Consider the following 90,963-nt stretch of genomic DNA (forward strand, 5'->3'; position numbering starts at 1 on the left):
CGTGCGGGTGCCGGAGGACACGGGTAGTCGGGGGAAGGGGAGAGCTGTATGTCGATGATCGTCCTGCTGATTCTGCTGGGGATGGGCACGGTGATAGTCGTCGGGGTCGGCGAACGCCTGTCGCTGCCGTGGCCGGCCCTTATGGTCTTTCTGGGGACGGCCATCGCACTGATCCCGGGGATGGAGAAGGTTCACATCGAATCGGAGCTCATCCTCCCGATCTTCCTGCCGCCCCTGTTGTACGCCACCGCGCAGCGGACCTCGTGGATGCTCTTCCGCTCCACCTGGCGTTTCATCCTGTTCCTGGCCGTCGGCCTGGTGGCGGCGACGGTGGCGATCGTGGGCGCCTCGGCGGTCTGGCTGATACCGGGCATCGGCGTGACGGCCGCGATCGCGCTGGGCGCCATGGTCTCCCCACCCGACCCGGTGGCGGTCGAGGCGGTTTCGGCCTCGGCTCCGCTGCCGCGCAAGATCCAGCAGGTGTTCCAGAGCGAGGGGCTGTTCAACGATGCGGCCGCCCTGGTGATCTTCCAGCTGGCGGTGTCGGCGACCGTCGCCGGCGAGAAGCTGAACTTCGGCTGGCTGACCGCGCGGTTCGTGATCTCCGCTGTGCTGGCCGTGGTGGTGGGCTTCGTCATGGCCTTCCTGGTCAAGTGGCTCATGAAGTTCTCGCACAATACGGTCGCCCGGTCCACTGCGCAGTTGGTCATGCCCTTCGCCGTGTACCTGGTGGCCGAACACGTGGGTGCTTCCGGGGTCATCGCCGTCGTCGTCGCCGCACTGGAGACGCGACGCCAGGATGTGGCAGAACGCGCGGAGGAGCGCGTGATGCAGGAGGCGACGTGGAGCGTCCTGGAGATGCTCATCACGGGTGTGGCCTTCGGGCTGATCGGCATCGAGCTGCGTGCGACCATCATGGATACGAACGTCAATCTGTGGGAGGCCGCACGCGCGGGCCTGGTCATCTCACTGTTCATGATCATCCTGCGCTTCCTGTGGATCGGCGTGGTCATGCTCCTGGTCGACCGCAAGGCGCAGAAGCAGTTCGGCCTGAAGAACTACCTCAAGGGCGTGACGATCATGACCTGGGGCGGGATGAGGGGACTGGCGACCCTGGCGCTGGCGCTGTCGCTGCCGATGACCACGGCGGACGGATCACCCTTCCCCGGCCGCGATGCGATGCTGATGGTCGTGGTCATGGTCCTGGGCGTGACCCTGCTGGGTGCGGGGCTGAGTTTCCCCGCTGCCGTCCGCAAGCTCAGCGTGGTCGCGAAGAACGAACACAAACAGGAGCAGATGATCGCGGCCAGGGCCAGGCGCGCCTCGCTCAACGCGCTCAAACACGCAGATGACGTGCCGGAGGAGATCCGCGAGGAGCTGCGCGCCCGTTTGCGCACCCTGCAGATCCAACTGGCCGGCGGCGATGAGGGGGTCGAACGCGAGGCCACCCTGAAGAAGATCCAGAAGCACAATGCGGTCTTCGCCAAGTACCAGACGCTGTCGCTCAATGCGGCCCGCGCCGAGGTGCTGCGGTGCCGTGGGGAGCGCGGAGTCGACCCCGAGGCGGCCGACCAGGTGATGCGCCGACTGGACCTGCAAACGGTGCTGTTGGGCGACTCCACTCCCACCATGACGCTGCCGCTGGTCCGCCCGCGTCCCGCAGCGCGCAAGGCGGCTGCCAAGGCCGCGCCCCCGGCGGATGCGACGAAGGACCCCAAGACCGCGCCGAGGGGACCGGCGGGCGAGAAATAGTGGGTTGAGCGGAATAGACTCAACTTTTCTGGCGTTGGACTGAGCAGACTGAGACAATCAGAGACGATAGAACTCACGAGGTTCAGAACCTGGAAGGGGGAGTCCAGATGGACGCCAAACTCACGACGAAGTCGCAGGAGGCACTGCAGACCGCCGTACAGGACGCCACAACGCGTGGCAATGCCCAGCTGCAGCCGGAACACCTGCTGCGCGCACTACTGGAACAGGAGGGCTCGATCGCGGCGTCGCTGATCGAGCACCTGGGGGCCGATCCCCGTGCCCTGGCGGCGCGGTCGGGTGAACTGGTCGCGGAACTGCCCGCGGCCTCGGGCGCCACGGTGAACAATCCGCAGATGGGGCGCAACACCCTGCTGCTGATCCAGAACGCGGAGAAGGAGATGCAGGGGCTGGGCGACCAGTTCGTCTCCACCGAACACCTGCTCATCGCGGCGACCGCGGACCAGGGCGGGGTGGGCGAGCTGCTGCGTGCGGCCGGCGTCACCCGCGATGGCCTGCTCGAGGCCCTGCCCGGCATCCGCGGGGGCCGCAAGGTCACCAGCGAGAACCCGGAGGAGACCTTCCAGGCCCTGGAGAAGTACGGCACGGATCTGACGGCCGCCGCCCGCGAGGGCAAGCTGGACCCCGTGATCGGCCGCGACTCGGAGATCCGCCGGGTGGTCCAGGTGCTCAGCCGCCGGACCAAGAACAACCCGGTGCTGATCGGCGAGCCCGGTGTGGGCAAGACCGCGGTGGTCGAAGGACTGGCCCAGCGGATCGTCGCCGGCGACGTCCCCGAGTCCCTGCGCGATAAGACGCTCATCAGCCTCGACCTGGGTTCGATGGTCGCCGGTGCGAAGTACCGCGGCGAATTCGAGGAGCGCCTCAAGGCAGTGCTCGAGGAGATCAAGAACTCCGACGGCCAGGTCGTGACCTTCATCGACGAGATCCACACGGTGGTCGGCGCCGGTGCCACGGGCGATGGCTCCATGGACGCCGGCAATATGCTCAAGCCCATGCTGGCCAGGGGCGAGCTGCGCCTGGTGGGTGCGACGACCCTGGACGAATACCGCGAGAACATCGAAAAGGACCCCGCCCTGGAGCGCCGGTTCCAGCAGGTCTTCGTGGGCGAGCCCAGTGTCGAGGACACCGTGGCCATCCTGCGCGGGCTCAAGGAGCGCTACGAGGCCCACCACAAGGTGACGATCTCAGACTCCGCATTGGTCGCCGCCGCCAGCCTGTCCAATCGCTATATCACCGATCGGCAGCTGCCGGATAAGGCTATCGACCTGGTCGACGAGGCCGCCAGCCGTCTGCGCATGGAGATCGACTCCGCCCCGGTGGAGATCGATCAGCTGCGCCGTTCCGTGGATCGGTTGAAGATGGAGGAGATGGCGCTGTCGAAGGAGACCGACGAGGCCTCCAGGGAACGCCTGGCCGCACTGCGGACCGATCTGGCGGACAAGCAGGAGGAGCTCGCCGGGCTCAACGCCACCTGGGAGACCCAGCGGGCCGGGCTGAATCGGGTCGGTGATCTGAAGAAGAAGCTCGACGATCTCCGCGGACAGGCCGAAATCGCGCGCCGCGACACCGACCTGGAGACCGCCAGCCGTCTGCTCTACGGCGAGATCCCCGCTGTGGAGAAGGAGATCGCCGCGGCCGAGGCCGAGGACGCACAGGGCGAGGGGACCGGGTCCCGGATGGTCAATGAACAGGTCGGGCCCGACGACATCGCCGAAGTCGTCTCCGCCTGGACCGGCATTCCCGCCGGGCGCCTGTTGCAGGGCGAGCGCGAGAAGCTGCTGCACGCCGAGGAGATCATCGGGCGTCGGCTGATCGGCCAGTCCGCTGCGGTGGCGGCCGTCTCCGATGCGATCCGCCGGTCGCGTGCCGGGGTGTCCGATCCCGATCGTCCCACGGGTTCGTTCCTGTTCCTGGGTCCCACGGGCGTGGGCAAGACCGAGCTGGCGAAGTCCCTGGCGGACTTCCTGTTCGAAGACGAGCGCTCGCTGGTGCGCATCGATATGAGCGAGTACGGGGAGAAGCACTCCGTGTCCCGCCTGGTCGGTGCGCCCCCGGGATACGTCGGCTACGAAGAGGGCGGCCAGCTGACCGAGGCCGTGCGGCGCAGGCCGTATTCGGTGGTGCTGCTCGATGAGGTCGAGAAGGCCCACCCGGACGTCTTCGACATCCTGCTGCAGGTCCTCGACGACGGTCGACTGACCGATGGGCAGGGGCGCACGGTTGACTTCAGGAACACGATTCTGATCCTGACGTCGAACCTGGGCTCGCAGTTCCTGGTCGATCAGTCCCTGAGCGCCGAAGAACAGCACAAGGCGGTCATGGAGGTCGTCAACCGCTCGTTCAAGCCGGAGTTCCTCAACCGGCTCGACGATGTGGTGATGTTCGACGCGCTGTCCACGGACGAACTGGCCCGCATCGTCGATCTGCAGATCGCCTCGATGCAGGCACGGCTGTCCGAGCGCAGGCTGACTCTGCAGGTCAGCCCCGCTGCCAGCGAATGGCTGGCACTGGAGGGCTATGACCCTGCGTACGGCGCGCGTCCGCTGCGGCGCCTGGTCCAGCGCGAGATCGGCGACAAGCTGGCCCGCGAGATCCTCTCGGGGACCGTGCGCGACGGCGATACCGTGGTGGTGGACCGGCCCAATGAGTTCGACGGCCTGACGATCACGGCCGAGCACGTGGAGGGCTGATCGGGCGGACCGAGTCGGTCGTCCGGACACACGGCGGCCCCGGGAACCGGAAGGATCCCGGGGCCGCCGTGTGTCCGGACGTGTGTGTCCCGTGCATTCTGGGCGGACGGGCCCGCCGGATCAGTCCGCGTAGTCGACGATGACGGGCGCATGGTCCGAGGCGCCCTTGCCCTTGCGCTCGTCGCGGTCGATCAGCGCGGCGGTGGCACGTTCGGCCAGGGCGGGGCTGGCCAGCTCGAAGTCGATGCGCATCCCCTTCTTCTTGGGGAAACTCAAGCCCTTGTAGTCCCAGAAGGTATAGACGCCGGGACCGGGCGTGAAGGGACGGGTGACCTCGCGCAGGCCGGTGTCAAGCAGTTCTTGGAAGGCCCGGCGTTCGGGTTCGGAGACGTGGGTGGCGCCGTCGAATTCGGCCATGTCCCAGACATCCATGTCCAAGGGCGCGACATTGAAATCGCCGACCAGGCAGAACTGTGCGGTGGGATCGGTCCGCAGGGTGGTGGCACAGACATCGCGGAGTCGGGCCAGCCAGTCGAGTTTGTAGGCGTAGTGCGGGTGGGTCAGTTCCCGGCCGTTGGGTACGTAGAGGGAATACACGCGTACCCCGTCGCAGACGGCGGAGATCGCCCGCGCCTCCGCAGGGGCATCGGGTCCCCAGCCCTCCGGGCCGAAGCCCGGCATATCGGCGAACCCGATCTGCGGGTCCTCCAAACCCACCCGGGAGGCCACGGCCACGCCGTTCCACTGGTTGAGCCCGTGGAAGGCCACTTGGTAGCCGCGGGAGGTGAAGACCTCTTCGGGGAACTGCTCGTCCTTGCACTTGAGTTCCTGGATCGCCAGAACGTCGACCTCGGAACGGTCGAGGAAGGCCCCGATCCGTTCGGCTCTGGCCCTGACGGAGTTCACATTCCACGTCGCTATTCGCATCCATCCAGTCTACTGGCGGTCGGACCGTCCGGGATGGGGCGCGGGGCCGGCCGGGCAGTGGCCCTCGGATGCGGTCGCGGATGACGGGAATGTATGGCGGCGATGACATTCAGGTGAATCGCCTATGGGATTCGACTCGGAACAGAATGTGAGTTTCTTGAGTATTCTGGTTCGACTCGGGTGCTGAGCGCTCACATACGATGTTTTTCCAGGTCAAAAGGTTATTGAACGAATTAAATTACCTTTTGGCCACTTGTCATCGGACGACTGTTCGGGTTATGGTTATACCGGTTCATTTGGTGGGGATCGAATGGACCATGGACGTGTGGGGATGCGTCCAAGGTACTCGAGGGGAGTGCCGATTGCGACCCCGGGTTGAGCATTGCGCTCCCCGGGGTCGCTTTTCATTCATCGGCCTTTTCGCCGCTCGGGGCGTCGACGCCGAGAACGGGACGGCGCCTCAGGAATTGGGTGGCGCCTCGGTCCCGGCGCCACGGGTGCGGATCGCAGGGATCAGTACGCGTCCGTCCCCGGTTGCACGGGTCGCCCCTGGGCCGTTGGGCACCGGCCTGCCGCACGGCATCGGGGAGTGCGTGTTTCCGGTTTCGTCCGCGGGCCGGGCCGGTCCCTGTGCGGCCTCACCGGGTTCGGTCGCGGCCGCGTGGGCTGCCCGGTGCGCCGCCAGTTCGGCGCGCAGGCCCGCGGTATCGGTCTGGGCCACGACCTCGAATCCACCGTCGACGATCATGTCGAGGTCGGCCTGCGCGTCCTGGCCCTCGCTGGTCAGGTAATCGCCCAGGAACAGGGAGTTCGCCACGTGCAGGCTCAGCGGCTGCAGGCTGCGCAGGTGGAGCTCACGGCCGCCGGCGATCCGCAGTTCCCGATCAGGGCACATGAGGCGCACAACCGCCAGGATCAACAGGCTGCGGCGGGGATCGAGCTCGTTCGTTCCGGCCAGGGGTGTGCCGTCGAAGGGGATGAGGAAGTTCACCGGGATCGAATCGGATTCGATCGCGCGCAGTGCCGTGATCGCCTCGACGAGCTGTTCATCGGTTTCGCCCATGCCCACGATCAGGCCCGAACACGGAGAGAGCCCGGCGTCCCTGGCGCGGGCCACGGTGTCCACCCTGTCATCGTATGAATGTGTGGAGCAGATGTCGGGGTAGTGCGAGCGCGCTGTATTGAGGTTGTGGTTGTAGGCGTCGACCCCCGCTGCGGCAAGGCGTTCGGCCTGTCCGTCCTTGAGTAGTCCCAGGCAGGCGCAGACCTCGACCGAGGGATTCTCCTCCTTGATCGCACCGACCATATCGGCGACCCGGTTGACGTCGCGATCCGTCGGCCCGCGCCCCGAGGCGACCAGGCAGACCCGGCTGGCCCCACCGGCCAGCCCGAAGCCCGCCTGCCTGGCGGCCTCCGTGGGCTTCAGCCATGAGTACTTGAGAACCCCGGCACCGGAGTTCAGGCGCTGGGAGCAGTAGCCGCAGTCCTCCGGGCACAGGCCGGACTTGAGGTTGACCAGATAGTTGACCTTGACCAGGTTGGCGAAGAAGGCTTGGCGGACGCGCCCGGCCGCGTGGACTGCGTCGAGTAGGGCGGAATCGGGTAGTCCCAGAATGGCCAGGGCCTCGTCGGCAGTGGCGGGGGAGCCCTGAATGGCGCGGGTGGCGATGGCCTCGAGGTCCGGGGAATCGCCCGGGGCCGATGGTGTGTGCGCTTGTCGTGTGAGTGTCATGCCCACACTATTGAACACCGTTCAGGACTGCGTCAACTTAGGTCATGAACACTGTTCAGGGGACTCTTCCGGACTCGGTCCGGGCGGCGAGTCTGAGTCCCGCCTGCGCACACGGGGATCCCCATCCAAATAGAATGGGCACCATGGCACAGAACCACGCGGCGGATACGCGCTCTCAACTCCTCGCCCTCATTGACGAACTCGCGGTTGTCCGCGGGAAGGTCACCCTGTCCTCGGGACGGGAGGCCGATTACTATCTGGACCTGCGGCGGGTCACGCTGGACCACCGTTCGGCCCCGCTGGTCGGCGACATCGTGCTCGACGTGCTGGCGGAGAACGACCTACTCGATCGGGTCGACGCCGTGGGCGGTCTGACCATGGGCGCCGATCCGGTGGGCACCGCGGTGATGCACCGCTCGGTGGTCCGCGGTACCCCACTGGACGCCTTCGTGGTCCGCAAGGAGGCCAAGAAGCACGGCATGGGGCGTCGGGTCGAAGGACCGGATGTGGCCGGCCGCAAGGTCATCGCGGTGGAGGACACCTCGACGACCGGAGGTTCGGTGCTCACCGCGGTCGAGGCCCTGCAGGAGGCGGGCGCGCAGGTCGTCGCGGTGGTCGTGGTCATGGACCGCAACACCGGCGCCAAGGAACGCGTCGAGGCCCAGGGGATTCCCTACCTGTCGGCGCTGACGACCGCGGACCTCGGACTGGACTGAGTCCGGGGCGGGCCCAACAACACCAACGAAGGAACGGCTTTGCTTGAACTATCTGGTATCACGGTGAAATCCGGCCGGAAGACCTGGCTCGACGACGTCTCCCTGCAGGCGGCCCCCGGCCGCATCACCGGGGTTCTCGTGCGGCGCGGTTCGGGACGGACGGAACTGGCCCGCGCGATCATGGGCCTGCTCGACTTCGAGGGCACGATCAGCCTCGAGGGCACGGAACTGGGCTACGGCGATCGGCAGAACTTCGGTTATCTGCCCGGCGAGCGCGGCGGCTATCCGGATATGAAGGTGCTCGACCAGATCGTGTTCTTCGCCCGCCTGCACGGGATGACCCTGGGTGCGGCCGAACACAATGCGATCGCCCTGCTCTCGCGCCTCGAACTGTCCGACCGCGCCTACGCCCCGTTGCACCAGCTGACCGGGGCCGAGGCCGCACGCGTCGATGTGGCCGGCGCGCTGGCCGCCGATCCGGACGTGGTGGTGCTCGACGAGCCCTTCTCCGGGCTCGACGAGGAGAGCCTGGACCTGGTGTTCTCCCTGCTGCGCGATCATGCGGCCTCGGGCGTGCCCGTCATCTTCACCACGAGCGACGCCGCCGGCGCCGGCCGGGTCGCGGACGATCTGGTGGTGCTGTCGGCCGGCAAGGTGGTGGCCGCGGGCACGCTGGCCGAGCTGCAGGCCGAGCAGGCCGGGTACCGGGTGGAATTGAGCGCCGAGCGACAGGCGGAACGGGCCGTGACCCGTTTGGAGGGTGCGCGGGGGATCACCGAGGTCGCCGCGATCGGCGCCACGATCCAGTTCGCGGCGCAGACCGCAGAACAGGCGAGCGAGGCGGTCGCCGGGTTGCCGGGGCTACGCGCCTTCGGTCCCCACCGACCGGGAATGGACGAGATGTTCGGGGAGCTGATCTGAGTGAGTGAAAAAGACGATAAGGCGCCCGGCGCCGGAGCGAACGATCCCGAGGACCTGGGAGCTGCCGTGGGCGATGCGCCCCTGCAGACCTTCCCCGGCGAAGAGGTACCGGAGGAGCTGGCCGATCTGGTGCTCACCGGTGACGAACCCGCGACCGGTCTGGTCAGCGAGTTCCGCGAACTCAAACCGAGTCAGGCCGCCTGGCTGGTGGGCAACAGGGACACCCAGGCGGTGGCCAAGAGCCCACTGTTCATCGTCGCGGTGCTCGTCATCGCGCTGGGCGTGCTGGCGGCCCTGATCGTCGGCTTCAACCAGGCGAAGGCGTCATCCGGTGGTGGCGATGCGTCGGAGAAGACGCTGGCGATGATGGGCGTCAAGGGCCAGGAGCAGATGGCCGAGCAGCAGCTCGGCATGAAGGTGCTCGACGTCGAATCGGTCCAGGCCGCTCAGGACGCTGTGCGCGAGGGCAAGGCCGACGCCGCCTATATCCAGGACCAGACGACGGGGACCTCCTCGTTCATCGCCCTGGACCAGGAGCCCTCCGACATCATCGACAAGCTCTCGCCCAAGCCCAGTGTCACCCTGCTCAACGCCCCGGCCGTATCGCAGAAGCTGGCCACTCCGGTGCTGTGGGGCCTGGTGGCGCTGACGATCATCGCCTTCCTGAGCCTGGGCCAGGCGGTTTACCAGACTCTGCGGCTGGAGAAGCGCAGTCGGATCTCCGAGGTGATGGCCGCCGCAGTGCCCGTGCGCTCGATCGCGCGCGGCCGGGTCACCGGGGCACTCACCCCGGCCCTCATCTACATCCTGCTGGCCTATGTCATCCTGCTGTTGGGCATGTCGATCCTGGGTTATAGCCAGCCGGTGGTCAAGATGCTGCCGGGCCTTGGTTGGGGACTGACCGTCTACCTGGCCGCCGCCCTGGTGTTCCCCTCGCTGTATCTGTGGGCCGGCAGCCTGTCGGGCCGCCGCTCCACGAAGGTGTTCTACCTGGTCACGGGTGTACTGGTCGTGGTGGGTGCGTTCCTGCCGATGTTCTTCGCAGCGAACTCACTGGTTCTGAAGGTGCTGGGCTACATCCCGCTGACAGCGCCCGTGGCCATTCCCAAGCTGTACCTCAGCGGTCAGACCGACTGGTGGGTCGGCCTGGTGTCCCTGGTCATCGCGGTCGTGGTGGGGCTGGTGCTGCGCGCCATGGCCTCGGCGGCCTATGAGAAGAATCTGCTGGCAGGCACCGGCCGGTCCGGCAAGCTGGCCAGGGCCCGCAAGAGCAAGAAGCTCACGGCCACCGCCAAGGACCGCACGGGTGCGGCGGCCAAGGAGTCCGCGGCCGATGACGCAGCGGACGCCGCTGCCGAGGAGCCCGAGGCCAAGTGAGCGCGGACGCCGGGGCGACCCCGGTTCCGGGGCCCGGGGCCCCCGCCACGACGGCTCCGACCCCAGAGGTGCCCGGGGGCACGACACCGGAGGTCGGCCTCGGCCCCTGGGAGGGCCCCTGGCCCGACGACGAGCGCTACGATCCGGAACTGCTGCGCACGGGCGACCGCCGCAATGTGCTCGACGGCTACCGTTACTGGACGATGGACGCGATCATCGAGGACCTGGACACGCGGCGCCACGGCTTCCACGTGGCCGTCGAGAACTGGCAGCACGATCTGAACATCGGATCCGTGGTGCGCACCGCCAACGCCTTCAACGCGGCGGCTGTGCACATCGTGGGCAGGCGCCGTTGGAACCGGCGCGGGGCGATGGTGACCGATCGGTACCAACACGTGCACCACCATGGCAGCGTCGAGGAGTTCGCCGCCTGGTGTGAGGAGAACGGGCTGGCCCTGATCGGGATCGACAATTTCCCCGACTCCCAGCAGCTGGAGACCTATGAGCTGCCCGAGCGGTGCGTGCTGCTGTTCGGGCAGGAGGGTCCGGGGCTGACCCCCGAGGCCCATGCGGCATGCCGGGCCGTGCTGTCGATCGAGCAGTACGGGTCGACCCGGTCGATGAATGCGGCAGCGGCGGCCGCGATCGCGATGCACGCCTGGATCCGCAGGCACGAATTCGGCCAGCGGGTGAACTGACCCCGCAGCAACCCCATCGGGGGCCTCGCGAGTCGGGCGCCCTCGGGTAAGTGCCCGCGCCTTGCCGGTGGCTCCACAAAGGGGCCTGTGGCTCGATAAGTCGTGAGTTATCGAGCCACAGGTGCCAGTGTGGAGCCACTGCCGAAGGGGGTCAGTCGGCGACGTGGATGATCGTCTTGCCGAAGTTCTTGCCCTGCAGCATCCCAGCGAAGACTTCGGGGGTGTGCTCGAAGCCGTCCGTGATGTCCTCGTGGTACTTCACCCGGCCGCTTGCCACCCACTCGGTCATCTCGCGCAGGAAGTCCGCCTCCATCGATTCGACGAACTCACTCTGGATGAACCCGCGGAGGGTCAGACTGCGCGTGAGGACCGCGTTCATCAGCCGTTCCCCGGTGCCGGCCGGGGTGGGGTGGTCCACGCCGTTGTACTGTGCTGCCAGGCCGCACACGGGAACGCGCGCAAAGGTGTTCAAACGCGGCAGCACAGCATCCCACCAGACGGGGCCGGCGACGTTCTCGAAGTACACGTCGATGCCCTGGGGCGCGGCGGCCTTGAGCCGTCCCCGCAGATCGGGTTCCCGGTGGTCCAGGGCCGCATCGAAGCCGACCTGTTCCAACAGCGCGGTCTTCTTGGGCCCACCGGCGATGCCGATCGCCCTGGCGCCCTTGAGACGGGCGATCTGGCCCACCGTCAGGCCCACCGGGCCGGTGGCGGCGGCCACCGCCACGGTCTCACCGGGCTGCGGGCGGCCGATGGCCAGCAGGCCGGAGTAGGCGGTGAAACCGGGCATGCCCAGTACGCCCAGTGCCGTGGTCACAGGTGCCACGGAGGCATCGAGGACGCGCAGCGTGTCTGCGGGCTGTACGGAGAAGGTCTGCCAGCCGCCGTAGGCCAGCACGATGTCGCCGGCCCTGACCGCGGTGGATCGGGATTCGACGACCTCGGCGACGGTGGCGCCGACCATCGTCTGGCCGATCTCAACCGGTTTGGCATACGACCGGGCGTCGGACATGCGTCCGCGCATATACGGGTCCAGGCTCAGGTACAAGGTGCGCAGCAGGGCCTGGCCATCGCGGGGGACCGGGACCTCGGTCTCCTCCAAGTGGAGGTGTTCGCGGCCGGGCAGGCCCTGCGGGCGGGCCGCCAGGATGAAGCGTTGATTCTTGGTGCTCATGGTTCTCGATTCTCCTTTGCCGGGTGTGGTGGATGCGTCCGTGTGCCGATACGCCACTGGGGCCGAGGAATCAGCGTGATTCATCGGCCCCAGTGAGGTGTGCGGCCGGGGTACGGCGCAGCGGATGTTACAGATCGGCTGCTGCCGGCTCCACCAGGCCGCCCAGATCGGCCAGCTCCTGGTTGACCGTGCCCTGCTCGTCGAAGGTGCGCGGGATGACGGTCAGGCGCTTGGCGTAGTGTCCGATCGGGTACTCCATCGTCATGCCGATGCCGCCGTGTAGCTGGATCGACTCCTGCATGATGTGGCGCGAGGAGCTGTCGATGACGAGCTTGGCCGCCAGCACATCGCGGTGGCGTTCCTTGGAGGTGCCATCGGGGTCCTGGACGATCGCCAGCTTCGCGTACAGGGCCATCGACCTGGCGTCCTCGAGCAGGGCGTAGCACTCCGAGGCGCGGAACTGCAGCGACTGGAAGGTGCCGATCGCCACGCCGAACTGCTCGCGGGTCTTCAGATAGTCCGCGGTCATGGCCAATGCGGACTCCATCGCACCCACCGCTTCGGCGGCCAGTGCCGCATTGGCGGTGTCGATGACGTACTCCAGTGCGGCGCTCGGGTCGCCCGCGCCCAGCGGGGTGGCAGGGGCGTTCTCGAAGAGCACCGCTGCGCTGCCCAGGCCGTCGGCCTGGCGGCGCGGGTCCACGGTGACGCCCGCAGCAGCGGCATCGACGAGGAACAGGGACAGCACCCCGTCGTTGTTCGCCGAGACGATGAAGGTGTCGGCTGCGTCGCCGCCCCACACCGATACCTTCTCGCCGTTGAGCACACCGTCGGCGAAGGTGGTGGACGGGCTGGCCAGCTCGTAGCGGGCCAGCGGCTCATAGCCGGCGAACGCCAGCTTCTTCGCGCCCTCGGCCACGGCGGGGAGGATCTCCTCCTTCTGGGCGTCGGTGCCCAGCGCCTCGACCAGGCCGGCGCCCAGGATGACGGTGGGGACGTAGGGCTCGAGCACGAGCGCCTTGCCGAATTCCTCCATCACCACGGCGACCTCGCCGAAGCCCATGCCGGCTCCGCCGAATTCCTCGGGGATGGTCAGCGAGGTCAGGCCCAGTTCGGCGAACTGCTGCCAGATCTCCTCGCTGTAGCCCAGCTCGCCGGCCAGGATGGCCTCACGGGCGGACGCGTCGTACTTGTCCTTGAGCAGGCGGGCAACGGTCGCGCCCAGTTCCTGCTGGATGTCGGTGAGTTCAAGATCCATGAAATGTGTTCCTCCTCTTAACGTCGGGCCGTCACAGGCCCAGCAGGGCCTTCGAGATGATGCCGAGCTGTACCTCGGACGAGCCGCCGTAGATCGACACCTTGCGGTAGTTGAAGTACGTCTTGAGCGCATCGGCCGCGCCGTGGGGCAGGGTCGTGAACTTGGTGCGGACCTCGCGGGAGTCGACGAAGTCGAGTCCCTGCGGGCCGACGATGTCGGTGAGCAGTTCCGTGATGTCCTGCTGCAGGCGCGAACCGCGCAGCTTCAGAATCGAGGACCGGGGGTCGGGCTTGTCGGCACCGGCGACCTGGGTCGACAGGATGCGCAGCTGTGTGAACTCGAGGGCCTTGAGTTCGGCTTCGATTGTGGTGATGCGCGCGGAGAAGGCCGGGTCGTTCAGCAGGGAGCCCTTGGCGGTCTTGGTGGCGGCGGCATAGGCCTTGGCGCGGGCCAGCTTGACCTGGGACTCGCCCACCCGGGCGATGCCGGTGCGCTCATTGCCCAGCAGGAACTTGGCGTAGGTCCAGCCCTTGTTCTCCTCGCCCACCAGGTTCTCGACGGGTACCTCGACATTGTCGAAGAAGACCTCGTTGACCTCGTGGCCGCCGTCGATCAGCTGGATCGGGCGCACGGTCAGGCCCGGGGACTTCATGTCGATGAGCAGGAAGGAGATGCCGGCCTGCTTCTTGACGTTCGGGTCGGTGCGGACCAGGGTGAAGATCCAGTCGCCGTACTGGCCCAGCGTGGTCCAGGTCTTCTGGCCGTTGACGATGTACTTATCGCCCTGCTTGACAGCCGAGGTCTTCAGCGAGGCCAGGTCGGAACCCGCATTGGGCTCCGAGAAGCCCTGCGACCACCAGATGTCGATGTTCGCCGTCGCTGGCAGGAAACGGTCCTTGATCTCCTGCGAGCCGAAGGTGTCGATGACCGGGCCGACCATGGAGGCGTTGAAGGCCAGGGGCTGGGGCACGCAGGCCAGCTGCATCTCGTTGAGCCAGATGTGGCGCTGGACCGGGGTCCAGTCCTGACCGCCGGAGGCGACGGACCAGTTGGGCACGGCGTATCCGTGCTTGTTGAGGATCCGCTGCGTGGCGACCACATCGTCGTGGGTGCCCTCTTCGCTGCCGATGGCCTGGCGGTACCGGATGTCCTCTGGGATTTCGGTGCGATAGAACTCGCGCATGTGCTCTGCGAATTCGAGTTCTTCCTTGTTCAGGAGATTATCCATGGAACTTCCTCGATCGTTCGTTCAGTTTAGACATCTCCGAGTCTAAGCCGCTTATGCTCTCGAAGGCAACGGGAGCTTCAGGCCCCTAATTCGCACCGCAGGGGCAGATCGGCGCCGGCGCGCCCGACCGTGACCGAGGCCGCGGCCAGCGCCCGCTGCAGGGCCGGCAGGCAGTCGGCCGGATCGAGCCGGCGCCGCGTGCGCTCGGGGCCCCACGGACCCAGGGCGCCTGCATCGGCCAGGCCCGAGAGCAATCCCGCCATGAAGGAATCGCCCGCGCCGACCGTGTCGACGACCGCGGTGGGGGAGGCGGGCAGTTCGACGACCCGACCGCCGGTGCAGGCTAGGGCCCCGGCACCGCCACGGGTGATGACCACCAGGGCCGGGCCCAGCCCGGCCCAGTCGCGCATGACCCGTGTCAGTGGCACCCCGGGGTAGAGGAAGGCCAGGTCCTCATCGCTGGCCTTGACGACATCGGCCAGCGCGCAGATCTCCTCGGTCCGGGCCCTGGCCTCCTCCCGCGATCCCACCAGGGTGGGCCGGATGTTCGGATCGAAGCTGATGCTGGGGTGCGTGCCGTGGGCGGCGGCAATCCCGTCGGATCCTGTGCGCAGCCCGCGCAGGTAGTCCACCAGGGCGGTGGCGCCGGGCTCCAGGAAGGTCGCGATGGAACCCGTGTGGACGTGGCCGGTGGGCGCTGGGTGGGCGGCGGGGTCGAACTCCCAGGCCAGGTCGAAGCGGTACTGTGCGGATCCCGCCTCGTCCAGGGTGGCCAGCGCGGTGGGCGTGCGCGCCAGCCGATGGGATCCCGCGTCGATGTTCACTCCGGATGCCTCCAGCCTTTCGGCGATCCGGCGGGCGTGCCGATCGGGGCCGGTCCCCGCAACCGCGCCCAGCGCGGTGGCCAAGCGGACCCGGTGGCCCAGCCGGGCCAGGCCCAGGGCGACATTGGCCGGGGAACCGCCCACGTGTTCCACATCGTGGGAGCCGTCGGGATGGTGGGCCGGGCGGACGATGTCGATGACGGCCTCGCCGATGATGAGGAAGTCGGCGCCGGTCGAGTCGGTGTCTGTCATGGTCTTATTCTGGGCCCTCTCGACAACCCATGCGCACTCGTGGGGATCGGCGCGCAGACCGTGTGCCCGATTGCACAGGGAAGCAGGCTCGAAAACCACCGGAAACCCCTTCACAGACCGCCCCGGCGGGGTGGAGAATTGATTCATCGGTCCAATCGGACCACCTCCCGCAATGCTGCAGACCCTGCCACGAGTGCGCCCCGGCGCGTTCCCAGGGTCTATCCGTGTTGCCCGGAGTGCACAGTCATCCGCACAGTCATCACAGATCTCGGATCCCGACCGCCACCGGCCCAGAAGGAGCGCTTTGGCCATTTCCACTTCCACCGACCGCCGCCTGGTGCTGGCGCTGACCGCCCTGGCCCTGGGTGGCTTCGGCATCGGCACCACCGAATTCGCCACCATGGGCGTGCTGCCCCTGCTGGCCGACGATCTGGGCGCGAGCATCCCGCAGGCGGGCCGTGCCGTCACCGCATACGCCCTTGGCGTTGTGGTGGGCGCACCTCTACTGGCCTCGCTGACCACCCGGCTGCCGCGCAAACCGCTGTTGTTGGCGCTCATCGGCCTGTTCGCCGCGGGCAATGTGGTGGCACTGCTGGCGCCGAACATGGAGGTGCTGTTGGGTGCCCGCTTCCTTTCCGGGCTGCCCCACGGCGGCTACCTGGGCACTGCCGCGGTCGTCGCTGCCTCGCTGGTCGAACCGCAACGGCGCGGCCGGGCGATGGCCCGGGTGGGGATGGGCATGACCGTGGCGAACATCGTGGGCGTGCCGATCGCGGCCTGGCTGGGGGCGAACCTGGGCTGGCGGGCGGCCTACGGACTGGTCGTCGTGGTCGCAGTGTTCACCCTGGTGGCGCTCAAGGCCTGCCTGCCCGAACACATCGCCTACACCCCGGCAGGGGTGCGCCGCGAGTTCGCGACCCTGAAACGGCCCGCCGTCTGGCTGGCCCTGGTGGCCGGCTCGATCGGGAACATGGGACAGTTCGCCGTCTACACCTACGTCTCGCCCATTGTGACCGATGTCGCGGGCCTGCCGCCTGCCGTCCTGCCCTGGGTCCTGGCGCTCTACGGCGTCGGCATGACCTGTGGTGCCTTCGTGGCGGGCCCCCTGATCGACAAGTCGATCGACCGGGCGGCCTTCTGGGCGCTCGGTGGCCTGGCCCTCGTGCTGGTGTGTCTGGGACTGTTCATGGGCCACGCCGTCGTGGTGCTGCCCGGGCTGTTCCTGCTGGCCGCCGGCGGCAATCTGTTCGCCACCTCGCTGCAGGCCCGGCTGTTCCGCGACGCCTATGACGCCCCCAGCCTGTCGGCGGCGCTGAACCACTCGGCATTCAACATGTCCAACGCCCTGGGCGCCTTCCTGGGCGGGGTGCTGATCTCGGCGGGTCTGGGCTACCGCGCGCCGGCCCTGCTGGGCGTGGTCTTCATCTGCCTGGGCGTGGCCGTCCTGCTGGTGGCGCGCAAGCTGTCCGGGGCCTCGCCCTCGCGCCAGGTGCTCGATCTGGACGGGTCCGAGGTCGTGCGCGTGCGCAAGCGCGACCGGCTGCGGGCTGCGGGCTCCCGGATCGCGCACACCCCGGGGCGGGTCGCCCACGCCGGTTCGCGGGCGGTTCACGCGGCGGCCGATCGGCTCCGCTGAGCGGATCGCAGGGGCCGGTGGCGTGACATGGTGGGGCTCATTTGAAAAGATGGGGAGCAGTATCCGGCCCCACCGAACTAAGGAGAACCCATGCCCGTCGCAAGTCCCGACGAATACGCGGCAATGATCGATCGAGCCAAGGAGGGCGGTTTCGCCTACCCGGCCATCAACGTGACCTCCTCGCAGACGGTCACCGCAGCCCTGCGCGGTTTCGCCGAGGCGGAATCCGACGGCATCCTCCAGCTGTCCTTCGGCGGTGCGGAGTACGCCTCCGGCTCGACCATCAAGGACCGCATTACCGGTTCGGTCGCCCTGGCCGAGTATGCCGCGACCGTTGCCAAGAACTACCCCGTGAAGGTGGCGCTGCACACCGACCACTGCCAGAAGGACAAGGTCGACACCTGGGTCAAGCCGCTCATCGCGATCTCCCAGGAGCGGGTCGACCGCGGCCAGGACCCGCTGTTCCAGTCGCACATGTGGGACGGCTCGGCGATCGAGGTCCCGGAGAACCTCGACATCGCAGCCGACCTGCTGAAACTGACCCATGCAGCCCACCAGATCCTGGAGATCGAGGTGGGTGCCGTGGGCGGCGAAGAGGACGGCGTGACCGGTGAGATCAACGAGAAGCTCTACACCACCGCCGCCGACGGTCTGGCGACGATCGAGAAGCTGGGCCTGGGGGAGAAGGGCCGCTATCTGACCGCCCTGACCTTCGGCAATGTGCACGGGTCCTATAAGCCCGGCCACGTCAAGCTGCGCCCGGAGATCCTGAAAGACATCCAGGCCGAGCTGGGTGCGAAGTTCGGTGTGGACCGGCCCTTCGACCTGGTGTTCCACGGTGGTTCCGGCTCCTCGGCCGAGGAGATCGCGGCGGCCGTGTCCTACGGTGTGGTGAAGATGAACATCGACACCGACACCCAGTACGCCTTCACGCGTCCCGTGGCCGACTTCATCCTGAAGAACTACGACGGCGTGCTCAAGATCGACGGCGAGGTCGGGAACAAGAAGGCCTACGACCCGCGTGCCTGGGGCAAGGCGGGCGAGGCCGGTATGGCCGCGCGCATCACCCTGGCCGCCGGCCAACTGGGTTCGGCCGGCAACGCCATGAAGTGACCTACGGTCGGTGTCGCCGGGGCGGGACGGCTTCCGTCCCACCCCGGTTGCGCCGGACTAGAGGCGCAGGATCGTCCGGAGCGCGTCGTGGATCTCATCCGCGGCGCGCTCCGCCTCGTTCCAGCCCAGCCGGTAGGGATCGGCCACATCGTCGGAGGAGTCGCCGTTGACCCCGGCCGCGAGGTCCGCCGGTGGATTCCAGGCCGTGGCCTGGCCTGCGGCGACCGCCCTGGCATAGGGCTTGAGCATCACGGTGCGCTCGGCCGCACCCGGCAGGGACTCGACGATGAAGCGCCGGTGTTCGCGGGTCAGCGCCACGATCAGATCGGCCGCGGCGGCATTGGCCGCGCTGAGCTGGGTGCCGCTGAAACCGGTGTCGTCACCGCCCAGGCGACGTAACTGGGCCGCCATATCCGCATCGATCGACGGGAAGATCGCATAGGTTCCGGTGGAGACGAAGCGGGTGTCGGGATCGAGCAGGGCGGCCAGGCGCTCGGCCACGGGGGAACGGCAGGTGTTGCCGGTGCACACGAACATCACGGTGGGTAACATGCCCCCACCCTAACGGTTCAGACCGGCCAACGGCTCAGCCCAGCCAGCCGCGCTCGACCAGGTCGTCGACCACCCTGGCGGCCGCGTGGCCGTCGTCGTGGACGATGAAGCGCTCCCGCCAGGCGGCGGCCCGTTCGGCGTAATCGCGCACCCAGCCGGCATCGGATCCCTGGGCGCTCAGCGCCTCGACCAGGCCGATGAGTGCTTCCCGGTCGGTCAGAACCGGTCCGGGGGCTGCGGCGTCGAAGTCGAAGGTGAAGCCGCGCTCCCCGTCGTACCTGTCCTTGTCAGGGGCGAAGAAGAGCATTGGCACGCCCGTGATCGCCGCATCGAACATGACCGAGGAGTAATCCGTGATGAGCAGATCGGCGGCCAGGAACAGATCTGCGACATCCGGGTGGGCGGAGGCGTCGATGACCTCGGCGACGGTGGCCGCCGGCGCCGGCCCGGCCGGTTCGAGCTCGGCCGATTCGGAATCGACCTCGCGCAGGGTGGAACGGGCGGTGGCACCGCCGGCGGCCCTGGTGTGCCCGCGCACCACGATCGTCCAGTCGGCGCCCAGGCGTTCGGCCAGCCACTGCGGATCCAGCAGCTCCACCGGCCGGGTCCCCTCGTAACGCCAGGTCGGCACGTAGACCAGGATGCGGGTCTCCGGATCCGCGCCGAGCACGCGGGCCGCAGCACTGCGCGCCTGCCAGGTGGGCCGGCCCGTTTCGTCCAGGGCGTGTACCAACCGGTCGTCGCGCGGATAACCGGTCTCCAGGATCGGACCGCGGTAGGCATAACAGCGGCGGAATTCGGCGGTCGAATGCGGGTTCTGGCTCAACAACAGGTCCCAGCGGCCCGACTCCCTGGCGGCTGCGAATTTCGAACGCAGGGTGGCGTCCGGCTTGGCGATCGCCAGTTTCTTCAACATCGTGCCGTGCCAGGTCTGCAGCACGTGCTGGCCGCGGCGGGCCCGGAAGCCGTAGCGCAGCCAGTCGTTGACCACCAGCAGGCGTGAGCGCCGACGGGCGGCGAACCATTCGGGGCTGCCCACCAGGACGGCCTGTGCCCCCTGGGGCACCTGTTCGTCCTCGTCGGTGACCGACCAGTACCGGGGCAGGGCCGGGAACCGGCGGGCCACCTCGGCGTCGATGGCCAGGGGATTGTCCGAGACCTGGCGGCCGTAGAAGCTCTCGAAGAACACGCCGCCGGATTCCACCAGCTGTGACTCCGGCAGCCGGTCATGGCGGATCTGGCGCAGCACCCGGGCCGCCGAGGCTCCCTTGGGGAAGCTGTGGAACCGATAGGACAGGTCCACGGCGGCGGCGTGGGCGAACCGGCCGGCGGTGGATCCGGAGCTGAGCGCCTGTTCCAGATAGTTCAGCGTGGTGCCCCAGGTGTGGAACACCGAGCCGTCGGGGCCCACCGTGTCCTCCAGGGGCTCGTAGAGCCCGCGGGTCGCGGCGTAGACCTCGAGGTCGGGGGCGAACCAGATGATCGGCCGGCCCAGCACCGAGTAGTCGATCGCGATCGAGGAGTAGTCGGTGATGAGCGCGTCGAAGGCGCCCAGATCGCCGGTCACCTCGGGCATCAGGTCCGAGCCCAACAGGTGGATGCGCCCGGAGGCGACCCGTTCATAGGGGCCGAAGCCCAGGCGGTGCGGCCGGATCGCCAGATGCCCGTCGATGCGCTCGAGCACCGCGCGCAGTTCGGCGACCTCGGCATCGGTGGGCACCGCCGGGTCCTCATCGCCGTTGCGCCAGGTGGGCGCGTAGATCACCAGCGGGCCCGAGGTCTCCGCCGGCAGGCCCAGCACCGTGAGGATTCGCGCGCGGGCAGCGGCTGCTTTGGCCGGACTCTCCGCCTGGGCGGCCAGTTCGTCCACGCGAGGATCGCCCAGCACGCGGACCCTCCCGGGATCCAGTCGGAAGGCCGAGCGCAGGCGCCTGGCGGTCTCCGGGGCGCCGGCGACGAACAGGGAGATCTGCTGATCGCCATAGGAGTACATCCGTGCCAGGATCTTCTGCGCGGGTCCCAGCAGGTGGGCCAGGCGCCCCGCGGCGCCCGGCAGACTGGTCACGGAGGGGGAGTCCAGGTGTAGCAGTTTCAGGGGCACGCCATGCCACAGTTGGACGACGTAGCCGCCGAAGACTCCGTAGCGGTTGGCGTCGCCGAAGCCGTGGGTGATGACGATCTGGCCGGCGCGCAGCGTGGCCCAGTACCCGGCGGCCGACTTCCGGCGCACGGGGGCGAAGCCCTCTGCCGCAGCGGCGCGGTCCTGGTCGGCATCGGCGGTCAGCCAGCTGATCTGCGCGTGCGCGTCCTCGCGCTTGAGGCGCCGGGCGACGACCAGGGCGCCCTCGCCCACGCCGATGCCCGAGCCGAACACCCAACGGTCGCTCTTGCGCGGGACGAACTTCGAGAGCAGAAAGGAACCCGCGTATTTGGGGATGGCGAGCAGTTTGGAGACATTGCCGCCGGTGAACGTGAAGACAGGCTTCTTCATTCCAAGCAGTCTAGTCCACCGGCTAGGGTGGGCCGTATGGCAGCACGCGTCGATCCGGAATCGAACTCCGAGCAGAACGATTCGTCCCCGAACACGGTGGTGGTGGGCGCGGGTGCCGCCGGCACCGCACTGGCCCGCGCTTGGGCTGCGGCCGGCCCCCGGACGGGACATCTGACCCTCATCGACTCACGGGCGGACCCCGTGGAGCTCCCTCCCCTGTCGAAATCCCTGTTCGACCCCGAGGCGGAGCCCGCCCGACTGTGGCCCGCTGACCGGCCGGGGGGCTTGGCCGACGGAGCGCAGGACGGCGCGCCCCGCGTGCGCCGACGCACCGGCACGGTGACCCGGATCGACGAGTCCGTGCCCGAACCGGCCCTGCCAGGTGCGGCTCCGGACAGACCAGCGGCCGGCGCCATCCACCTGGACGACGGCACCACCGTGACCTATGACGTCCTGGTCCTGGCCACCGGGATGCGCCCGCGCCCGGTACCGGCGGCGCTGGATGGCGTGCGGGCACTGCGGATCTTCGACGCGGACTCCGCGCTCGCCGCCCGCGCCGCCCTGGGGCTGGGGCCGGGCCACGTGGCGCCCGTGCGCGATATCGGCGTCCTCGGCTCGGGCTATCTGGCTCTGGAAATGGCCAGGGCCGCCGCCGAGGCCGGTGCGCACCCCACTGTCCACCTGCGCGGGCAGCTGCCCGTGACGAGCCTGAGCACCCCCATGCGCCTGGCCCTGTGCGAGCTGCACAGTGCCGCCGGTGTCGCCTTCGCCGCACACGATCCGGCCCCCGCGGCCGGCGCCCACGCGCTGTGGCTGGTCGCCACCGGGGCCGTGCCCGCCCTGCCCCCTGGCCTGCCCGACGAATGGCAGCGCACGCCTCAGGGGCACCTGTTGGTCGACCGGCGGCTGCGCGTGGCCGGGGCCGGCGGCGAGGTCTATGCGATCGGTGATATCGCCCGGCTCATCGACGACGCCGAGCCCGCATACGGTTCGGAGTCGCTGGCCAACGGTCAGGGCGCCTGGCTGGGCACACGCCTGGCAGAACGTGCGCAGCCCGCGGGCACGGCGGCCGTCTGGTGCGAGCTCGGCTGGCATTGGAGCTTCCAGGGCCCACTGCGGCTCTTCACGGTGGGGGAGCCGGGCGGCACGGCGGAAACCGCCGCCGTGCCGATCGTCCTGGGCGACCTCGGCTCCGGTGACGGCCAGGTGCTGCTGTTCGGCGGTGCGGACCCGCACGCGCCTCTGACCGGGGTCGAGACCCTGGGAGCGCCGGCGGCGCACAATGCCGCCAAGAAGGCCCTGGCGCTCGCCGGCGATGAGCGGATCACCCGGGCCGAAGCAGCTGCCGACGGCTTCGAGTTGAAGAAGGCGCTCAAAGCGCGCAAGTCCGACCGAATGCGCAAGCCCGGTCTTTCCGAAGGAACCCACATTCGGCCCACAGACCACGTTGAGCAACGCCACAATCCAGGGGCTTAGGCCAAAACCGTGGGTCTGACTACACTAAGAGGGTTATCTTTGCCGAAGGAAGTGTGCAGCTGCCTATGACGACCAGTGCTGAACTGGCGGCCCAGTACGGGCTCTCGCGTGTCGGTGCGCGTCCGAACCTCTTCGCGTATTTGCGCGAGGTGTGGAAGCGCCGTGACTTCACACTCTCGCTCGCCAAGTACCGGATCAAGAGCGAGAACGAGCGCAACCGTTTGGGAATGGCGTGGGTACTGCTGCGCCCCATCCTCTCGGCCATCATGTACGGCTGCATCTTCGGATTGATCCTGGGCGGCTCGAGGCCCCCGAACTTCGTGCCCTATGTGGTCGTCGGAGTGTTCATGTTGGAGTTCTTCAACTCCTCGATGACCGGCGGCTCGAAGTCGATCATCAAGAACACCTCCCTGGTCCAGACCCTGCCCTTCCCCCGCATGGTGCTGGTGATCGCACAGGTGGCGCAGAACCTGCTGAACTTCATCCCGACCCTGCTGCTCATGGTCATCGTCGCGATGATCTTCGGGGCCAGGCCCAGCTGGTCCTGGTTCGCCATGATCGGGTTGATCGTCCTGTTCACGATGTTCAACATGGGCGTGGCGCTCATCTTCGCCCGCCTGACAGTGCACTTCCACGATCTGAGCCAGGTCACCCCCTTCATCTCCCGGATGATCTTCTACACCTCCGGCGTGTTCTTCGACCCGCAGCGGATCGTCGCGGGCCACCCCGTGTTGGAGGCGATCTACCCCTGGCATCCACTCAACGAGGTGCTGTCGATCGCCCGCGGCCTCCTGCTGCCGGCCGACCATCCCTACGACCCCTCGATGTGGTGGATGCTGGCCATCTGGTCCGTCGTCATGCTGGTCGTCGGCACCGTGTACTTCTGGAAGGCCGAGGAGCGATATGGGCGCGAATGACGATTGGGAAGAGGACTGGGAGTACATCCTGACGGGTGTCCGCCCGGCCGACCGCCCGGTTCCCGTGCCGGCGGGGGCCGAGGACGCGCAGAGTGAGCTGCCGCGGCCCCGTTCCGCACGGGTCGCCGCGATTCGGGCGGACGAGGCGTGGCAGGCGCAGGCCCTGGAGGCCGCGCGCGCCCGCAACCCGGAGCCGGCCGCTCAGCCCACGCCCGTTCCTGTACAGGTCAAGGAGCGCCCGTTCCGCGAACCGCGCCCCACCACCGGCAGCCTCGGTGTGATCACCGCACAGCCGGAGAAGGACCAACCGATCGTCATCTGCGACGATCTGCACATCGAGTTCAAGACCCTGGCCACCGGCAAACGGGTCGCGGGCAACGACCTGGCCGGCATGCTCAAGCGCAGTGGCGGCCGCTCGATGAAGACCGTGCACGCGCTCAAGGGCATCTCCTTCGTCGCGCACGCGAACGAATCGATCGGCGTCATCGGCTCCAACGGTTCGGGCAAGTCGACCCTGATGCGCACCCTGACCGGGCTGATCCCGCCCACCCGCGGTGCCGTCTACGCCAACAGCAGGCCCAACCTGCTGGGCGTCGGCGCGGCGCTGATCCGGGACCTGTCGGGCTCCCAGAACGTCATCCTGGGCGGCCTGGCGATGGGCATGAGCCGGGAGGACATCGAATCGAAGTACGACGACATCGTGAAGTTCGCCGGGCTGGAGAAGTTCATCGACCTGCCGATGCGCACCTATTCCTCCGGTATGACCGCGCGCCTGAAATTCGCGATTGCCACGGCCAGGGACTACGAGATCCTGATCGTCGACGAGGCCCTGTCCGTGGGTGACAAGCAGTTCCAGCAGCGCTCCGAGAAACGCATCCGCGATATCCGCGAGAATGCCGGAACCGTCTTCCTGGTGTCGCATTCGATGCGATCGATCCGCGATACCTGTAACCGCACCATCTGGATCGAGAAGGGCGATCTGCGCGCCGATGGGCCCACCGCAGACGTCGTGAAGGAATACGAGAAGCACAAGTGACACATTCCCCGGTCGGCGCGCTGGCGCCCCAGGCCCTGCCCGAACTGCCGGCCCATCCCGGCGTGTCCTTCATCATGCCGGTGCTCAACGAGGCCCAGACCATCGCGGCGGCGATCGCGACGATCCTGGCCCAGGACTACGACGACGAGATCGAGATCGTGGTGGCGCTGGGGCCCTCAACAGACGATACGACGGAGATCGTCACCGATATCGCGGCGACCGATCGACGGGTGAAGATCGTGCACAATCTCGCCGGTGACACCCCGACCAGTCTGAACCTGGCCGTCGCCCAGACCAGCATGCCCGTCATCATCCGGGTCGATGCGCACTCGGAACTGACCCCCGACTACGCCCGCCGCGGGGTCGAGGTGCTGCGGTCCACCGGCGCCGCCAACTGCGGCGGCCTGATGCTCGCCCGCGGCACCGGGGCGTTCCAGCGGGCGGTGGCCAGGGCGTATATGAGCCCGCTGGGTCTGGGCGGGCCGGCCTATCACGCCGGGGACGAGGCACAGGACGCGGAAAGCGCCTATCTGGGCATTTTCCGCCGCGAGGTCTTCGAGGTGTTGGGCGGCTTCGACGAGGAGCTGCGGCGCGGCCAGGACTGGGAACTCAATCTGCGCATCCGCGCCGCCGGCGGGCGGATCCGGTTCGCTCCCGAGCTGCAGGTCGTATACCGGCCACGCACCTCGTACAAGCGGATCGCCCAGCAGTTCTACGCCACCGGCATCTGGCGTGCGGAGATCACCCGGCGCTATCCGCGCAGGACGTCCCTACGCTATTTCGCCCCGCCCCTGCTGGTGCTGGGGGTCTCGGCCGCGCTGCTCGAAGCGCTGTTGCAGGTCTGCGGGATCACCGGCCACTGGCCGAAACCGCTGCGCCGGTTCACCTCCCTGGTGCACGTGCCCAGCCTGGCCTATGCCGGCCTGGTACTGCGCGCGGGCCTGCGGGCCGAGGACGCCGGAGCGTTGGAGCGGGCGTGGTTCATGCTCATCCTGCCGACCATGCACATCACCTGGGGCGCGGGATTCCTGCGCGGCCTGGTCACCGGGGCGACCGGAGTGACCGATCGCAGCCGTGGCACCCTGTTGACCGCCACTGAGACGGCCGGGGACGAAGCACGATGAGCGCGCGGAAGAAGAAATCCGCAGCGTCCGGGTCCGTTCGGCCCGGCAAGCAGGGGAAGCAGGCCCCGGACGCAGCGGCACTGGAGCGCGCGGCCAAGGACGCCAAGCGCCAGGCCCGGATCGATCGGCTGGAGACCGGGGAGCGCAAGAAGTTCAATGCCCCGCTGGTCGCCGGGGCCATCGTCGTGCTCGCGGTGATCGTGCTGGTGGCCTACAGTGTGCTCAAACCGGGCAAGGTCCTCACCGTGGACGCGCTGAACTCCCCGGCGGTGGCGGCGCTTGGCGCAGGCGATGCGCTCTACGCCCCGAATTCCAAGGAGGCGCTGACGGAGAACGCCCGCTTCGGATATCTGCCGGCACCCCAGGTGGCGCTGACCGCCGATAAGGACGTGGTGGTGGCCGATGCGGCGACGGCGCAGAAGCGGATGGGCCTGGCCCAGCCGGTCGCCCGGACCGGCACCAAGGACTTCCTGGCGGCGAAGATCGCACCATTCGACGGTGCGCAGAACGCCAAACAGGGCACTCCGCTGACCTGGCACCAGGCCCTGGACGAGTTGGGCAAGGCCACGGTCTTCAACGTGCAGATCGACTCCGTGGACGTGGTCGAACCGTTCCTGGCCGATGTCGATTCGGCCGGTCGCGCCGATGGACTCATCGTGCGCTCGAACAGCCTGCAGGTGCTGCGGGCCGTTTCCCAGGGGTCCAAGGGCGCGATCGCCACTCTCTACGAACAGCCCGCCGCCCATGCGCAGGCGGCGCCGGACGCTGCGGTGAAGAAGGCCGCCGAGCTGGCCGAGCTCGACGGGCGGGACGCGTCGGCCGCAGCGGGCGACGGTGCACAGACACCGGAGGATCTCAAGCGGGCCGGGGTGACGATGGTCGCGGTGCCCGCGGGAGCGGATGACCTGAAGTCCTGGACCGATGCGGGGTTGAAGGTCTGGGTCACGGGCGTGCCCGATAAGAACCGTTTGGACTCCCTGGCCGGCGCGGGCGTGTTCGGCGCGCTGGCGCACAATCCCTTCGCCATCCAGCCCTCGGCGGTCAAGACCGACTGAGCTCTGGGCGGCGGGACCGCACCGGTGCGGTCCCGCCGTTACCCGCCTTACCTGCCCAAGCCGTGGAAGGTGAAGCCGGCGGCCTCCCACTCATCCCGGTCGAGCGCATTGCGCCCATCGATCACCACGGGCGCCGGGGCCATGAGCCCGGCGGCGCGGGACGCGGCCAGGTGGCCGGGGCGGTAGTCCTGCCATTCGGTCAGCAGCAGCACGACCCGGGCCCCGGCCAGGGCCTCGTCGAGATCGTCGACGGCCCGCAGATCGGGAAACCGGCGCCGCACATTGGCAAGGGCCTGCGGATCGTGGACCGTCACGTCATAGCCGGCCGCCCGGAGGCGGCAGGCGATGTCCAGGGCGGGGGAGTCCCTGACATCGTCGCTATTGGGTTTGAAGGCCGCCCCCAGCACGGTCACGGCCGGTGCCGCTCCCGCAGCGCCGGGCAGGGCCTCGGCGACGAGGTCGATGACCCGCTGGCGGCGGCCCAGGTTGATCGCGTCGACCTGCTCGAGCAGCCCGACGGCGCCGGTTGCGCCCAATTCGGCGGACCGGGCGGAGAAGGCGCGGATGTCCTTGGGCAGGCAGCCCCCGCCGAAGCCGACGCCGGCGGCCAGGAAGGCCGGCCCGATCCGCGGGTCCAGGCCGATTGCCCGGGCAACCTGGGTGACGTCGGCACCGGAGGCCTCACAGACCTCGGCGATGGCGTTGATGAAACTGATCTTCGTGGCCAGCAGCGAATTCGCGCTGACCTTGACCAGTTCGGCGGTTTCGAAGTTGAACACCAGGCGGGGGATGTCCGAGGCCAACAGGGGCGCGTAGACCCGGTCGAGGATGGCCACCTGGGTGGGGTCCTCGGTGCCATCGGCGGTGCCGTAGATCAGCCGGTCCGGGTGCAGGGTGTCGGCCACCGCGTGGCCCTCGCGCAGGAACTCCGGGTTCCAGATCAGCTCGAGGTGCTCCAGGTTGCGCAGCTGCCGGGCCAGGGTGCGCGCGGTGCCCACCGGGACCGTCGACTTGCCCACCAATACGGCCGGCTGCTCCCGGTCCGCCAGCACGCCGGCCAGGGATGCCACGGCCGCCTGCAGGAAGCTCAGATCGGCGGCGTGGGAATCCGCCCGCTGCGGCGTGCCCAGGGCCAGGAAGTGCACCTCGGCCTCGGCCAGATCCGCGTAGTCGGTGGTGAAGCGCAGCCGTCCGGAGGCCAGCGAGCGGTCCAGCAGCTCCTGGAAGCCGGGTTCGAAGAACGGCGCGCGCCCGGCGTTGAGCGAGGCGACGCGCTCGGAATCGACGTCCAGGCCGATCACGGTGTGTCCCAGTTCGGCCATGCACACGGCATGGACGGCGCCCAGGTATCCGACACCGATCACGCTCAAAGTCGTCATGTTCTTCCATTCTCCTTGGGATTTCTACGGCTGCCGTCATGGTACCCGCGCCGGATGAGCCGCTTCTTAAACGGCGGGTGGCCCGGGGCGCGTGCCGGGTGTGCGAGGGTGCCGACTACGCTGGGAGCCAGATCCCAACGGACCACCCGAGGAATACCGAGGACACCATGAGCGAACACATCTCCCATCCGTCGCTGATCGGCGACCTGGACGCCAAGCAGCTGGGCCCCCAGCCCACCTACCTGCCCGACGACCACCCTGACGTCGAGGCCGCCAAGCGCCTGGAGGGCGGCGAGGAACCCATCGATGTGGCCCACGACCTGCCGGCCAGCTGCCTGGCCTGGGCCCTGCTGGCCGACGAGGCCTTCGAAGAGGGACGTCGGGTCGACTCCTACGCCTACGCCCGGGTGGGCTATCACCGCGGCCTGGACGCCCTGCGCGGCGCCGGCTGGCGGGGCACGGGCCCCATCCCGTTCAGCCATCCGGTCAACCAGGGCTTCCTGCGGGCGCTGTACGCGCTGGGCCGTGCGGCGGCCTCGATCGGGGAGGAAGAGGAGGCACAGCGGGTGCGGAAGTTCCTCACCGACTCCGACCCCAGCGCAGTGGCCCAGATCGAAGCGCTCTGAGCGCCGACCTCCGCTCGCACCCGCCCGTTCGGTAGAATGGGCAGGTACATCCGCGGCCGGATCTACACCGACCGCGGATTCCTAGTGTGTGAAAGTTGTGATGACTTATGCCGGCAATTGTGGTCGTCGGAGCCCAGTGGGGCGACGAGGGTAAGGGAAAGACTACCGACATCCTGGGTACCCGCGTGGATTACGTGGTCAAGCCCAACGGCGGGAACAACGCCGGGCACACCGTCGTCGTCGGCGGTGAGAAGTACGAACTCAAGCTTCTGCCCGCCGGCATCCTGTCCCCGAACGTCACCCCGGTCATCGGCAACGGCGTGGTCGTCAACCTCGAGGCCCTGTTCACGGAGATCGACGCGCTTCAGGCCCGCGGTGCCCGCACCGATCATCTGAAGATCTCCGCCAATGCCCATGTGGTCGCGCCCTTCCACCAGACGCTGGACAAGGTCACGGAGCGCTTCCTGGGCAAGCGGGCCATCGGCACCACCGGCCGCGGCATCGGCCCGGCCTACTCCGATAAGGCATCGCGCCTGGGCATTCGCATCCAGGACCTGTTCGACGAATCGATCCTGCGCCAGAAGGTCGAGGGATCGCTCAAACAGAAGAACGAACTGCTGGTCAAGATCTACAACCGCCGCGCCGTGGACGTCGACGAGACCGTGGATTACCTGCTGCAGTTCGCCGAGCGCCTGCGCCCCATGGTCGCCGACACCGAACTACTGCTCAACCAGGCCCTGGACGCCGGCAAGGTCGTCGTGATGGAGGGCGGCCAGGCGACCATGCTCGATGTGGACCACGGCACCTACCCCTTCGTCACCAGCTCGAACCCGACCGCCGGCGGAGCCTGCGTCGGCTCTGGCATCGGGCCCACCCGGATCACCCGGTCGGTGGGCATCATCAAGGCGTACACGACCCGCGTGGGCGCGGGCCCCTTCCCCACGGAACTGTTCGACGATATGGGCCTGTACCTGCAGAAGACGGGCGGGGAGTACGGCGTGAACACCGGCCGGCCGCGCCGCTGCGGCTGGTACGACGCGGTCGTGGCCCGCTACGCCGCGCGCGTCAACGGCTTCACCGACTATGTGCTGACCAAACTGGACGTGCTCTCCGGGATCGAGGAGATCCCGGTATGCGTGGGCTATGACGTCGACGGGGTGCGCCTGGACGAGATGCCCACGAGCCAGTCGGACTTCCACCACGCCACCCCGGTCTACGAGACCTTCCCCGGGTGGAAAGAGGACATCACCTCGGCGCGCAGCTTCGAGGACCTGCCGCGCAATGCCCAGGACTACGTGCTCGCACTGGAGCGCCTGTCCGGCTGCCGGATGTCGGTGATCGGCGTTGGCCCGGATCGCGAACAGTCGATCGTGCGCCACAGCCTGTTGGACTGAGCTGCTCGTTGAACTGAGAGGGTCGCCCGGCCCCGTATCATTCGGCCGACGTGTAAAGTCTTCGACGATTTCTTTACACGTCGGCCGAACGTGTCAAGGGGCTTTCCATGTCGTCCCTATCGGCGAATCCCGGCCGTGTCCGCCCCGTCCGATAGGGTGACACCATGACTGAAAACGTGACCCCGCCACAGGCGAAGCAGGTACCGCACACCCGCACCCACCACGGGGACACGTTCATCGATCAGTACGAATGGCTGCGCGATAAGGACGATCCGCAGGTGATCGCGCACCTGAAGGCGGAGAACGCCTATACCGCCGCGCGGACCGCCGGCCAGGAGGATCTGCGTCAGGCCATTTTCTCCGAGATCAAGGACCATACGCAGGAAACCGATATGTCGGTGCCGGTGCGCATCGGCGGCTACTGGTACTTCGCCCGTACCTATGAGGGCAAGGACTATCCGGTGCAGTGCCGTGCCACCGCCGTGCCGGCAACCGCCGACGACGCCTGGGAACCCCCGGTGGTCGGGACCGGCAAGCTGAGCGGCGAACACGTGGTGCTCGACCTCAATGCGTTGGCCGCAGGGGCGGAGTTCTTCTCCCTGGGCACCTTCTCCCTGTCCGCCCACGGCCGGATGTTGGCCTACTCGGTCGACACCACCGGGGACGAACGCTATCTGCTGCGCCTGCGCGATCTGCACACGGGCAAGGACCTGGCCGATCAGATCCCCGACACCGTGGGCCCCGTGTTCTTCGACCGCAGGGGCGAATACCTCTTCTATACGACCGTGGACGCCGCCTGGCGGCCGGATACCGTCTGGCGCCACCGGATCGGAACTCCGGCGGCCGAGGACGTGCAGGTGTTCCACCAGTCCGATGAGCGCTACTTCGTGGGGCTGGCGATCAGCCGTTCGAAGAAGTACATCTTCCTCGTCAGCGAATCCAAGGTGACCTCGGACTGGTCCTATCTGGACACCTCGGCGCCGTTGGAGGATCCGGTGCGGGTGCGGCCTATGGTCGACGGCGTCGAATACAATGTCGAACACGCCGTGATCGGCGGCGAGAGCCGCTTCCTCATCACGCACAATGAGAATCGCGCGGACTTCGAAATCGTCGACGTGCCGGTGCTCGAGCAAATCGGCGCGGACCCGGTGCGTCCCGTACTGGCGCCGGAGGTGCTCGAGGGCAAACGGATCGAGGGCGTCGACGCCTTCGCCGGGTTCCTGGCGATCTCCTACCGCGAGGGCGGATTCGCCCGGGTCGGTGTGATCGACCTGGGCGTGGGCCGGGAGATGGAAGAGGGCGAGAAGCCGATCGCGGCCCAGGTCCTGGGCAACGACACCTTCACCTACCCACAGCTGCGGGAGATCCCCACGGGCCAGGAGATCGGCACACTGGGTGTTGCCGGCAACCCCGAATGGGGGCAGGAACTGCTGCGCCTGGGCTATACCTCCTGGATCACTCCGCGCCAGGTGCTCGACTACGACGTGCTCACGGATCAGGCCACGGTGCGCAAGCAGCAGGCGGTGCGCGGGGCTGATCTGGCCAGTTACAGCCAGCGTCTGGAATGGGCTCCCGCGTCCGACGGCACGCTGATTCCCGTATCGATCGTCTGGCGCGCCGACCGGGTGGTGTCCTACCCCGCACCCACTGTGCTCTACGGATACGGATCCTATGAGGCCAGTATGGATCCGTACTTCTCGATCGCCCGGCTGTCCCTGCTGGACCGGGGGGTCGTCTATGCGGTGGCCCATATCCGCGGCGGTGGGGAGATGGGCCGGGCCTGGTACGACCAGGGCAAGACCCTGAGCAAGCGGAACACCTTCACCGACTTCGTCGCGGCGGCGGATCACCTGATCCACAAGGGACTGACCGTCCCACAACGGCTGGTCGCCACCGGTGGTTCGGCCGGCGGCCTTTTGATGGGGGCCGTGGCCAATATCGGTTATGACCGATTCGCCGGGATCAGCGCGCACGTGCCCTTCGTCGACCCCCTGACCTCGATCCTCATGCCCGAACTGCCGTTGACCGTCATCGAATGGGACGAATGGGGTGATCCACTCCACGATGCGGAGGTCTACGCCTATATGAAGTCCTATTCGCCCTATGAGAACGTGGGAGACCACCCGTACCCGCAGATCCTGGCGCTGACCAGTCTCAATGACACCAGAGTGCTTTACGTGGAGCCGGCGAAGTGGACGGCCCGGCTGCGCGAGGTCGGAGCGGATGTGTTGCTGAAAACCGAGATGGTGGCCGGTCACGGGGGCGTCTCCGGACGTTACGACGCCTGGCGCGAGATCGCCTTCGATTACGCTTGGCAGCTAAGCGTATTAGGAGTCTGACCATGCCCATCCGCACCGCACGCGTTCTGTTCTGCATTGCGCTGGCCCTGCCCGTCGTGTATTCGCTGGCCACGTCCGTGGTCTACTCACTGGCCGACCCCGGCCGGCTCACGGTCCTATCGCAGGCCTTGAGAGCCCTGAACCTCCTGGTGGTGTTCATCTGCCTGATCCTGGCGCTCGTAGCGGTGTGCACCGTGCCGGGCACGGTGACGGTGCGGCGCGTGATCGCAGGGGCCCTGGTGGTGTGCGCGGAGGGTCTGCGCCTCATCGTGCCGATGGTGGTGAGCGTGCTCATGGGCTCCGTCCTCACCGGTGGAGGGGCCGGCGCCGTGCGCGGATACAGCCTGATCCTCCTGCTCAGTTCCACTGTGGCGACCTGCCTGTTCCTGTGCGCCTGGCCGGTGGTCCGCAACCGGGGGATCGTGTCCTATGCCGTGGTGGTCTGCGGTTGTGTGGTGGCCGCGGTCGTCATGGGCGTGGTCCAGGCCCTGAGCAGTGGCATCACCGTCGGCCTGCGCGAATACACCTGGGCCCCCTGGCTGAACACCGCACTGTCGGTGGGCGCCACAGCCTGGTACATTGCGCTGCTCTACTTCGCCCGGCTGTTCGACCGGGGCGGGGCCCCGCCGCAGCCCGGGGCGTGGCCCCAGGCGGGTCCGCGATGATCCTCGATGTGGGCGCCGCGGTCTTCGCCCTGGTCACCGTAGCCCTGGGCCTGGGCGTCTACCTGCCGGTGCGCAGTGCCGCCGTCGGGCGCCTGAGGCGTGACGGGCGGGGCGGCTTGCGCACCCAGGCGACGTGTAAGTCCGATGAGGCCTGGCAGCACGGGCACACCGCCGCGATGATCTATGTGAAATCGATGCCGTGGATCATCGCGGCGGCCCTGGTGTTGGGCGTGCCCGGTTGGATCTGGCTGGGCGCCGGTGCTGGCCTCATGGTGTTCAGCGTCGCGGTGGCCTGCGAACTGTTCGTGCTGATGTTCGGGTTCGCCTTCGCAGTCATCGCAGCCCGCGACTGCCGTTGATTCGGGTTGTCTTAGAGAATCCTGTGTGCATAGACTGACGCAGTCGCAATTTCATCAGGATGAATGGACCAATGATGACCCAGGATTCGCATCTGACCCGCCGTCGGTTCGGCTATCTCGCCTATGGCGTGCTGGCAGTGGCCGCGGTGTCCACGGCAACGGGCTTCTCGATCAAGAAGGGTGCCGCCGCCGGCGACCTGTCGGCCAATCTGACCCTGATCGCACCCGCCGGAGCCGGCGGCGGCTGGGACGGCTTCGCCAGGGAGACCCAGCAGGCCATGCGCCTGTCGGGGGTGACGAACAATGCGCAGGTGCTCAACATCCCCGGCGCCGGCGGCACGATCGGCCTGGGCAAGTTCGCCACCATGGACGGGCGGGCCGATACGGTCCTGGCCACCGGTTCGGCCATGACAGGCGGCATCGCCTTGAACAAGTCGCCTGTGGGCTACAAGGATGCGACCCTGCTGGCCCGGGTGGCCGAGGACTACGACGTCCTCATCACCGCCAACGACTCCTCGTACCAGTCCATGGACCAGCTGGTCGGCGACTGGAAGTCGGGCAAGAAGTTCAAATGGACCGGCGGCTCGGCCGGCTCCATCGACCATCTGACCGTCGCCCAGATCGCCCGGGTCAACGACATCGACCCCGGCACCATCACCTACATCCCCAAATCCGGTGGCGGTGAAGCCATCGCGACCCTGCTCTCGCACACCACCGACTTCGCCTGCACCGGCTACAACGAGGTCTCCGACCAGGTCGAGGCCGGGCGCGTGCGGGCCCTCGGACTGGCCGCACCCAAGCGGATCGCCGGAATCGACATCCCCACCATGACCGAACAGGGCCACAAGGTCACGATGACCAACTGGCGCGGCTATCTGGGCGCCCCGGGCATCAGCGAGGACGAGAGGGCCCAGCTCATCGACATCCTCGATGCGACCAGGAAGTCCGAGGCCTGGCAGGACGCCCTCAAACGCAATCAGTGGACGGACGTCTGGCTGACCGGCCCGGAATTCGAATCCTTCATCGCAGCAGATCAGAAACAGACCGACGAGATCCTCAAGGAGCTGGGACTATGAGCACGTTCATCACAGCCCACCGGTGGGGCAAGGGCACCTGGTGGGAGGGCCGCTCCGGTCTGCTCGTCCCGCTCATCGTCGCGGCCTTCGCCACCTATCTGCTCATCGGCATCCTGACCATGGACGTGGCCGAGGACACCGACTGGCCCGGCCCCACCTTCTTCCCGATGCTCATCATGATCGCCTGCTACATCCTGGCCGTCCTGTTGGCCGTGGCGATCATCCGCCACCCCGAGACGGTCGACGACACCCCTGACGATGCGATGGCCGCAACCGACGACGCCTCGCCCGCGCTCGCCGCGGCCAGGGCGGAACGGGCCGAGGAGACCGCCCGCGCCTTCGCCGACCCGGGAAGTTCCGCGGTCGCCGCCTCCCGGCTGGAACCGGCGGGGGCCTCGGCGGATGAGCGCAGTGCCCAGTACGAGGCGGCCAGGAAGGACGTCAAGCACCGGACCCATTCGGACTTCGCAGCCCTGGCCTGGGCGGTGGCCGGATTCGCGATCTTCGCGGCGTTGATCGTGCCCGCCGGCTGGATCATCTCCGCCGCCGCCCTGTTCTGGTGCGTGGCCCGCTCGATGGGATCGCGCAGGCCATTGTTCGACCTGACCCTGGCGCTGACCTTCTCATCCCTGGTCTACCTGGCCTTCGACATCCTGCTGGGGCTCAATCTGCCCACCGGCATCCTGGGAGGTGGCATCTGATGGATGCGCTCATGCACTTGATGGACGGCTTCGGCCACGCCTTCACCCCGATGAACCTGCTGTGGGTGCTGGTCGGCTGTCTGCTGGGCACCGCGGTGGGCGTGCTGCCCGGCCTGGGCTCCTCGATGGCGGTGGCCCTGCTGCTGCCCCTGACCTTCGCCCTGGACCCCACCGGCGCATTCATCATGTTCGCCGGCGTGTACTTCGGCGGGCTGTTCGGCGATTCCACCATGGCGATCCTGATGAACACGCCCGGCCAGTCATCGGCCATCGCCTCGACCTTCGAGGGCCACAAGATGGCGCTGAGCGGGCGCGCCCCGCAGGCCCTGGCGACCTCGGCGATCGGTGCGTTCATCGGCGGGTTCATCTCCTGTGTCGTCGTGGTCTTCCTGGCACCGGTGCTCGCGGACCTGTCGGCCAGTTTCGGCCCGGCCGAGTACTTCGCCCTGGCGCTGTTCGCCTTCGCCGCAACCTCCTCGGTCGTCGCGGACTCCGTGCTCAAGGGCCTGGTGGCGCTGGTGCTGGGCATCGGGATCTCGGTCATCGGCATCGACTCCGTCTCCGGCACCGAACGCTTCACCTTCGGCGTGCAGAACCTGTTCGACGGGATCTCGCTGGTCACCGTGACCGTGGCAGTGCTGGCCCTGGGCGAGGTCTTCTTCATCGCCAGCCGGATCCGCCGCGATCCCAACCGCGCGGAGATCCGGGCCTCTGGCAGGCCCTTCCTGTCGAAGTCCGAGTTCCGCGAGGCGACCCCGGCCTGGCTGCGCGGCACCGCGATCGGCCTGCCCTTCGGCGTCATCCCGGTGGGCGGTGCCGATGTGCCGACCTTCATGGCCTACGGCCTGGAGCGCAAGCTGGATACGCGCCGGAAGGACCCGCAGTTCGGCAAGGGCGCGATTCGCGGTCTGGCCGCCCCCGAGGCCGCCGGCAATGCGACCACCGGCACCGCCATGGGCGCCCTGTTGGCCCTGGGCCTGCCGATCTCGTCGACGGCTGCGATCATGTTGGCGGCCTTCCGCCAGTACGGCCTGCAGCCCGGGCCCCTGCTGTTCGACCGGGCGCCCGACCTGGTGTGGGGCCTGCTGGCCAGCTTCTTCATCGCGATGATCGTGCTGCTGGTCATCAACCTGCCCTTCGCACCGCTGTGGGCCAAGCTGCTGCTCATCCCCAGGCCGTATCTGTACGCGGGGATCGCGGTGTTCTGCGGGCTGGGCATCTACGCGACCAGCGCCTCGGTGTTCGATCTGTGCATGCTGCTGGGCATCGGCATTCTGGGCTTCATCCTGCGCCGCTACGGGGTGCCGCTGGCGCCGCTGATGATCGGCATGGTGCTGGGGCCCCTGGCGGAGACGAATATGCGCGACGCCCTGCTGTCCTCCGATGGCAGCCTGGCAGTCTTCTTCCAGTCGCCCATCGCGGTCGTCCTCTACGTGATCCTGTTGGCCGCCCTGGTCTACACGGGCGTGGGCCGCTGGCGCGCGCGGAAGCGGTGAGGCCCGCGGTGGTGTGGCCGGTGTCTGCTTGATTGCTCACGTTCACAAGGTTTCTTCCCGTTTGCCCTGATATCGGGCGGGCAGGTCACTAAGCTTGTTAACCGATGTCTTCCACGACCGCCGGACCGCTTGAAGCGGAACCGCACACACCCAAAGTCAACTGGCCGGTCTTCGGGACCTCGGCCGCCATCATCGTCGCCATCGCCGTCTGGGCGATTGCGGCGCCCGGCAGTGCGCACACGGTGCTCACGACCATCGTCGACTGGGTCTCGCGGACCTTCGGCTGGTACTACATCGCCACCGCCACGATCGTCATCGGCTTCGTGCTGTTCATCGCGGCCTCGTCCTCGGGCCGGATCAAACTGGGCCCGGACCACGCCAAGCCCCAGTTCAACATGTTCACCTGGACGTCGATGCTGTTCGCCGCCGGCATCGGCATCGACCTCATGTTCTTCTCCGTGTCCGAACCAGCAGCACAGTTCCTCGACCCACCCCAGGGCCACGTCGACGACCCGCTGAACCCCGCCACGGCGCCGGGGGACCGGGCGCGGATGGCGATCGTGTGGACCCTGTTCCACTACGGCATCACCGGCTGGGCGATGTATGCGCTGATGGGGGCGGCCTTCGCCTACTTCGCCTACCGGCGCGGGATGCCGCTGAGCATGCGCTCCATCCTGTCCTGGGTGCTGGGACGCCACGCCGGGGGCGGGCTGGGCAACGGCATCGAGGTGCTCAGCGTGCTGGGCACGATCTTCGGCATCGCGACCAGCCTGGGCATCGGTGTGGTCCAGCTGAACTGGGGCCTGCACCTGATGTTCGGCATCGACCAGTCGATCCTCTGGCAGGCGGTGCTCATCGCGCTGTCCGTCCTGCTGGCGACGATCTCCACCGTCTCCGGCGTCAACAAGGGCATCCGCAGGCTGTCCGAACTCAATGTCATCCTGGCCGTGGTCCTCATGGTCTACGTCATCGCCACCGGGCAGGCGGGCTTCCTGTTCGACGCCCTGGTGACCGATGTGGGCGACTACGTGGCGAAGTTCCCCGAGCTCATGCTCAACGTCTTCCCCTTCACCGACAACAGCGCCTGGATGAGCCAGTGGACGCTGTTCTTCTGGGCCTGGTGGATCGCCTGGGCGCCCTTCGTGGGCCTGTTCCTGGCGCGCATCTCCCGCGGCCGGACCATCCGCCAGTTCGTCTTCGGCGTGCTGGTCGTGCCCTTCGTCTTCATCGCGGTGTTCATCTCCGTCTTCGGCAATTCGGCTCTGCGCCTGATCATGGACGGGGACCTTGACCTGGCGAACACCGCGGCCAATGCCCCCGAGCAGGCCTTCTACGCGCTGCTGGAACACTATCCCGGAGCGCCCTTCGTGATCGGCCTGGCGACCGTGGTGGGCCTGCTGTTCTACGTCACCTCTGCGGACTCCGGCGCCCTGGTCCTGGCGAACTTCTCCAGCCACCTGCACGACCCGAAATCCGATGGGGGCAAGCGCCTGCGCGTGTTCTGGTCGGTGCTCACCGGCGTGCTGACACTGGCGATGCTCATCGTCGACGGGGTGTCCACCCTGCAGGGGGCCACGCTCATCATCGGGCTGCCGTTCTCCATCGTGCTCTATCTGGTGATGATCGCCCTGTACCGGGCGCTGCGCCAGGAGGCCAGCCACGCCGCCGGCCGCCTGGTCTCGATGCCCGGCCAGCTCTCGGGGACCTCGGGCATGTCGTGGCGCGCCCGCCTGCGGCGCCTGACGAACTACCCCGGTGCCCAGGCGACCGCCCGGTTCATCGACACGACGGCCACCTCGGCGCTGGAGAAGGTCGCCGGCGAGTTGCGGGATTCCGGGGCCACCGCACAGGTCGAACGGGCCGAGGTCGCCCCCGGCGGCCTGCACCAGGTTCAGCTGGTCCGCGAGTTCCCCGATGGTGAGCCGTTCTCCTATCAGCTCTATCCGGTAGCCTGCGAGGTGCCGCGCTTCGCCCTACGCTCCGGGCGGGCACAGGCCGAGGAGTACTACCGGGTGGAGGTCTTCACGGCGGAGGGCTCGCGCGGCTACGACGTGCTGGGTTTCACGGAGGAACAGCTGATCGCCGATGTGCTGGCCAATTACGAGTCCCATGTGGAGTTCCTGCGTCTGGCCGACGACCAGCCGGACGATGAACCGGACCGCGAGATCATCACCGACTGGGAAGAAGACTTCTAGGCCCTTCACTCATGCGGCACTGTGCAGGAATGGTGGGTCCGCCCACGGCACGACTTTCTTGGCGGCGATCGGGAACTCGGTTTCGATCAATAGCGTGGCCTCGCGCACTTCGGCGCTGCATTCTTCACCGATCTGCAGCCACGGCACGGTGCCCTGGACGACAGCGATCTGGACGCGCTTGTTCGTCTCCCTGACCACGGCCCTGGTGCCCCAGCATTCGCTCGGTCCTGCCGTGAAGGACACGCGAATACGGTGCTCGTCCACGATGGCGTAGTGGTTCCACTCGATGACGAGCTCATCGCTCAAATCGTCATTGGGCACATCATCGCCGTCTGCTGTCAGCGGCTCCAGTGGGTAGGAATCCGGCGGGAGGCGATCGACGTCGATATCGTCGCGCGGTGCTGCACATCCGGCGAGGAGGGCGCCGACCACAAGGCAGGTCAGAACTGCGCGCCTCGCCCTATGAAGATTCACCATCCCACTATACCGGCCGGCGCCGAAGCCGTGTTGGGCGGTGGAACCTCGGAGTGGAACTCAAAAAGGGGAGCGGAGAATCAGCGGAGCCAGGGTTCGATGACGAGGACCGCGCAGATGAGCATGATGTCGAGCAGGGAGATCTTGAAAACGCGGGATGCCCAAGCGATCGCATCGGTCTTGGCCCTCTGGCCCAGTGCGCACACGACCAGCCAGTAGACGGCGAAGACCAGCAGGACGGCTGAACACCAGACGGAGATGTGAGCGCCGAAGACCATGAGGACATTGGCCGCCAGGTTGAGGATCGCGGTGGCCAGGATCAGGCGCTTGGTGGGGGTGACGCCGTACGCTACGGCCGCCACCGGCACCCCAGCTGCGGCGTAGTCGTCACGCCGACGGATCGAGATCGCGAAGAAGTGCACCAGCTGCCAGGCGACCAGCAGCAGGAACAGCGCCAGCGCCTCCCAACCCAGGCCCAGCCCACCTGCGGTCAGGCCCGCAACCGGCGGAATCGCGCCGGGTACGGTGCCGATCAGAGTCGAGTGCACGGTGTGGTGCTTGGACCAGGTGTAGACCAGGGCGTAGGTGACCCAGCCGATCACGCCCAGGACACAGGTGAGCGAATTGGTCATGGTGCCCAGAATCGTCACACCGGCGATGCCCAGTACATAGCTGTAGGCTGTCGCGGCGAAGGGGCTGATGAAGCCGGTGACCTGGCCGCGGCCGGCGGTCCGGGCCATTCGCGCGTCGATTTCCCGGTCGAAGTGGTTGTTGACCACGCACGCCGAACCGATGATGCAGGCGGTCCCCAGGATCAGCGCCAGGAAGACCACCGGATCGAAGTGCCGGGTCGCGAAGGTGTAGGCGGCCGCCGTGACCAGGGTGTTGCTCATCACGATGCCGGGCTTGACGGCATCGATGTAGAGCTTCAGGTGCCGGGCGAAGCCGATGCGCTTGCCCCGCTGGGAGGCGACCTGTGCTGTGGCCTGTGCTTTTCCCTGGGGGTCGGTGGAGACGGCGGCGGACATGATATTAGCTTACCGGACGAACCCCGGGGCCGAGGCCGCGCAGACCCTGCGCGGCCCCGTACCGTTTGTCACGTCTCGGGTTCACAGACGGCGGGAGGCGATGTCTGCTCCCGCAGCCAGGGACTCCAGCTTGGCGAAGGCGATCTGCGGGTGGACGCGTCCGCCCAGGCCGCAGTCGGTGGAGGCCACGACGTTCTCCGGCCCCACCAGCTTCGCGAGGCGCTCGATGCGCTGGGCGACCAGTTCCGGGTGTTCGACCACATTGGTCGAATGCGATACGACGCCGGGGATCAGGTACTTGCCATCGGACAGCTTCACATCGCGCCAGATCGTCCATTCGTGTTCGTGGCGGGCATTGGCCGCCTCGAAGGTCAGTCCGTTCGCGTTGATCGTGAGCACCTGGTCGACGAAGTCCGCGAACGGCAGGTCGGTCACGTGCGGGCCGTGCCAGGAGCCCCAACAGGTGTGGAAGCGGACCAGCGCCGGATCGATTCCGCGCAGTGCGTGGTTCAGGGCGTCGATGCGCACCTGGATGAAGGCGCGATAGTCCGACAGCGCGGGTTCGGGGTCGATCTGGTCCCAGGACTCGGCGATCGAGGGGTCGTCGACCTGGACGGTCAGGCCGGCGTCGGTGATCGCCTTGTACTCCTCATGGAGCACATCGGCCCAGGCCCACACGACCTCTTCATCGGTCTTGTAGTACGTGTTGCCGATCCGGGCGGCCGAACCAGGGGCAAGGGAGTTGATGAACCCGCGCGATTCGTCGATCCCGGCGGCGGCCAGGCCGGCCTTGAGGTTCGCGATGTCGGTGGCGACGGCCTCCTGCCCGATATAGGTCAGCGGGCCGGTGATGACGGGGAAGGGCAGGCCCGCGCGCGGGTGGATCGAGGCCTCTTCGTCGGCGTACGCCTGGGCGAACAGCTGCCGATCACGGCGTTCGGTGAAGGTGGCCAGGGCCAGTTTGCCCGGTGCCGCGGGGGCCGGTTCGGCCTCGCGCGCCCCGCCGGTGGCGAGCCCCAGTCCACCTGTGCGCTGGAATGAGTAATGCCACCAGGCACCGAAGTTGATCTGTTCGGCCATGGTGTGGCCGTATTCGCCGTCGTTGACGATGTCGATGCCCAGCGCCTTCTGCTTGGCGACGATCTCGTCGACGGATTCGGCCAGCAGGGCGTTGAATTCGGCGGGGGAGCCCGTGCCCTCGTTCTTGGCCCTGTTCGCGGCCAGCAGGGCGTCATTGCGGGGCAGGGAGCCGGCATGGCTCGTCAGGATTTCAGTCATGACTCCCAGCATGGCACAGGCCCGGGATTATGACAGCCGGCCGGCGTCACAATCCCGGTTACGCGAACCCGGCCGCCCCTCAGTGCACCGCCGCGGTTCGTCGCTGCCCGGCATGGGCCCGCAGATGTCCGATCAGGATGAGCAGACCGCCGGCGAGCAGCCAGGCTGTCAACACCCACCATTCGCGGGCGCGAGGGGCGTCGGGGAAGTACGAGAGGCTGCGCAACAGGCTGCCGCCCGCCCCGGGGACGAAGTACTGGCCGATCGCGCCGAAGTGCCAGGGCAGGAACTCCTGGGGTGCGCTGGTCCCGGAGATCGGATTGCCGATGAGCACGGTGATGACCACGCCCAGCAGGATGCCGGGTGTGCCGATGGTGGAGACGAGTCCGTTGATGAGCGCTGCGGTCGCGGCTACCGTCAGGCCGATCGCCAGGGCGTTGAGCCAGAATGGGCCCTGCAGGATGCCGAACCAGCTCTGCAGGATGGTCGTCAGCGCCAGGCCCCCGACCACTCCATAGGCCAGGACCGCGGCGGCGCGCCGCCTGCGGCCGGTGACCAGCAGGCTAATGAGCACGCCGCCGACCACTCCGCCCAGGGCCAGCGGCAGGCCGGTGATCGCCATCCCGGAGCCGGTGGGGTCGTCGGGGCTCAGCGGGGCGACGTCGGTGGTCGTGATGTGCGGGACGCGCTCGGCCGGGGTCCCCGCGGCCAGTGCCCGCTGGTCGAGCTGGAGCTGGACCTGGGTGGCCAGCGTGCGCAGTGCGGTGCCGGCCGCGGGGGATCCGCCGCCTGCGATGAGCACCTCGGGTTCGGTCCCGAGCACCACCGCGCCGTAGACCTCGCGCCGCTGGATCATGCCGACGGCCTCCTCCCGGCTCTGCGCCCCGTGCACCTCGAAGGTGTCGGCGGGCAGCTGGGCGCTCAACTGGGCCCGCTGCTCGGCGTCGCCGACGACGGCCACCGGCAGGTTCTTCGCCTGCGATGTCACCGTCGGCCAGCTGAAGGCCAGCAGGATGAGGGAGACGATGGCGGCGGCCAGAACGGCGATGCCGCAGGCGCGCAGCCAGTGCGCGGAGCGGCCCGTGGGCCGGGTGGGAGTTGACATGGGAGCCTCGGATCTGTGATGACGTGAATCCTAAAAAACGAATACTCGTTCATTATTGGGCCGGGTAAGCTGGCTGTCAAGAATGACCATTCGTTTTTATGGAAGTGAGTCGGAGGTCTCGATGCCCAAGGTCAGTCAGGAGCACAAGGACGCGATGCGCGCACGGATCCGCGACGCGGCCAAGCGGTGCATCGTGCGCAGCGGATTCGCCGGGGCCTCGATGGCCGATATCGTCAGGGAGGCCGGTCTGTCCGCCGGGGCCGTGTACGTCTACTACTCGGGCAAGGAAGAGCTGGCCATCGACATCGCGCACGAGGTCCTCGACAGCCGGTTCGCAGCCCTGGACCTGGCAACGGGCGCCGAGGTCCTGGACCCGCCGGCGCGCATCGTCCCCGATCTGGTGCGCGGACTGCTGGTCCGCGATGGCATGCCCTCGATCGTGGTGCAGATCTGGGCCGAGGGCGCCAGGTCCGAATCCTTCCGCGCCCTGGCCACGGGTGTGCTCGACCGGATCCGGACCCAGCTGGGCGCCTATCTGGTGCGCTGGTTCGTCCAGCACCGCGGTGCCTCCCAGCAGCGGGCGCGGGCCGACGCCGCGGCCCTGGTCCCCGGCATCGTCGCCATGCTCCAGGGCGTCATCGTGCAGTTCGTGCTGGCCGGCTCCGCTCCGGCCGAGGCGGCACTCGACTCCGTTGCTCAGCTGTTGCGGTTGACGACCGAATAGGCGGGCGGATGCGACGGGGGCCGGGGAGCGCTGTACGCTCCCCGGCCCCCGTGTTTGGAACCGTGTGGTTGGCCCCTGTGTCCGGATTCCTCCGGGTGTCAGCCGAAGTGCTTCGGCAGGGTCTCCTTGTTGATCCGCGAGAGTTCGGCGACCGGGATGGTGAAGTGGTCGGCCAGCTCCAACGTCGGGGCACCCGTTTCGCCGTTGTCGGTCATGCCGATCCGGGCGAAGGGGAAGTTGCGTGCGGTGCACATGTCCTTGAACCGGACCTCCTCGCTGCGGGCCACCGAGACGATGGCCCTGGCGGACGATTCGGAGAACAGTGCGGTGAACAGGTCCACGCCGTCGCGCCGGCAGACCTCGTCGAGCCAGAACCGGGCGCCGGTCCCGAAGCGCATGCAGGCCTCGGCCACGGCCACGGCGATGCCGCCCTCGGAGACGTCGTGCGCGGCATCGAGCATGCCGTCGCGCGAGGCGTTGATGAGGATGTCGGCGAGTTCGCGTTCGACCTCGGGCTTGAACTCCGGGGGTACGCCGCCCAGGTGGCCGTGGGCGACGTCGGCCCAGGCGGAACCGTCGAGCTCGTCGGCGGTGGTGCCCAGCAGGTAGATGGTCTGCCCTGGTTCGCGCCAGCCGGCCGGGGTGGCGCGGGTGACGTCGTCGAACACGCCCAGCACGCCCACCACCGGGGTCGGGTGGATGGCCACGCCGCCGGTCTGGTTGTACAGGGACACATTGCCGCCGGTCACCGGCACGCCCAGGTCCTTGCAGGCCGCGGCCAGGCCGGTCGTGGCCTGATCGAACTGCCACATGATCTCCGGGTCCTCCGGGGAACCGAAGTTCAGGCAGTCGGTGACGGCCATCGGGCGCGCGCCCGAGGTCGCGACGTTGCGGTAGGCCTCGGCCAGGGCCAGCTGGGCGCCGCGCGCCGGATCCAGATAGGCGTAGCGGCCATTGGCGTCCGTGGCGATCGCGATGCCGCGGTTGGTGGACTCGTCGACCCGGATCACGCCGGCGTCATCGGGTGCGGCCAAGGCGGTGTTGCCCTGGACGTAGCGGTCGTACTGGTCGGTCACCCATTCCGGATCGGCCAGATTGGGGCTGGCCAGCAGGTCCTTGAGCGTCTGTTCCAGGCCCGCGTCGTCGGCCGGGCGCTCCAGGCCCGCGGCACGGGTGGTGTCCGCGGCGGTCGATTCCGTCCAGGACGGCTGGGTGAACGGGCGGTGGTAGACCGGGCCGTCATGGGCCACCGAGCGCGGGGGCACGTCGACGATGACGTCGCCGTGCCAGGAGATGACGAGGCGCCCGTCGCCGGTGACCTCGCCGAGCACGGAGGTCTCGACCTCCCACTTGTCCACGATCTCCATGAAGGTGTCGAGCTTATCGGGGGTGACGACGGCCATCATGCGCTCCTGCGACTCGCTCATGAGGATCTCCTCGGGAGTCAGCGTGGGGTCGCGCAGCAGCACATCGTCCAGGGCGATGCGCATACCGCCCTCGCCGTTGGAGGCCAGTTCGCTGGTGGCACAGCTGATGCCGGCTGCGCCCAGGTCCTGGATGCCCTCGACGACGCCGGCGTGGAAGAGCTCCAGGCAGCATTCGATCAGGACCTTCTCCGCGAAGGGGTCGCCCACCTGGACGGCCGGGCGCTTCGAGGGCTTGGAGTCGTCGAAGGACTCGCTGGCCAGGATCGAGGCGCCGCCGATCCCGTCGCCGCCGGTCCGAGCGCCGAACAGCACGACCTTGTTGCCTACACCGGATGCGTTCGCCAGACGGATGTCCTCATGGCGCATCACGCCCACGGCCAGGGCGTTGACCAGGGGATTGCCCTGATAGCAGGCGTCGAAGACCAGTTCTCCGCCGATATTGGGCAGGCCCAGGCAGTTGCCGTAGCCGCCCACGCCGGCCACCACGCCGGAGACCACGCGGTTCGTGTCGGGGTGGTCGATGGCGCCGAAGCGCAGCTGGTCCATCACGGCCACCGGGCGCGCGCCCATCGAGATGATGTCGCGCACGATGCCGCCGACGCCCGTGGCGGCGCCCTGGTAGGGCTCGACATAGGAGGGGTGGTTGTGGGATTCGACCTTGAAGGTCACGGCCCAGCCGTCGCCGATGTCGACGACGCCGGCGTTCTCGCCGATGCCGACCAGCAGGTGTTCCTTCATCTCGTCGGTGACCTGGTCGCCGAACTTGCCCAGGTGGACCTTGGAGGACTTGTAGGAGCAGTGTTCCGACCACATGACCGAATACATCGCCAGTTCCGCGCTGGTGGGGCGCCGGCCCAGGATCTTCTTGATCTCTTCGTATTCGTTGGCCTTGAGTCCGAGTTCGGCGAACGGCTGTTCGACGTCCGGGTGGGCGGCTGCGAATTCGACTGTTTCCTTGACCTTCTTGGTCTGGGATTCCGGAGTCATCGCGGAGGCTTCGGGGGTGTTCGACATGTCAGGCGAGGGTCCTTTCGACGCGCATGGGCACTATTCTAGCGGCCCGTGCCGTGGAAAGAAGTTGACAGAAAGTCGCTCAACTTTGGAATACCGCGGGCACTCAAGTGGTTACACCTCATGTAGCCACCGAGGTGATACAAGCACCGGGGTGGCGGAAAGAATTTCACCTACTCCAAGGAGATGTTGGAAATGGCAAACACCGGTATCAATCCGTTCCGTCCGTTCTCTGTGATCGACGACGTGCTGCGCTCCCTGCCGGGCGTGGCCGTGGCCGACCGTACCCAGGGCTTCATTCCGGCGCTGGAAACCGAACGCAACGGCGCGGACCTGGTCATCAGGGTCGACCTGCCGGGGATGGACCCGGAGAAGGACATCGACATCGAACTACACGGGCGCACGCTGACCGTCTCCGGCGAACGCCGCGATGAGACCAGCGGCGACGGTGTCCGCGAGGTCCGCTACGGCTCCTTCAGCCGCACCGCGACCCTGCCGGCGAAGGTCGGCGAGGACGCGATCACGGCCGACTACGTCAACGGCGTGCTGACGGTCCGGGTGGCCGGGGCCTATGCGCAGGTCCAGCCGAAGAAGATCTCGATCTCCCACCACGCGGACGCCCCGGTCGACGCCCAGGTCGAATCCTCGGCCGAGGACGCGGACAAGGACGCCGCCGAGAAGTAACTCTCAGGGCCGCACGGTCAGGGTCTGATTGAGGGTTCCGAAGGGCCCGTCCTGATCGTGCAGGACCGAGCTGGTCAGACCCAGCCCGGTCGGCCCGAAGGACACGCGCGTATTGAAACCCAGCCAGGGGCTCTCCCGGCTGGGTTTCTGCGTGTCCGGGCCGGTTCCAGCGGCGGGTGCGAAGGGCTGCCGGAACAGTGAGGCGGTCAGCTCCACATTGGGGAATGCCACCTCGCGCGGATCGCGGCGCACCGTCATGCCGTTGGCGGTGTCGAACAGGCCCGCCGCCCTGGCCAGGGCCGAGGCCCGGGCATCGTCGACCAGATCCACGGGGGTGCGCAGCCAGAAGTGGGCGTGGCCCGGCTCCACCTGGGTGCGGCGCGCCTCGAAACTGGCGATATAGGCACCCGGCCAGACCGTGGTCGAATCGAACTCCGGGGTCTCGTCGACCGAGGGGATCGGGACGAAGGGAGAGCCGGCCAGGCCGGCGGTGTCAGCGGCCTGGACGAACCAGGCGCGCAGCAGCACGATCGTGCGCCCTCCGTAGCGCAGTTCGGCCTCGGCCAGTTCGATGCTGCGGCCCGGGCGCAGCACGCGCAGGTCGTAGGTGAACTCGTCGACGGGGACCACGCCGAAGATGTCCGCTGAGATCCGCCCCAGCTGCAGCCGGGGCGCGCCGGAGGCCTCCCGGCGGGCGGCGTGGTCGGTCTCCAGCAGGTGGACCAGCAGGCCCAGCACGGGGGAGATGTGCTGTTCGTCCGGGTTCCAGGCGCCGGCGACCAATTCCGTTGCACGATAGGCGTCATCGCCGGTGCGGGTGAAGTAGAAGCTCATGGACTCACAGTCTAGGGAGGTGGGCCCGCTCGTTAGAATCGAGTCCATGTCGATTCCGAAAATCGTGCTCTTCTACGTCTTCACCCCGCTGCCCGATCCCGAGGCGATCCGCCTGTGGCAGCACACCCTGGCGGATTCCCTGCACCTGAGGGGCCGGGTCATCGTGTCCGCCCAGGGCATCAACGCGACCCTGGGCGGGGACCTGCCGGATGTCAAGAAATATGTGCGCGCCATGCGGGAGTACACCCCGTTCAAGGCCGCCGATGTGAAGTGGTCCGATGGTGTGGGCGATGATTTCCCGCGGCTGTCGGTCAAGGTCAGGGACGAACTGGTGACCTTCGGCCACCCCGCGGAGGTGGTCGTCGACGAATCGGGTGTGGTCGGCGGCGGCGTCCACTTGAGTCCGGCCCAGGTCGACGAACTGGTCGCCGAACGAGGACTTGCCTCCCAGGGCGGCGAGGTCGTGTTCTTCGACGGGCGCAATGAGATGGAGGCGGCGATCGGCCGTTTCGCCGACGCCGTAGTGCCCGAAACCGAGGCCACTAGGGACTTCGTCGCCGAATTGGAATCGGGGAAGTACGACGAGCTCAAGGACAAGCCGGTCATCACCTACTGCACCGGTGGGATCCGCTGCGAGGTCTTGAGTGTGCTGATGAAGAACCGCGGCTTCCAGGAGGTCTACCAGATCGACGGCGGGATCGTCCGCTACGGCGAGGCCCGCGGCACCGACGGCCTGTGGGACGGTTCGCTCTACGTCTTCGACAAGCGCATGCACCAGGAGTTCGGGCCGAACGCGCGGTCACTGGGAACCTGCGTGGAATGCGGCAAGCCGACCGCCGACTACGTCAACTGCGTCGATCAGTCCTGCCGGCGGCAGTTCCTGCGCTGTCGGGCATGTACTGCCGCCGGCGCCCACCCGAGCTGCGGCCACTGCGCGCCCGCCGCATAGTGATGAGTGCGCAGATCTTCCAGCCGCAGAAGACCAACACGGTGAGGAAGAAGATCGGGACCATGACGATGAAGGCCCCGCGTAAATAGCTGCCTTCCGGGGTCTCAGTGCTGTACCCGGGCACCCACCACGGATTGCCGATCAGCACCCCGGCGGTGAGCAGCAGGGTCCCGACCAGGGCCGAGGCCTCGTGCAGCCGGGGGCTGAACACCCGCCAGATCCCGGCCACCAGCAGGGCGCACAGCGCGAAGACCACGAGGAAGACCAGCCCATACCAGGCAATGGAATAACTCCAGTCGAACACGAGTACTGCGCCGATCCCCTGAGACACGACAACGCCGGCTGCCGCGCATGCGAGCAGCCGGCTGTAGCCGTGCCAGAAGATGGGTACCGTGGATTACTCCTTGGCGGTGAGCTTGCCCGACTTCCAATCGGGCATGAAGTCCGGATTGTCCTTGGCCCACTTGGCCACGGCCTTCTCCGGGTTCTTCCCGTCGAATTCCTCGGGGGCGGCCATGACGCGTTCCAGGCCCTCCAGGTTCTTCGGCGTCAGCGCCAGGTTCTTCAGGATCTGGGCGGGCAGCGGGTGCTCATCGGTGAAGCCCGTGCGCGACATGGTGTAGAGCTTCTCGTTCTCGCCCAGCGCCTTCTTGGGATCCTCGAGGTCGCGCACCGGGAACTTGTCGTAGGCCCAGTGCGGGTGCCACAGGGTCACGGCCACGTGCTCGCCCGCGCTGGTGGACTTCTGCAGCTGGGTCAGCATCGCCGGGGTGGACGAGGCGATGAGCTTCATATTGTCCAGGCCGTAGTCGGGGATGACCTTGTCCTTGGTGGCATCCATCAGCCCGGAGCCGGCTTCGATGCCGTAGAGCTTGTTGCCGTACTGATCGCCCATCGACTTCAGGTCCTCGATGGTCTTCGCCGGCGAGTCCTTGTCGACTGCGATCGTGTTCTTCGCCTGGTCGTACCAGCAGCCCTGGGCCTCGAGCTTGTCGCCGTACTTCTCGATATAGGGCTTGTGCGTCACCGGCAGCATGGTCGATGACATCCAGTCGACATCGGCGTTGCTCGTGGCAACGTAGCCCGGCGCCAGGTCGAACTTCTTCACGGTGACGTTGTAGCCGTATTCGCCCAGCACGTGCTTGGCCAGATAGGCGGTGGCGATGGTCTCGTCCCAGCCGTTGAAGGCTGCGACCGTCAGGTCTGTCTTCTCCCCGTCGCCCGGCTTCTCGCTGCCCATGTCCTTGGCATCGGCGGCCGGGGTGCAGTCGCCCCAGTCCTTGCCGCCGGAGGAGTCGTCCCCGCCGGCCGCCGAGTCATCGGTGGAGTTACTGGCGCCGCAACCGCTCAACGCCAGGCCACAGGCCAGCGCCAGTGCCGTGAGTAGTGTGCCACGCCGTTTGGTCCGGGTGTGCATGTTCTCAACCTCGCTTGACAATATTCCTTGCTGATGTCGTCGAGCTCACGGTAGCGTACACGTGTCGTACAACACCAAGTTGTCTTGTCAAGCGAAGTTGTGCTATCAGCGGCCGAACAGCTTGCGGAAGAAGCCCTTCTTCTTCGGCTCGTCCGGCTGGGTTTGCTCCTGCGCCGGCTGCGGTTCCGCGGGCGCCTGCTCCTGTGCGGGTGCCACCGGCTCCGGCCGAGGTTCCGGCTGGGGCTGTGCCGGCTCCTGCACGGGTGTCTCCAGGGCCGCTGCGGGCTCCTCGACGACGGGCTCCGGCGCTTCGACCACCGTCGGCTCCTCGACGGCCGGGGCGTCTGCGGCCTGTTGCGCAGCCGCAACCGGGCCGAGGTCCCATTCCAGTGTCGCCGCGGGCGCCACGTCACCGGCCGCCGCCAGCTGGGCCGCGGCCTCGTCGGTCAGGGGCTGGGCGACCTGGCAGTTGGTCAACCGGTCCAGCTCATCGAAGGTGATATCGGCCGAACCGTCGGCCGCGAGCACCCGCACGGTGCCATCGGGCAGGGCGGCGCAGGCGAAGCCGCGCAGCCGCGCATAGGATTCCAGCGCGGCCCGGTGGTTCTTCACCTGGCCCTGCTGCAGGGCGCCCGCGATGGCGAAGACCAGGGGTCTGATCTGCGGGGCGTCCAGGGCCAGTTCGGCCCCGTCGACTAGCAGCCAGGCGGTGGTCTGCGGCCCGGTGGATGCGGGATAGTGGGCCCAGTGATCGGTCACGAGCTTCGCGGCCAGCGCCACCGCATGGGTCAGCTCCGTATCGGCGGAGAACTCCACATCGGACAGTTCCGGGACCTCGTGTGCCTCACCGTAGGCGCGCAGCGCACCGGTCAGGTCCACTACGGCATCCGGGAACTCGTTGACATTGTCCCAACCGGAGTGCCAGGTGGCCGGCGCTGTGGCCTGCGTGCCGATGAAATGAACGCGCAGGCGCAGCGGTTCGCCCTCGCCGCGGGCGAACTCCAGCACCGGGACCGCAGCGCCGAAGTCGACCTCCCAGTCGGCATCGCCGACCAGCTGGCCGAAGTGGGCCTGCACCTCGGTCGACAGGAACGCCGCTCGGTCGACCAGTTCCTGCAGGGCAGGGGAGAGGGGCAGGCTCTTCTTGGCCATCAGGCGTTGACCAGGGCGGCGATCACCGAGGTGAAGAAGCCCTGGCCGTCCAGGCCGGTACGCGGTCCGCGGGCGGTGTCGGGGCCGAAGCCGGATTCCACCGCGTGCTCCGGATGGGGCATCAGGCCGACCACATTGCCGCGCTCGTTCGTGATACCCGCGATGTCGTTGAGCGAACCATTGGGGTTGACGCCCTGGTAGCGGAAGACCACGCGGCCGGATTCCTCCAGCTCCTCGAGCACGTGCGCTTCGGCCTGGAAACCGCCCTCGCCGTTCTTCAGCGGGATGACGATGTCCTCGCCGGTGGTGAACTGATTGGACCAGGCGGTCTGCGTGTTCTCCACGCGCAGCACCTGGTCGCGGCAGATGAAGTGCTGGTGGTCGTTGCGCACCAGGGCACCGGGCAGCAGATGCGATTCGCACAGCACCTGGAAGCCATTGCAGATGCCCAGCACCGGCATTCCGCCATTGGCGGCGTCGATCACCTTGGACATCACAGGGGCGAAGCTGGCGATCGCCCCGCAGCGCAGGTAGTCCCCATAGCTGAAGCCGCCGGGCAGGACCACAGCGTCGACACCGTGCAGGTCGGCGTCCGCGTGCCACAGCGGCACAGCGGTGGCGCCGGAGAGGGTGACGGCGCGGGCCGCGTCCCGGTCGTCCAGGGTGCCGGGGAAGGTCACAACGCCCACCCGGATGTCCTGGGCGCCGGCCAGCGGGGCCTCCGAGGCTGCGGCACCGATCAGCGGGCCGCCGGCGGTCAGGGTGCTCCGGTCGCTCACTTGGCGGCCTCGGCGTTCGCAGAGGCGTCCTCATCCGCGGCGACGGACACGACGTTCTCGATCACGGAGTTCGACAGCAGGGTGTCGGCGGCCTCCTGCACTTTGGCGAGCAGTTCGTCCGTGGGCTCTCCGTCGAAGGTCAGCTCGAAGCGCTTACCCTGCCGGACCGAGAAACCCTCGAAGCCCAGGTGCCGGAGGCTGGTGCCGATGGCCTTGCCCTGCGGGTCAAGGATTTCGGGCTTGGGCATGACCTCGACGACGATACGTCCCATGATGCTCCCAGTGAGATAGGGGTGGATTGGTTGAAACAAGTTTAGCAAGCGTGCGGGGCCCCGCGACTCATGCAGGGCCCCGCAGGCCGGTTGCACCGGTCACGCCGGGAAGGTCGTGCCCGTCAGCCGTTCGAAGGCCTCGACGTAGCGCGCCCTGGTCCGCGCCACGATCTGTTCGGGCAGCGCCGGGGGCGGCAGCTCGGAATTGCGGTCCCAGCCGGAATCCGGGCCGGTCAGCCAGTCGCGCACGAACTGCTTGTCGAAGCTGGCCTGGACCTTGCCGGGGGCATAGTCCGCGGCGTCCCAGAATCGGGAGGAGTCCGGGGTCAGGACCTCGTCGCCCAGCACGATCTGACCGGAGGCGTCGCGGCCGAACTCGAACTTGGTGTCGGCCAGCACGATGCCGCGCTCGCGGGCGATCTCCTCGGCGCGGGTGTACAGGCGCAGGGTCAGATCGCGCAGGGCCTCGGCGTCCTCGGCTCCGACCAGGTCGACGGTCTTGTCGAAGGTGATGTTCTCATCGTGATCGCCCAGCTCGGCCTTGAAGGCGGGGGTGAAGATCGCCGGTGTCAGCCGGTCGGCCTCGCCCAGGCCCGCGGGCAGCGCATTGCCGCACACCATGCCCGAGGTCGTGTAGTCGGCCAGGCCCGAACCGGTCAGGTAGCCACGGGCCACGCATTCGACGGGGAACATGTGCAGGGGCTTGCAGATGATCGCCCGCCCGGTCACCGCCGCCGGCACATCGGTCGACAGGACGTGGTTGCCCACCACATCGGCCAGCTGGTCGAACCACCACAGGGAGAGGCCGGTGAGCACCTTGCCCTTGTCCGGAATGGGGGTGTCGAGGATGAAGTCGTAGGCCGATATCCGGTCGGTCGCGACCATCAGCATCTTATCGGCCGAGGCGAAGCCCGCCGCGGCCTCCGGGATGTAGATCTCGCGGACCTTGCCGGCATAGGCGTGTTTCCAGCCGGGCAGATCGTACGCTGGGGCCGCAGGTGTCGTCGTCATGGGGATTCCTTTCCGGCTCAGGCCCCGGTGGGCACGGTGATGCGCCCGTCGATCGCGGCTTGAGCGATATCGGTACGGTTCTGTTTGCCCGGCCAGTCGATCAGCGCGGCGGCCCGGTAGGCCAGATCGCGGGCGGCGGCCAGGGTGTCGCCGGAGGCCACGACGGACAGGACGCGCCCGCCGTCCGTGACGATCTCGCCAGTGGTGCCCAGTGCGGTGCCCGCGTGCAGGACGAGGACGCCGGGCAGGGCCGCGGCCTCGTCCAGTCCCGTGATCGGATCGCCCTTGCGCACGGTGCCGGGGTAGCCGGCGGCGGCCAGCACCAGGGTGACCGAGGCCTGCTCGGACCAGACCAGCGGGTCGATTTCGGCCAGCCGGCCCTGGGCGGCGGCCAGCAGGGTCTGACCCAACGGGGTCTGCAGCCGGTCCAGCACCGACTGCGTCTCCGGATCGCCGAAGCGCACATTGAACTCGACGACCTCGATGCCCTTCTTTGTCAGGGCCAGGCCGCAGTACAGCAGGCCGGTGAACGGGGTGCCGCGGCCGGCCATCTCGTCGACCACCGGCTGGGCCACCAGCCGGGTGATCTGCTCGGCCACATCCGCCGGCGCCCACGGCAGGGGCGAATAGGCGCCCATCCCGCCGGTGTTGGGGCCGGTGTCGCCGTCGCCGATCCGCTTGAAGTCCTGCGCGGGCGCCAGCGGCACCGCGGTGGTGCCGTCGCACAGCACGAACAGGGAGACCTCGGGCCCGGCCAGATAATCTTCGATGACCACCCGGTCGGAGGCCGAGAGGCAGTCGGTGGCGTGCGCCAGCGCTGTCTCGAAATCCTCGGTCACGACCACGCCCTTGCCGGCGGCTAGGCCGTCGGCCTTGACCACGTGTGGGGCGCCGAACTCTGTCAGGGCCGCTTTTGCCTGATCGACGGTGGTCGCTGCGACCGAGGCGGCGGTCGGCACGCCGGCGGCGGCCATCACCTCCTTGGCGAAGGCCTTCGAGCCCTCCAGCCGGGCGGCCGCGGCATCGGGGCCGAAGACGGGGAAGCCGGCGGCGCGCAGGGCGTCGGCCACCCCGGCGACCAGTGGGGCCTCTGGCCCGATGACCACCAGGTCGGCTCCGAGGTCTCCGGCCAGCGCGGTGACGGCCGCTGGATCGGTGGCCTCGACGTTCCGGATTTCGCACATTCCGGCGATGCCGGGGTTGCCCGGGGCGGCGATGATCGCATCGACTCCGGGATCGCGGGACAAGGCTGCAACGAGGGCGTGTTCGCGGGCGCCCGACCCGATGACAAGAACCTTCACGTCCTGCATTTTATCGTGGTTGCCGACACCCCTGTGGCGCTCGGTAGGCTAGGGGGTTGTGAATCAGATGAGCGAGGTCCATCGGCTGCACCGGCTGATGGCGGAAGATCCTGCGTGGCGCCTGCTGCGCAGCGACACCGTGTACTTCGCCGCGGCCCTGTTGCCCCAGCATCTGAGCGCCCAGGAACCCAGGCTGCGCACCGAGGTCCTGTTCGAACTGCTCGACGCGGATCTGGCCGCGATGCGCGAGGAGGGCTTCGAGGTCACCGGGGATGCCGCCGGCTACTGCAATCTGTGGCGCGGCAACGGAATCTTGGCCCGCCGGGTGATCCCCGACAGCCGCGAGGAGACCTATGAGCTGACCCCGGCGGCGCTGAGCGCCTTCGCCTTCATCGCAGGTCTCGAGGACACCCGCGTGTCGATCAACCAGTCGCGCCTGGCCACGATCCAGCAGCGGATCCGCCAGGTGGTCCGCGACACCGACCCGGACGTGATGAACCGGATGCGCGCCCTGCAGCGCGAACGCGCCCGCATCGACCAGCAGATCCAACGGGTGGGCCGCGGCGAGATGCCGCCGGTGGACGACCGGCACGCCGCCGACGATGTCCGCGATGTGCTCAGCCTGGTCGAGGCCCTGCCACGCGACTTCACCCGCGTGCGCACCCAGCTCGAGGAGATCAACCGGAACCTGCGCGAGAAGCTCATCGACTCCTCCGGGCAGCGCGGCACCGTGCTCGCCGATGTGTTCCGCGGGGTCGACCACCTGGCCGAATCGGACGCCGGGCGCAGCTTCGAGGGGTTCTACGGCCTGATCATGGACCCAGAGCTGGGGGCCGAATTCGAGGACAACATCGAGGTGCTGGCCCACCGGCCCTTCGCCCGCACCCTGCCGGCGTCGGACCTCCGGTTCCTCGAGGACCTGATGGGACTCATGCAGGACCGGTCCGCCGAGGTCGAATCCGTGATGACGAACCTGACGCGCTCGCTGCGCCGCTTCGTCCAAACCGATGAGTTCCGCACCGACCGGGTGCTCGGCCACGAGATCCGCGCGGCCAATGCCTCCGCCCTCGAACTGTTCCGCCACGTCCAGCCCTATCAGGACACCGGCTTCGACTTCGAACTCTCCGCCATCGACATCTCCTCCCTCGGCGCCTGGCAGCTCTACGATCCCGGCGATGCCCGGATCGACTCCCAGATCGTCGACGCCCCGGAGCCCGAGGCCGTGGACTGGGCCGAGTTGCTGCGCCGCTCGCGCGAGACCGACATCGACTACGAGGAACTGCGCCGCAGCGTCGCCGACGCCTTCGCCGCCGCCGACCCGGCGGGCCGGGCGGCCGGGATCAGCGTGGGCCAGGTGCTGGCACACCGGCCCGCCACCCAGGGCGTGGCCAGCATCATCGGCCTGCTGTCCCTGGCCGGGGATCCCGGCCCGGACACGGGGGAGGAAACCGTGAGCTGGCGGACCATCGCAGGGACCCGGCGGAGTGCGCGGATCCCGCTGACCCGCTTCACCCGGCCACCGGCCGGCAGCCGGGGCTTTCAGCCGAGGAAGGACATATGAGTAACGAGGACGTCGCCAGGGAGAACGCGGAGGACCGGGCAGCGGAGTCGCTGCCCGAGTCCCTGCAGAAGCTGTGGCCCGAGGACACCGGCACCCTGGCCCGCGATTCCCGCAAGGCCCTGGTGGCCCTGCTGCGCGGCCCACAGATCGAAGGGGTCAAGGCGCCCGAACTGTGGCGCGCCATCGACCGCGACGAGGCCGCCCTGCGCCAGGCGCTGGCGAATATGTTCCTGGAGATGGTGATCGACCGGCGCGGCCAGATCGCCTACGTCCGCAATGTCCGCGTCGACGGCGAGACCCTGCACTATACGGTGCGCTCGCGAGCGCTGACGCTCATCCAGTCGGTCATCCTGCTGCACCTGCGCCGGGTTTTCATGAGCGTGGGGGAGCCGCCTGTGATCGTGGGCGCCGACGAGGTCCGCGACGCCGTGCGACCCTACGGCAAGGCCTCGGGGCTGGACGATTCGACCTATGACAAACGCTTCAACGCGGGGTGGACGGAGATGCAGCGGGCGGGGATCGTGCACCGGGCCGCAGAGGAGGGCCGCTTCGAGGTGTCCCCGGTGATCCGGCTGTTGTTCGGCGTGGAGGAGGTGCGCCGGCTGCGCGCGGAGTACGAGCGCCTGCTCGACGAACACGGCGCGGATATCGCAGCGGGTGCGGACATCGAAGCCGGGGAGGCACAGGCATGAGCGAGGCCCTGCAGCTGTCCCTGCTGGACGCCGGCCAGGTCGACGCCCTGGTCCACGCCGGGGCGGAGGTCCCGGCGCCCCGGGATGCGGCGGAACGGGCGCTGGACCGGGAACTGGCCAAACAGCATCGGCTGGCCCGCATCGAGGTGCTCAACTGGGGCACCTTCGGCGGCGACCTGGTCCACGCCCTCGACGTGCCGCGCGGGGGCCTGGTCATCACCGGCCGCTCCGGCTCCGGCAAATCCAGCCTGCTCGACGCGGTGTCGACCGTGCTGGTCCCGCGCGGGCGCCTGCGCTTCAACGCCGCAGCCCAGGACACCGAGCGCCGCGGCAGCGACCGGTCACTCTATTCCTACATCCGTGGAGCCTATAAGCGCGGGGAGTCGGATGCGGAGATCGGCGCGGAGTACCTGCGTCCCGGCGCGACCCGCTCGGCCCTGCTGTTGCGCTTCGACACCGCCGACGGGCAACCGCCGGTGACCCTGGTCAAGTTGTTCCACCTGTCCGCCTCGGGCAGTTCGAACGGCGATATCAAGGAGGTCGGGATCCTGCTGCGCGAGGACGCGCACATCACCGACTTCGCCGAATACACCCGCACGGGCATCGACATCCGCGCGCTGCGCAAGGCCTACGGCAAGTCCGCGGTGTTGGAGAAGCACTCGGCCTTCGTCGCCCGCGTGCTGCGGCCCCTGGGCCTGCACCGCGACGAGGCGGTGGAACTGTGGCACCGCACCATGGCCGCGAAGAACTTCGCGAGCCTCGACGGGCTGTTCCGCGAATTCATGCTCGAACGCCCCAAGACCTTTGCCATCGCCGAGGCCGCGGTGGCCCAGTTCTCCGCGCTCTCGGAGGCCCACGGCTCCGTGGTCGAGGCCCGCAGACAATTGGAGGTCCTCGAGGCCCTGCAGACCCTGGCCCAGGACTGGGAGGCCGCGGGCGCCGAGCTGACCCGGCTCGAATCCCTGCGCGCGGCACTCGACCCGATCACCGAGGTGGTCAGGGCCGAGCTGGCCGCCGACCACCTGGCCGAGGTCACCCGGAAACTCAACGACCGGCGCGAGGAGCGCGTGGCGGCCGACCGTGACGAGACCCGTCTGCAGGAGGAGCGCGATACCGCGCACGCGCAGATGCAGGACCTGGGCGGCGCGCGGATCGAGGTGCTGACCGGCCGGATCGAGGCACTGCGCGCGCAGGCGGACACCGCGGGGCGCCAGTGGGCCCTGCTGGCCCGTCATGCGGCGGCCGCCGGGATCGAGTTCTTCCCGACCAGCGAAGGCGAATACGAGGAACTCAAAGCGGGGCTGCTCGACGATGCCGCCCTGGCGGCCGACCGCGATGCCCGGCGCGAGCGCGCGAACGAGGCCGCAGCGACCCGCCGTGATCTGCGCGAACAGCGCGCGGGCCTGCAGCGCGAGCTCGATGTGGCCAGGGCCAGTTCCTCGAACCTGGGCAGTCGGCTGATCGCCGCGCGTGAACTCATTGCGGAGCAGTCGGGCCTGGAGCCGGTGGACCTGCCGTTCGCCGCTGAGCTGATGGAGGTGCGCGCCCAGGAGCGGGAGTGGACCGGAGCGGTGGAACGCGTGCTGCGGCCCCTGGCGCTGACCCTGCTGACCGGCCCTGAACGGGCCTCGGCGGTGCGCCGGGCGATGGACGCCAACCATCTGGGCGCGCGCATCGAATTGCAGGTCGTTTCCGCCGGGCGGGCGGCACCCGGTGCCGTGGCCGATCCGGACTCCCTGGTCCACAAGATCGAGCTGAAAGCCGATGAGCGCTATCGCGGCTGGTTGGCCGCGACCCTGGCCGAACGCTACGACTTCAGCTGTGTGGCCGACGCCGATGCCCTTGATGCAGTGGACCGTGGCGTCACGGCGGCCGGCCAGGTGAAGTTCGGCGGGGACCGTTTCGTCAAGGACGATCGGTATCGGATCGACGATGCCGCGCGCTGGCTGCTGGGCTTCTCCGCCGATGACAAGGTCGTGCGCCTGGGTGCCGAACTGGCCAGGATCGACAAGGAGCTGGCGGCCGCCGAGGCCCGCTACACCGACCTCGTGGCGCTCGAGGGCGAGGTGGTCAAGCGCCTGAACTTCGCCGACGAAATCCGCCAGACGGACTGGGAGCACATCGACGCGGCCGGGATCGAGGAGACCATGGCCGGGCTGCAGGATTCGCTGGCCACTCTGGGCCGGGAGAACCCCGAGTTGGCTCAGGCGCAGGCCAGGGAGACGGAACTGACGGCCAGGCTGGCGCAGGCCCGTGCCCTGGCCAGGGACCTCGAGGTCGGGGTCGAGACCCTGGTGCGGCGCCAGGGCGAACTCAAACGGACCCTGCAGCGGGCCAGGGACAGGGCCCAGGTGGCCGGTGAGCTGCCCGCCGAGGTGGCGCAGGAGGCCCGCGGTCTGCTGTTCGCACAGAAGCGCCGGCTGGAGGTCGACGAGCTCGACGCGCGCGCCAAACAGGTCGCCGATGAGCTCTTCGCCCGCTCCGCCACGGCCCAGCAGGCCAAGGGGTCGGCCGAGACGGGATTCGCCCAGGGCGCGACCTCCTTCCAGAAACAGTGGCCGGCGGCCCTGCCGGAGGCCGGTGCCGAAGTCGCGGACCGTGCCGTGTTCGCCGCCCTGCGCGCCCAGCTGGTGACCGACAATCTGCCGGTGTTCGAAGCCAGGTTCAAGGAGATGCTGGCGGAGCAGTCGATGAAGCAGATCGGCCAACTGCGCAATCAGATCACCCGGGCGCCGGGCGAGATCCGCAAGCGCATCGAACCGGTCAACGAATCGCTGGCGGGCAGTCAGTTCGACACCGACCGGTATCTGCGGATCGAGCCGCGCGAGGTCCGCTCGACCGAGGTCAAGACCTTCATCGGGGACCTGGGGAAGATCGCCGGGGGCTACGGCGAACAACTCGACGGCCCGGCGGCCGAGGAGAAATTCGCGTTGATGGAGCGGGTGATCGCGCGCCTGGGGGATGCCGAGAACCGCAGATGGCGCGATGCCGTGCTCGACACCCGCCGTCACGTCACCTTCGTGGCGATCGAATCCGACGGCGCGGGCAACCGGACCGATATCTACGAGTCCTCGGCCGGCCTGTCCGGTGGGCAGCGGCAGAAGCTCGTCATCTTCTGCCTGGCGGCGGCTCTGCGCTATCAACTGGCCGATCAGTCATCGGGCATCCCGACGTTCGGCACCGTGGTGCTCGACGAGGCCTTCGACAAGACCGATGCGAGCTTCACCCGGATCGCGATCGAGGTGTTCCTCGACTTCGGCTTCCACCTGCTGCTGGCCACCCCGGAGAAGCTCCTGCCCACCCTCGAGCTCTACGTCGAGGGTCTGGCCCAGGTGACCTCGAGCGACCGTAGCTCCTCGCGGGTGGTACCGGTCATGTGGCGGGCCGAACCCACGGAGGCCGCCGAGTCCGAGGAACCGGTGGACCCGGCGTGAAGTCCACCGCCGAGGCCACGGGCGAACTGCGCAGGAGGGTCGAGCGCCGCCTGCGCGACTGGGCGCTCGGCGGGGAGTTCACGGCACTGCGCACCTCGAGTGCGGCGCCGACGGAGGACACGGCCTGGGCCGATATCCCCGCCTTCGAACGGTGGCTGGCCGACTGGCGGCTGTTCGCGGCCTCGCATCAGGGGATCGACGGCCTCACCGTCGACTGGGCCACCCGCCGCTGGGCCGGGGCGACCCGGCAGCAGCTGCCCGTGCGGCTGCGCCTGGACACGCGCACCGCCGCCCTGCGCCTGACGGGGCTGACCGAGCGCTTCTCCCTGATGCGCGCCCGGGCGCGCCTGCTGGCCGGGATCGGCGGTGGACTGGTCGAATCCACACCGGCACCCGAGGTCGCGGCCGCCCTGCGCCCGCTGCTGGGCCGTCTGGCCGAACTGCCGGCGGTTGAGGTGGACCGGCTGGCCGCCGTGCTCACCTGGTTCGTCGAACACCCGGAGGAGGATGTGGAGGCGGCGGACGGGCACCTGCGGCCGCCCTCGGTGCGCGAACTGCCGATCGAGCGGGTCGACACCAAATGGATCGAGACCCACCGCGGCCTCATCGCCCCGCTGCTGCCGGTACTCGCCGCAGGCCGGGCCAGGCGGCTGCGGCACAAACAGCCCCTGGTACGGGTGCGGATCCTCGACCCCACAGCCCTGACCGGTCCCTGGCCCGCCGGGATCGACGACGTCTCCCTGCCGGTGGACCAGGCCGCGCGCCTGGCAGTGGCGCCCGGCACCACCGTGCTGGTGGTGGAGAACGAGGAGAGCTTCCTGTCATTGCCGGCGGTCGGCTCCGCCGGCAACGGCGCGGACGTTCCGATGGGCCTGGCGATCTTCGGCGATGGCAGGGCCGCCGCAGTCCTGTCCGGCCTGGACTGGCTGGACGACTGCCGGATCCTGTACTGGGGCGATGTGGACACGCACGGCTTCGCGATCCTCGACATGGTCCGCGCGCGCTTTCCGCGGACCCGCTCGGTGCTCATGAACGCCACGGTTCGCGACCGGTTCGCCCACCTGGCCGGGCGGGAGCCGACCCTGTTCACCCGGACCGCTGACGAACTGACACACCTCACCCCCGCCGAGCGCGCCTGCTGTGCGAGCCTTGCCGGATTGGGGGACTACCGCCTGGAACAGGAGCGAATCCCCTGGTCCTATGTGTTGGCCACCCTGGGTAGGGTGGAGGCATGAATGAGACCTTCAAGGCCCAGTCCGCAGTGGAACTGGCGGTTGTGGAACGCTCCGGCTTCATCGAATCGCGCCATCTGGGTTCGGCCATCGTGGTCGACACCGCGGCGGCGGATACCGGTCAAACGCTGATCGAACTGGGCGCGGTCGACGAACCGGTGCTCACCCGTTCCTGCCTCAAGCCCTTCCAGGCGATCGCCTGCATGGAACTGGGCGTTCCCCTGTCCGGCCTGACGGCCGCCCTGGCCACGGCCAGCCACAATGCGGAGTTCGGCCAGGTCGAGGTCGTCGAGAAGATGCTGGCCAGTGTCAACCTGTCCGAGGCGGACCTGCAGTGCCCGTCGGTCGCCCCTGCCGACCGCGACGCCCGGATCGCCACCCGCGGATCCGGCCGGTTGACCTCGCCGCTGTACTACAACTGTTCGGGCAAGCACGCGGCCTTCCTGATGGCCCAGAAGCTCACGGGTGAACCCGTGAAGGACTATCTGGATCCCGAATCGCGGATCCAGCGGCATGTGCGCGCCGTAGTCGAACGCTACTGCGGCCAAGCACCCCTGTACACCGGGATCGACGGCTGCGGAGCCCCCGTGCACGCGCTCGATCTGCGCCATCTGGCGCTGGGCATCGGGCGGGTCGGCGCGCGCACCACACCGGAGGCCGCCACACTGATGGAGGGCGTGTTCGCCGAACCCTGGGCGATCGAAGGGCACGGGGCACCGAACTCCGTGGTGATCGAACGTTTGGGCGTGTTCGCCAAGATCGGGGCCGAGGGCGTGCTCGTCATGTCGACCCCAGCCGGGGTGGCGGTGGCCGTCAAGACCCTGGACGGGGCCTCGCGGGCCAATACGCTCATCGCCCTGGAACTCCTGGTGGCGGCCGGCGCGCTGAGCGCGGAATCGGCACTGGACGTGCTCGGCGATGTGGTGCCGGCCATCACCGGCGGCACGAAGTCCGACGGCACCGTGCGCACCGTTGGCGAGATCAAGACCGCCGAGCGGATCCGGCAGCTGCTGCACGAGCGGGCGGTGGGCGCCTGATGGCGATCAAACGCAAGATCGATCCGGTCGCCGGCCGCGGAGCCTATGAGACCTGGCTGGCGGCCAGGGACACACCAGGCGGGGCGGCGTCCGTGGACCGGCGCACCCTGGCCACAGCCGTGCGCTTCACCCTGGAGGAACTCTCCGAGCGCCATCCGGGCAATTCCGTCGAGGTCCGCGTCCCGCCCTTCTCCGTGGTCCAGGCGATCCCCGGTCCGCGGCACACCCGCGGCACCCCGCCGAACGTGGTGGAGACGGATCCCGCGACCTGGCTGGACCTGGCCTCGGGGCATGTGGACTTCGCCACGGCCCTGGACACCGCGGCGGTACAGGCCTCCGGGATCCGCTCGGACCTCGGGGACTACCTGCCCCTGTGGTCTAATGGGTCACATGACTGAGATGCCCGAAGCCGCGCAGACCTGTTCCTTCATCGCCGGGGAGTCCGTCCCCAGCCGACGCACCTATTCCAATATCGACCCGGCGACGGGCACGAGCCTGGGCGAGGTGGCCAGGGCCGGTGCCGAGGAGGTCGACCGGGCCGTCGCAGCGGCCGCCACCGCCCAGCGGCAGTGGCGGAAGTCCAGTCCGGAACAGCGCTCGCGGCTGCTGGTGGCGGCCGCCGGGCTGATTCGGGCCAAGCGCGATGCACTGGCCCGGCTGGAGAGCGAGGACACCGGCAAGCCGCTGTCCCAGGCCTACGCCGACGTCGACGTGTGCGCCCGCTACTTCGAGTTCTACGGCCACACCATCGAGTCCTACTATTCGACGGTCATCCCGATGGGCGAGGACTTCCACGCCTACACCCGGCGCGAACCCTATGGGGTGACCGGCCACATCGTCGCATGGAACTACCCCCTGCAGCTGGTGGGCAGGGCCGCTGCGACCAGCCTGGCCACCGGCAACTGCGCCGTGGCCAAGCCCGCCGACGAGACCCCGCGCTCGACGGTGGCGCTGGCCCGGATCCTGCTGGAGGCGGGCTTCCCCGCAGGGGCCTTCAACGTCGTCACGGGCCTGGGCGCCGAGGCCGGTGATGCCCTGGCCAACCACCCGGGAGTGGCACACCTGGGCTTCGTCGGCTCCACCGGCACCGGTTCGCTGATCGCCGCGGCAGCGGCCAAGCGCGTCATCCCCACCGTGCTGGAACTGGGCGGGAAGTCCGCGAACATCGTCTTCGCCGATGCCGATGTCGACGCCGCGATCCCCAGCCTGGTCCGCTCGATCGTGCAGAACGCCGGACAGACCTGCTCGGCCGGCGCCAGGCTGCTGGTCCACCGCGCCGTCCACGCCCAGGTGGTGGAGAAGATGGCGGCGGCGATGGAGGAGCTGACCCTGGGCCGCGGCCTGGACGATCCGGGCCTGGGGCCGCTGGTCTCGGCCAAGCAGCTGGCCCGCGTGCAGGGCTTCTTCGAGCGGCTGTCCGCCGGCACCATCGTGACCGGTGGCGCGCGTGTGGCGGTCCCCGGTGCGGACCTCGCCGATGGGGCGTTCTTCGCCCCCACCATCGTCGACGACGTCGATCCCGCCTCCGAGATCGCCAAGGACGAGGTCTTCGGCCCCGTCGTCGTGGCAACCGAGTTCGACTCCGATGCCACGGCCCTGGAGCTGGCCAACGGCACCGACTACGGACTGGTGTCCGCAGTGTGGACGAAGGACCTCTCGCGCGCCCATCGGATGGCCGCCGGGATCGAGGCCGGCCAGGTGTTCGTCAACACCTACGGCGCCGGCGGTGGGGTGGAGCTGCCCTTCGGCGGTTTCAAGAAGTCCGGTTACGGCCGGGAGAAGTCGATCGAGGCCTTCGACGAGTACACCCAGACCAAGACGGTCGTCGTGCATCTATGAGCCGCGGGGGCGGCGCCCACAGGTTCCGCTACAGGATCTGAGACGGCATGGACGGGACATGGCTGGCACTGGTGCTGGCGGGCTCGGTGGCGCACGCCGGGTGGAATGCGATCGCCAAGACGGTCGCAGGCCACGGCTATGTCTTCGTCTTCTGCTATCAGGCGCTGCAGGCTGTGCTGTTGTTGGTGGGCTTCGCGGGTGTGTCCCTGCTGGCACCCGGTATGTTGGGGCCGGCCCCGAATTGGATCGCGCTGGGCGCCGGTGCCGTCACGGGGCTGTTGCACATGGCCTATTCCCTGTCCCTGCAGACGGGCTACGAGCGGGCCGATATGTCCGTGGTCTATCCGACGGCCAGGGGAGTGGGCCCGCTGGTGACCATGCTGGTGGCGATCGCGGTGCTCGGCCAGCGCCCCGGCGCCCTGGGCATCATCGGGGGCGTGCTGATCCTGGTCGGGATCACCGTGGTGACGCTGTCGGGTTCGCGCTCCGGGGGCTCCGGCCGGATCGGGGCGGGCATCCGCTGGGGCGCCCTGACGGGCCTGGCGATCGCCGGCTATACGCTGTTCGACGACTTCTCGGTGAACCGGCTGGGCCTGTCCCCGGTGCTGTACTACGGACTGGGATGCGCCTGCGTGGGCCTGCTGATGGCCCCGCGGGTGCTGCACAGTGCCGGGGCGCGGGCTGAGGTGGCCTTCGTCGTACGCCGCTACGGCAGGCAGACCCTGGCCGTCGGCCTGCTCTCGCCGACGGCCTATCTGCTGGTGCTCTATGCGATGCAACACGTTTCGGTGGCCCTGGTGGCACCGCTGCGGGAGACCTCGATCATCATCGGCACGCTGTTCGCCTGGTGGTTCTTCGGCGAACGTGGCTTGGCGCCCAAGCTGGCGGGCGCGGGCATCGTCCTGGCGGGCATCGCCTGTATCGCGATCGTCTAGACTGGAGCGCATGCCCAGCAATGCTCCACAGCCCGAGAAATCCACCGAGTCCACCGTTCCGGCCACCCCGGAACCCGCCACCCCGGAACCCCGGCAGTTGCACGAGGACATCCAGGTCCGCGTGCGGCGCAGCCCCAAGTACTCGGTCTTCATCGTCGCGGGCATCGTCCTGGGCTTCATCGTCGCCGGTGTCCTGGCAGTGCTGCCGGTCGACACCTCGCAGCTGACCGGCGAGTTCACCCGGAGCCAGGCCTTCGGCCTGCTCATGGCGATCCTGGGCGTGGTCGGCGGCTTCCTCGGCGCGATCGTGGCGCTGTTGGTGGACCGGCGCGCAACCAAGCGGGCCCGGGTGCTGACGGTGGGCGCCGAATACGTCGCCGAGGCCATTCCGGCTACCGTGGCCGGACCCGTGACGCGCAAGGAGCGGCGGGCGGCGAAGAAGGCCGAGCGGGCTGCCGCGCGTGCGGGGGAGCCCGCGGGGAAGCCCGGCTCCGATATGGGAGAATAGGCGAGTCACCTCCGTCTACCCCGAGAAGGCCAGCGTATGACCACGACACCCGAAACCCCCGCATCCGGGACAACCTATGCCGCAGCAGGCGTGGACGTGGAGGCGGGTGACAGGGCCGTCGAGCTGATGAAGGAGGCGGTCTCGCGCACGCACACCGCCGGTGTGTTCGGCGGGGTCGGCGGTTTCGCCGGGATGTTCGACGTCAGCTTCCTGCACGGCTACAAACAGCCCCTGCTGGCCACCTCGACCGACGGGGTGGGCACCAAGGTCGCGATCGCGCAGGCCCTGGACATCCACGACACGATCGGCTGGGACCTCGTCGGCATGGTCGTCGACGACATCGTCGTCGCCGGCGCCAAACCGCTGATCATGACCGACTACATCGCCTGCGGGCACGTGGTGCCCCAGCGGATCGCCGACATCGTGCGCGGCGTGGCCGAGGCCTGCACGGCGGCCGGCGTCTCCCTGGTCGGCGGGGAGACCGCCGAGCATCCTGGCCTGTTGGGGCCGGACGAATACGATGTCGCCGGTGCCGCCACCGGGGTGGTGGACGCCGCCGATCTGCTGGGTGCCGAGAAGGTGCGCGCCGGCGACGTGCTCATCGGACTGCCCTCGTCCGGCCTGCACTCCAATGGCTACTCGCTGGTGCGCCGCATCATCGCCGACGCCGGTTGGAAACTGGACCGCGAGGTCCCGGAATTCGGCCGTACCCTGGGCGAGGAGATCCTCACCCCCACCCACGTTTACTCCGGCGAGCTGCTGCGGGTGCTGCAGGAGCATCCGGGTGCCGTGCACTCGATGAGCCATGTGACCGGCGGCGGGCTGTCGGCGAACGTGGCCCGCGTGCTGCCGGTGGGCACCCTGGCCACAATGCGGCGCGGCTCCTGGGAGGTCCCCGCGGTGTTCAACGTGCTGGGCGATCTGGGAGGGGTGCCCGGGGCCGACCGCGAACGCACCTGGAACCTGGGTGTGGGCATGGTGTTGGTGGCCGATGCCGCGGCCGCCGATGCGCTGCTGGCCGCCTACCCCGGTGCGTGGATCCTCGGAGACGTGAGCACCGATGACGGCGCGCTGGCCGGCGATCCCTTCTATGTGCAGGGCGCCAAGGGCGTCGACGGCGGGGCTGCGATCCTGCTCGACTGACCGGCTCTGAAATCAGCGCCGGCGAACTCAGTGCTGGGTGAACGGGGGAACGTGTGTGCGTTCCCCCGCTCTGCTGTAGAGGCTGAGGTATTCGGCGGTGTCATCGGTGCGCTCATTGCCCAGGGCATGGGCCGTGCGCCCGTCGAACTGCACCGCCTGGCCGGCCGTCAGGGTGTAGGTGCGCGGGCCCAGCCGCAGCCACAGGGAACCCGCGACAACATAGAGCCACTCATGGCCCGTGTGCATGCGCAGATCGGCACGGGAGCCCACCCGGCGCGATTCGGCCGGCCGCAGGATGTGCCGGTAGATGCGCAGCGGGGTGTCGGCATGGGCCAGTGCGGTGACGGTTTCGCCTGGCAGGTTCGCCCTGCGGGGGTTCACCCTGGCCTCCGTCAACGGCGGTCCGCCCACCAGATCGTCCAGGGGGACATGGTAGAGGCGCGACAGCGGCAGCAACAGCTCCAGGGTGGCCTTGCGCTCACCGGATTCCAGCCGTGACAGAGTCGAGGCGGAGATGTGTGTGGAGTGTCCGACCTCGGCCAGGGTGAGGTTCTTGGCCGTGCGTGCAGCCTTGAGGCGGGTTCCGATGCCGGTCAGGGCCTCGTCGATCGTCGCGTCCATGGCCTTAAGCCTAGCCGCAGCGCGGGAGCCGGTTCAGTTGGACCGGTCGTGGTCCTTCGATTCGGACTCCTCGATGACATCGGCCCATTCCGCGTACTTGTCCGCGTAATCCGAATAGTCATCGTCGGGGTCCTCAGCGTAGTCATCCTGGAAATCGGGAGCTGCCTGCTCCGATTCCGAACCGAGTTCCCTCTGGAGAGCATTCAAATCGGTGTCCGGACTGAAATACTTGAGCTTCCGGGCTACCTTGATCTGCTTCGCCTTAGCGCGGCCGCGACCCACAGGCGTCGACCCCCTCCGTCTAGGTCCAGGATGCCCTTATACAGGCCCCGGTGCAATTCTCACAAATGTCCTTATGACGGATAATGTTACCGGTTATCGGCTGCAGTTGCCATTTCGCGGACACGGTCGTGAGATGAGACACGCCGCGGGCCCACTCGCGGTGGGACCCGGCTTCACTCCACCCAGTCGAAGGTTCTGGTCACCGCCTGCTTCCAGCGGGAGAACAATTCCTCCACCCGTTCCCGCGGCATCTGCGGGGTCCAGCGGCGGCCCGGCTGCCAGCGGCCGGTGACATCGTCCTCGTCACGCCAGAAGCCCACCGCGATGCCGGCGGCGAAGGCCGCTCCCAGGGCGGTGACCTCGGTGATCTGCGGGCGCACCACCGGGACCTGCAGGAGGTCGGCTTGGAACTGCATGAGGAAGTCGTTGTCCGTCATCCCGCCGTCGACCCGCAGCTCGCTCAGGGCCACCCCGGAATCGGCGTTCATCGCCTCGATCACCTCGCGGGACTGATAGGCGGTGGACTCCAGGGCCGCGCGCACGATGTGGGCCCGGTTGACGAACCTGGTCAGCCCGACGATCACCCCGCGCGCATCGGGGCGCCAATACGGTGCGAAGAGCCCGGAGAAGGCCGGCACGATGTACGTATCGCCCGAATCCGGCACCGACTTCGCCAGGGCCTCGGACTGGGCGGCGTCGGTGAGCATCCCCAGATTGTCGCGTAGCCACTGGATGAGCGAACCGGACACCGCGATCGAGCCCTCCAGGGCGTACACCGGCGCCCGCCCACCCAACTGGTAGGCGACGGTGGTCAGTAGACCGTTATCGCTGATCACCGGCTCACCGCCGGTGTTCATCAGCATGAAGTTGCCGGTGCCGTAGGTGTTCTTCGACTGGCCGGGGGTGAAACAGGCATGCCCGAAGGTGGCGGCCTGCTGATCGCCCAGGATGCCGGCGATCGGCACGCCGGCCAGGAAGCCGTGCGGGCGACCGTGGCCGTAGACCTCGGAAGAGGTGCGGATCTCGGGCAGCATGGACATGGGGATGCCGAAATCGGCTGCGATATCGGCCTCCCAGGACAGGGAGCGGATGTCCATGAGCATCGTGCGCGACGCATTCGTCACATCGGTCAGATGCACCCCGCCCTTGGGCCCTGGCCCCTGCGGGCCACCCGTGAGGTTCCACAGCAACCAGGTGTCGGTGGTGCCGAAGAGCAGGTCCCCGGCCTCGGCCGCGGCGCGCGCACCCGGCACGTTCTCCAGGATCCAGGCGATCTTGGGTCCGGCGAAGTAGGTCGCAAGGGACAGTCCGACGCGCTCGCGGTACCGATCGTCCCCGGCGGGTCCTCCCTCGGGTGCGCCGGCGGCCAGGCGCTCGCAGATCTCGCGGGTCCGGATGTCCTGCCACACGATGGCGTTGTAGACCGGCTCGCCGGTGTGCCGGTTCCACACGACCGTGGTCTCACGCTGGTTCGTGATCCCCACCGCGGCGATCCGGGAGGCGTCGAGTTCCGCCTTGGACAGGCAGTCGGCGACGGCCCGGCGGACATTGCGCCAGATCTCCAGGGGGTCGTGTTCGACCCAGCCCGCGCGCGGGAAGATCTGCTCGTGTTCCAACTGGCCGATCGACACGATCGATCCGGCATGGTCGAACAGGATCGCCCGGGACGACGTCGTCCCCTGGTCGATCGCCATCACGTAGTCGCGGGTGGGGCTGCTTGCGGACATGGTTCGATCCTACTAGCGCGCGCCAAGTAGGGTAGCGGTATGCCCTATGCGCGTGACTTCCAGATCGACCTGCGGGTCTTCGAGCCGATCGAAATGCACCCCGATCTGGCTGACTACCCTGTCAGCGAGAACCGGGATATGATCCTGGACCTGGTCGCGGCCGATGCCGATAAGCGATTGCTGAGCCTGCCCCCGGATCCGATCGCCGACTCCTACCGGGGCACGCCTATCTTCATGCCCGGCTCCGAGGCCGGCGACGGGCTGGACCGCGTGTGCCCGGTGCAGGACGATATCCGCTCCTGGGCCGCGCTCGATTCGCTCGAGGACGATCTGCCCAGGGCCGAGCTCGACCTGGTGGTCCCGAAGTCGGCGCGCCGCCGGGCGGCCGCGCACCGGGTCGAATGGCTGCAGGACGACCCCGATCAGCGGATCTTCACCCGGACCGCGGCCTGGGACATCTCCCCGGTGTGGTGGCTGGCACTGGATCCGGAGGAGGACCGGGTGATCGTCAGTGAGCGCGCCGGCGCCCCGTGGGTGCGTATCCGTGTCCCCGTGCTCACCGCCTCGGCCCGGGTCGAATGGGCGGCCGGGGTGCTGGAGGAGAAGTCCCGGTTGACGACTGTGCGGGAATCGACGGTGGCCTTCGGCGAATGGTTGGACTCCTTCGACCTCAACGCGATCGTGGAATTGGACCTGGGCGGGATGACCGGGGTGCTGTGGCCGGACACCGGTGCCGGCCTGGTGACCGAGTGGATCGACTCGCTGGACATGGACAATCCGGAGGGCGCGCGGGCTGCTTTCGAAGAATACTCGAACCACTGGGAGCGCCTGGTGCTGTACGCACGGGCGAATTGAACAGCAGTTATAGACCGCGCCTATGGTGAGTCATATATGGTGCGTATAAATCTATGACCGAATGTGACGCGGCACTTTCCCGGCTCGTCCGGTGGACCTATCGTGGCTGGCATGAACACGACATCGGGAACGGTATCCGCCTCGGCTCCCCTGGACGAGATAGCGCCGGGCGGGCGTCCCGCCGGCCCCGGTGACTCGCGGCTGGCCCTGTCCTTCGAGGTCATCCCGCCGGGCACCGCGGCCGGCCGGGCCCGGTTGCCCGCGCTCATCTCCACCCTCGAGGGCTATGCCCCCGACTATGTGGCGATCACCAGTTCGGGCAAGTCCGGGTGGGCGGCCGGTACGCGCGACTTCGTGCGCGAGCTCGACCAGACCACCCGGCTGCGCCCGCTGGCCCACATCACCTGCATGGGCGCGCCCCGGGCGGAACTGGTCCACCAGGTCGAGGACTTCGTCGACGCGGGGGTCCGCGGTTTCCTGGCGATCCGCGGGGACCTGGAACCGGGGTCCAGCGCCCCTCCGGCGGGGCACCTGGCCCATGCCAACGACTTAGTCGAACTCATCCGGCGGGTCGAGGCCAGGGACTTCGCCCGCTTCGCCGCCGGCCGGTTGTCGGTCGGGGTGGCCGCCTATCCCTCCGGGCACGCGGAATCCACGGGGGTCGACGAGGACATCGACGTGCTGCTGGCCAAGCAGCGGGCCGGCGCGGACTTCGCGATCACCCAGCTCTTCTTCGACCCCGAGGCCTATCTGCGCCTGTTGGAGCGCTCCCGCCTGGCCGGGGTGCACCTGCCGATCGTGCCGGGAATCCTGCCGGTGACCTCGGCGGCCCGGCTGCAGCGGATGGCGCACCTGTCGGGGCTTACGCCCCCGGCGGGGCTGGACGCCCGCCTGGAGAGCGCCTCGGAGGCCGAACAGCGTGACATCGGGTTGGCCTTCACCGCCGAACTGGCCGCACGCCTGCTCGACGGGGGAGCCCCCGGACTGCACATCTACACATTCAACAACCCACGGGTGGTCGGCGATCTGTTCGATCGGATCGACCGCGGACGCCTGACCACCCGAAACCATCAGAGAGAGGCGAGGCAATGACTGCCGAAACCACCCGGCTGCGCGGACCGCAGCTGCCCCAGGCCACCGTCACCGGCTATCCGCGGATCGGGCCGAACCGGGAACTGAAGAAGGCGCTCGAATCCTTCTGGGCCGGCGACATCACGGAGGCCGACCTGGAATCCGCCGCGCACAGCCTGCGCCTTGACACCTATGCCCGGCTGAAGGATCTGGGGCTGACGGAGGCCTATTCGATCCCGGCGGACTTCGCCTGGTACGACCACGTCCTGGAAACGGCGATCACGGTGGGCCTGCAGGGCGGTGCGGTGGACACGGTCACCGCACAGCAGTACTTCGGACTGGCCCGGGGGAACGAGAAGCGGGCGCCGTTGGAGATGACGAAGTGGTTCGATACGAACTACCACTACTTGGTGCCCGAGGTCTCCGGCGACGCCGAGCGGACCTTCACCGCGCGCGCCGACCGACTGCTCAAGCTGGTCAAGGAGGGCCACGACGCGGGGCACACGCTGCGGCCGGTCCTGGTGGGGCCCGTGACCCTGCTGGCCCTGTCCAAGGCGGCCGGCGCCGAGGACGCGGAACCCCTGGCACACCTCGAGAAGCTGGTCGACGCCTACGCCGAGGTGCTGGCGGAGCTGGCCAGGGCCAATGTCGACTGGGTGCAGCTGGACGAGCCGGCCCTGGTCGCGGACCTGGAGACGGCCTCGGACGCTGAGCTCGCCGCCGCCTACAGCCGGGCGTACGAGCGGCTGCTGGAGCCCGTGCCGGGCCGGCAGCGCCCGCAGGTTCTGGTGGCCACACCCTACGGTGCCCTGCAGACCGGGCTGGGCGCCTTGGCGCAGACCCCGCCGGAGGCCGTGCACGTCGACCTGTCGGCCACGGTGCTCGAGCGCGATCCGGAGTACGCTGCGCGCGTGGCCGCCGTGCTGCCGGAATCCGTCGGGCTGGTCGCCGGCGTCATCGACGGGCGCAATGTGTGGGCCGCCGACCTTGAATCCGTGTACGCCCAGGTCTCCGAACTCGGCCGGTCCGTGACCGTGTCGACCGGGACCTCGCTGCTGCACGTGCCCTATTCCCTGGCCCCGGAGACCAAACTCCCCGTCGATGTGGCCGGCTGGCTGTCGTTCGCCGAGGAGAAGGTCTCGGAGGTCGTGGCACTGGGTGATTCGCTCGTCTCCGGCGTCACCGGCCGGGTGCGCTCTTCGAACGCTGCCGTGTTCGAGCGCTCCCGGCGGGCCAAGCGGACCCGTGGGGAGTCGAACCGGACCTTCGACGCCGCGGTGCGCAAGCGCACGCAGGGACTGGCGGAGGCCCCGGTCGACCGGGGCGATCCGGCGGCCCGCCGCGCCGCCCAGCACAGGGCCCTGGGGCTGCCGCTGCTGCCGACGACTACGATCGGCTCCTTCCCACAGACCGTCGAGGTGCGGCGGGCCAGGGCGGATTACCGCGCCGGCCGGATCACCTCGGACGAGTACGTGGAGGCGAACCGGGCGGAGATCAAGCGGGTCGTCGACCTGCAGGAGGAGCTGGGCCTGGACGTGCTGGTCCACGGCGAGCCCGAGCGCAACGACATGGTGCAGTACTTCGCCGAGCACCTGGAGGGCTTCACCACCACGGTGGCCGGCTGGGTGCAGTCCTACGGCAGCCGGTGCACGCGTCCGCCGATCCTGTTCGGTGACGTGTCCCGGCCCGCGCCGATCACCGTGGAGTGGTCGAGCTACACCGCGGGGCTGACCGACAAGCCGGTCAAGGGCATGCTGACCGGGCCGGTGACGATCCTGGCGTGGTCCTTCGTGCGCGACGATGTGCCGCTGGCCGAACCGGCCTTCCAGCTGGGCGTGGCCCTGGGCGACGAGGTGGCGGATCTGGAGGCCGCGGGCCTGCCGATCGTGCAGGTCGACGAGCCGGCGCTGCGCGAGCTGCTGCCGCTGCGCGCGGCCGACCGGCAGGCCTATCTGGACTGGGCCGTGAAGTCCTTCCGACTGGTCCACGTCGGGGTGGCGCCGCAGACGCAGATCCACACGCACCTGTGCTACTCCGAGTTCAACCAGATCATCGATGCGATCGCGGCCCTGGATGCCGATGTCACCTCGATCGAGGCGGCGCGCTCGCGGATGGAGCTGCTGGCCGGGCTCGACGAGCACTTCACGTCCGAGATCGGACCGGGCGTCTACGATATCCACTCCCCGCGGGTGCCGGGAGTCGACGAGATCGCAGGGCTGATCGAGGCGGCGCTGGAGCACGTGCCCGCCGATCGGCTGTGGATCAACCCGGACTGCGGGCTGAAGACCAGGGGCTATGCCGAGGTCGAACCGGCACTGCACAATATGGTCGCCGCGCGTGACCGGGTGGTGGCCCAGCTGGGCTGAGCTCCGGTTGTCGGCTGGGCCGGCCGGGTTGGAACCAGCTCGGTCGGCCCGGCCGACCCGCTCAGCGGCGCGGGTGCTTCTTTCCGCCGCCGTTTCCGGCGTGCGACTTGCTGTCGATCCACTGCAGGGCGACGGCGGAGATGATGAAGGCCAGATGGATCACCACCTGCGCGATGATCCCCTCCATCGTGTAGGCACTGCCCTCCTTACCCAGGTTGCCGGCCTTGATGAAGGTCGACAGCAGGTGGATCGAGGAGATGGAGATGATGCTGATCGCCAGCTTCACCTTGAGCACATTGGCGTTGATGTGGTGGAGCCAATCGGGTTCATCGGGATGGTCGTCCACGCCCAGCTTGGACACGAAGATGTCGTAGCCGCCCATGATGACCATGATGAGGAGGTTGGCGATCATGACGACGTCGATCAGCCCCAGGACCGAGAGCATGATCGCGTCCTCGTCCAGGTGGTTCAGATTCTGGGAGACGTTGACGATGAGGTGCCACAGGTCGACGAGGAAGACGATGGCGTAGATCAGCAGGGCGATGGCCAGGCCGATGTACAGGGGCGCCTGGAGCCAGCGGCTGCTGAAGATGAACAGGCCCATCTGGCGGGAGCCCGCGGAGCGCCGGTAGTTGCTGAAGTCGTAGTTGCCGTCCGACATCACCGTGGGGGTGTGGGTGAAACTTGACGCCGGTGCTTCCGGGGGGTTCGGCGCCGGGACCCGGTCCGGGTCTGTTGGCTGGGGTTCGGTCGGCTGGTTGTCGCTCACGCGGAGTCCTTTCGTGCAAAAAACGCGTGCCCCCATTATCGCAGCGGATTATGGGGGTCGGACTCAGAGAGAACCCGGCCTCAGAACCGGCGTGCGGCGATCCAGTTCGCAATCGCCCAGACCAGCATATTGCCCAGGAAGAGGGCGAGTGCCACGTAGAGGAGCGGCGAGGGATTTTCCCGGTAGCTCAGTGCGGCCCAGACGTAGAGGGCGAACACCGCCACCAGGTTGAACGCGCCCACCGCGGCCAGGCCGGTCATGCCGATCTGCCGGTCGCGCTCATCGGCGTACTCCAGGGCGTTGACCCGGGCCAGGTCCGTCATCCGGTGCTTGCGCCGGTGGGCGCGGGCCACGGTGATGAGCATGCAGATGAACAGCACGCCCATCCAGAAGGTCATCCACCAGTCGTGCGCAATGGCGCTGACGCCGACAGTGCCGGCCAGGAGGACCAGGACGACCACATTGGGCCAGGAGACGAATAGCTTGTGGTTGGACTTCTCAGACATCGAAGACCTCCTCGACAGTGAGGGAGAAGCGACGGGCCAGCGCGACCGCCAGTTTCAGTGAGGGGTCGTAGCGGCCCTTCTCCAGTGAGTTGATCGTCTGCCGAGACACTCCGACCTCCTCGGCCAGCTTCTGCTGGGACAGACCGTGTTCCGTCCGCAGTTCCTTGATCTTGCTCTGCACATGGAAAGCGTACTTGACAACCTGCCCGGATGTAAAGCACGCTTGTCGTGTCAAACACGCTTTCCATAGGAGGAAACATGTTCGGAACCGGAAGCCTCGAGCAATTGCACGCCTTCGTCCAGGGGCTGCCCGACTGGCTGCACTGGGTCGTTGTCATCCTCGTGGCCGCGGTGCCCTTCCTGGAGGTCTACCTGGGTGCGATCCTGGGCATCGTCATCGGCATCCCGGCGCCCGTGGCCATCGGGGCGGCCGTGATCGGCAATATCGCCTCGATGGCGGCCTGCGCGATCCTGGCCGAGAAGGTGAAGAACAGGGTGCGGGAGCGCCGGGCGGCGCAACCCGGTGCCGCAGCGGCCTCGCCGGATGGGTTGGCAAAGGAGTCCGACCCTGCGCCCAAGTCGGAATCCCGCGGTCGGGCCCGGGTCCGCAAGATCTTCGAGCGCTTCGGGGTCCCCGGCGTTGGTGTCCTGGGACAGCTGCTCGTGCCCAGCCAGTTCACCGCGCCCATGCTGGTGTCCCTGGGGGCGGGGCGCGGCCGCGTGATCGTCTGGCAGTGCGTGGGCATCGTGCTGTGGGGCTGCGTGTTCGGGGGCCTCGCCGTCGCCGGAGTCTACGCGGTGTCCTGAAGGGCCAGTCGTGTCAGACACCAGTCGTGTCAGACCCCCTGCGTAGCCTGGGTGAAAGAGTGGACGAAGCCGCATTCCGGACGCGGACCGGGGAACGGCTCCAGGCGCAAGGGGGCGTCATGCACAGGGGTGGGGAAGAGGAACCGATCGAAGGAGTCGTGCTCGCAGAACTCCTCGGACTGCCGGAGCACGAACGACAACCGGACTGCCATGATGCGCTGGCCTCGGCGATCCGGGGGCAGGCAGCCAGGATCGCCGGCGAGCAGGCCCGCCTGTTCGCCTGGCTCGATCTGGCCGAACGCTCGGGACTGTGGCGGGAGGCGGTGGGGATCTCAGGTTTCGCCCACTGGATCGCCTGGGTCTGCGAGCTCAACATCCATACCGGCAGGGAATACGCCCGCACCCTCAAAGGGCTGCGCCTGATGCCGCGGGTCGCCCAGCTGTTCGCGGCGGGCCGGCTGTCCTATTCGAAGGTCAGGGCGATCACCCGGGCGGCCGGCCGGATCGATCCGGACCGCGCGGCGGATATGGCCGCGGTGGCCACGACTGCGCAACTGGAGCTCATGATCTCGACCTTCGTGCGTGTCGACGATGCGAATCCCGACCGGGGCGGGGCATCGACCGACTCCAAAACACTCCGGCAGATCAACCGGGAGCAAGACCGGTTCGTCTGCCTCGGGCTGGGGGACGGCAGGGCCCGGATCATCGTGGATCTTCCCGAAGCCGAGGCCGCCGAGGTCATGGCCACCGTGCAGAGCCGGCGCGACGGGCTGATCCGGGCGCACCGGGACGGTGTTGCAGAAACCGGCGTTGGAGAAACTGGAGGCCTCGGAGACGATGGGGACGTCCCAGCGGGGACGTGGGGTGCGGTTCCAGGTGGGACTCCGAGCCTGGTCGACGCCTTCCTGACGGCGATCCGCGGCTCGGACAGTGCGGGCTCTGGCAGCGCAGGTGCGGGCCCTGCCATCCTCGATGTCCGGGGCGAGGGACGCCTGGTGGTGCACGTGTCCACCGATGTGCTCGAAGCCGCATTCACCGATTCCAGCGGTGACACGGGCGCCGAACCGGGTCGGGACGTCCCAGCGGGGACGCCACCTGGCGCGGCCGATGCCATCCCGGTCGGCTACGCGGAGGGCTTCGGGCCCCTCGGCGAGGCGACGCTCGGTCGGATGACGTGCAACTCCGGTGTGATCGGGGCTCTGGTGGACGAATTCGGTGATGTTCTGGCGGTGGGCCGGACACACCGGCTGGCCACTCGTAGACAGCGCATCGCCCTGCGGGTGCGTGATGTGAGCTGTCAGTTCCCCGGCTGCGCACGGACCATCGGTCTGGAGGTCCACCACATCCACACCTGGGCCGACGGAGGCCCGACCGATGTGGACAATATGCTGCAGCTGTGTCGGCAGCACCACGTTGCCGTGCACCAGCACCAGCTGCGGATCGTGCGCGGCAATACTCCCTTCACCGGCGCGAATCTATCCGGCACAGGGCGTACCTGCAGCGGATTCCGGTTCTTCACCTCGCACGGGGCCGAAATAGTCCCCAATCCGTGGTCGAATGGGGTCGATGCCACGCTGGGGGATACCGCCACCGGGCCCGGTTCCCACACCGAGTGGCCCACGGGCTGGACGGACGGCTGGCCCGAACGTCGTCCGGACGTCGTGGGGGAAGTCGACAGGATCGCCACGATCGGCGGAGGCTACGGCTTCAACCTGGAGTGGTGTCTGTGGGCGCTGTTCGACATGCAGAAGATCCTGCGCGCTCAGTCGCCTACCGTCATCCAGTCGCCCGCCTGAGCTCAGTCGATCGCGTATTTATCGCCGTTCCAGGTCGCCTGGCAGGTGGTCTCGTCGGTTTCGATCGTCAGCCCGTAATTTCCCCAGTCGTCGAACAGGCCCCAGTCGGTGGCGACCATGCCGGAACCCTGGCACGGCTCTGTTGCAAAAATCGTGAAGCTTGAGCATGCTTGGCGGAGATTGGACGGACGGAACGATGACGGATTTCAAGTGGCGCCATTTCCAGGGTGATGTGATCCTGTGGGCGGTGCGCTGGTATTGTCGCTATCCGATCAGCTATCGCGACCTTGAGGAAATGCTGGCGGAACGCGGCATTTCGGTCGACCATACGACGATCTATCGCTGGGTCCAGTGCTACGCCCCGGAGATGGAGAAGCGGCTGCGCTGGTTCTGGCGGCGTGGCTTTGATCCGAGCTGGCGCCTGGATGAAACCTACGTCAAGGTGCGGGGCAAGTGGACCTACCTGTACCGGGCAGTCGACAAGCGGGGCGACACGATCGATTTCTACCTGTCGCCGACCCGCAGCGCCAAGGCAGCGAAGCGGTTCCTGGGCAAGGCCCTGCGAGGCCTGAAGCACTGGGAAAAGCCTGCCACGCTCAATACCGACAAAGCGCCGAGCTATGGTGCAGCGATCACCGAATTGAAGCGCGAAGGAAAGCTGGACCGGGAGACGGCCCACCGGCAGGTGAAGTATCTCAATAACGTGATCGAGGCCGATCACGGAAAGCTCAAGATACTGATCAAGCCGGTGCGCGGTTTCAAATCGATCCCCACGGCCTATGCCACGATCAAGGGATTCGAAGTCATGCGAGCCCTGCGCAAAGGACAGGCTCGCCCCTGGTGCCTGCAGCCCGGCATCAGGGGCGAGGTGCGCCTTGTGGAGAGAGCTTTTGGCATTGGGCCCTCGGCGCTGACGGAGGCCATGGGCATGCTCAACCACCATTTCGCAGCAGCCGCCTGATCGGCGCAGAGCGACAGCCTACCTCTGACTGCCGCCAATCTTTGCAACAGAGCCGTCGAGTCGATGATTCAGCGCAATGTATGTCGGCCACCCGCTCGTCTCACCGTCGTCGTAGTCCACGGACGACCGGTGGATCGAATACGGCACGCCGTGCTCGAAGACCCACCGGTTCTCGGCCCGCAGGCCACGGAAGACGCTCAACCTGACGACGAGCACGCCGACCATGATGAGCAGCCAGACCGTCACGGCGGCCCAGCCCAGCCCGAAGTTCCACGGCGGCTCGTTGTTCTCGACGGGGAAGAATGTGCCGGTCCAGCCATCGCGAGGGTCGGCGATCGACCCCCAAATCATGCCGCCGAGCGCCGCAACCGGCAGTATTCGACTGCGGCCTGGGCGGCACTGGTTTCCCAGCCCAGCAGGCTGAGTAGCAGAATGGTGTCACTGATCGCGGCTGTCACTCCATCAGGGTCATCAGGATGAGTGTCTTCGTCGTCAAATGGTGATGATGTGGCGTGGAATGCGGGGTGGTAATCGGTGAGTTGGTTTTCTCGGTCCGAGAAGCGTTCCGCGTCATGAAACTGTGAGTAGCGGGGACGACGAGCCTGGTGCACTGAACACAGCAGTCCGTGTGCCCGCCCCTCAGCGATACAGGTGATCTGGACGGCGCGAGTGATGACGGCCCACGGGTCGTCGGCACGTCGCACCGATGGAGTGCGCATTGCCTCGAATGCTGCTGTCGCTGCTTCCCAGGGATCGAGGCCATGTTTTCTTGCGAGAGCTGCATACTTCGTGGCCGCATGACGCATCAATTCGGTGGCAGCAGGGTCACTGCGCCACGCACCTGGACCAGCCTGGTCAAGCCTGATGAGGAGCCGTCGAAGGCTCTCGGGATGTTCGAACTCGGGTCTGGTTCCTGTCTGATTGCGTCGCATGGCGGCACCTCCTACATGGAAGGTGCACACGCGCTCCCCAGCACCATAGTTGGCTATCGGGAGCTGGCACATGTCAAGTCACCTGAACCCAAGCGCAGGAGTACCACTCTGCACGGACTGCCGAGGTGCCGCCGTGGTATCCCACACGTCGAACGCATCAAATACCGATGCTTCTCGTCCCCTAAGTGCAACACTTCTCTGCGAATGTTGGTGTGCGCTGCGGGTCCGGCTGGGCAATTGCCGTACTCGTGCAGCGAGGGTAGTTTGCAGGTCAAGGCCGCGGCCTGCCATCCGGGCGCTGTGCGCCGCAATCAGATCGGAGGGGCGCACCCATTCGAGGCCACGCCCGACCTTGGAATTGGGGTGCGGACGTACAAGTGACGGGTCCTGGTGCACGGCCAAAGCTGACCGTTCTGCGTCCTGCACAGCACCACCAGCAACTGCTGTCGTGGTGTCGGGAACCGCGGCGACGGGGGCTTGCTCGGGATATTCCTGGTGCGGGATCTGTAGATCATTCATCATGGACGCTCTAACGCTTCACGCACAACCGGTTCAGTGGGGGTGAACCAGCGGCCCACTGTTGACGGGTGCACACCCAAGTGCTTGGCGATCTGCTTATTTGACCAGCCCTCGGTCTCCCTTAACTGCGACGCAACTTCCCGACGTCTCCGGCCCGAGACTGTGGTGCCCGGAAACGGTGCGGCGTCGCGCTCCCGTACTGAAAACGGGTCCCCTGGAGGTAGTGCACTGCTGACAGGTATCAGGGGTGCGCTTTCTGCGGATACTGCCAGGGGTGGTGCAGTTTCGACCACTGGCTCCATTTGGGATGCCCGGTGGTGCAGAGGTTTGGTAAGGATGACGGTGAGGTGCGTGATCGCGAGCAACACCAACGGAGGTACGGCAGCAACGCTTGCGGCGAGCACGCTCGGCACGTCAGTGTCAGCAGCAATCACCGCATGAATTGCATTTGCGGTGACCGATACCAGCGCGCCGGCTGCAAGCAGCGTCCATGGATACCAAGCCGGGCGCTGTTGCCCCGCAAGTGCAACCACCGCGACGGTCGCAACAACGATGATGCCGTCCACTATCAACGGCCACGCCCACGCTTGACCCTCCGCGATTCCAGATCGGTGCGCTAGGTCGGCAAGCGCAGTAAACGAAAGCCAGAATGCGCCTGCCGCAATAAACACGGTGCCAGTGATCGCTGTGACCACTGCCAACCGGCGACCAGAACGAACCTCAACATTCATGTCAGCCGCCGCCCTGAATGAGGCGACACAGCGTACGCACGATCTGTAGCGAGCAGAGTGGGGCTGCGGGGCGCTACTGGCTGATTGGCTCGGTACGCGGACCGGATCGTGGATTCAATCTCCCGAGCCGGAAGACCAGCCTGCGCGGCAGCTGGCCCCAAGGCCTCCATTGTGTCGGCAGGTGATACTCCGGCCTCCACCAGTCGGCATGCAGCCCAGAACAGTCCACGGTTCCGTTCACCCTCTGCACGATCAGCGACCCACCCCGCAAGCACTTTCGGGTTCGCGCGTCGAAAATCGTTCGAGACGGGGTGAGGCGCGGTGACGGCTGGGCGCGGGTCCAAATATTTTCGCAGTCGTGTCGCATCTATTGGGGTGCCTGCCTGGCCGGAAGACACGATGAGTCGGTACGGTGCACGAACCCCGTCAGGGCGCAGCACCGTAGACGGCGGGGCGATGATGTAGCCACCGTCGCCACGGAAATCGATATACGAGCGAGCTGCTTGCCACGACGGCTGCACCCGGGTCGGGTGCGCCGGAAAGTAGGCATGGAGACCACCCGACGGGGTGCGCACCAAAGCCGTCCACCCGACTGCATACCCGTCATGATGTACCGCACGAAATGCCGGGAACCCGGTGCCGGTGGGATGCACATCAATATCAACGACATCCACACCCGAGGCCCTACCGGTGGGGATACCAATATTCGCGGTCGGCCATCGCACCCACCATGATGCAACTTGTGCAGTATCAGCGGTCGCATCATGGAATCCGTGACGAACCAGCGGGCGTTTCGCGCCGGGTACGCAGGGAAACACTGGCACTCCGGCCACAGCAAAACGGAGAGCTGCGTCACGGGGAGGCATCCCGCCCACTTCGGTGAGTAAGTCGACGGTATCCATCACATGCTCCTCACCGAAGCCGACACCGTACGAAGTGGTTCCTCAACTAATGGATCAACATCAGGTTGCGCCGCGCGCACAGTGTGCTGCTTTACCAGGGTGTCGCGGGTGAGTCCGGGCGGCTCGCCATTACTGATCTGCACGGTAGGAAGCTGGTCGAGGATCGCTGCCGATGTTTTCCTGACTCGCTCACCAGTGGCTTGGACGACTTCGACTGGGGACTTCTCCGGCACGGTCGCCGCCCAGCCTGACACATACGGGATCGTGTAGTCGCTGGTATCCATGCCATGAGAAGCTGCGACCATCAACGCGACTGAGTCGGCCTCCACCTCGCTGATCCCGCGATGCCCAGAAGCGTCCGGGTTCTCCGGGCCATGCAGGAGAACATGGGCGAGCTCATGCACGAGGGTCTTCACTTGTGCCGCCTCGGGCATGTTCTCCCGCACCGCCACGGTTCGAGCACCGAAATCGGTAAGGCCGTTCGCGCCGTGGATCATGCCTTCATGCGGCACCCATACTACCGTGAAACCCTCCGCCTCGATCTGTCGTGCGACGCCTTCCCGGAGCCCGTCAGGCGCTTCGCCTTCGAGGAGTCGGGGTGATGGTGGTGTCGGGATAGGCCCACCATCAGTTTGAGAGACGTCCCACACGTAGGCGGGGCGAACTCCGACCATGCGGGACCGTACGGTCTCACCCGGCTTCGGTTTCTCAAACCGGCCCAACCTGCGCCATGACTCCGCCACCTTCGGTGTGAATGACGCAAATCTACCGGACACAGGGGCGAGGATCATGTACCCCGACTGCCCCTTCTCGACTTGCCGGCCGAGCGTCTGCCACTGCTTGAACCCCGCCACAAATGTCGGTACCGGCTCGGGCACTCGGCCCGCCTCGAACGCGGCCTGATGCTGCGCGAAAATTAGTAGCGTGTTGTTGAACGATCGGGCACGGAACCTGGCCGCGAACTCCAACGCCTGTTTCCAGTCCTCACCCGACACCAACGACTCCACCGCACCGGCAAGCTGTTCATGCAGAGTATGGAGTTTCGCATCGCGCACTGCCCGCGCTTCCTCGCTGGTTACCATCGCCGTTCTCCTTCCGCAGGCACCCACACACGACGGGTAACCTCTGCGACCAGAAGGTGCGCGAAGGGAATCAGGAAACGCAATCGAGACGGACGGCAAACGAAAGTGAGCGACCGCTAGAGAGCTGAACAGACCCGACGAGTCCGATCCGGTCTACCTGAAAGCGCAGATCCGGACACGAAAAACACGAATTGCGACGCAATGGTCCGGGATCAAGCCGCTTTCGTCTGGATCACTCGGCGGCCGGGATACGGCGACTTAGAGCCCTGTACTGGCGGGGCGAGTAGCCCACACTCTGTTTGAAAAGCCGCCCGGCATAGTCTGGGTCAGGCCATCCCAACTGAGATGCAATCGTAGCGATTGGCGCGTCGGTGGTGCGCAAAAGTTCAGCCATTCGCTCGGCCCGCAGCATTGTCAAGTAGGCGATCGGGGTCTTGCCGAACGCTTCGCGAAACACCCGGCCGAGCCTCGACCGTGACAAATGCACTGAAGCGGCGAGCCGGTCTAGCGTCCACTCCTCGGCGAGCCCGTCGCGAAGCATTCGAGCAGCCAGGCGCGCTTCTTCCTGCACTGGTGAGAACGCGCGGCGCCGTGGCAAACGCGGCAGCACACTTGTCCGGCCACGAGGCACGATACCTCCATCGTCGAGCGTTGGCACGACGATGTCGAAGATGCAGAACAGGAGCGCTTGGAGCCGGTAGAACCGCTCCGGCAACAGGCCATTCGTGCTTAGGGCGGTTAGTTCGTCCAGCCATGGCGTAAGCAAGCTAGCTCGGTTTTCCCCGAGGCGCACTACATGAATCGGGTCAGTATCTTGGGCATCGAGGAAGGTCTGGGTGTCGAGCCGATCGGTGAAGTGCGCAGCGTACTGCCAGAAGATCTGATCGACCAGATAGTCGTTGTCCACGTACAGTGTGGTTATGGTGACCCATGGTTCCGGCTCGACACGGAACAGGGTACAGGGAGAGATCAGCGCAACGTCACCGATATTGAGATAGTGGTCACCGAACTTTCCGAACAGAATTGCGGACCCCGCGCGAACAACCGCCATCTGGGCGCAGTCGAACGCACGGGGCCCGAGAGGGCGATGCATGGTCCCTAAGCGAGCCACGACTGGTGAAAACTCGCTACCGCGTGTTCTCACTAACCTTGGCACCACGTCGAGCTCCTGGCTCGTCCATGTACGCCTCCGTTGTCGTTGGCGGACGCAATTGCACCTGTCGGACTCGCCACGAGTGAGTCCTCACTGATCCTCGGCAAATCGGCGCCCAAAGTAGCGAGCCAAATCCGCGGCGAGTTCATTGTCGAAAGTCCCGTCTTGCTCCCTCTTGGTCGTGCGGTTGCCGGCGTTGGGTAAGGCGGGACCACAACACGGCCCATGTATCAGCCCGGAGATCGCGTGGCAGGCGAACATCCCCGAGTGACAGCTCACTGAGCACTCGGGATGCCTGGTTGCTTGGCGCTCCACTCGCTCGGCCAAGGATCTGTGGGAGAGTGCGACCTCTGCCGGTGAACGCTGCACGCACGAAGCTCTCATAGTTGCGCCGTTCCGCTGAAGACACGAGGGGTTTTTCGCGGCGAGCTATGTGGAGAATTCCACCGTCTACGCTTGGCTGCGGTGCGAAATGGCGTGCTGGTACTCGACCACGCAACTCGAATACATACCAGGGAGCGGCTTGTGCAGTCATCATCGTGCATCCGCCGACGCCAGCCCGCTTCCGTGCGACTTCCCACTGTGTCAGTAGAACTGCATAGTTCCAGGTGGATGATTTAAGCAGGCGGCGCAGAATTGGGGTCGTCAGGTTGAAGGGGATGTTCCCCACTATGACCGGAAAGTCGAGTGAGAAACGCAGAGCGTCGGCACGCTCGACTCGAACTGTAGGAATATCCCGCTGCAAACGTTTGACAAGTTGTTCATCAACATCGATTGCGGTGATATCTCGATTTAGTAGAGACAGTTTCCGCGTGATGGCACCATCGCCGGCACCTACTTCAAGGATGCTCCCTTCTGTATCGCGAACGACCGCAATGAAACGGTCAATGGTGCTGGGACTACGGAGAAAGTTCTGGCCGAGTTCATGACGGCCGCCAAAGGTTGATTGAAATCGCATGTGAGCGCTCCAAGAGTCATGGGAATTGGAGCACCCGACGTCACAACGAACACTGAAAGAGGTGGGAACGCGCGCGCGGGTGCGGTGGACACTCCGTGCGATGGCGTCAACAATCTGGGTTCAAAAAGAGAGCGCTCAGGTCGCTACGAGCGACTGTCGCTATCCCCAGAGAGCGCCATCAGCGCGCGAAAATCAAAGTTCCCATAAACGTCAGGCTACTTGACCCTCCGTAGAATGCCAAGCCGCTGGCCGACGTGTCAACGGACGTCGTTCCCCATGCTTCCGGGCTAGGCTAGGTGAATCGCGCGACCCGGCGTGGTATAATTTGCGCCATGGGTGCGCTGATTCTTTAGTACGGGACGCCGCGTTGAGCTCTCTCCGTGGTGGGTCCTATGCGCGCCGGGCGGTAGTACGTTGCAGGCGCGAGGTTCCCGTACACCGTGCGACTCCGTTTTCGAGTCGCACCTGTTGCGATTCTGCTGGTGTTCCCGCCTGCCGGTCGCGCAGAGGAGTTCGCTTTGCCCCGTTCAACACCGTTCAACCTGCACACGAGTGCCACTAAAACCCATCACCGTATTTGCTCAATCCGGAACGGCACCGTCCGTTTCGCCGACCATGTGGTGTTCCGAAACATCGATATCAGCGTCGGGGCTCACGAACGACTCGCGGTCATCGGGGACAACGGCGCCGGAAAATCGACCCTCCTGCAGGTTCTCGCCGGAATCGTTTCCCTGGAATCCGGTGAGCGCACCGTCGAGCTTCCAGGTGGCTTCGTCCTTGCCGAGCAGCAACCTCACTTTCCACCCGAAGCCACGATCTCCAACGCACTAGACGAGTTGCTAGTCGAGGTTCGAGAGATCGAGGCGGCAATGCAGCACATCAGCGATAGCATTGCGGATGCTGCTGAATCCGAACTTCCTGCTCTCCTCAACAACCTGGCTGAACTAACAGATCAATTTGAGGCCAGAGACGGGTACGGCGTTGACCAGAGAATCGACGCTGCACTCAACCAACTCTCCCTTGAAGGTTTGGATCGCACCCGTCTCGTGGGTTCACTATCCGGCGGCGAGCGTACGCGACTAGCGCTCGCGGCGGCGCTGTCCTCTCAATCGGACTTGATCCTCCTCGACGAACCCACGAACGACCTCGACGAAAAGGGCGTGGCATGGTTAGAGGAGAGACTCTCGGAACATCGAGGTGCGCTTGTCGTCGTGACTCACGATCGGGCGTTTCTCGACCGAGTAGCAACAGAAATTGTCGCCGTGGAAGATGGGGAACTCCGGAGGTATGGCAACGGTTACGCGGGATACCTTGCCGCGCGCGACACAGAGCGACAGCGCCTCCTCACTCAGTACGAGACGTGGCGGCAGGAACTCTCTCGGAGTGAGGCATTGTTGGCCTCGAACTCGTTCCGCCTCACTGCAATTCCGCGCAAGCAAGAGAGAGCTAGCTTTGGTCACGGTGCTTTCCGGGCTCGAAGCAGCGACCACGGCGCGACAGGAAGAGTCAGGCAAGCCAAGGAACGCGTGGCACGATTGCACGCAGACCCAGTGTCAAGACCCGCAGACCTTCTGAGCTTTTCGCCCGCCTTCACAAACCGGTCGCTCGTCCAGGACCCCGACGCGATGCCCGAGCAAACACTACTCCTAGCCGCGCATTCGCTACGCAACAGGGCGAGCATCGGACAACCGGGGCTGCTGCTCGACTCGCTCGAAGTTCACGAGGGCGACCGTTGGCTCATCGCGGGACCAAACGGAGCGGGGAAGACCACGCTCCTGCGCGCGCTTGCCGGCGAGTTCCCCCTGCAAGAAGGCGAGATATGGGGGACACCCGACCTTCGCATAGCATGGCTCCGGCAGGAACCCGCGGGCGAGATCGGAAGCACCCTTTTGGAAGCGTTTGCCGAGGCAACACACTCCTATGCGGGGGACGCAGCAGAAACGCTTCTCGCACTGGGGCTCTTCTCGCCACGTGACCTGGAACTACAGATGAACAAGTTGTCCGTTGGGCAACGTCGACGCATGGAAGTCGCCGTTGCGGTGTCCGCGCCCAGTGATATTTTGTTCCTCGACGAACCCACGAACCACCTTTCACCGGAACTTGTCGAGCAAATGGAAGACGCGCTACGCGATTACCCAGGGGCAGTCCTCACCGTTACACACGATCGGCGATGGCAAGAAAAAGTGCTGGCAAGAGGCAGTGTGCAAAGAGTTCATGTTGACCTCGGCGGCATAGCGAGCGTTGAATGTTGAGTGTTGAATGACTTCCGAAGGATGCCGCGTGAATTGGCAGACGGGCCCCTCACTTCCGGTGGCGTGACGTCGTTCTCAGGGGCAGTCGCCGTCTGTCTCAGGCGGAGTGCCCCTCGACTGATGTCTACCCGATATTGCTAAAGAACGCGCGAAGTGCATAGAGAGCTTGTACCGGAAGAACTCCGTTGCCGAGAACAGCGGTCTGCTGGTTTAGTGTAAGCCCATGGGGTTCAGCTGTCACCCAGCCTGTGGGAAGCCCCATCAGCCATTCGACGAACTCCGGTGCCGGGCGAGGTCCAGCCTTCTTCGTCAGGAGTTCAGGTGACGGAGCTTGGCGTCCTGTGACGCGTTCCCAGCGAGTGATGGCGTCGGCGTAGCGTCCCCATCGTCGAGCAGCGCGTCGATCAGTGAACACAGAGTCTCGGAGTCGTTGTTCTTGTTCGGTGAGCCATGCGGTCCGTGGAGGGCGAAGTCGATGATCTGGTGTGAAAGCGCGATGGTCCCACGACGCGCCTTCACCTGCTGCAGACTCTCTCCGCCTCGGGAGACGTCCGAGGCGAGCGGGGTCCGGAACAGTGCGACGGGCGAGGATGAAGACTCGGTAGCGAGGGTGCGGTGCACCGATGGCGGAAGCGGGAAGACCGATCCATTGCGCGTCATACCGGAGGTCGGCCAGGTCTCCCAGAACTGCTCCTGCTGCCCGAAGAGGTCGAGCTGCGGTTTCTCCCAGATGCCACGGGTCGCGTTCCATACCGCGAGAGGTAGCGGCTTCTGGGTTTGCATGTTCGGGGTTGCGTTGCTCATTCTTGTCTCCTTCGTTGCCTGCGCGGATTGCGTCTGCGGAGAGCAGTCCGCGGACGTTCTCAATCACAACCCACTCGGGTTGCAGTACGTCGATCGCCGCTGCCATGTGCGCCCACAAGCCGGAGCGAGTGCCGGGTTTCAGGCCGGCCATTTTCCCCACAGTCGATATGTCCTGGCAGGGAAACCCGCCGCAGAGTATGTCTATCGGTGGAACGGTACCCCAGTTGATCGCAGTGATGTCGCCGAGGTTCGGGGCATCTGGCCAGTGGTGGGAGAAGACGCGGGCGACGGGTTGGTTGATTTCGGAGAACCAGACCGTGCATGCGTCGAAGGCTTCCTCGACCGCAAGATCAAGTCCCCCGTAGCCCGAGAACAGCGATCCGAGCCGTAGCGGTGTGGTCCGGTCGGTCGGGGTCTGAGTAGCCACTGGGAAACCTCCTGTAACGGTGACTCCGGAGCTTTGCTGTTGCTCCGAGCTGGTCACTCACCAGGTGCACGAACCACCCCAGCACGCCGCCACTCAGTCGATGCCTCGCATCTCGCGCTAGCCGCCGTCGACGCGTAGCGTCTCCGACCTCTCACGGTTCGCTCGAACGGGTTGTCACGCGTCTTGCAAGCGAGGTCCGGCACCCGATTAGCCGGGTGCCGGAGGGTGTGCTGTGGGAGGGTGATGACACCTACCTCGTTCTCGAACGAAGGACGGTGTGTGGTGACAGTTTCGATGCGGGTGATGTCCGCCGGCGATGGCTACAAGTACCTGCTGCGTACGGTTGCTTCCGGGGATGGTGATCGTGACCTGTCGACCCCATTGACCCGCTACTACGCGGAGAAGGGCAGTCCGCCCGGTCGCTGGCTTGGCTCTGCCGTGGCTGCCCTTGGGGGAAGTGCGATTAAGGTGGGCGATCAGGTCACCGAGACTCAGCTTCAACTCTTGGTCGGGATGGGGCATGATCCCGTGACCGGTGACGCTCTAGGTAGTGCGTACCGGAACTATCCAGCTCCGACAGAACGCATCCAAAAACGCACTGCTGCCCTTGACTCCGGGCTCGGCCCAATGGAACGAGCAGAGGCGGTCGCTGTGATTGAGGAGGAAGAAGCGGCGAGAGGCACGCGAAGGGCTGTTGCAGGGTTCGACTTCACCTTCTCGATCCCGAAGTCCGCATCCGTGCTCTGGGCGGTATCGGATGCGGGGACGCAATCATTGATTGCGGACGCACACCATGCAGCGGTTGCAGAGATGATTGCGTTCATAGAACGCGAGGTTGCTGCAACCCGTGTCGGTGCAACCGGCCGCAACGGGGCTGTCGCGCAAGTCGACGTAACAGGACTGATTGCCACCGCATTCGATCATTACGACTCCCGTGCCGGCGATCCACACCTCCACACGCACGTCGTCATCTCGAACAAAGTGCAGACTGCGCACGACGAGAAATGGCGTTCCCTTGACGGACGCCCTCTCCACGCCGCAACAGTCGCACTATCTGAACTACACGAGGCAGTATTCGCCGACCACCTCACTCGCACCTTCGGCGTCGAGTGGGAGACCCGAGACATGGGTCGCAACCGAAACCCGGCATGGGCAATCAGCACGGTTCCAGAAGAGCTAGTGGTGGAATTTTCCTCGCGCGCTCGCCATATCGAGCAGGAGAAGAACCGACTCATTGCGGAGTACGTCGAACGGCACGGACGGCAACCGTCGCTGAGGACAATCATCAAGCTTCGCGCCCAAGCGACACTTAGCACTCGCCCAGAGAAGCAGGTTCGCTCTGTCGCTGACCTCACCACGGGTCTGCTGAAGGTTTGATTGACTCTTGTCCATTCGCGTGAGCGGGTGGGGTTAGAGAGAATGATCAAACGATGAGGTATTCAGAAGAGTTCAAGAATGATGCGGTCGCGCTCGTGCGGGCCGGCGCTTCGCAACGTGAGGTATGCCGCGATCTTGGTGTTTCGAAGTCGGCGATATCGAAATGGCTCGGTGACGCTGACCGGCGTGAGCAGGGTCTTCCTGCCGCGAAGAATGTGTCACCGGCGGAAGATGCCCGGATTCGTGAGTTGATGCGCCGGAACCGGCTCCTCGAGCAGGAGAACGAGGTCCTTCGGCGGGCGGCAGCATATTTGTCGCAGATTCATATCACGCCCCCAAAATGATGTACCCGCTCGTCCGTGAAATGGCTGCGCCAGGTGCCCGTATTCGGGTGCCGGTTGCGGTGGCGTGCAGGGTGCTCGGCTTCTCGAAGCAGGCGTACTATCAGTGGCTGCAGCGGCCGTTATCCGCGCGTGAGATCGAAGAGGAACACCTCATCAGTGTGCTTCGGGAACTCCACGCAGACGATCCCGAGGGCGGGTATCGGGTGCTCGCTGACGACCTGCATGACCTCGGATACGAACTCTCAGAGCGGCGTGTGTGGCGGTTGTGCAAGGTGGCGGGTATTCAGTCAGTGATCGTGACACGTAAACGCCGCTATCAGGAGGCTGGCGCCCCGGTGGGTGATGACCTGGTCAAACGCGATTTCACTGCCGAGAACCTCGACGAGAAGTGGCTGACCGATATTACAGAGCACTGGACCGGTGAGGGCAAGCTCTACATGTGCGCGATCAAAGACGTCTGCTCGAACAAGATCGTCGGGTATGCCATCGACAAACGTATGAAAGCGTCGCTTGCGGTGCGGGCGCTCGAGAATGCGCTCATGCAACGCGGTTACCCTGAGGGTGTAATAGCCTCGATTTTTCACGGGTTGGGGTTTGTGCTTGATCGCGGCGTCGTTGTCTCATGTTGTAGGTGATTGTACTGTTCGGGTGTGATGTGCCTGCGCGTGTCGCCGCGGTGGTCGGGCCGTTCCAT

80 protein-coding genes and 2 pseudogenes are annotated in these 90,963 nt (G+C 67.2%); 45 read left to right on the plus strand and 37 right to left on the minus strand.

All coding sequences use genetic code 11. The annotated features are described in order from the left end of the window. The first annotated feature begins 48 nt into the window (after window positions 1-48). Entirely contained in the window at window positions 49-1,752 is a 1,704-nt protein-coding gene (locus NQ038_RS08835) for a Na+/H+ antiporter (RefSeq protein WP_257047830.1), read from the plus strand. Between the two features lie 107 nt (window positions 1,753-1,859). After that, on the plus strand, window positions 1,860-4,463 hold the full coding sequence (gene clpB, locus NQ038_RS08840; RefSeq protein WP_257047832.1) for an ATP-dependent chaperone ClpB: 2,604 nt from the start codon (window positions 1,860-1,862) through the stop codon (window positions 4,461-4,463). A gap of 120 nt (window positions 4,464-4,583) precedes the next feature. Here clpB and NQ038_RS08845 read toward each other — a convergent pair whose 3' ends face one another. Both NQ038_RS08845 and bioB read right to left on the minus strand, forming a co-directional pair. Beyond that, window positions 4,584-5,390, minus strand: coding sequence for an exodeoxyribonuclease III (locus NQ038_RS08845; protein ID WP_257047833.1), 807 nt, complete (start codon window positions 5,388-5,390; stop codon window positions 4,584-4,586). Window positions 5,391-5,850: 460 nt separating this feature from the next. Further along, window positions 5,851-7,122, minus strand: coding sequence for a biotin synthase BioB (bioB, locus tag NQ038_RS08850; RefSeq protein ID WP_257047834.1), 1,272 nt, complete (start codon window positions 7,120-7,122; stop codon window positions 5,851-5,853). A gap of 143 nt (window positions 7,123-7,265) precedes the next feature. On the opposite strand from bioB, the gene pyrE reads away from it, so the two are divergent. From pyrE to NQ038_RS08870, 4 genes are all read left to right on the plus strand, one after another. Further along, entirely contained in the window at window positions 7,266-7,838 is a 573-nt protein-coding gene (pyrE, locus tag NQ038_RS08855; protein ID WP_257047835.1) for an orotate phosphoribosyltransferase, read from the plus strand. A 39-nt stretch (window positions 7,839-7,877) separates the two neighbouring features. After that, window positions 7,878-8,759 carry an ABC transporter ATP-binding protein gene (locus NQ038_RS08860; RefSeq protein WP_257047836.1) on the plus strand — a complete coding sequence of 294 codons (882 nt, stop codon included), beginning with the start codon at window positions 7,878-7,880 and terminating at the stop codon, window positions 8,757-8,759. Continuing rightward, on the plus strand, window positions 8,760-10,136 hold the full coding sequence (locus NQ038_RS08865; protein ID WP_257047837.1) for an ABC transporter permease: 1,377 nt from the start codon (window positions 8,760-8,762) through the stop codon (window positions 10,134-10,136). Between the two features lie 68 nt (window positions 10,137-10,204). Then, on the plus strand, window positions 10,205-10,834 hold the full coding sequence (locus NQ038_RS08870) for a TrmH family RNA methyltransferase (RefSeq protein WP_257047912.1): 630 nt from the start codon (window positions 10,205-10,207) through the stop codon (window positions 10,832-10,834). Between the two features lie 151 nt (window positions 10,835-10,985). Here the strand turns inward: NQ038_RS08870 and NQ038_RS08875 are convergent, their stop codons facing one another. The 4 genes from NQ038_RS08875 to NQ038_RS08890 form a co-directional block, all read right to left on the minus strand. Next, window positions 10,986-12,008: an NADP-dependent oxidoreductase gene (locus NQ038_RS08875; protein WP_257047838.1), complete on the minus strand. Its 1,023-nt coding sequence runs from the start codon at window positions 12,006-12,008 to the stop codon at window positions 10,986-10,988. 127 nt (window positions 12,009-12,135) lie between these two features. Next, window positions 12,136-13,266: an acyl-CoA dehydrogenase family protein gene (locus NQ038_RS08880; protein WP_257047839.1), complete on the minus strand. Its 1,131-nt coding sequence runs from the start codon at window positions 13,264-13,266 to the stop codon at window positions 12,136-12,138. 31 nt (window positions 13,267-13,297) lie between these two features. Then, the gene (locus NQ038_RS08885) at window positions 13,298-14,494 is read right to left on the minus strand and encodes an acyl-CoA dehydrogenase family protein (protein ID WP_257047842.1); all 1,197 of its coding nucleotides are present in this window, start codon (window positions 14,492-14,494) and stop codon (window positions 13,298-13,300) included. 77 nt (window positions 14,495-14,571) lie between these two features. After that, window positions 14,572-15,570 (minus strand): carbohydrate kinase, encoded by a 999-nt coding sequence (locus NQ038_RS08890; RefSeq protein ID WP_257047843.1) that lies wholly within the window; start codon window positions 15,568-15,570, stop codon window positions 14,572-14,574. A gap of 304 nt (window positions 15,571-15,874) precedes the next feature. Between NQ038_RS08890 and NQ038_RS08895 the strand changes: the two genes are divergently transcribed. Both NQ038_RS08895 and fbaA read left to right on the plus strand, forming a co-directional pair. Further along, a complete protein-coding gene (locus tag NQ038_RS08895; protein ID WP_257047848.1) occupies window positions 15,875-17,206 on the plus strand; it encodes an MFS transporter in 1,332 nt (443 codons plus the stop codon). Between the two features lie 90 nt (window positions 17,207-17,296). Continuing rightward, window positions 17,297-18,319: a class II fructose-bisphosphate aldolase gene (gene fbaA, locus NQ038_RS08900; protein ID WP_257047849.1), complete on the plus strand. Its 1,023-nt coding sequence runs from the start codon at window positions 17,297-17,299 to the stop codon at window positions 18,317-18,319. A gap of 57 nt (window positions 18,320-18,376) precedes the next feature. Here fbaA and NQ038_RS08905 read toward each other — a convergent pair whose 3' ends face one another. Both NQ038_RS08905 and NQ038_RS08910 read right to left on the minus strand, forming a co-directional pair. Continuing rightward, complete coding sequence (locus NQ038_RS08905; protein WP_257047850.1) at window positions 18,377-18,871, minus strand: low molecular weight phosphatase family protein; 495 nt, start codon at window positions 18,869-18,871, stop codon at window positions 18,377-18,379. A gap of 34 nt (window positions 18,872-18,905) precedes the next feature. Then, a complete protein-coding gene (locus tag NQ038_RS08910; protein WP_257062442.1) occupies window positions 18,906-21,362 on the minus strand; it encodes a CDP-glycerol glycerophosphotransferase family protein in 2,457 nt (818 codons plus the stop codon). A 36-nt stretch (window positions 21,363-21,398) separates the two neighbouring features. Here NQ038_RS08910 and NQ038_RS08915 point away from each other — a divergent pair, with 36 nt between their 5' ends. From NQ038_RS08915 to NQ038_RS08935, 5 genes are all read left to right on the plus strand, one after another. Further along, the gene (locus NQ038_RS08915; protein ID WP_257047852.1) at window positions 21,399-22,838 is read left to right on the plus strand and encodes an FAD-dependent oxidoreductase; all 1,440 of its coding nucleotides are present in this window, start codon (window positions 21,399-21,401) and stop codon (window positions 22,836-22,838) included. Window positions 22,839-22,903: 65 nt separating this feature from the next. Beyond that, window positions 22,904-23,755 carry an ABC transporter permease gene (locus tag NQ038_RS08920; RefSeq protein WP_257047853.1) on the plus strand — a complete coding sequence of 284 codons (852 nt, stop codon included), beginning with the start codon at window positions 22,904-22,906 and terminating at the stop codon, window positions 23,753-23,755. After that, the gene (locus NQ038_RS08925) at window positions 23,742-24,791 is read left to right on the plus strand and encodes an ATP-binding cassette domain-containing protein (RefSeq protein ID WP_373456798.1); all 1,050 of its coding nucleotides are present in this window, start codon (window positions 23,742-23,744) and stop codon (window positions 24,789-24,791) included. Before NQ038_RS08920 ends, NQ038_RS08925 begins: the two co-directional genes overlap by 14 nt. Beyond that, complete coding sequence (locus NQ038_RS08930) at window positions 24,788-25,915, plus strand: glycosyltransferase family 2 protein (protein ID WP_257047854.1); 1,128 nt, start codon at window positions 24,788-24,790, stop codon at window positions 25,913-25,915. Before NQ038_RS08925 ends, NQ038_RS08930 begins: the two co-directional genes overlap by 4 nt. After that, window positions 25,912-26,970, plus strand: coding sequence for a hypothetical protein (locus NQ038_RS08935; RefSeq protein WP_257047855.1), 1,059 nt, complete (start codon window positions 25,912-25,914; stop codon window positions 26,968-26,970). Before NQ038_RS08930 ends, NQ038_RS08935 begins: the two co-directional genes overlap by 4 nt. Window positions 26,971-27,017: 47 nt before the next feature. On the opposite strand, the gene NQ038_RS08940 is transcribed toward NQ038_RS08935, so the two are convergent. Next, window positions 27,018-28,349: a UDP-glucose/GDP-mannose dehydrogenase family protein gene (locus NQ038_RS08940; protein ID WP_257047856.1), complete on the minus strand. Its 1,332-nt coding sequence runs from the start codon at window positions 28,347-28,349 to the stop codon at window positions 27,018-27,020. 167 nt (window positions 28,350-28,516) lie between these two features. Between NQ038_RS08940 and NQ038_RS08945 the strand changes: the two genes are divergently transcribed. The 9 genes from NQ038_RS08945 to betT all read left to right on the plus strand — a co-directional run bounded on the left by NQ038_RS08945 (window position 28,517) and on the right by betT (window position 39,200). Next, on the plus strand, window positions 28,517-28,975 hold the full coding sequence (locus NQ038_RS08945) for a DUF3151 domain-containing protein (RefSeq protein ID WP_257047857.1): 459 nt from the start codon (window positions 28,517-28,519) through the stop codon (window positions 28,973-28,975). 107 nt (window positions 28,976-29,082) lie between these two features. After that, the gene (locus NQ038_RS08950; protein ID WP_257047858.1) at window positions 29,083-30,369 is read left to right on the plus strand and encodes an adenylosuccinate synthase; all 1,287 of its coding nucleotides are present in this window, start codon (window positions 29,083-29,085) and stop codon (window positions 30,367-30,369) included. A gap of 164 nt (window positions 30,370-30,533) precedes the next feature. Further along, window positions 30,534-32,708, plus strand: coding sequence for a S9 family peptidase (locus tag NQ038_RS08955; protein ID WP_257047859.1), 2,175 nt, complete (start codon window positions 30,534-30,536; stop codon window positions 32,706-32,708). 2 nt (window positions 32,709-32,710) lie between these two features. Beyond that, window positions 32,711-33,373, plus strand: coding sequence for a hypothetical protein (locus NQ038_RS08960; protein WP_257047861.1), 663 nt, complete (start codon window positions 32,711-32,713; stop codon window positions 33,371-33,373). Further along, window positions 33,370-33,732 (plus strand): hypothetical protein, encoded by a 363-nt coding sequence (locus tag NQ038_RS08965; RefSeq protein WP_257047863.1) that lies wholly within the window; start codon window positions 33,370-33,372, stop codon window positions 33,730-33,732. Before NQ038_RS08960 ends, NQ038_RS08965 begins: the two co-directional genes overlap by 4 nt. Window positions 33,733-33,806: 74 nt before the next feature. Then, window positions 33,807-34,808 carry a tripartite tricarboxylate transporter substrate binding protein gene (locus NQ038_RS08970; protein WP_257062443.1) on the plus strand — a complete coding sequence of 334 codons (1,002 nt, stop codon included), beginning with the start codon at window positions 33,807-33,809 and terminating at the stop codon, window positions 34,806-34,808. Then, a complete protein-coding gene (locus NQ038_RS08975; protein WP_257047866.1) occupies window positions 34,805-35,509 on the plus strand; it encodes a tripartite tricarboxylate transporter TctB family protein in 705 nt (234 codons plus the stop codon). The genes NQ038_RS08970 and NQ038_RS08975 overlap by 4 nt, the downstream gene beginning before the upstream one ends. Further along, on the plus strand, window positions 35,509-37,005 hold the full coding sequence (locus NQ038_RS08980) for a tripartite tricarboxylate transporter permease (protein ID WP_257047867.1): 1,497 nt from the start codon (window positions 35,509-35,511) through the stop codon (window positions 37,003-37,005). Before NQ038_RS08975 ends, NQ038_RS08980 begins: the two co-directional genes overlap by 1 nt. 104 nt (window positions 37,006-37,109) lie before the next feature. Beyond that, window positions 37,110-39,200, plus strand: a complete 2,091-nt coding sequence (gene betT, locus NQ038_RS08985) for a choline BCCT transporter BetT (RefSeq protein ID WP_257047868.1) — start codon at window positions 37,110-37,112, stop codon at window positions 39,198-39,200. Between the two features lie 9 nt (window positions 39,201-39,209). Here the strand turns inward: betT and NQ038_RS08990 are convergent, their stop codons facing one another. The 4 genes from NQ038_RS08990 to NQ038_RS09005 form a co-directional block, all read right to left on the minus strand. Beyond that, on the minus strand, window positions 39,210-39,632 hold the full coding sequence (locus NQ038_RS08990) for a hypothetical protein (protein ID WP_257047869.1): 423 nt from the start codon (window positions 39,630-39,632) through the stop codon (window positions 39,210-39,212). A gap of 122 nt (window positions 39,633-39,754) precedes the next feature. Then, a complete protein-coding gene (gene cyoE / locus NQ038_RS08995; protein WP_257047870.1) occupies window positions 39,755-40,702 on the minus strand; it encodes a heme o synthase in 948 nt (315 codons plus the stop codon). An 81-nt stretch (window positions 40,703-40,783) separates the two neighbouring features. Continuing rightward, window positions 40,784-41,980: a cobalamin-independent methionine synthase II family protein gene (locus NQ038_RS09000; RefSeq protein WP_257047871.1), complete on the minus strand. Its 1,197-nt coding sequence runs from the start codon at window positions 41,978-41,980 to the stop codon at window positions 40,784-40,786. A 79-nt stretch (window positions 41,981-42,059) separates the two neighbouring features. Further along, the gene (locus NQ038_RS09005; protein ID WP_257047872.1) at window positions 42,060-43,085 is read right to left on the minus strand and encodes an ABC transporter permease; all 1,026 of its coding nucleotides are present in this window, start codon (window positions 43,083-43,085) and stop codon (window positions 42,060-42,062) included. Window positions 43,086-43,206: 121 nt separating this feature from the next. Between NQ038_RS09005 and NQ038_RS09010 the strand changes: the two genes are divergently transcribed. Continuing rightward, a complete protein-coding gene (locus NQ038_RS09010) occupies window positions 43,207-43,809 on the plus strand; it encodes a TetR/AcrR family transcriptional regulator (RefSeq protein ID WP_257047873.1) in 603 nt (200 codons plus the stop codon). Window positions 43,810-43,907: 98 nt separating this feature from the next. Here NQ038_RS09010 and purL read toward each other — a convergent pair whose 3' ends face one another. Then, window positions 43,908-46,250, minus strand: coding sequence for a phosphoribosylformylglycinamidine synthase subunit PurL (gene purL / locus NQ038_RS09015; RefSeq protein WP_257047874.1), 2,343 nt, complete (start codon window positions 46,248-46,250; stop codon window positions 43,908-43,910). 192 nt (window positions 46,251-46,442) lie between these two features. Here purL and NQ038_RS09020 point away from each other — a divergent pair, with 192 nt between their 5' ends. Beyond that, window positions 46,443-46,931, plus strand: a complete 489-nt coding sequence (locus NQ038_RS09020; RefSeq protein WP_257047875.1) for an Hsp20/alpha crystallin family protein — start codon at window positions 46,443-46,445, stop codon at window positions 46,929-46,931. 3 nt (window positions 46,932-46,934) lie between these two features. Here the strand turns inward: NQ038_RS09020 and NQ038_RS09025 are convergent, their stop codons facing one another. Next, window positions 46,935-47,765: a thioesterase family protein gene (locus NQ038_RS09025; protein ID WP_257047876.1), complete on the minus strand. Its 831-nt coding sequence runs from the start codon at window positions 47,763-47,765 to the stop codon at window positions 46,935-46,937. A gap of 46 nt (window positions 47,766-47,811) precedes the next feature. Between NQ038_RS09025 and NQ038_RS09030 the strand changes: the two genes are divergently transcribed. After that, window positions 47,812-48,714 carry a rhodanese-related sulfurtransferase gene (locus tag NQ038_RS09030; protein ID WP_257062444.1) on the plus strand — a complete coding sequence of 301 codons (903 nt, stop codon included), beginning with the start codon at window positions 47,812-47,814 and terminating at the stop codon, window positions 48,712-48,714. Here NQ038_RS09030 and NQ038_RS09035 read toward each other — a convergent pair. The 7 genes from NQ038_RS09035 to purD all read right to left on the minus strand — a co-directional run bounded on the left by NQ038_RS09035 (window position 48,611) and on the right by purD (window position 54,646). Next, window positions 48,611-49,045 (minus strand): hypothetical protein, encoded by a 435-nt coding sequence (locus NQ038_RS09035; protein WP_257047878.1) that lies wholly within the window; start codon window positions 49,043-49,045, stop codon window positions 48,611-48,613. The genes NQ038_RS09030 and NQ038_RS09035 overlap by 104 nt on opposite strands. A 66-nt stretch (window positions 49,046-49,111) precedes the next feature. Next, window positions 49,112-50,131, minus strand: coding sequence for a glycine betaine ABC transporter substrate-binding protein (locus NQ038_RS09040; protein WP_257047879.1), 1,020 nt, complete (start codon window positions 50,129-50,131; stop codon window positions 49,112-49,114). 105 nt (window positions 50,132-50,236) lie between these two features. Next, window positions 50,237-51,283, minus strand: coding sequence for a DUF6882 domain-containing protein (locus NQ038_RS09045; protein WP_257047881.1), 1,047 nt, complete (start codon window positions 51,281-51,283; stop codon window positions 50,237-50,239). Beyond that, complete coding sequence (gene purQ, locus NQ038_RS09050; RefSeq protein ID WP_306427882.1) at window positions 51,283-52,026, minus strand: phosphoribosylformylglycinamidine synthase subunit PurQ; 744 nt, start codon at window positions 52,024-52,026, stop codon at window positions 51,283-51,285. Before purQ ends, NQ038_RS09045 begins: the two co-directional genes overlap by 1 nt. Window positions 52,027-52,058: 32 nt before the next feature. Next, a complete protein-coding gene (gene purS / locus NQ038_RS09055; RefSeq protein ID WP_257047882.1) occupies window positions 52,059-52,334 on the minus strand; it encodes a phosphoribosylformylglycinamidine synthase subunit PurS in 276 nt (91 codons plus the stop codon). Window positions 52,335-52,433: 99 nt separating this feature from the next. Continuing rightward, window positions 52,434-53,345 (minus strand): phosphoribosylaminoimidazolesuccinocarboxamide synthase, encoded by a 912-nt coding sequence (locus tag NQ038_RS09060; protein ID WP_257047883.1) that lies wholly within the window; start codon window positions 53,343-53,345, stop codon window positions 52,434-52,436. A gap of 17 nt (window positions 53,346-53,362) precedes the next feature. Further along, complete coding sequence (gene purD / locus NQ038_RS09065) at window positions 53,363-54,646, minus strand: phosphoribosylamine--glycine ligase (protein WP_257047885.1); 1,284 nt, start codon at window positions 54,644-54,646, stop codon at window positions 53,363-53,365. 67 nt (window positions 54,647-54,713) lie between these two features. On the opposite strand from purD, the gene NQ038_RS09070 reads away from it, so the two are divergent. Genes NQ038_RS09070 through purM form a run of 10 tightly spaced genes read left to right on the plus strand, consistent with a single transcriptional unit; the run spans window position 54,714 to window position 67,027 of the window. Beyond that, entirely contained in the window at window positions 54,714-56,207 is a 1,494-nt protein-coding gene (locus NQ038_RS09070) for a DUF3375 domain-containing protein (RefSeq protein ID WP_257047916.1), read from the plus strand. Continuing rightward, window positions 56,204-56,899: a DUF4194 domain-containing protein gene (locus NQ038_RS09075; protein WP_257047886.1), complete on the plus strand. Its 696-nt coding sequence runs from the start codon at window positions 56,204-56,206 to the stop codon at window positions 56,897-56,899. The genes NQ038_RS09070 and NQ038_RS09075 overlap by 4 nt, the downstream gene beginning before the upstream one ends. Next, on the plus strand, window positions 56,896-60,333 hold the full coding sequence (locus NQ038_RS09080) for an ATP-binding protein (RefSeq protein WP_257047887.1): 3,438 nt from the start codon (window positions 56,896-56,898) through the stop codon (window positions 60,331-60,333). Before NQ038_RS09075 ends, NQ038_RS09080 begins: the two co-directional genes overlap by 4 nt. Continuing rightward, the gene (locus tag NQ038_RS09085) at window positions 60,330-61,568 is read left to right on the plus strand and encodes a DUF3322 and DUF2220 domain-containing protein (RefSeq protein ID WP_257047888.1); all 1,239 of its coding nucleotides are present in this window, start codon (window positions 60,330-60,332) and stop codon (window positions 61,566-61,568) included. Before NQ038_RS09080 ends, NQ038_RS09085 begins: the two co-directional genes overlap by 4 nt. After that, on the plus strand, window positions 61,565-62,602 hold the full coding sequence (locus tag NQ038_RS09090; protein ID WP_257047889.1) for an asparaginase: 1,038 nt from the start codon (window positions 61,565-61,567) through the stop codon (window positions 62,600-62,602). Before NQ038_RS09085 ends, NQ038_RS09090 begins: the two co-directional genes overlap by 4 nt. Then, window positions 62,602-63,000 (plus strand): sterol carrier family protein, encoded by a 399-nt coding sequence (locus NQ038_RS09095; RefSeq protein WP_257047890.1) that lies wholly within the window; start codon window positions 62,602-62,604, stop codon window positions 62,998-63,000. The genes NQ038_RS09090 and NQ038_RS09095 overlap by 1 nt, the downstream gene beginning before the upstream one ends. Beyond that, complete coding sequence (locus tag NQ038_RS09100; protein ID WP_373456799.1) at window positions 62,984-64,441, plus strand: aldehyde dehydrogenase family protein; 1,458 nt, start codon at window positions 62,984-62,986, stop codon at window positions 64,439-64,441. Before NQ038_RS09095 ends, NQ038_RS09100 begins: the two co-directional genes overlap by 17 nt. 47 nt (window positions 64,442-64,488) lie before the next feature. Continuing rightward, on the plus strand, window positions 64,489-65,376 hold the full coding sequence (locus tag NQ038_RS09105) for an EamA family transporter (RefSeq protein ID WP_257047891.1): 888 nt from the start codon (window positions 64,489-64,491) through the stop codon (window positions 65,374-65,376). Between the two features lie 10 nt (window positions 65,377-65,386). Further along, window positions 65,387-65,884 carry a hypothetical protein gene (locus NQ038_RS09110; RefSeq protein ID WP_257047892.1) on the plus strand — a complete coding sequence of 166 codons (498 nt, stop codon included), beginning with the start codon at window positions 65,387-65,389 and terminating at the stop codon, window positions 65,882-65,884. A gap of 36 nt (window positions 65,885-65,920) precedes the next feature. Beyond that, entirely contained in the window at window positions 65,921-67,027 is a 1,107-nt protein-coding gene (gene purM / locus NQ038_RS09115; protein WP_257047893.1) for a phosphoribosylformylglycinamidine cyclo-ligase, read from the plus strand. Window positions 67,028-67,054: 27 nt separating this feature from the next. Here the strand turns inward: purM and NQ038_RS09120 are convergent, their stop codons facing one another. The 3 genes from NQ038_RS09120 to glpK form a co-directional block, all read right to left on the minus strand. Next, window positions 67,055-67,648 (minus strand): helix-turn-helix domain-containing protein, encoded by a 594-nt coding sequence (locus NQ038_RS09120; RefSeq protein ID WP_257047894.1) that lies wholly within the window; start codon window positions 67,646-67,648, stop codon window positions 67,055-67,057. Between the two features lie 33 nt (window positions 67,649-67,681). After that, on the minus strand, window positions 67,682-67,930 hold the full coding sequence (locus tag NQ038_RS09125; RefSeq protein WP_257047895.1) for a DUF3073 domain-containing protein: 249 nt from the start codon (window positions 67,928-67,930) through the stop codon (window positions 67,682-67,684). Between the two features lie 173 nt (window positions 67,931-68,103). Further along, window positions 68,104-69,657, minus strand: a complete 1,554-nt coding sequence (gene glpK, locus NQ038_RS09130) for a glycerol kinase GlpK (protein ID WP_257047896.1) — start codon at window positions 69,655-69,657, stop codon at window positions 68,104-68,106. A gap of 39 nt (window positions 69,658-69,696) precedes the next feature. Between glpK and NQ038_RS09135 the strand changes: the two genes are divergently transcribed. The 3 genes from NQ038_RS09135 (at window position 69,697) to metE (ending at window position 73,949) form a co-directional block, all read left to right on the plus strand. Beyond that, a complete protein-coding gene (locus NQ038_RS09135; RefSeq protein ID WP_257047898.1) occupies window positions 69,697-70,512 on the plus strand; it encodes a hypothetical protein in 816 nt (271 codons plus the stop codon). Window positions 70,513-70,623: 111 nt separating this feature from the next. Beyond that, entirely contained in the window at window positions 70,624-71,604 is a 981-nt protein-coding gene (locus tag NQ038_RS09140; protein ID WP_257047899.1) for a methylenetetrahydrofolate reductase, read from the plus strand. Continuing rightward, window positions 71,601-73,949, plus strand: a complete 2,349-nt coding sequence (gene metE, locus NQ038_RS09145; RefSeq protein WP_257047900.1) for a 5-methyltetrahydropteroyltriglutamate--homocysteine S-methyltransferase — start codon at window positions 71,601-71,603, stop codon at window positions 73,947-73,949. Before NQ038_RS09140 ends, metE begins: the two co-directional genes overlap by 4 nt. 61 nt (window positions 73,950-74,010) lie before the next feature. On the opposite strand, the gene NQ038_RS09150 is transcribed toward metE, so the two are convergent. From NQ038_RS09150 to NQ038_RS09160, 3 genes are all read right to left on the minus strand, one after another. Continuing rightward, complete coding sequence (locus NQ038_RS09150; protein WP_257047902.1) at window positions 74,011-74,718, minus strand: TIGR00645 family protein; 708 nt, start codon at window positions 74,716-74,718, stop codon at window positions 74,011-74,013. Between the two features lie 80 nt (window positions 74,719-74,798). Then, window positions 74,799-75,224, minus strand: a complete 426-nt coding sequence (locus NQ038_RS09155; protein WP_257047904.1) for a hypothetical protein — start codon at window positions 75,222-75,224, stop codon at window positions 74,799-74,801. Continuing rightward, entirely contained in the window at window positions 75,217-75,405 is a 189-nt protein-coding gene (locus NQ038_RS09160) for a helix-turn-helix transcriptional regulator (RefSeq protein ID WP_257047905.1), read from the minus strand. The genes NQ038_RS09155 and NQ038_RS09160 overlap by 8 nt, the downstream gene beginning before the upstream one ends. A 77-nt stretch (window positions 75,406-75,482) precedes the next feature. On the opposite strand from NQ038_RS09160, the gene NQ038_RS09165 reads away from it, so the two are divergent. The 3 genes from NQ038_RS09165 to NQ038_RS09175 all read left to right on the plus strand — a co-directional run bounded on the left by NQ038_RS09165 (window position 75,483) and on the right by NQ038_RS09175 (window position 78,788). After that, on the plus strand, window positions 75,483-76,031 hold the full coding sequence (locus NQ038_RS09165) for a hypothetical protein (protein ID WP_257047907.1): 549 nt from the start codon (window positions 75,483-75,485) through the stop codon (window positions 76,029-76,031). A 158-nt stretch (window positions 76,032-76,189) separates the two neighbouring features. Further along, window positions 76,190-77,827, plus strand: coding sequence for an HNH endonuclease signature motif containing protein (locus NQ038_RS09170; protein ID WP_257062445.1), 1,638 nt, complete (start codon window positions 76,190-76,192; stop codon window positions 77,825-77,827). Between the two features lie 196 nt (window positions 77,828-78,023). Continuing rightward, window positions 78,024-78,788: an IS6-like element IS6100 family transposase gene (locus NQ038_RS09175; RefSeq protein ID WP_001389365.1), complete on the plus strand. Its 765-nt coding sequence runs from the start codon at window positions 78,024-78,026 to the stop codon at window positions 78,786-78,788. Between the two features lie 18 nt (window positions 78,789-78,806). Here the strand turns inward: NQ038_RS09175 and NQ038_RS09180 are convergent, their stop codons facing one another. The 7 genes from NQ038_RS09180 to erm form a co-directional block, all read right to left on the minus strand. After that, window positions 78,807-79,139 (minus strand): hypothetical protein, encoded by a 333-nt coding sequence (locus NQ038_RS09180; RefSeq protein WP_257049978.1) that lies wholly within the window; start codon window positions 79,137-79,139, stop codon window positions 78,807-78,809. Further along, entirely contained in the window at window positions 79,136-79,720 is a 585-nt protein-coding gene (locus tag NQ038_RS09185; protein WP_306427871.1) for a hypothetical protein, read from the minus strand. Before NQ038_RS09185 ends, NQ038_RS09180 begins: the two co-directional genes overlap by 4 nt. 518 nt (window positions 79,721-80,238) lie before the next feature. After that, the gene (locus tag NQ038_RS09190) at window positions 80,239-80,970 is read right to left on the minus strand and encodes a DUF2637 domain-containing protein (RefSeq protein WP_257049979.1); all 732 of its coding nucleotides are present in this window, start codon (window positions 80,968-80,970) and stop codon (window positions 80,239-80,241) included. Next, window positions 80,967-81,872 carry a bifunctional DNA primase/polymerase gene (locus NQ038_RS09195; protein ID WP_306427872.1) on the minus strand — a complete coding sequence of 302 codons (906 nt, stop codon included), beginning with the start codon at window positions 81,870-81,872 and terminating at the stop codon, window positions 80,967-80,969. Before NQ038_RS09195 ends, NQ038_RS09190 begins: the two co-directional genes overlap by 4 nt. Further along, window positions 81,872-82,954, minus strand: a complete 1,083-nt coding sequence (locus NQ038_RS09200) for an ImmA/IrrE family metallo-endopeptidase (RefSeq protein ID WP_257049980.1) — start codon at window positions 82,952-82,954, stop codon at window positions 81,872-81,874. The genes NQ038_RS09195 and NQ038_RS09200 overlap by 1 nt, the downstream gene beginning before the upstream one ends. A gap of 232 nt (window positions 82,955-83,186) precedes the next feature. Further along, on the minus strand, window positions 83,187-84,005 hold the full coding sequence (locus NQ038_RS09205; RefSeq protein WP_221437876.1) for an AraC family transcriptional regulator: 819 nt from the start codon (window positions 84,003-84,005) through the stop codon (window positions 83,187-83,189). Between the two features lie 247 nt (window positions 84,006-84,252). Continuing rightward, the gene (gene erm / locus NQ038_RS09210) at window positions 84,253-85,065 is read right to left on the minus strand and encodes a 23S ribosomal RNA methyltransferase Erm (RefSeq protein ID WP_184453701.1); all 813 of its coding nucleotides are present in this window, start codon (window positions 85,063-85,065) and stop codon (window positions 84,253-84,255) included. Window positions 85,066-85,640: 575 nt separating this feature from the next. On the opposite strand from erm, the gene abc-f reads away from it, so the two are divergent. Beyond that, on the plus strand, window positions 85,641-87,317 hold the full coding sequence (gene abc-f, locus NQ038_RS09215; protein WP_373456802.1) for a ribosomal protection-like ABC-F family protein: 1,677 nt from the start codon (window positions 85,641-85,643) through the stop codon (window positions 87,315-87,317). 309 nt (window positions 87,318-87,626) lie between these two features. On the opposite strand, the gene NQ038_RS09220 is transcribed toward abc-f, so the two are convergent. Continuing rightward, window positions 87,627-88,121: a hypothetical protein gene (locus NQ038_RS09220; protein WP_246430014.1), complete on the minus strand. Its 495-nt coding sequence runs from the start codon at window positions 88,119-88,121 to the stop codon at window positions 87,627-87,629. 88 nt (window positions 88,122-88,209) lie between these two features. Further along, window positions 88,210-88,605, minus strand: a pseudogene (locus tag NQ038_RS09225) (DNA cytosine methyltransferase); the annotation flags it as partial. A 186-nt stretch (window positions 88,606-88,791) separates the two neighbouring features. On the opposite strand from NQ038_RS09225, the pseudogene mobF reads away from it, so the two are divergent. From mobF to NQ038_RS15645, 3 genes and pseudogenes are all read left to right on the plus strand, one after another. Beyond that, window positions 88,792-89,907 (plus strand): annotated as a pseudogene (gene mobF, locus NQ038_RS09230) (MobF family relaxase); the annotation flags it as partial. A gap of 71 nt (window positions 89,908-89,978) precedes the next feature. Next, the gene (locus NQ038_RS15640) at window positions 89,979-90,269 is read left to right on the plus strand and encodes a transposase (RefSeq protein WP_065415512.1); all 291 of its coding nucleotides are present in this window, start codon (window positions 89,979-89,981) and stop codon (window positions 90,267-90,269) included. Further along, window positions 90,266-90,904, plus strand: coding sequence for a DDE-type integrase/transposase/recombinase (locus tag NQ038_RS15645; RefSeq protein ID WP_373456800.1), 639 nt, complete (start codon window positions 90,266-90,268; stop codon window positions 90,902-90,904). Before NQ038_RS15640 ends, NQ038_RS15645 begins: the two co-directional genes overlap by 4 nt. The last annotated feature ends 59 nt before the right edge of the window (window positions 90,905-90,963 follow it).

The organism is Brevibacterium sp. 50QC2O2 (assembly GCF_024580675.1).
Taxonomy (GTDB): domain Bacteria; phylum Actinomycetota; class Actinomycetes; order Actinomycetales; family Brevibacteriaceae; genus Brevibacterium; species Brevibacterium moorei.

What these genes read in the sequence shown, in the direction of transcription:
- NQ038_RS08835 (WP_257047830.1), top strand. Translation starts at nt 49, where the DNA reads ATGTCGATGATCGTCCTGCTGATTCTGCTGGGGATGGGCACGGTGATA.
- clpB (WP_257047832.1), top strand. Translation starts at nt 1,860, where the DNA reads ATGGACGCCAAACTCACGACGAAGTCGCAGGAGGCACTGCAGACCGCC.
- NQ038_RS08845 (WP_257047833.1), bottom strand. Translation starts at nt 5,390, where the DNA reads ATGCGAATAGCGACGTGGAATGTGAACTCCGTCAGGGCCAGAGCCGAA.
- bioB (WP_257047834.1), bottom strand. Translation starts at nt 7,122, where the DNA reads ATGACACTCACACGACAAGCGCACACACCATCGGCCCCGGGCGATTCC.
- pyrE (WP_257047835.1), top strand. Translation starts at nt 7,266, where the DNA reads ATGGCACAGAACCACGCGGCGGATACGCGCTCTCAACTCCTCGCCCTC.
- NQ038_RS08875 (WP_257047838.1), bottom strand. Translation starts at nt 12,008, where the DNA reads ATGAGCACCAAGAATCAACGCTTCATCCTGGCGGCCCGCCCGCAGGGC.
- NQ038_RS08880 (WP_257047839.1), bottom strand. Translation starts at nt 13,266, where the DNA reads ATGGATCTTGAACTCACCGACATCCAGCAGGAACTGGGCGCGACCGTT.
- NQ038_RS08885 (WP_257047842.1), bottom strand. Translation starts at nt 14,494, where the DNA reads ATGGATAATCTCCTGAACAAGGAAGAACTCGAATTCGCAGAGCACATG.
- NQ038_RS08890 (WP_257047843.1), bottom strand. Translation starts at nt 15,570, where the DNA reads ATGACAGACACCGACTCGACCGGCGCCGACTTCCTCATCATCGGCGAG.
- fbaA (WP_257047849.1), top strand. Translation starts at nt 17,297, where the DNA reads ATGCCCGTCGCAAGTCCCGACGAATACGCGGCAATGATCGATCGAGCC.
- NQ038_RS08905 (WP_257047850.1), bottom strand. Translation starts at nt 18,871, where the DNA reads ATGTTACCCACCGTGATGTTCGTGTGCACCGGCAACACCTGCCGTTCC.
- NQ038_RS08910 (WP_257062442.1), bottom strand. Translation starts at nt 21,362, where the DNA reads ATGAAGAAGCCTGTCTTCACGTTCACCGGCGGCAATGTCTCCAAACTG.
- NQ038_RS08915 (WP_257047852.1), top strand. Translation starts at nt 21,399, where the DNA reads ATGGCAGCACGCGTCGATCCGGAATCGAACTCCGAGCAGAACGATTCG.
- NQ038_RS08920 (WP_257047853.1), top strand. Translation starts at nt 22,904, where the DNA reads ATGACGACCAGTGCTGAACTGGCGGCCCAGTACGGGCTCTCGCGTGTC.
- NQ038_RS08925 (WP_373456798.1), top strand. Translation starts at nt 23,742, where the DNA reads ATGGGCGCGAATGACGATTGGGAAGAGGACTGGGAGTACATCCTGACG.
- NQ038_RS08935 (WP_257047855.1), top strand. Translation starts at nt 25,912, where the DNA reads ATGAGCGCGCGGAAGAAGAAATCCGCAGCGTCCGGGTCCGTTCGGCCC.
- NQ038_RS08940 (WP_257047856.1), bottom strand. Translation starts at nt 28,349, where the DNA reads ATGACGACTTTGAGCGTGATCGGTGTCGGATACCTGGGCGCCGTCCAT.
- NQ038_RS08945 (WP_257047857.1), top strand. Translation starts at nt 28,517, where the DNA reads ATGAGCGAACACATCTCCCATCCGTCGCTGATCGGCGACCTGGACGCC.
- NQ038_RS08950 (WP_257047858.1), top strand. Translation starts at nt 29,083, where the DNA reads ATGCCGGCAATTGTGGTCGTCGGAGCCCAGTGGGGCGACGAGGGTAAG.
- NQ038_RS08955 (WP_257047859.1), top strand. Translation starts at nt 30,534, where the DNA reads ATGACTGAAAACGTGACCCCGCCACAGGCGAAGCAGGTACCGCACACC.
- NQ038_RS08960 (WP_257047861.1), top strand. Translation starts at nt 32,711, where the DNA reads ATGCCCATCCGCACCGCACGCGTTCTGTTCTGCATTGCGCTGGCCCTG.
- NQ038_RS08965 (WP_257047863.1), top strand. Translation starts at nt 33,370, where the DNA reads ATGATCCTCGATGTGGGCGCCGCGGTCTTCGCCCTGGTCACCGTAGCC.
- NQ038_RS08970 (WP_257062443.1), top strand. Translation starts at nt 33,807, where the DNA reads ATGACCCAGGATTCGCATCTGACCCGCCGTCGGTTCGGCTATCTCGCC.
- NQ038_RS08975 (WP_257047866.1), top strand. Translation starts at nt 34,805, where the DNA reads ATGAGCACGTTCATCACAGCCCACCGGTGGGGCAAGGGCACCTGGTGG.
- NQ038_RS08980 (WP_257047867.1), top strand. Translation starts at nt 35,509, where the DNA reads ATGGATGCGCTCATGCACTTGATGGACGGCTTCGGCCACGCCTTCACC.
- betT (WP_257047868.1), top strand. Translation starts at nt 37,110, where the DNA reads ATGTCTTCCACGACCGCCGGACCGCTTGAAGCGGAACCGCACACACCC.
- cyoE (WP_257047870.1), bottom strand. Translation starts at nt 40,702, where the DNA reads ATGTCCGCCGCCGTCTCCACCGACCCCCAGGGAAAAGCACAGGCCACA.
- NQ038_RS09000 (WP_257047871.1), bottom strand. Translation starts at nt 41,980, where the DNA reads ATGACTGAAATCCTGACGAGCCATGCCGGCTCCCTGCCCCGCAATGAC.
- NQ038_RS09005 (WP_257047872.1), bottom strand. Translation starts at nt 43,085, where the DNA reads ATGTCAACTCCCACCCGGCCCACGGGCCGCTCCGCGCACTGGCTGCGC.
- NQ038_RS09010 (WP_257047873.1), top strand. Translation starts at nt 43,207, where the DNA reads ATGCCCAAGGTCAGTCAGGAGCACAAGGACGCGATGCGCGCACGGATC.
- purL (WP_257047874.1), bottom strand. Translation starts at nt 46,250, where the DNA reads ATGTCGAACACCCCCGAAGCCTCCGCGATGACTCCGGAATCCCAGACC.
- NQ038_RS09020 (WP_257047875.1), top strand. Translation starts at nt 46,443, where the DNA reads ATGGCAAACACCGGTATCAATCCGTTCCGTCCGTTCTCTGTGATCGAC.
- NQ038_RS09025 (WP_257047876.1), bottom strand. Translation starts at nt 47,765, where the DNA reads ATGAGCTTCTACTTCACCCGCACCGGCGATGACGCCTATCGTGCAACG.
- NQ038_RS09030 (WP_257062444.1), top strand. Translation starts at nt 47,812, where the DNA reads ATGTCGATTCCGAAAATCGTGCTCTTCTACGTCTTCACCCCGCTGCCC.
- NQ038_RS09040 (WP_257047879.1), bottom strand. Translation starts at nt 50,131, where the DNA reads ATGCACACCCGGACCAAACGGCGTGGCACACTACTCACGGCACTGGCG.
- NQ038_RS09045 (WP_257047881.1), bottom strand. Translation starts at nt 51,283, where the DNA reads ATGGCCAAGAAGAGCCTGCCCCTCTCCCCTGCCCTGCAGGAACTGGTC.
- purS (WP_257047882.1), bottom strand. Translation starts at nt 52,334, where the DNA reads ATGGGACGTATCGTCGTCGAGGTCATGCCCAAGCCCGAAATCCTTGAC.
- NQ038_RS09060 (WP_257047883.1), bottom strand. Translation starts at nt 53,345, where the DNA reads ATGACGACGACACCTGCGGCCCCAGCGTACGATCTGCCCGGCTGGAAA.
- NQ038_RS09070 (WP_257047916.1), top strand. Translation starts at nt 54,714, where the DNA reads ATGAGCGAGGTCCATCGGCTGCACCGGCTGATGGCGGAAGATCCTGCG.
- NQ038_RS09075 (WP_257047886.1), top strand. Translation starts at nt 56,204, where the DNA reads ATGAGTAACGAGGACGTCGCCAGGGAGAACGCGGAGGACCGGGCAGCG.
- NQ038_RS09080 (WP_257047887.1), top strand. Translation starts at nt 56,896, where the DNA reads ATGAGCGAGGCCCTGCAGCTGTCCCTGCTGGACGCCGGCCAGGTCGAC.
- NQ038_RS09090 (WP_257047889.1), top strand. Translation starts at nt 61,565, where the DNA reads ATGAATGAGACCTTCAAGGCCCAGTCCGCAGTGGAACTGGCGGTTGTG.
- NQ038_RS09095 (WP_257047890.1), top strand. Translation starts at nt 62,602, where the DNA reads ATGGCGATCAAACGCAAGATCGATCCGGTCGCCGGCCGCGGAGCCTAT.
- NQ038_RS09100 (WP_373456799.1), top strand. Translation starts at nt 62,984, where the DNA reads ATGGGTCACATGACTGAGATGCCCGAAGCCGCGCAGACCTGTTCCTTC.
- NQ038_RS09105 (WP_257047891.1), top strand. Translation starts at nt 64,489, where the DNA reads ATGGACGGGACATGGCTGGCACTGGTGCTGGCGGGCTCGGTGGCGCAC.
- NQ038_RS09110 (WP_257047892.1), top strand. Translation starts at nt 65,387, where the DNA reads ATGCCCAGCAATGCTCCACAGCCCGAGAAATCCACCGAGTCCACCGTT.
- purM (WP_257047893.1), top strand. Translation starts at nt 65,921, where the DNA reads ATGACCACGACACCCGAAACCCCCGCATCCGGGACAACCTATGCCGCA.
- NQ038_RS09120 (WP_257047894.1), bottom strand. Translation starts at nt 67,648, where the DNA reads ATGGACGCGACGATCGACGAGGCCCTGACCGGCATCGGAACCCGCCTC.
- glpK (WP_257047896.1), bottom strand. Translation starts at nt 69,657, where the DNA reads ATGTCCGCAAGCAGCCCCACCCGCGACTACGTGATGGCGATCGACCAG.
- NQ038_RS09135 (WP_257047898.1), top strand. Translation starts at nt 69,697, where the DNA reads ATGCCCTATGCGCGTGACTTCCAGATCGACCTGCGGGTCTTCGAGCCG.
- NQ038_RS09140 (WP_257047899.1), top strand. Translation starts at nt 70,624, where the DNA reads ATGAACACGACATCGGGAACGGTATCCGCCTCGGCTCCCCTGGACGAG.
- metE (WP_257047900.1), top strand. Translation starts at nt 71,601, where the DNA reads ATGACTGCCGAAACCACCCGGCTGCGCGGACCGCAGCTGCCCCAGGCC.
- NQ038_RS09155 (WP_257047904.1), bottom strand. Translation starts at nt 75,224, where the DNA reads ATGTCTGAGAAGTCCAACCACAAGCTATTCGTCTCCTGGCCCAATGTG.
- NQ038_RS09165 (WP_257047907.1), top strand. Translation starts at nt 75,483, where the DNA reads ATGTTCGGAACCGGAAGCCTCGAGCAATTGCACGCCTTCGTCCAGGGG.
- NQ038_RS09175 (WP_001389365.1), top strand. Translation starts at nt 78,024, where the DNA reads ATGACGGATTTCAAGTGGCGCCATTTCCAGGGTGATGTGATCCTGTGG.
- NQ038_RS09180 (WP_257049978.1), bottom strand. Translation starts at nt 79,139, where the DNA reads ATGATTTGGGGGTCGATCGCCGACCCTCGCGATGGCTGGACCGGCACA.
- NQ038_RS09185 (WP_306427871.1), bottom strand. Translation starts at nt 79,720, where the DNA reads ATGCGACGCAATCAGACAGGAACCAGACCCGAGTTCGAACATCCCGAG.
- NQ038_RS09190 (WP_257049979.1), bottom strand. Translation starts at nt 80,970, where the DNA reads ATGAATGTTGAGGTTCGTTCTGGTCGCCGGTTGGCAGTGGTCACAGCG.
- NQ038_RS09195 (WP_306427872.1), bottom strand. Translation starts at nt 81,872, where the DNA reads ATGGATACCGTCGACTTACTCACCGAAGTGGGCGGGATGCCTCCCCGT.
- NQ038_RS09200 (WP_257049980.1), bottom strand. Translation starts at nt 82,954, where the DNA reads ATGGTAACCAGCGAGGAAGCGCGGGCAGTGCGCGATGCGAAACTCCAT.
- NQ038_RS09205 (WP_221437876.1), bottom strand. Translation starts at nt 84,005, where the DNA reads ATGGCGGTTGTTCGCGCGGGGTCCGCAATTCTGTTCGGAAAGTTCGGT.
- erm (WP_184453701.1), bottom strand. Translation starts at nt 85,065, where the DNA reads ATGCGATTTCAATCAACCTTTGGCGGCCGTCATGAACTCGGCCAGAAC.
- NQ038_RS09220 (WP_246430014.1), bottom strand. Translation starts at nt 88,121, where the DNA reads ATGAGCAACGCAACCCCGAACATGCAAACCCAGAAGCCGCTACCTCTC.
- NQ038_RS15640 (WP_065415512.1), top strand. Translation starts at nt 89,979, where the DNA reads ATGAGGTATTCAGAAGAGTTCAAGAATGATGCGGTCGCGCTCGTGCGG.
- NQ038_RS15645 (WP_373456800.1), top strand. Translation starts at nt 90,266, where the DNA reads ATGATGTACCCGCTCGTCCGTGAAATGGCTGCGCCAGGTGCCCGTATT.